The 115343-nt window shown below is 47.0% G+C and carries 81 protein-coding genes (2 of these 81 running past the window's edge); 34 read left to right on the top strand and 47 right to left on the bottom strand.

All coding sequences use genetic code 11. The annotated features are described in order from the left end of the window. The 4 genes from ACYVD4_RS27155 to ACYVD4_RS27140 all read left to right on the top strand — a co-directional run. On the top strand, window positions 1-867 hold the end of the coding sequence (locus ACYVD4_RS27155) for a M56 family metallopeptidase (protein WP_460951029.1). It extends 1005 nt beyond the left edge of the window; 867 of the gene's 1872 nt are visible here — the last part of the coding sequence; its start codon lies off the left edge, out of view; the stop codon is at window positions 865-867. Window positions 868-873: 6 nt separating this feature from the next. Further along, the gene (locus ACYVD4_RS27150) at window positions 874-1824 is read left to right on the top strand and encodes a hypothetical protein (RefSeq protein ID WP_460951028.1); all 951 of its coding nucleotides are present in this window, start codon (window positions 874-876) and stop codon (window positions 1822-1824) included. A 241-nt stretch (window positions 1825-2065) separates the two neighbouring features. Beyond that, window positions 2066-3064, top strand: coding sequence for a matrixin family metalloprotease (locus tag ACYVD4_RS27145; RefSeq protein WP_460951026.1), 999 nt, complete (start codon window positions 2066-2068; stop codon window positions 3062-3064). Between the two features lie 24 nt (window positions 3065-3088). Further along, window positions 3089-5923: a CHAT domain-containing protein gene (locus ACYVD4_RS27140; RefSeq protein ID WP_460951025.1), complete on the top strand. Its 2835-nt coding sequence runs from the start codon at window positions 3089-3091 to the stop codon at window positions 5921-5923. A gap of 131 nt (window positions 5924-6054) precedes the next feature. Here the strand turns inward: ACYVD4_RS27140 and ACYVD4_RS27135 are convergent, their stop codons facing one another. Next, window positions 6055-6234 (bottom strand): hypothetical protein, encoded by a 180-nt coding sequence (locus tag ACYVD4_RS27135; RefSeq protein WP_460951024.1) that lies wholly within the window; start codon window positions 6232-6234, stop codon window positions 6055-6057. A gap of 207 nt (window positions 6235-6441) precedes the next feature. Here ACYVD4_RS27135 and ACYVD4_RS27130 point away from each other — a divergent pair, with 207 nt between their 5' ends. Genes ACYVD4_RS27130 through ACYVD4_RS27110 form a run of 5 tightly spaced genes read left to right on the top strand, consistent with a single transcriptional unit; the run spans window position 6442 to window position 11069 of the window. Then, window positions 6442-7020 carry an RNA polymerase sigma factor gene (locus ACYVD4_RS27130; protein ID WP_460951023.1) on the top strand — a complete coding sequence of 193 codons (579 nt, stop codon included), beginning with the start codon at window positions 6442-6444 and terminating at the stop codon, window positions 7018-7020. Continuing rightward, window positions 7017-7736, top strand: coding sequence for a tetratricopeptide repeat protein (locus ACYVD4_RS27125; protein WP_460951022.1), 720 nt, complete (start codon window positions 7017-7019; stop codon window positions 7734-7736). The genes ACYVD4_RS27130 and ACYVD4_RS27125 overlap by 4 nt, the downstream gene beginning before the upstream one ends. 33 nt (window positions 7737-7769) lie before the next feature. Next, window positions 7770-8945, top strand: coding sequence for a hypothetical protein (locus ACYVD4_RS27120; protein ID WP_460951020.1), 1176 nt, complete (start codon window positions 7770-7772; stop codon window positions 8943-8945). Beyond that, entirely contained in the window at window positions 8942-9601 is a 660-nt protein-coding gene (locus tag ACYVD4_RS27115) for a hypothetical protein (RefSeq protein WP_460951019.1), read from the top strand. The genes ACYVD4_RS27120 and ACYVD4_RS27115 overlap by 4 nt, the downstream gene beginning before the upstream one ends. Window positions 9602-9611: 10 nt before the next feature. Then, window positions 9612-11069: a M48 family metalloprotease gene (locus ACYVD4_RS27110; RefSeq protein WP_460951018.1), complete on the top strand. Its 1458-nt coding sequence runs from the start codon at window positions 9612-9614 to the stop codon at window positions 11067-11069. 233 nt (window positions 11070-11302) lie between these two features. Here the strand turns inward: ACYVD4_RS27110 and ACYVD4_RS27105 are convergent, their stop codons facing one another. The 3 genes from ACYVD4_RS27105 to recQ all read right to left on the bottom strand — a co-directional run bounded on the left by ACYVD4_RS27105 (window position 11303) and on the right by recQ (window position 16148). Then, window positions 11303-12457: a PSP1 domain-containing protein gene (locus ACYVD4_RS27105; protein WP_460951017.1), complete on the bottom strand. Its 1155-nt coding sequence runs from the start codon at window positions 12455-12457 to the stop codon at window positions 11303-11305. Between the two features lie 110 nt (window positions 12458-12567). Then, on the bottom strand, window positions 12568-13854 hold the full coding sequence (purD, locus tag ACYVD4_RS27100) for a phosphoribosylamine--glycine ligase (protein WP_460951016.1): 1287 nt from the start codon (window positions 13852-13854) through the stop codon (window positions 12568-12570). A gap of 83 nt (window positions 13855-13937) precedes the next feature. Beyond that, the gene (gene recQ, locus ACYVD4_RS27095) at window positions 13938-16148 is read right to left on the bottom strand and encodes a DNA helicase RecQ (RefSeq protein ID WP_460951014.1); all 2211 of its coding nucleotides are present in this window, start codon (window positions 16146-16148) and stop codon (window positions 13938-13940) included. Window positions 16149-16255: 107 nt separating this feature from the next. Between recQ and ACYVD4_RS27090 the strand changes: the two genes are divergently transcribed. The 8 genes from ACYVD4_RS27090 to ACYVD4_RS27055 all read left to right on the top strand — a co-directional run bounded on the left by ACYVD4_RS27090 (window position 16256) and on the right by ACYVD4_RS27055 (window position 25937). After that, window positions 16256-17224, top strand: a complete 969-nt coding sequence (locus tag ACYVD4_RS27090) for a KpsF/GutQ family sugar-phosphate isomerase (protein ID WP_460951012.1) — start codon at window positions 16256-16258, stop codon at window positions 17222-17224. A gap of 386 nt (window positions 17225-17610) precedes the next feature. Beyond that, complete coding sequence (locus ACYVD4_RS27085) at window positions 17611-18126, top strand: RNA polymerase sigma factor (protein WP_460951010.1); 516 nt, start codon at window positions 17611-17613, stop codon at window positions 18124-18126. 374 nt (window positions 18127-18500) lie between these two features. Further along, window positions 18501-19973: a phytoene desaturase family protein gene (locus ACYVD4_RS27080; protein ID WP_460951009.1), complete on the top strand. Its 1473-nt coding sequence runs from the start codon at window positions 18501-18503 to the stop codon at window positions 19971-19973. A gap of 32 nt (window positions 19974-20005) precedes the next feature. Continuing rightward, the gene (locus ACYVD4_RS27075) at window positions 20006-20842 is read left to right on the top strand and encodes a phytoene/squalene synthase family protein (RefSeq protein ID WP_460951008.1); all 837 of its coding nucleotides are present in this window, start codon (window positions 20006-20008) and stop codon (window positions 20840-20842) included. A gap of 63 nt (window positions 20843-20905) precedes the next feature. Continuing rightward, the gene (gene gatB, locus ACYVD4_RS27070) at window positions 20906-22396 is read left to right on the top strand and encodes an Asp-tRNA(Asn)/Glu-tRNA(Gln) amidotransferase subunit GatB (RefSeq protein ID WP_460951006.1); all 1491 of its coding nucleotides are present in this window, start codon (window positions 20906-20908) and stop codon (window positions 22394-22396) included. Beyond that, on the top strand, window positions 22393-23529 hold the full coding sequence (locus ACYVD4_RS27065; protein WP_460951005.1) for a redoxin domain-containing protein: 1137 nt from the start codon (window positions 22393-22395) through the stop codon (window positions 23527-23529). Before gatB ends, ACYVD4_RS27065 begins: the two co-directional genes overlap by 4 nt. A 130-nt stretch (window positions 23530-23659) precedes the next feature. Then, window positions 23660-24463 carry a pyrroline-5-carboxylate reductase gene (proC, locus tag ACYVD4_RS27060; RefSeq protein WP_460951003.1) on the top strand — a complete coding sequence of 268 codons (804 nt, stop codon included), beginning with the start codon at window positions 23660-23662 and terminating at the stop codon, window positions 24461-24463. A 46-nt stretch (window positions 24464-24509) separates the two neighbouring features. Continuing rightward, on the top strand, window positions 24510-25937 hold the full coding sequence (locus tag ACYVD4_RS27055) for a WGR domain-containing protein (RefSeq protein ID WP_460951002.1): 1428 nt from the start codon (window positions 24510-24512) through the stop codon (window positions 25935-25937). 40 nt (window positions 25938-25977) lie between these two features. Here the strand turns inward: ACYVD4_RS27055 and ACYVD4_RS27050 are convergent, their stop codons facing one another. The 3 genes from ACYVD4_RS27050 to ACYVD4_RS27040 form a co-directional block, all read right to left on the bottom strand. Next, window positions 25978-26868 (bottom strand): glycerophosphodiester phosphodiesterase family protein, encoded by an 891-nt coding sequence (locus ACYVD4_RS27050; protein ID WP_460951000.1) that lies wholly within the window; start codon window positions 26866-26868, stop codon window positions 25978-25980. A 162-nt stretch (window positions 26869-27030) separates the two neighbouring features. Continuing rightward, window positions 27031-29310: an FAD-dependent oxidoreductase gene (locus ACYVD4_RS27045; RefSeq protein ID WP_460950999.1), complete on the bottom strand. Its 2280-nt coding sequence runs from the start codon at window positions 29308-29310 to the stop codon at window positions 27031-27033. Further along, window positions 29285-32143 (bottom strand): sugar-binding domain-containing protein, encoded by a 2859-nt coding sequence (locus tag ACYVD4_RS27040; protein WP_460950997.1) that lies wholly within the window; start codon window positions 32141-32143, stop codon window positions 29285-29287. Before ACYVD4_RS27040 ends, ACYVD4_RS27045 begins: the two co-directional genes overlap by 26 nt. Here ACYVD4_RS27040 and ACYVD4_RS27035 point away from each other — a divergent pair. Both ACYVD4_RS27035 and ACYVD4_RS27030 read left to right on the top strand, forming a co-directional pair. Continuing rightward, window positions 32137-32364 carry a hypothetical protein gene (locus tag ACYVD4_RS27035; RefSeq protein WP_460950995.1) on the top strand — a complete coding sequence of 76 codons (228 nt, stop codon included), beginning with the start codon at window positions 32137-32139 and terminating at the stop codon, window positions 32362-32364. The two genes, ACYVD4_RS27040 and ACYVD4_RS27035, sit on opposite strands and share 7 nt — an antisense overlap. A 2-nt stretch (window positions 32365-32366) precedes the next feature. After that, on the top strand, window positions 32367-32774 hold the full coding sequence (locus ACYVD4_RS27030; RefSeq protein WP_460950993.1) for a putative toxin-antitoxin system toxin component, PIN family: 408 nt from the start codon (window positions 32367-32369) through the stop codon (window positions 32772-32774). Here the strand turns inward: ACYVD4_RS27030 and ACYVD4_RS27025 are convergent. From ACYVD4_RS27025 to ACYVD4_RS26990, 8 genes are all read right to left on the bottom strand, one after another. Continuing rightward, window positions 32730-34463, bottom strand: a complete 1734-nt coding sequence (locus ACYVD4_RS27025; protein WP_460950991.1) for a sodium:solute symporter family protein — start codon at window positions 34461-34463, stop codon at window positions 32730-32732. The two genes, ACYVD4_RS27030 and ACYVD4_RS27025, sit on opposite strands and share 45 nt — an antisense overlap. A gap of 3 nt (window positions 34464-34466) precedes the next feature. Then, window positions 34467-37451, bottom strand: a complete 2985-nt coding sequence (locus tag ACYVD4_RS27020) for a hypothetical protein (protein WP_460950990.1) — start codon at window positions 37449-37451, stop codon at window positions 34467-34469. A gap of 3 nt (window positions 37452-37454) precedes the next feature. Continuing rightward, window positions 37455-40031: a glycoside hydrolase family protein gene (locus ACYVD4_RS27015; protein WP_460950988.1), complete on the bottom strand. Its 2577-nt coding sequence runs from the start codon at window positions 40029-40031 to the stop codon at window positions 37455-37457. A gap of 34 nt (window positions 40032-40065) precedes the next feature. Then, window positions 40066-41037 (bottom strand): FAD:protein FMN transferase, encoded by a 972-nt coding sequence (locus ACYVD4_RS27010; protein ID WP_460950986.1) that lies wholly within the window; start codon window positions 41035-41037, stop codon window positions 40066-40068. Between the two features lie 103 nt (window positions 41038-41140). Continuing rightward, window positions 41141-42943: an FAD-dependent oxidoreductase gene (locus tag ACYVD4_RS27005; RefSeq protein WP_460950985.1), complete on the bottom strand. Its 1803-nt coding sequence runs from the start codon at window positions 42941-42943 to the stop codon at window positions 41141-41143. Window position 42944: 1 nt separating this feature from the next. Further along, a complete protein-coding gene (locus tag ACYVD4_RS27000; RefSeq protein ID WP_460950984.1) occupies window positions 42945-44135 on the bottom strand; it encodes a hypothetical protein in 1191 nt (396 codons plus the stop codon). A gap of 65 nt (window positions 44136-44200) precedes the next feature. Continuing rightward, window positions 44201-45676 carry a RagB/SusD family nutrient uptake outer membrane protein gene (locus tag ACYVD4_RS26995; protein ID WP_460950983.1) on the bottom strand — a complete coding sequence of 492 codons (1476 nt, stop codon included), beginning with the start codon at window positions 45674-45676 and terminating at the stop codon, window positions 44201-44203. Between the two features lie 100 nt (window positions 45677-45776). Continuing rightward, the gene (locus ACYVD4_RS26990) at window positions 45777-48818 is read right to left on the bottom strand and encodes a SusC/RagA family TonB-linked outer membrane protein (RefSeq protein ID WP_460950982.1); all 3042 of its coding nucleotides are present in this window, start codon (window positions 48816-48818) and stop codon (window positions 45777-45779) included. A gap of 275 nt (window positions 48819-49093) precedes the next feature. Between ACYVD4_RS26990 and ACYVD4_RS26985 the strand changes: the two genes are divergently transcribed. Continuing rightward, a complete protein-coding gene (locus ACYVD4_RS26985) occupies window positions 49094-50113 on the top strand; it encodes a LacI family DNA-binding transcriptional regulator (protein ID WP_460950981.1) in 1020 nt (339 codons plus the stop codon). Window positions 50114-50175: 62 nt separating this feature from the next. Then, complete coding sequence (locus ACYVD4_RS26980) at window positions 50176-50904, top strand: class I SAM-dependent methyltransferase (protein ID WP_460950979.1); 729 nt, start codon at window positions 50176-50178, stop codon at window positions 50902-50904. Window positions 50905-50984: 80 nt separating this feature from the next. Here ACYVD4_RS26980 and ACYVD4_RS26975 read toward each other — a convergent pair whose 3' ends face one another. Continuing rightward, on the bottom strand, window positions 50985-57938 hold the full coding sequence (locus tag ACYVD4_RS26975; protein ID WP_460950978.1) for a hypothetical protein: 6954 nt from the start codon (window positions 57936-57938) through the stop codon (window positions 50985-50987). A gap of 413 nt (window positions 57939-58351) precedes the next feature. On the opposite strand from ACYVD4_RS26975, the gene ACYVD4_RS26970 reads away from it, so the two are divergent. After that, on the top strand, window positions 58352-59008 hold the full coding sequence (locus tag ACYVD4_RS26970) for a class I SAM-dependent methyltransferase (RefSeq protein ID WP_460950976.1): 657 nt from the start codon (window positions 58352-58354) through the stop codon (window positions 59006-59008). Between the two features lie 77 nt (window positions 59009-59085). On the opposite strand, the gene purB is transcribed toward ACYVD4_RS26970, so the two are convergent. The 15 genes from purB to ACYVD4_RS26895 all read right to left on the bottom strand — a co-directional run bounded on the left by purB (window position 59086) and on the right by ACYVD4_RS26895 (window position 78448). Continuing rightward, entirely contained in the window at window positions 59086-60426 is a 1341-nt protein-coding gene (purB, locus tag ACYVD4_RS26965) for an adenylosuccinate lyase (RefSeq protein WP_460950975.1), read from the bottom strand. A 79-nt stretch (window positions 60427-60505) separates the two neighbouring features. Further along, window positions 60506-61891, bottom strand: a complete 1386-nt coding sequence (locus ACYVD4_RS26960) for a DUF1207 domain-containing protein (protein WP_460950974.1) — start codon at window positions 61889-61891, stop codon at window positions 60506-60508. A 32-nt stretch (window positions 61892-61923) separates the two neighbouring features. Further along, window positions 61924-63285: a dipeptidase gene (locus tag ACYVD4_RS26955; protein WP_460950973.1), complete on the bottom strand. Its 1362-nt coding sequence runs from the start codon at window positions 63283-63285 to the stop codon at window positions 61924-61926. A 146-nt stretch (window positions 63286-63431) separates the two neighbouring features. Beyond that, window positions 63432-64082: a glycerol-3-phosphate 1-O-acyltransferase PlsY gene (gene plsY / locus ACYVD4_RS26950; protein ID WP_460950971.1), complete on the bottom strand. Its 651-nt coding sequence runs from the start codon at window positions 64080-64082 to the stop codon at window positions 63432-63434. Window positions 64083-64247: 165 nt separating this feature from the next. Beyond that, entirely contained in the window at window positions 64248-65543 is a 1296-nt protein-coding gene (locus ACYVD4_RS26945) for a M16 family metallopeptidase (protein ID WP_460950969.1), read from the bottom strand. A 101-nt stretch (window positions 65544-65644) separates the two neighbouring features. Next, complete coding sequence (porV, locus tag ACYVD4_RS26940) at window positions 65645-66841, bottom strand: type IX secretion system outer membrane channel protein PorV (protein WP_460950968.1); 1197 nt, start codon at window positions 66839-66841, stop codon at window positions 65645-65647. A gap of 114 nt (window positions 66842-66955) precedes the next feature. Then, window positions 66956-70300: a type IX secretion system sortase PorU gene (porU, locus tag ACYVD4_RS26935; RefSeq protein WP_460950967.1), complete on the bottom strand. Its 3345-nt coding sequence runs from the start codon at window positions 70298-70300 to the stop codon at window positions 66956-66958. 106 nt (window positions 70301-70406) lie between these two features. Beyond that, window positions 70407-71048 (bottom strand): sprT domain-containing protein, encoded by a 642-nt coding sequence (locus ACYVD4_RS26930; protein WP_460950965.1) that lies wholly within the window; start codon window positions 71046-71048, stop codon window positions 70407-70409. An 89-nt stretch (window positions 71049-71137) separates the two neighbouring features. Continuing rightward, window positions 71138-71332, bottom strand: a complete 195-nt coding sequence (locus tag ACYVD4_RS26925) for a PG1828 family lipoprotein (protein ID WP_460950964.1) — start codon at window positions 71330-71332, stop codon at window positions 71138-71140. Window positions 71333-71472: 140 nt separating this feature from the next. Next, window positions 71473-71976 (bottom strand): GtrA family protein, encoded by a 504-nt coding sequence (locus ACYVD4_RS26920; RefSeq protein WP_460950962.1) that lies wholly within the window; start codon window positions 71974-71976, stop codon window positions 71473-71475. Window positions 71977-72103: 127 nt separating this feature from the next. Beyond that, window positions 72104-73510 (bottom strand): NADH-quinone oxidoreductase subunit N, encoded by a 1407-nt coding sequence (locus ACYVD4_RS26915; RefSeq protein ID WP_460950960.1) that lies wholly within the window; start codon window positions 73508-73510, stop codon window positions 72104-72106. 74 nt (window positions 73511-73584) lie between these two features. Next, on the bottom strand, window positions 73585-75063 hold the full coding sequence (locus tag ACYVD4_RS26910; RefSeq protein WP_460950959.1) for a complex I subunit 4 family protein: 1479 nt from the start codon (window positions 75061-75063) through the stop codon (window positions 73585-73587). Window positions 75064-75127: 64 nt separating this feature from the next. Further along, on the bottom strand, window positions 75128-77050 hold the full coding sequence (gene nuoL / locus ACYVD4_RS26905; RefSeq protein ID WP_460950958.1) for an NADH-quinone oxidoreductase subunit L: 1923 nt from the start codon (window positions 77048-77050) through the stop codon (window positions 75128-75130). Between the two features lie 99 nt (window positions 77051-77149). Further along, a complete protein-coding gene (gene nuoK / locus ACYVD4_RS26900) occupies window positions 77150-77494 on the bottom strand; it encodes an NADH-quinone oxidoreductase subunit NuoK (RefSeq protein WP_460950956.1) in 345 nt (114 codons plus the stop codon). Between the two features lie 129 nt (window positions 77495-77623). Continuing rightward, on the bottom strand, window positions 77624-78448 hold the full coding sequence (locus tag ACYVD4_RS26895; protein WP_460950954.1) for an exonuclease domain-containing protein: 825 nt from the start codon (window positions 78446-78448) through the stop codon (window positions 77624-77626). Between the two features lie 220 nt (window positions 78449-78668). On the opposite strand from ACYVD4_RS26895, the gene ACYVD4_RS26890 reads away from it, so the two are divergent. From ACYVD4_RS26890 to ACYVD4_RS26870, 5 genes are all read left to right on the top strand, one after another. Further along, window positions 78669-79280: an RNA polymerase sigma factor gene (locus ACYVD4_RS26890; RefSeq protein ID WP_460950952.1), complete on the top strand. Its 612-nt coding sequence runs from the start codon at window positions 78669-78671 to the stop codon at window positions 79278-79280. A gap of 108 nt (window positions 79281-79388) precedes the next feature. After that, complete coding sequence (locus ACYVD4_RS26885; protein ID WP_460950950.1) at window positions 79389-80510, top strand: FecR family protein; 1122 nt, start codon at window positions 79389-79391, stop codon at window positions 80508-80510. A gap of 202 nt (window positions 80511-80712) precedes the next feature. Next, entirely contained in the window at window positions 80713-84147 is a 3435-nt protein-coding gene (locus ACYVD4_RS26880) for a TonB-dependent receptor (RefSeq protein WP_460950948.1), read from the top strand. 19 nt (window positions 84148-84166) lie between these two features. Then, window positions 84167-85906 (top strand): RagB/SusD family nutrient uptake outer membrane protein, encoded by a 1740-nt coding sequence (locus ACYVD4_RS26875; protein WP_460950946.1) that lies wholly within the window; start codon window positions 84167-84169, stop codon window positions 85904-85906. A gap of 116 nt (window positions 85907-86022) precedes the next feature. Further along, window positions 86023-87975, top strand: a complete 1953-nt coding sequence (locus ACYVD4_RS26870; RefSeq protein WP_460950945.1) for a GDSL-type esterase/lipase family protein — start codon at window positions 86023-86025, stop codon at window positions 87973-87975. 1 nt (window position 87976) lies between these two features. On the opposite strand, the gene ACYVD4_RS26865 is transcribed toward ACYVD4_RS26870, so the two are convergent. The 3 genes from ACYVD4_RS26865 to ACYVD4_RS26855 all read right to left on the bottom strand — a co-directional run bounded on the left by ACYVD4_RS26865 (window position 87977) and on the right by ACYVD4_RS26855 (window position 90361). Further along, complete coding sequence (locus ACYVD4_RS26865; RefSeq protein WP_460950944.1) at window positions 87977-88369, bottom strand: ExbD/TolR family protein; 393 nt, start codon at window positions 88367-88369, stop codon at window positions 87977-87979. A 95-nt stretch (window positions 88370-88464) separates the two neighbouring features. Continuing rightward, window positions 88465-89175: a MotA/TolQ/ExbB proton channel family protein gene (locus ACYVD4_RS26860; RefSeq protein ID WP_460950942.1), complete on the bottom strand. Its 711-nt coding sequence runs from the start codon at window positions 89173-89175 to the stop codon at window positions 88465-88467. A 214-nt stretch (window positions 89176-89389) separates the two neighbouring features. Continuing rightward, window positions 89390-90361 carry a zinc-dependent alcohol dehydrogenase family protein gene (locus tag ACYVD4_RS26855; protein ID WP_460950941.1) on the bottom strand — a complete coding sequence of 324 codons (972 nt, stop codon included), beginning with the start codon at window positions 90359-90361 and terminating at the stop codon, window positions 89390-89392. A 203-nt stretch (window positions 90362-90564) separates the two neighbouring features. Between ACYVD4_RS26855 and ACYVD4_RS26850 the strand changes: the two genes are divergently transcribed. Then, window positions 90565-91290, top strand: a complete 726-nt coding sequence (locus ACYVD4_RS26850; protein WP_460950940.1) for an MIP/aquaporin family protein — start codon at window positions 90565-90567, stop codon at window positions 91288-91290. Window positions 91291-91395: 105 nt separating this feature from the next. Here the strand turns inward: ACYVD4_RS26850 and ACYVD4_RS26845 are convergent, their stop codons facing one another. Then, entirely contained in the window at window positions 91396-92742 is a 1347-nt protein-coding gene (locus tag ACYVD4_RS26845; protein WP_460950938.1) for a D-arabinono-1,4-lactone oxidase, read from the bottom strand. 75 nt (window positions 92743-92817) lie between these two features. Between ACYVD4_RS26845 and glpK the strand changes: the two genes are divergently transcribed. Then, on the top strand, window positions 92818-94317 hold the full coding sequence (gene glpK, locus ACYVD4_RS26840) for a glycerol kinase GlpK (protein WP_460950936.1): 1500 nt from the start codon (window positions 92818-92820) through the stop codon (window positions 94315-94317). Between the two features lie 63 nt (window positions 94318-94380). Here the strand turns inward: glpK and ACYVD4_RS26835 are convergent, their stop codons facing one another. The 12 genes from ACYVD4_RS26835 to ACYVD4_RS26780 form a co-directional block, all read right to left on the bottom strand. Next, window positions 94381-95490, bottom strand: a complete 1110-nt coding sequence (locus tag ACYVD4_RS26835) for a mechanosensitive ion channel family protein (protein WP_460950934.1) — start codon at window positions 95488-95490, stop codon at window positions 94381-94383. 66 nt (window positions 95491-95556) lie between these two features. Next, complete coding sequence (locus ACYVD4_RS26830; protein ID WP_460950932.1) at window positions 95557-96183, bottom strand: Uma2 family endonuclease; 627 nt, start codon at window positions 96181-96183, stop codon at window positions 95557-95559. Window positions 96184-96286: 103 nt separating this feature from the next. Continuing rightward, on the bottom strand, window positions 96287-97741 hold the full coding sequence (locus ACYVD4_RS26825; RefSeq protein ID WP_460950930.1) for a DUF1501 domain-containing protein: 1455 nt from the start codon (window positions 97739-97741) through the stop codon (window positions 96287-96289). Between the two features lie 6 nt (window positions 97742-97747). Next, the gene (locus ACYVD4_RS26820; RefSeq protein WP_460950928.1) at window positions 97748-99073 is read right to left on the bottom strand and encodes a DUF4932 domain-containing protein; all 1326 of its coding nucleotides are present in this window, start codon (window positions 99071-99073) and stop codon (window positions 97748-97750) included. An 86-nt stretch (window positions 99074-99159) separates the two neighbouring features. Next, a complete protein-coding gene (locus tag ACYVD4_RS26815; RefSeq protein WP_460950927.1) occupies window positions 99160-102648 on the bottom strand; it encodes a DUF1553 domain-containing protein in 3489 nt (1162 codons plus the stop codon). A 296-nt stretch (window positions 102649-102944) separates the two neighbouring features. Beyond that, the gene (locus ACYVD4_RS26810; RefSeq protein ID WP_460950925.1) at window positions 102945-104474 is read right to left on the bottom strand and encodes a c-type cytochrome domain-containing protein; all 1530 of its coding nucleotides are present in this window, start codon (window positions 104472-104474) and stop codon (window positions 102945-102947) included. Between the two features lie 13 nt (window positions 104475-104487). Next, window positions 104488-105558 (bottom strand): NHL repeat-containing protein, encoded by a 1071-nt coding sequence (locus ACYVD4_RS26805; protein WP_460950923.1) that lies wholly within the window; start codon window positions 105556-105558, stop codon window positions 104488-104490. Window positions 105559-105696: 138 nt separating this feature from the next. Next, window positions 105697-106137, bottom strand: a complete 441-nt coding sequence (locus ACYVD4_RS26800) for a DUF4890 domain-containing protein (RefSeq protein WP_460950921.1) — start codon at window positions 106135-106137, stop codon at window positions 105697-105699. 109 nt (window positions 106138-106246) lie between these two features. Continuing rightward, window positions 106247-106738, bottom strand: a complete 492-nt coding sequence (locus ACYVD4_RS26795) for a GAF domain-containing protein (protein ID WP_460950920.1) — start codon at window positions 106736-106738, stop codon at window positions 106247-106249. Between the two features lie 107 nt (window positions 106739-106845). After that, window positions 106846-107355, bottom strand: a complete 510-nt coding sequence (locus ACYVD4_RS26790; protein ID WP_460950918.1) for a hypothetical protein — start codon at window positions 107353-107355, stop codon at window positions 106846-106848. A gap of 80 nt (window positions 107356-107435) precedes the next feature. Continuing rightward, on the bottom strand, window positions 107436-108272 hold the full coding sequence (mreC, locus tag ACYVD4_RS26785) for a rod shape-determining protein MreC (protein WP_460950916.1): 837 nt from the start codon (window positions 108270-108272) through the stop codon (window positions 107436-107438). Window positions 108273-108351: 79 nt separating this feature from the next. Beyond that, window positions 108352-109377: a rod shape-determining protein gene (locus tag ACYVD4_RS26780; RefSeq protein WP_020597389.1), complete on the bottom strand. Its 1026-nt coding sequence runs from the start codon at window positions 109375-109377 to the stop codon at window positions 108352-108354. Between the two features lie 205 nt (window positions 109378-109582). Here ACYVD4_RS26780 and ACYVD4_RS26775 point away from each other — a divergent pair, with 205 nt between their 5' ends. The 5 genes from ACYVD4_RS26775 to lon all read left to right on the top strand — a co-directional run. Then, window positions 109583-111085 (top strand): GH3 auxin-responsive promoter family protein, encoded by a 1503-nt coding sequence (locus ACYVD4_RS26775; RefSeq protein WP_460950914.1) that lies wholly within the window; start codon window positions 109583-109585, stop codon window positions 111083-111085. Between the two features lie 52 nt (window positions 111086-111137). Beyond that, the gene (locus ACYVD4_RS26770; RefSeq protein WP_460950912.1) at window positions 111138-112310 is read left to right on the top strand and encodes a 1-deoxy-D-xylulose-5-phosphate reductoisomerase; all 1173 of its coding nucleotides are present in this window, start codon (window positions 111138-111140) and stop codon (window positions 112308-112310) included. A 157-nt stretch (window positions 112311-112467) separates the two neighbouring features. Continuing rightward, on the top strand, window positions 112468-113784 hold the full coding sequence (gene rseP, locus ACYVD4_RS26765) for an RIP metalloprotease RseP (protein ID WP_460950910.1): 1317 nt from the start codon (window positions 112468-112470) through the stop codon (window positions 113782-113784). A 49-nt stretch (window positions 113785-113833) separates the two neighbouring features. Then, a complete protein-coding gene (locus ACYVD4_RS26760) occupies window positions 113834-114346 on the top strand; it encodes a DUF6702 family protein (RefSeq protein ID WP_460950909.1) in 513 nt (170 codons plus the stop codon). Between the two features lie 178 nt (window positions 114347-114524). Then, window positions 114525-115343 carry the beginning of an endopeptidase La gene (lon, locus tag ACYVD4_RS26755; protein ID WP_460950907.1) on the top strand. Its footprint extends 1686 nt past the window's final position, so only the first 819 of its 2505 coding nucleotides appear in the window; it begins with the start codon at window positions 114525-114527; the stop codon falls past the right edge of the window.

The raw sequence follows: 115343 nt of genomic DNA, 5'->3' as shown, positions 1-115343 counted from the left end.
CAGGAGGAAAGAACTACGCCATCTGTAGAGTCAGCAGTCCGCCAAAACACACCCATTGCTACGTTACCAGCAAACGTATCATCTGAATCTGCTACGCAGCACTCAACCCCGAAAGACTCTATTGTTCAACCCATCAAGATTGATTCAGCCCGTTTGGCACCGTCCCGGTTTATGGTGTATGAAGGCAATCGTTTATACTGGATTGTGACACCTAAAACCACATTCGACGATTTTGCGGTTATGCGGCAGGAGTTTGCCAAACAGGGGATTACGATGCAACTCAACGAAATCAAGTATGATCCTCTTTATACGTATATAAACCGAATCGTCTTCACCGTGCTACGTGAGCGTGGCGGTAGCACTAAGAACAAAGAATTAGATAATGACAACAAGCCTATTAAAACCATTGCTGGCTACGTTGGAATTGGTAAAAATGCAGGTGAAGGAGGAACAGGGCACCTCGACGTTTATAAAGAAAATTTCCCCGAATCACTCCGTAAAGTAGCGGCAGAAGACGAGCAACAGACAGAACAGTTTGTGAAAGGGCATCGGTTAGATTATCAGATTTCTGAAGGTACGCAAAAACTAAAAGAGCATGGCGCAGGAGCTGCTACGTATGGACAGGAGTTTTTCAAAAATAAAACAACCCGAAGCAGTGGCCTGATTACCAATGGCGATGGTTCCGTATCTATTGATGACAGATTAGGTGATGTAAACGTTTTTGTCAACAATGAAGCGGCTACGCCCGAAATGATCGGCAAACTGAAGGTCAGCCAGATACAAACCGTCGTCAAAAAATTCAGCTATCATCCAGACACGAAAGCGGCTTTTACCTCGGCCATCCTGATTTACACAATCAAAGAGTAGAATTTCATGTATTCTTTCACCAATCACTTTGGCGGTACTGGCCTTCATCAACGTATTGCGATGATCAACGGGCAGCGTTCGGGCATTATGGCCATCTGGCGTTACGTAGTGTGGGGGCTTTTGCTGGCAATTATGATTTTTGCCTGTCGGCATAAAGAAGCAGAGTATGCTCAGCACAAGCTCGCAACGAATACAACGCAACAACGCATTACCGAACTCGAAAAATGCTGGTTTATGCAATCGAGCTTACGAGTTTCTGACCAAATCATGGAAAGTAAATCGCCTGTAATGGATGAACTGCTCAGAAATTACCCCGCCATTTTATATCTGCGCGACAATCATCTGGCCCTGAAACTGCCGAATAGCGAACAAGTGAAATTGTTTGTAAATGGGGATGAAAAACCTACGCAGACGCTGTCGACAATAACGTTTGAGGAAATCAACGATTTAGCCGTTCACCAAAAATGGGACAGGGTACCCGGATCTGAAAAATACCCTGAACGCTATCGGATTTTTATAAGTACTACGCATAAAACTCAAACTGAATCGCTACTACGTCATCGATGGAAACAGTTTCTGCTAGTTAATGCTACCTCAGATTACCCACTTGGGAATTCGGAAAGTTTTTCCATGAACGACCTGATAGAAGCTACGTTTTTTAGTAACAAAAAAGCGTTTGTAACACGTACCAAAAAGGATTATCTAAAACTTTATGATGAATACGCTCAGGATATAGATCTGTTTATCAACGGTATGGCTGTAACTCCCGAAGAAATTGAAGGCGTTCATATACGCGAAGTTGACAAACTATATACCCACGAACGACCTTTTTTTGAATGGGCATACGGCCCCAAGCGTTCACACCGATTTGTTTTGCGCATCCAAACCGACCCCAAACGTAGCAAGCGCGACAGCAGTTACTACGTATTTAGCCCGTTCTATTCCGGCGATTTTTAAACGCTACGTCTCTGTTTTATCTCTTATCTGCTACCCTACGTAGCAGCATTTATGCGTTCATAAATCAAACGGTAAAGACTATTTTTCTACCTTATTATAAATCAATAAAAAGCACAGGTTACTTGAATTTACGGTACTGCGTATAAATTCAACACATGAACAAAATAACGTATCGACAAGCCGTCGTATCGTTAACTTTACTATTCTCGAAGCTACTCCTCTTAACATTAACCGAGTAACTATGTCGAAAATAGCTACTTCCACACTTCTTATTATCTTTTTAGTATCGACTCTATTCTTCCGCTGTCAGTTTCAGGTTATTCCGCCCGAAGCATCGAAAGTGGCTTATGTAAGTGGGAGTCAAAGTACTACGTCGCAACGACTTTCGGCTGAGTGTGCTATCCGATATAACCTCGTCAATATTTATACAAAGATGGACAATGAGGGGCAGCGGGAAGCTATAAAAGCAGGCTTTGACTTATGGCAGAAAGCTTGCCCTAGAATTGGTTTTTTAGATTTGGCCTATGGAGCTATTCTCAAGGTTCAGTTTGTTGACCAATCTCAAATACCTTCACCAACTGATGAAACTACAATAGGTCTGGTAAAGGGTATACCAACCGTGGCAGGTGGGCTTCAAAAAGAAAGTGACGGAACCTATACGATTTTACTAAGCGACACATTCGAGTGGACCAAAAATTCCTTAATGAAAGCCATCGCTTATCACGCCGGACTTTATCTGGGCATGACTACATCTACTGAATCGGGGTCGGCTATGTCTCGATTATATGCGAATCAGAGCGTTAAACTATCACTATCCGATTCATTACAAATCAATAAACTATACATTACCAGTTGTAGAGATTTAGCCGGAATAAGCTTTCTGCCAACCAGTTTAAAAGTAAGCACACAGCTAACTAAAACGATCCGGTTAGATAAACAAGGTGAAATAAATGTTAAGGCATCTGGATTTATCACCACAGGCCTTTTTGTTGGAGTTAGTGGTCCTGAGGGCAAAAATGGTCTACTAGATATTCCTATTCCTGAGCTTAATATTGTTCCAGAGTTCCTACATGCTGCTCTAATTTATCGGATCAATAATGAAACCCGTTGGTCATATTGCGGCAAAGAATGTACTATTCCAACAACCGGGGCTCAGTATATGGATATAACCTTCAATATGAATGACAACAATCAAAAAGATAATTCCGGAGCTTACGACGTAGCGCTCAGCTACAAATAATAATACGATTTTCCTCTTTTTACCGTGTCTCGATTTCTTGGTTTCTTGCTGATTGCTTGCCTACCGAAAATGGGCTGGTCACAGGTGGCGTTGTCTGATAAGTATCGTCAGCGTGCCGAAGACTGGTATGCCGAAAGCCAGTACGACTCAGCAACTAAGTACTACAAAAAGGCGTATGAACTTGTTCGCCATTCCGATCCGGTTCGGGCCGCAAACCTTTGTGTTGATCTTAGTAGTATAGATTACATGAAAGGGCATAATCGCGTAGCAACCGACCGTTGCATACGCGGACTGAATCACATCGGCAAGCTTAAATCGGCCCCCGACTCTGTTCGTTTCAAGCTTTTCTCCGGTTTGGGAACGTATTATATTCCGCTCTATCGTCAGGATTCTGCCTTATATTATTTCCGAAAAGCCGACGTATTGCTGGAACAAAATCCACGTATTGAAGCGCAAATACCTTTATACGTATTATATCACTTCAACAATCAGGGCAGTTGGTTTTTTAAACTGGGAAATTACTCCAGAAGCCTGACCTATCTCGATAGAGCGCGTAAAGTTGCTACGTCCTATAATTGGGCGGAAGACATTGCTTTTATCGAAAGTAACATTGCCGAATGTTGTGATTTGATGGGCGAACTCAACAATAGCCTAAACCACCGCCAACTCGCGAATCAGTTTTACCATAAGCAGGATTTACAAAAGTGTAAAACCTTATCCGGAATCGGCTGGGCGCTCTATAAGCTAAACCGGACTCAGGACGCACTCACGTACTATTCTAAGGCCGAACAGCTTATGCACACGCTACGTAGCGGGAAACACACAACCGACTACACTTCCGACCAGATTCATCTCTGGCGCATGATCAGTACGTGTTATCGGGCTCTTAATCAATTGCCTACTGCTAGTCAATATATAAAACGGGCGTTGCAATTAAACCAGAAACAACCGCAACATTTGGGAGGTTTACTGGCTCGCGTATTGATTGAGCAGGGCGAAATTTACGAAGCACAGCAACAACCAGAAAAAGCATTAGCCGTTTATCAGGCCGCTCTCCGGGCTGTTTGTCGTGATACGTCCCGCCTTATGCATTACTGGCAAAATCCATCACCAGAGAATTCTTCCGACGAATCGACGCTTTTGTCAGCCGCCACTCACAAAGCCAATCTGCTCGCAAAGCTTTACAAAGCAACTCCCGACCGAACGTATCAACAGGCCGCTATTGCTACGTATCGGTTTGCGATAAGTCTTCAGCAACGTATCCGGCATGGTATCGATACCGATCAGTCGCAGGTAATTTTTTCAGCTCAGCAGCATGAACTGATGCCAAACGCAATTGCGACAACATTCGATGCGTACCAACAACAACCTACTGCGGAATTACGGGCAATACTGCTCCAGTTTTTTGAAGAAGCGCAGGCAGGCAGTTTACGCGAAGCACTTCATCTGAATACCATAAAACCCCAAACTATTCCGGCCACACTCCTTGATCGGGAGCAACAGTTAAAAACGCGGATTAGTTATCTCAAAAAACAACCGCCTACCGATTCTACGGCACGCGATGAACTTACGGCCAAACAGATACAGTGGCATCAACTTGTCGAAACATTCCGGCAGGATTACCCTGCTTATTATCAACTTAATTATCAGACGAATACGTTAACCCCGCAGAATCTCCAACAGAAACTCGATCCACAAACGGCCTACGTAGCGTATGTGCGGCAGGGCAACAATCTGTATATTCTGACAGCCACGAACCAATCCATCGATGTAATTCGGAAACCGCTCAACTCCGCCCGATTCGACCAGCAGCTTGCCCGTTTGAAACAGCAACTCTATACCGATCCGGTTCTGCGACAATATGAAGGAGCCGCCTATGCAGCCGAAATCTACGCTACGTGTATCGAACCAATCCGGGCAAAGTTGACAGGAAAAACAAGGCTTGTTGTTTGTCGCGACTGGAGTTTCAATTTTTTACCGTTCGAAGTACTGGAAACGGGCCGACAGGCGCAAGATTATTTGTATAAGCACATGGCGATTGCGTATTCTTTTTCTGCTCAGTCGGTTTTTGCTCCCACTTCCCGACCAATTTCGCTAAATCCAGTATTGACAATCGCGCCATTTGCACGCCCTCTGGCCGTTGGGAAGGCTGCCAACCGACAGGGGAACACGCAAACACTAGCATCGAGCGAAGTAGAAGCCCGCACTATCGGGGGCGACGTATTACTCGGTTCATCCGCCAGCTTAGCGAATTTCCTGAAAACAAATCTGGAACGTAATATTATTTTCTTCGCCACCCATGCCGCCACTGATGACGTAAATCCAGCCAATTCATACATTGCTTTTTATCCGGGCGAATCCGATAAACTGTATGCCGACGATATCTATAATCTCTCCCTATCGGCCACTGGACTGGTTGTGTTGGGTGCCTGTGAGACAGGTTCGGGACGTAGCATGAAAGGCGAAGGAATACTTTCGTTGGCGCGGGCATTTGCTTACGCTGGCTGTCCTGCCGTGGTTACTACGCTCTGGAAGGCAAATGACGAAACGACCTCATTTCTAAGCATCCGGCTCCATCATTACGTATCAGAAGGAATGCCGGTCGATATAGCGTTGCAACGTGCCCGTCAGGATTTCTTTGAATCGCCCTTACGAGCAAAATATAACCACCCCTATTACTGGGCTAATTATACTCTGCTTGGACAACGCGATGCCGTGATGGCTGGTAATTACTGGTCTCAGCCGATCTGGTGGATAGTCATCGCTGGGCTTATCGGTGCGCTACTCATCTGGCAACGAGCGGATGTGCTACGTTGGCTAAAGAGTAAAAAACAAAAAAAAGCAGTATCAACAAAATGATTTTATACTGGCCTTCTGTTAACAATTCAAGGTAGTTTAGGTATGAAACCCCACAGCAGCGGCCGACCGTCTTAAATCCCTCCCCTGTAGGAAAACGGTCGGCCGCTGCTGTGGGGTTTCATACCTAAAAATCAACCAGGCGTTCCACCACCGCCACCACTTCCGGTTTTGGGAGGCTGATCGTCGCCATCTTCTAGATACGTAGCTGGTGCTTTGGGTTTGGGTTGAACAGGTTCAGGCTGGCAGGCAGTCAATGAAAGGCAGGCTAGTACGGTTAAGGCCGTGAGTGATTTGAGAAGGCTAGTACGCATCGGAAATAGGAGTTTGGCGTTCGGCAAGCTGAATCCCACCACTGGATCCGGACCTTTACGGAGCCTTTTCCCATTTTTTCGCGTCTGACCTTACTTATTTTTCATTTTTTTTCGTCTGTCATTTATTTCCAGCCAAAAGAGCTGTTTCTTATTGTTACCTCTGGTTAGCTTATAGGTATATATTCATAAAGCATTCCGGCCTTCCTCATGGCAAGATTTTTTACCGATAAGCAAATTTTTGATGGCATACAAAGTCGCGAATCAGCCACCGTCGACGACATTGTTCGTTTTCTGTATGCGCAGTGCCAACGTAGCATTACGCATCTGGTGACACTCAATCAGGGAAATCTGGCCGATGCCGAAGATTTATTTCAGGACGTAATACTGGCGTTCCTTCGCAATACGTGGGAGGGCCGATTCCTGCTACGTAGCGACGTGAAAGTGACAACATATATTTATCAGATTGCGCACACAATGTGGCTCAAGGAACTACGTCGGCAGGGAGCACACGATCGGCGTATCGATCAGTACGGCCAGAAACAGTCGAGCCAGGAAGATGACATGCCCAGCCCTGAAGATGAACTGATAGAGGTAGAGAAAATTCAGTCGGGCCAAGCCATCTTTAATCAGCTAGGCAATTTGTGCCAGCAGATATTGAAAGCTTTTTATATCGATGGTAAATCAATGCTTGAGATTTCTCAGGAATTCAATTTAGGTACTGAAGACAACGCTAAAACCCGAAAATATCGTTGTATTCAGTCGCTTCGCAAACTAATGACACCATGAAACGACCAACCGATAAACAACAGGAACATGAATGGATAGAACGTTACCTGCACGGCCAGATGGCTGGTGACGAGCGTATTACGTTCGAAGCCGAATTAACATCCGATCCTTCTTTACGACAAGAGGTCGACTTGCTAAAACGCACACATCAACTTATACAGGAAGCTTTTTTAGACCACTCACCTCAACCTATGCAGGAAGCATTGCTGGAGCAGAATACCCGATCCACCTTAAAAGAACTTCAGGCCCAAAATCGCCAGCGAATAAATCGGATACGGCTCGTCAAACGCTCCGTGTCGAGTCTGGTTTCAGCCGGTTTTATCTTGATCTTGTATTTATCGCTGATGCCCATTTCATTTCCCGACTCCGAAAACGACATCAACGTAACGCGAAGTTTATCAGATGATAGCACCACAAATGACCAAAATCAGGTATTCGGTCAGTTTTTCGAAGGACAAACCCATCTTACAGAAGGGCAATATGCGCTGGCTGTCGAAAATTTTGAACGGGTTTTACGTGTAACCGACATCCGTCCGTATTTTCGTGAAGCTGCCCAATGGCATCTGGCAGTGGCGTATCTGAAAAGTGGAGAACCTGACAAAGCAGAGCGGGTTTACGATCAGTTTAGCCAATGCATCAGTTGTGAATATACAATTGGCCGTTTAAACCGCTGGAAAATCTGGTGGCAAATTAAATGGTCACAATGGCTCAATTAACCCTGAAAATCCACCCTATTTTCAACCAACACGTTGGCCAATCGTATAACTCTTACCGAAATTATCCGGCATGCTCAGTCAGAAACTAACGCTACGTTTGCCCAACAGGTAAGCGATTTCTTTGAACCACAAATTCGGGAACGTATCGAAAAACGGAAGAATCTACGTGACATTGATGCGCAGCGACTCCGACTAACTGCACTGAGTGAATTAGGCCTTATTCTGAAAAATCTAAAAGGCATTTCCAACGAGTTTGAAGTCAATTATCCATCTATTCTAACCAAGTTGGTTGATGCTTGTGCCTGGAAATTAGCTTTGCCCAGACAAAAGCCTATTGACGTAGTAGAGGCCGACACACATTGGCAGGCAGGTATTTTGCGGCAAATGGATTCATTCGCCCAAATGCCAGATTCTATTCGGCTAAAACGACTGCTGGATAAGTGTACGCAAGAAGATAAAAGAGCCATTGCCCGGCGAACACTACGTACCGTTGTTGCCCACGTAGCAAAATCGACCAAACCAGTCATACTGTTTGCACTTGAAGGTCAGCAGCTCGAAATACGCTGGAAAGTATGCAAACCTTTTCTGTTACAACAGATTGATTTATACGCATTTCTCTTTACTGACGAAGACACCGCCGGAGCATTTATTGCCGATGCAATGAAAAATCTGCGGCATTGGCTCTACAAACAACTTTTGAAAGAAGGAGTTGATTCGGGAGAGATTGAGAACGCCTACGAACAGGCGCAAATGGAAGTTTATGACGACTTGCTCAAAAAACGAAAAAAGCCTGACGATCAAAAAAGTAACGTAGGCGCCGAAGCCTCGTTAAGTACTACGTTGATTGCGTTTGTGAAGCAAAGTCGGTTCGTTTCTAAATTCTTAAAAAAATCGCCGGAGAAAGCGGATTCCGAACGTATTGAACATCAGGCGAAATCAGATTCGGATGATGACGAGCCTTTGGAAGAGGAACGCACAGCGTTATCGACTATCGTTCAGGACTGTTTTAAAAAACTGTCGGACGAGTGTCAGAAATTTTTGACCCGTCTGTATCTCGACGACTCATCCGACAAGATAAACGTAGTGGCCAGGCAATTCGGAATTGAACCGCCTGTTTTTTACAGAAAGGTAGAAAAATGTCGTAAAACGCTGGAAATCTGCATTCGTGAACAAGGTACACAACAACAGTTAACTTTCTGGCTGCGATGACTCCCCTCGACCGACACGAACTTATTGAGAAGAAGGAAAACGGAATCCTAACCGACGCCGAACACGCGCAATATCTCGACTTGTTGAAAAATGACCCAACATTTTCGGATGAAGTTGCTACGTATCAGCTACTCAACGATACTCTACAACAACGGGAAGACGAACAGCTCTGGGCCGCTTTTGAAGATGCCCTGTCAGAAGCACCAATTATTCAAAAAAAACCGTTTTATACCGTTTGGGTTCAACAAAATCCGGCACTCGCCGTGGCAGCTTCGCTCATTGTCTGTCTAACGCTTGGCTATATTATCTGGGTAATTATTCAACCCAAAGAACCACAGCTCGTTAAACTCGAAAACAATTACCTTTTTCCGGGCGATACGACTACGTCGGCAAATGGGCAGGGTTACTCGAAACGTGATACGCCCATTGGTGAGCTACCAACAAAATGGATCGTAAATCCCAAACAGAACGTAGTAGCATCATATATTTATTGCCACGATACGTTAAGCGTTTTCATTCAGAATCAACGTGATACGTTGTACATTCAGGATGCGAAACTGCGGTATGATTCCAAAGAACATAAGTTATCCATAGAGCGGTCAAACAAGGGTTTATTTATCTTTGATGAGTGCGAAAACTCGCCAAATCCTTTTTAACCCACTATTCATGAAATTCTGGTTATCCACTCCCTTTCTCCTCATTTTCTGTCTGCAACTTTTTGCGCAATCAAAGCCTAAATCCATCCCGATTGCCGTTGCCGATACAGCCTACAAACGACCTTGCGACTGCACGGTGCTGGGAAAAGGGCCAAGAAAATTTTTGCCCAACGAAGAAATAGCGAATAAAGTCGTAGCTGACCTGCTGAAGCTTGTTCATCAGCACAGTTCATTAAAATATACCGATACTATTGTGGTAAAAGAAGCCGGTTGTGGGCCACCCGAAGCCCGCAATTGCCCAACCGACTTACTCGGGAAAGGAACGGCCGATGTACCGCTGATTCTTTACAATAATGTGTTTCTGAAAGGAATAACCCGCAAAGACGGGCCAATTACCAAAATAGATCTGCACATTCTCTCCCACGAAATTGGCCATCACGTATTCGGACATCTAAAAAACACCGACGGCGAGGCCGTATTTACTGAATTACACGGAACAGATGCCATAAGTACCAACCGGATTTCCCGCCGTTATAGAGTATCAAACCGTCATGCCGAAGAGATTCAGGCCGATTTCTTTGGTCTTTGGCTCCTATCACTCAAAGAAAAGAATCTTGATTTTGATGCTTTTGCCGCAGACTTTAATACAGATTACATACGCGAATTTGTCGACCCTGATACAGTCTATAGCTCTACTCATCCTTTTTTCAGGAATCGTATCGCAGCCATGCGCCGGTTCTGGCCTCAATTACAAATTCGTAAGCTACAGAACACCGGAATAAGTCGGGGTTATTTTGCAAAATCGGCTACTGCAGCTTACATCGACGTACACCCCGAACATTGGTTCTGGGATGTTGGGCTTGTTGGCGGAGTCAATCTGGCTGGTAAACCTAGCTTTTCGATCAACAGTCAACCCATTGATGCTATGCTTTATACGTTTCCAAACGATGAGGATCGTTATGGTTGGTCGGCGGGTTTTAGCGTTAGTCGTTTTCGGTGGAATTACCCGTTGCGATATGAGGCCGAGATTACATACTCAAAAGAGCTTTACAGTACAACTATGGGTGCTGGTAACACGCGTCAACGACTCGAAAACTTCGATTTGCGTACGCTGGCTATTTTTCCCAAACTGACTTGGAGTCCAACGAGCAAACCAACCGCTAAATTTTCAACCAATCGGTTTGGTTTTTTTTTCAGCGGAGGATTTAACATTAGAATTCCTCTGCATATAGGCTATGAAAATCACGCCCTTACCCTCCTACCCAATACTAAACCATCACTCCTTCTGACCGTAAATCCACGTGCATCTGTGGGTATCGAATTCCTGAAAAAGACCTTTTTACCCCGTGGTTATAAGCTGGCACTGAACTACGAGTTTCGAACGTTGGGACTCAACACCAACGCAAATCCAACAACCGTTTCACACAACGTCGATCTAACCCTTTATTACACCTTATCCCGTTTCTAGACGCTGTCAACTATTTTTTTATCGAAACTTCGGTAAGCCTGTTACTTATACTCAGTCAGATGGAATTCATAAGAAAGCATTGTCATAGATTGGCTATAAACTTCTGTTGCCTTCCTTAAGTCGCTACGTTAAGCCTGATTTTCGCTTTTTTAGCCGCTTTTCGTTTCTATCAAACCACCTAAAAAACGAAAAAGGTAGCTCATGAGCTACCTTTTTCGTTAATCAAGCTATTGTTAGTTGCCTTTCGGCTTCTTCTTTTTCTTTTTAGCCGACCGCGAAGTGTATTTCGCGTCCAACTTTTGTAGATCGCTATTGAGCGAAGCAGGTATAACAGGTTCTTTTTCGCCGATGGGCGTCAGTACGTCAAACGATTCGGGAATTACTCCCCGTTTATTTAACTCAACAATTTCGAGTACACGGCTGATCGCCAGCGCATGCCAAGTACTTTCGGCTCCGTAGCCAAACCACATCAGCTTGCGAAAAATGTCTGTTTTTTGCAAATATGCCTTGCCTTTTTGCGTTTCCAGCGGCTTATCGATAGTTGGAATATCACGTAGCGCGTCCATATACGTATCGAGCTCGTAATTCAGACAGCACTTCAACCGACCACATTGGCCAGAAAGTTTTGCCGGATTCAGCGACAGATTCTGATAACGGGCAGCCGACGTAGCGATATTTTTAAAATCGGTAAGCCAGGTAGAGCAGCAAAGTTCGCGTCCGCACGAGCCGATACCACCCAATCGGCCCGCTTCCTGCCGAAGGCTAATCTGGCGCATTTCGATACGTGCCTTAAACTCACTGGCCAGCATTTTAATCAGCTCCCGAAAGTCGACTCGTTCTTCCGACGAATAGTAGAAGGTTGCTTTGCTGTTATCTGACTGAAATTCAACATCCGACAATTTCATACTCAACTTCAATTCACGAATAATTTCTCGTGAACGATAGAGCGCCGGCAGGTCTCGCAGAACGGCTTGTTCGTGCCGTTCCATATCTTTTGGCGTAGCAATGCGGTGAATAACTTTGGTATCGTCGGTAATTTTGATAGCCCGTTTTTTCACCTGCAAACGTACTAGTTCGCCCTGTAATGATACCGCCCCGATATGAAAACCCGATTGCATTTCGGCCACTACGTAGTCGCCTGTTGTCAGATCAAGCTGGTGGACATTTCGGTAATATTCCTTACGACCACCCTTAAATTTCACCTCAACTACATCATATCGTTTCATACCCGGCATCGCAATATCGCTAAGCCAGTCGAACGAATTCAATTTATTACAACCACCAGTACTACATCCTCCACTGCCGCACCCTGCCGTAGCTGTTTTCTGCCCGTTCGATGCGCCGTTTTGAGTACCACACCCGCCGGTTGCGCAGGATTTACAACTCATATAGATATATCGTTATAGAGTTGTAATGTTGCAATGTTTTATAGTTATTCCTTCAAAATAAGCTCGTTAACTTTTTAACTATATAACCTTACAACTTTATAACTCTGAAGTTAGTCAGCATACCGTATCAAGTCGACCCCGATATCACGGCGATACTGTTTTCCATCAAATTGCACCATCCGGGCCGCTTCCTGCGACTTTCGGACGGCATTTTCGAGCGAATTGGCCTGTGCCGTTATAGCCAGTACGCGTCCGCCATTCGTTAACACGTTATCATTTTTAGTGCGTGTTCCGGCATGGAAGGCTATTACGTCTTCCAGACGATCTAATTCTGAAATAAGCTTACCCGTTTCATAATCTCCAGGATAACCGCCCGATACCAATACAGTAGTAACAGCCGTTTGAGCCGATACCTGTACGTCGAGTTTATCCAGTTCTCCATCTGCTGTAGCCACCATAAGCTCAACAAAGTCGGTTTGAATACGAGGCAGCACTACTTCCGTTTCCGGATCACCCATACGTGCATTATATTCAATAACGTAGGGTTCACCATTTACTTTCATTAATCCAACAAATATAAATCCCTGGTATCGAATCCCTTCCTGCTTTAAACCTTCCAGTGTTGGCTTCACTACTTTTTCTTCAACTTTCTTCAGAAAGGTTTGGTTGGCAAATACCACTGGCGATACAGCCCCCATGCCGCCTGTATTAGGACCTGTATCATCTTCGCCAATACGTTTGTAATCTTTGGCTTCGGGCAGAATTTTGTAGTTTTCGCCATCACTCAAGACAAAAACGGATAACTCGATGCCACGCAAAAATTGCTCCACAACTACTTTGTTGCCCGCTTCGCCAAACTTCTGCCCACCCAGCATTTCATCAAGAGCAGCCTGAGCACTTGCCAGCGTTTCGGCAATAATAACCCCTTTACCAGCGGCTAGCCCATCGGCTTTTAAAACAACCGGAAGTGCATGCGTTTCCAGATAAGCCAATCCTTCCTCTAACGTATCGGCCGTAAAGGTTTTCGAGGCCGCTGTGGGGATTCCATAACGTACCATGAACTGCTTGGAAAAATCTTTACTTCCCTCCAATTGAGCACCTTTCGCATCTGGACCCACGATACGTAAATCGGCTAAATCCGGCTCGTTACGTATAAAATCGACAATACCCTTCACGAGCGGTTCTTCAGGACCAACGATGAGTAGATCGATACTGTGTTCACGAACCGATTTGGCAATTGCCGGAAAGTCATTGTAAGAAATAGGCAAATTGGTTGCCACCTGTGAAGTACCCGCATTACCCGGTGCTACAAACAACGTATCACAAAGTGGGCTCTGCGCCATTTTCCACGCAAACGCGTGTTCACGCCCCCCCGACCCTAGTATTAGTATATTCATAAATAGTGATGAGTGATGAGTGATAAGTGATGAGTGACAATTAGTTGATACTAGTTTATCACTCATCACTCATCACTTATCACTTAATTAGCTACTTCCGACAGGAATTTGATTCGCATTAACCGCAGATCCTGTTCGGTGAAATCATCTCCTCCAAATTCACGCATGGCCACTGCAATGTTATCACTTTCGGCCTGCATGAAGTAATCATAGATTTCATCCTGCCGGTCTTCGTCCATAACCTGGTTAATGTAATAATCCAGATTTAGGCGGGTTCCAGAATAACAAATATGCTCGATTTCTTCCATCAGATCTTCCATCGACAACGATTTAGACTCAGCGATTTCATCTAAATCGACTTTACGGTCAATTTGCTGGATAATAAAAATCTTGACTTTCGATTTATTAACGGTCGACTTGACTACTACGTCCTTCGCCGTCTCAATCTCATTATCTTCAACGTATTTGGTGATCAGTTCGATAAATGGCCGGCCAAATTTCTGTACTTTACCCATACCGACACCGTTGATCTGGGCCATTTCTTCCCGCGTGGTCGGATAGGTTGTCGCCATTTCTTCCATGGATGTTTCCTGGAAAATGACGTAAGGCGGCAGGTTTTTCTCTTTGGCAATTTTTTTCCGAAGAGCTTTCAGCAGACCAAGCAATTCTTCGTCATACGCAACTCCTCCCGACGATGGGGACGTATCTTTGTCGTCATCGTCTTTCACATCGGCTGTCTGCTGCTCGTAATCATGGTCTTTCGAGAGCGTAACCGGATAAGGATCTTCGATATAATTCAGTCCTCGTTGCGTCAGCTTCAGAATGCCGTAGTTATCAACATCTTTTTCCAGATAACCGTAAATGGTTATCTGTTTGATGAGTGAACACCAGAAATTACAGTCTTCGTTAAACTCGCGCCCTTTTCCGTACACAGCGAGTCGGTCGTGTTCGTAGCTCGTTACGTATTGATTACTCGTAGCAGTCAGTACGTCGGCCAGGTGCGTTACGTCGAAACGCTGATCGGTTTGCAACACGGTTTGCAGTGCCAGAACCACTTCGTGCTGTACTTTGAATTTTTCGGTTGGTTTCACGCAGTTATCGCAGAAACCACAGTCTTTATCCAGAAACTCTCCGAAATAACCCAACAACTGCCGACGACGGCAAACACCCAGATTGGAATAAGACACCATCTCATGGAGCAGATGTTTGGCATTATCGCGCTCCGTTACGGGTTTGTCTTTGTTAAATTTCTCCAGCTTAACAATATCGTCGTAGCTGTAAAACATTACGCAATTACCTTCGAGCCCATCGCGCCCGGCCCGGCCTGTTTCCTGATAATACCCTTCGAGCGATTTTGGCGCATCGTAGTGAATCACGAACCGAACATCAGGTTTATCGATACCCATTCCGAAAGCAATGGTTGCGCAGATCACGTCCACATCTTCGTTCAGGAAGGCATCCTGATTGTGCATACGGGTTTGCGGGTCCAGACCAGCGTGATACGGTAATGCCTTAACATCATTCACACTTAGCAACTCGGCAATTTCTTCAACTGTCTTACGGCTCAGGCAATACACAATACCCGATTTACCTTTATTCTGCTTAATGTATTTAATCAGTTGCTTTTTGGCATCGACCTTGGGTTTGATCTCGTAGAACAGGTTTTTTCGGTTGAAAGACGACTTATACAGATTTGCGTCTTCCATCTGCAGGTTTTTCTGAATATCCTGCTGCACTTTAGGCGTTGCCGTAGCCGTAAGTGCTATAACGGGCAGGTTACCGATATTATCGACGATCCCCCGTATTTTCCGGTATTCCGGGCGGAAATCATGCCCCCATTCCGAGATACAGTGAGCCTCGTCGATAGCGACGAATGAAATATTGGCTTTCTTTAAAAAATCCAAATTCTCTTCTTTCGTCAGCGACTCTGGAGCAATATACAGAAGCTTCAATGAACCATTGAGCGTATCTTTCTTAACCTTATTCATTTCTGCTTTCGACAGCGTCGAATTCAGAAATTGCGCATTGATACCGAAAGCATTTAACTGGTCGACCTGATTTTTCATAAGGGCAATCAGGGGCGAAATCACCACTGCTGTGCCATCGCTCACAATGGCTGGCAATTGGTAACACAGTGATTTACCGGCTCCTGTTGGCATAATCACGAATGTGTTACGCCCTGCCATAATGTTGTAAATTATAGCCTCTTGCTCACCTCGAAACTGACCGTATCCAAAAATTTCTTTTAATCGCTCTTTAAGCGTCGCATGGACTGACTCATCAACCTGCATCATTCTACAAATCGTACAAAAGTTACTTTACTCTATATGTTGCCGTATCTTTGCTTTAATAAAGTTAGCGAATATACGTAGCAAACGATTCTTGATTAGCAAAACTAGCGTTGAAAGTAATAAAAAATACTCAAACGATTGCCCGTTCGGTCCTGTTAGCCGAAGCTGATGCGATTCGAAATGCAGCCGAATTGCTTGACGAACAATTTGATGCTGCCATTGATGCGATTCTTAAAGCAACAGGTCGACTCGTGGTTACGGGCGTGGGCAAGAGTGCTCTAATCGGCCAAAAAATTGTAGCGACCCTAAATTCGACCGGAACGCCTGCTTTATTTATGCACGCTGCCGATGCCATTCATGGCGACCTGGGCATGATTCAGGATAACGATGTAGTAATGCTGATTTCTAAAAGCGGTGATACGTCCGAAATAAAAGTATTGCTTCCTCTATTAAAGCGTACAGGCGTTCAGTTAATCGCTCTTGTTAGTAATCGCCAGTCGTATCTGGCTCAACATGCCGACTTTGTTCTGAATGCTTACGCAGCGCTTGAAGCTGACCCCTTAAACCTTGCCCCTACTACCAGCACGACTGTTGCACTGGCGTTGGGCGATGCGCTGGCTGTCTGCCTGCTCGAAATGCGCGGCTTTACCCGACAGGATTTTGCCCGTTACCATCCAGGAGGCTCACTTGGCAAGAAACTCTATCTGAAAGTTGCGGATATTTTTCCCCATAACCAATGCCCACACGTAGCACCAGACACACCTGTTAGGGAGCTGATTTTCAGCATTTCAGCAAATAGATTGGGCGCAACGGCAGTTGTCGACGAAACAGGTGTACTGATAGGTATTGTAACCGATGGCGACATTCGTCGGATGGTTTATGAGCATGAATCGTTCTGGCAACTGTGTGCCCGCGACGTAATGACGGCCTCGCCTATCTGCGTAGCACCAGACGACTACGCAGTTATGGCTCTACAACTTATGCAGGCGCGCAACATTACCCAAGTTGTTGTGGCCGAGCATGGTCAGCTAAAAGGTTTCGTTCATCTGCACGATCTTCTTAAGGAAGGCTTAGTGTAGCGTTACTACGTGTGATTCACGAATCTAATTTCTTGGGGCCAGTTTTGAATTTTTGATGATTCTAAGAGCAATGACAGTAACGATACTTATCTAAAAATAAGGTATCGTTACTGTTGTATTTATATTCTTTCTGTTCAATGCAATTATGGAAAGGTTAAACAAAAATTGGCGTGAGATTCCACACAATGGGGGAAATATTCCACACTCCACACCCCATTCACCCAATTACTGGTACAATAAAAAACAATTTTAAAAATATGTAAACAACTAAAAATCAATTATATAAACCGCCAAATAACAACATTATTCGTTATCTTAAAAAGACTGGTTTTGTTTTTGTCTAATAGCTTAACAGATTTGATTCAACAGGAAAAACTTAAACGACCATGACCGCTCTCGAATTTACCCATCATATCGGCAAAGTATCAAAATCACTACGCCCATTTGCGCTCCGTCTGACGAAAGATGTTGAAGATGCTAATGACTTATTACAGGATACTTTATTAAAAGCCTTTACAAACCGCGATAAATACACAGACGGCACCAATCTTAAGGCGTGGTTATACACGATCATGAAGAATACGTTCATTACCAACTATCAGCGTATGCTACGTAAGAACACATTCATCGATACAACAGATAACCTGCACTATATAAATTCAACAGAAAGCAGCACCGACAATCTAGCTTATTCGTCGTTTGCTCAGGATGATATTAACCGGGCTGTTAACAAGCTCGACGACACATACAAAACTCCATTCATGATGCACTTCCGGGGCTTCAAGTACCATGAGATAGCAGCCAAGCTAAACATACCCATAGGTACAGTGAAAAACCGCATTCACATTGCTCGTAAGGAGTTGAAAGATCAGCTTAAAGTTTATGCATATTACAATGCATAACGATACTTTTTCATCAATGCTTCGTCTAAGTTGTATTGATTGAGTAGTTTTTGGTTAAAAAAGAGGAAGGTTCGAAAAGTTGGAGAGATTCTCTCCAACTTTTTTCTTTTTATACTCTGGCAGTCAAGTATTTACAACCAATACGCTATATCCTTAATTTTGTATATTAAAAACACATTAAGACAATATACGAATCAAATATCTAGTAAAAAGTGCGTCTGTTTCAACAATTATAGCCCTCCTGAAGAGGTGCGTTATATACAGGTCGAAAAAAAAATCAAAAATTTTTCAGTTTTTTTTCGATAGTTTGAGCCAAACAAATTCCTTACTCAACAAATTACTAAACCACCTGCCCAATCAATCAGGCCTAACTAATGCCCCGACGTATTCTTGTTATCGGAGCCGGATTTGCCGGACTGGCCGCAGCAACCAGTCTGGCCGATAAAGGTTACGACGTTACCATTCTTGAGAAAAATAGTACTCCCGGCGGCCGTGCCCGCGTATTTCAGGCCGATGGATTTACATTCGACATGGGGCCAAGCTGGTATTGGATGCCCGACGTATTTGAGAATTACTTTGCCCGATTTGGCAAAAAGCCATCCGATTATTACCAGCTCGTTCGTCTTGACCCTTCCTATAATGTCATCTTCGGCCCCGACGAAGCCGTTGATATACCGGCGGGTTTGCCTGAACTGGAGAATCTATTTGAGCAGTTCGAAACGGGAAGCGGTGCCCAATTGCGCGAATTTCTGAAACAGGCGGCCTATAAGTATGACGTTGGCATGAACAAATTTGTGTGGAAACCCAGCCGGTCGATCACGGAGTTTCTAAGTTTGAAGTTACTCTACGACGTTACCCGCCTGGATGTGTTTCAATCGTTTGCCGTTCATGCTCGTAAATTTTTCAAGCATCCTCGCTTACTCGAAATCATCGAATTTCCGGTACTTTTTCTAGGAGCTACTCCCGAAAACACGCCAGCAATGTATAGCCTGATGAACTATGCCGAAATGGCTATGGGCACATGGTATCCGATGGGTGGCATGCACGAAATTGTGAAAGCGATGGTCAGTCTGGCCGAAGAAAAAGGGGTTAAAATCTTACTGAATCAGAACGTAACGAAAATCGACGTAGCAAAACAGCAGGTTCATCGGGTCGTGACCAATGAAGGTATTTTCGAGGCCGACGTAGTGGTAGCCGGTGCCGACTACAATCACGTAGAAACCAGCCTTGTCGACGCTACGTATCGAAACTATAGTGATACGTATTGGCAGAGCCGGGTTATGGCACCTTCGTCGCTTCTGTTTTATTTGGGCGTTAATAAACGTATTCCGCGCTTACAGCACCACAATCTGTTTTTCGACGAGAGTTTTAAGCAGCACGCTCAGGAGATTTACGAAACGCCACAGTGGCCCAGTAAACCACTGTTCTATGCATCAGCACCCTCAAAAACTGACCCTAACGTAGCACCAGAAGGATGCGAGAATTTATTTTTGCTGATTCCGGTAGCTCCCGACCTCAATGATGATGAGGCCACTCGCGAACACTATTTCAATCTATTAATGGATCGGCTTGAGGCTTATGTAGGCGAAGATATCCGCAATCATATTGTTTACAAGCGTAGTTACGCTCATCGGGACTTTAAAAGCGATTACAATGCGTTTCGGGGAAATGCCTATGGCCTAGCCAACACGTTACGTCAGACAGCACTTTTAAAGCCAGCTTTAAAGAACAAACGGGTAAACAACTTGTTTTACACCGGTCAACTCACCGTTCCCGGCCCCGGTGTACCACCCTCACTAATTTCGGGGCTGGTAGTGGCCGACGAGGTTGCCAAAGAATTTTATTAACTTACCAACTCTACCCTTACCTCTTACCAATTATGATGGCGTTGTTTAACAAAAGTGCGCTGGAATGCAGTAAACTGATTACCGAACGCTATAGTACGTCGTTTACGCTCGGCATTAAAACGCTCGACCGTAAATTTCATTTCCCCATTTACGCCATCTACGGATTTGTACGCTACGCCGACGAAATTGTGGATACTTTTCATGATTTCGACAAGAAAACGCTGCTCGAACGCTTTCGCCATGATACGTATCAGGCCATTGCAGAAGGGATCAGCATGAATCCAATTCTCCAGTCGTTTCAGCTGATTGTGAATCAATATAAAATTGAGCACGATCTGATCGAATCCTTTCTGAAAAGCATGGAAATGGATCTCTATCAGCAGGAATATGATACTGACGGCTACGACGAATATATATATGGATCGGCGGAAGTGGTTGGCCTGATGTGCTTACATGTTTTCTGCGAAGGCGACAAAGCCGAATTCAACCGTCTGCGCGAACCCGCCTGTAAGCTCGGAGCCGCTTTTCAGAAGGTAAACTTCCTCCGCGATCTAAAAAGTGATTTTGTTGACCGGGGACGCACTTATTTTCCGGGTGTCGATTTCAAAAATTTCGGTTGCGATGTTAAACAACACATCGAAGCCGATATTCAGCGTGATTTCGACGAAGCGTATATTGGCATTATGAATCTGCCGCGCGGTGCCAGAATGGGCGTTTATCTGGCCTATATGTATTACCAGACGCTTTTCAATAAAATAAAGCAGTTATCAGCCGCCCGTATTCAGCACGAACGTATCAGGGTGCCCAATCCCCAAAAAATAGCGTTGCTGGCCCAAACGTACCTAAAATATAGACTTAATGTGATTTAGGGATACGTAGCAGCCCTCCACGCCTTTTCGCTATCTTTGCAGTAAAACAATCAATTACTGAAAATGGTAGCCGAAGCCAGCCTGTCGCCAGAAGTTCTGGCACGTTATGAAGCCGTTATTGGTCTGGAAGTGCACTGCCAGTTACTGACGCAGAGTAAGATTTTTGCGGCCGATGCCAATGCATTCGGTGCGGAGCCCAATACCAACATCAGCGTTATTACGTTAGGACATCCCGGTACATTGCCTAAACTGAATCGCAAAGCGGTCGAATATGCTGTCCGGATGGGGCTGGCCTGCGGTTGCGAGATTACGCGTCATAACGTATTTGCCCGGAAAAATTATTTTTATCCTGATCTGCCAAAGGGCTATCAGTTATCGCAGGATAAAGGCCCCGTTTGTGTGGGCGGTGGTATACCTATAACCGCTAAAGACCCCGAAACAGGCCAATCATATCAGACAACTATTCAGGTTCACCACATCCATCTGGAAGAAGATGCCGGAAAAAGTATTCACGATGGCAGCGACTGGACAACGCAACTCGATTATAACCGCGCCGGTACGCCACTGATCGAGATGGTGACTGACCCCTGTCTACGTAGTGCCGATGAAGCTGGCCAATACCTGACCGAAGTACGTCGGTTGGTACGTTACCTCGACATCTGCGATGGCAACATGGAAGAAGGTTCGCTACGTTGCGACGTAAATATTTCTATTCGACCTAAAGGAGCGACACATCTCGGCACGAAGGTTGAGGTAAAAAACCTGAACTCGATTCGGAACGTAATGCGGGCTGTCGAATCAGAATTTCGCCGGCAGGTTGAACTAACCGAGACAGGTGGACGTATCGTGCAGGAAACGCGCACGTTCGATGCCTCGACAGGACAGAGCTACGCTATGCGGGAGAAAGAAACCATGAACGACTACCGCTATTTTCCAGACCCCGATCTCACTCCCGTTGTTATTTCGGATGAGTGGCTGGCCGATATTCAGGAAAATATGCCGGTGCTACCAGCCGAGTTGTATCAGAAATTTACGACTACGTATGGTTTGCCCGATTATGATGCCGCGCTGCTGACCGATGCCAAAGAACTCGCTGAATATTATGAAGCGGTGTGCTCGAAAACCGCCAATTACAAAGCGGCTTCGAACTGGGTGATGGGAACGGTAAAAGGGCATCTGAACGAAAAAACGTTACGTGACCGCAAGTTTCCGGTTTCGGCGGAGCAATTAGCAACTTTGATAACGCTGATTGACGAAGGAACCGTAAGTCAGACGGCGGCTCAGCAGATCTTTACGCTGATGATCGATGCACCCGATGCGTTGCCTGCCGAGCTGGCAAAAACACATGGATTGATTCAGAACCGCAATACCGACACACTTCAAACGTTGGTAGAAGAAGTACTGGCGGCCTGGCCCGATAAAGTTGAACAGTACCGCAAAGGCAAGAAAAATTTGCTGGGTTTATTTATGGGCGAGGTCATGAAAAAATCGAAAGGTTCGGCCGACCCTAAACTGGTTAATGAATTATTAGCGAAGACACTACAAAAACAATGAAGAACGTAGTTTTCTCCATCCTTGGTTTGCTAGCCGTGGGGTCTGTGGCCAACGCACAAGCCACGAAGCCTTTTACTGTAACGGGTAAAATTAAAAATGCAGCGCCCGGCAGTTATGTGTATCTGGAAGCTAATACCCAACCGACGCGCAAGCTGGACTCGGCCAAAGTTGAAGCGGGTAACGCCTTTACGCTCAAAAGCAACGTAGCTGATGGTGGCGAAGTGTTTGTGTTGAACGTTGGCGGTGGGCAAAAACTGGCTTTGCTGGTTGAAGGTGGCGAAACGCTTAACGTAACAGCCGATGGCTATCGGATGGATGCTAAAACCGGGCAGACGGGCAAGTCGTTAGTTTCGGGTTCTAAAAACATGGACTATTACGAAAAGCTGAATGCGCTACGTAACGACATGGAGGCCAAGGTCCAGAACTGGAACAAGCAAATGGCCACGGCGACGGAGAAAAAAGACAATAAAAAAGCCGCCCAGATTGAGCAGGAATATCAGGCTGCCGAGCAGGATATTGTGACGAAAGTAAAAGCGTTGCTGCCAGAAATGGGGACGTCGCTGGTGTCTTTGTTTGCCTTGAATTTTATTAACATCGACAACGATTTCGCTACGTATGATGCACTGGCAACTCGTTTCGAGAAAGAAAATCCGAACAGTCCACACGCAAAATCGTTGATTGGCCGGGTGGCACGGATCAAAGGTGTAGCGGTTGGCGCACAGGCTCCCGAAATTTCCCTGAGCGATACAACTGGCAATGCTGTTCCCCTTTCGTCACTACGTGGTAAATACGTATTGATCGATTTCTGGGCATCGTGGTGCGGTCCTTGTCGGGCAGAAAACCCGAACGTAGTGCGGATGTACAACAAGTACAAAGACAAAGGTTTTGCTATTTACAGCGTATCGCTCGATCAGGCTAAAGCCAACTGGACCAAAGCGATACGTAACGATAACCTTACCTGGACACACGTATCGGATCTGAAGTTCTGGCAATCGGCGGCTGCACAGCAGTATGGTGTACAGGCAATTCCTGCTACGTTCCTGCTCGATAAAGAAGGAAAAATCATTGCCAAGAACCTGCGTGGCGAAGCACTCGAACAAAAATTAGAAGAAGTTCTGAAAGGTGGTCAATGAGTTAACCGCCAGTCATTAGTTTTGCAAGGTCAGGCTTACGTAGCCTGACCTTTTTCGTTTACACTTCATCGGCACTGGACAACTTTTACCGCTCTGGCGGTCTGTTTATTCACCTTTTAGTTTTCGAAAAATGAAAATTGCTATTGTTGGCTGCGGGAATATGGGAATGGCTTTTGCCAAATCGTTCATCCAATATGATCTGGTAAAAAAAGACGATCTCCTACTAATCGAAAAAAGCGCCGACCGTTCTGAATCGCTGAAAGCCGAAAAAGCGGGCGTTGTGGTCGACACAATTAGCCCGCGCGTAGGCGAGACCGATCTGATTATTTTATCGGTAAAACCGCAGGATTTCAACAGCGTACACGAAGCACTACGTAGCGTTGTTCAGCCCCATCAGGTAATCCTTTCTATTATGGCGGGTATTCCAATCAGCCAGATTCAGGAAAAACTGGCGCATCCATTAGTAGTACGTGCCATGCCTAATACGCCCGCCATGCTCGGTATGGGTATAACCGGATTTACAGCCGCTAAAGAAGTCGATTTAGCAAATCTGCGTCGGGTCGAAAATCTGATTAACGCCACCGGCCGATCAATTTTTCTTGATGATGAAGCCATGCTCGATGCCGTAACAGCACTAAGCGGCAGTGGCCCGGCCTACTTTTACTACGTAGTGAAAGCCATGATCGACGCGGGTAAACAAATGGGTTTCGATGAGGGCGTATCGGCCTTGCTCGTAAAACAAACCATGCTCGGAGCGTATCACTTAATCAATAATGCCGATAAATCGCTCGATGACCTCATTAAGGCGGTTGCGTCGAAAGGAGGCACTACCGAAGCCGCACTACGTGCCTTCGAGAGTGGGGCTTTGTCTGATACGTTGGTAGCGGGTATTAAAGCTGCTCAGACTCGGGCAACGGAGTTGTCGAAGGGGTAAAGCTAATTCACCATAACTATCATACAAACACTTAACTATCAACGAAATGAAAACGTATTATCTTGAATTTTCGGAAGATGAAACAGTGGGGAGTGCTCACAAATTTTACGAAGTTTTGGTTGAAGATACGACGGTAGTTATTACGTATGGCCGCATCGGTACCGATGGCAGTTCAAGTACGCAGACACTTTCGAACGAAGCCGAAGCAGAGAAATTTGCACTGAAAAAGATAAACGAAAAGAAACGGAAAGGCTATGTTGACGCTGTGAAAGGGCAACGCAAAAAACGCATAGCCACCCGCCGAACAATTATTAGTCAGCCATCGACGGTTAAAAATCAGGTGCCGATTGTCTGGCGATTCAAATCAGGCTCACCCGCTTTTGGCGTTTTTGTTGACGATACCAATTGCTGGGTCGGCAATGAGAATGGTATTGTCTATAAACTCAATCATGATGCCGAAGTACTGGTTCAATACCGTTTTACCGATGGAGTAAAGTGTATTGTGGGCGATGGCAACTGGATTTACGTAGGCTGCGACGATGGAAACGTGTATGACGTATCCGGCAAAACGCCCCGTCTGGCTTACGAAATCAGTGAGAAAATCGACATCTACTGGCTCGATATTCATAGTGGATTACTAGCTGTTTCAGATGCTGGTGGTCATTTAACTACGGTGAACTACGAAGATGAGGAACAATGGGCTGTAAAAACCGAAGGTGAAAGTGCCTGGATGGTACGTTGCGACGAGGTTGGCCGAATTTTCTATGGCGATTCGAAAGGGGTAAGCTGCTACTACGGCTGGGAAAGTAACACGGTTATCTGGCATCAGAAAACGGGCAGCGTGTTGTTTGGCTGGCAAATCGACAACGTTGTCTACGCTGGTACGGCCACGGGAGCTATTCATAGTTTTGGTAAAGACGGACAGCCCAAAACAGTTTTTAAAGCCGATGGAGGTGTTTTTTCCTGCGCAGCTTCACCCGATGGACGCTACGTATTTGCGGGCGATAGTAGTTCGTCACTCTATTGTTTCAACGAAACGGGCCAACGGCTCTGGAAGCTGGCAACAGGTTGCGGATCGGCCTATTCGATGCAATACCTGAATGAAAAACTGTACATCGTTACGACCGATGGTTCTTTTGCCTGCGTAGATGTTAGCGAACCGGCCATCGAGCAGGCAAAATCGGGTCAGACCTTTACTGTTCGTGATATCAAAGCACCGGCACCATCTTCCGACGTAGTGACCAGTACCTTACTGGAAGCAGCTCCGGCAGGCACAACTGGTGTTACGTTGAAATGTGTTCGGGAAGGTGGTAAACTGCGTGTGAAAGTGATTTCCGAAGGGTATCACGATGACTGGTACGTTCAATTCCCCAAAAATCTTCGGAAAGAAAATCAGTCTTATCTAGTCGATTCCATCGAAGAATCAGCGCAGGGCGGTTTCTACCGAACGCTCGGCAACATTTATACGCTGTAAGTAGTGCGCACATAGCACCACAGGAAGTTCTCTTGCGGTGCTATTTTTTCATTCCATTAATAGCTTCGGCCACTTCAATTGGTCGGTCAGTTTCCAGAATCGTTGCTCCATCGGCAATAATAGCCCTGTACGCTTTGGCTCGCTCTTCTGGGCCAGTAAGTTTGTCATACGACGAAGCCGCTGAAATCATACACATAATCCCGCGACTGTTTAGCAACTGGTATAATTCTTTGTTTTCTGGCTTAACGGTTGGGCCAATGTAGGCAATCATGTTTGCCGCAGGAATACCCGCTTTTTCGTATGATTCCAGTTCAGCTTTGCTTTTGATAAACACCGAAAACATCCGGTTTTTGTTATCATCGAGATAGTACCGTGCCTGTTCGGGCGAATGAACCGTAAGCATCATAAACGCATCCGCTTTATGCTTTCGGATCAAGGCTGCTGTCATGGCAAATGGCACGTCTTTGCGATCAAGATTCAGAATCGTTTTACCTCTCGCCCACTCGATTACTTCAGTCAATGTCGGAATTTGGTGTTCTGTTACGTTACCATCTGCATCTTTAAGTCGAAGTTTTTTTAGTTCTTCCCACGTATAATCCGAAAGCTTACCCGTTCCAGTAGTAGTTCGATCTAACGTAGCGTCGTGCATGAGCACAATCACGCTGTCTTTGGTCAGGCGTGGGTCGATTTCAAAGAAAGCGGGCGTGTGTTTCAGCGTATTTTCAAACGTAGCAATCGAGTTTTCCGGAAATCCTTTCACCATGCCGCCCCGGTGCCCACTGATAATCGGCGTTTTCTTATCCGTCCATTTAAAGAAGCTATGCAGATCCTGAACCGTTTTTATAGGTAAGCGACGTATTGGCTGCGCAAAAACTACGTCAAACAGAATGATTATCAAGAACATACCCACAAAAAAGACACGTAGCACCATACAAACTTGAATTTATTAGTTGTCTTACCTGCTCTCAATCACCTGCAAGTTCGAAACTTTCACGAAGCTGTATCAAACATCACGAAAAGTTAATAAGCAAGAATGGGTGTAGGTATTTTTCAAATAGTGCCTACACCCATTTCTAAAATCAATCAGTAAAATTTACGCATAACACCGTACCTCCAGCAAAGCCGCCGGAGCTTGCCCTGTCTGGTGCTTCAAGTGTATGGTTAATTGAGTGGTTTCCAATGGCTTTTCAAATGAAATGATATTACGTGCCTGATGGTTGTCCGTTGTTTCATAAATGCGCTCCTGACGGTCGTTGCACAGGATGTATTGTTGTACACAGAACGGCGAAACGGTTTCGGGATTCAGCATAATTACCGTTTCGAGTGGGTGATCGAAATCGGCATCAAAGAACAGCTCAATACGGCTAATACGTTGTTGCTCCGGCCAACGTAGTGAAAGCGTTGGATTCGAATCTGCTACGTCGGCCACCCACGCATTTGGCTGATTCGTAGGTCGTTGAATCCCGTTCGTTACGTTGCTGGCCCCGAAAAGAGAAATTCCACCGTCAATGGTTAACGCGATGTTGTGGCCGTTCGGTCGACGGGATGGGCACCAGAACTCAAACGCTTCTACGCCAATGTCTTCCGTCGGCTCCTGCTTCCCGTAGTTCGATACCGCCGGATTCGTTTTGTTAAACACCGATAACACACCCGTTACGCGCAACTGACTGTACTGCAACTGAATGTGTTCATTCTTCAGGAACGTAACAAACATGTATTGCGGCTCATCAATCACTACGTCGAACGGCAGCCGAACGTCCTGTTTTCCTTTCCGAATCGGCAATGTCAGCGTTTGCAACGTAACGTCGGGCGTGTGATTTTTGGTTTTGCTGCTCCGGCGTAGCTCCACTGTCAACGTAGTGTCGGCATCCGACGTAACGAAAGCGGTCATCGACGGCACCGATCCTTTTGGCAATGGTAGCATCTGAGCGGCAGAATCAGCTAACAGTTCCAGCGGGCCGTCGGGTGGTAATTGCGTGAGCACAAACTCGCTCGATGACGTCAACGTAGCGTTTTGGGTTAGATCATCGGCATCCTGCAATGTCAGACCCGGAATGTGATGCCCCGTTTTTAGCAGTTCGCGTTGTAGAGACGCCATTCGTTGCGGATCGACCAGATCACGCGGTTTGAGTCCGTCGCGGGCGCAAATAGCCGCAGCCATACCCGCAGCTTGCCCCACGTGGGCGCTGGTAGCCATTACGCGCGAGGAACCAAACGCTACGTGTGACGCCGAAATAATACGTCCAGCCAGAATCAGGTTATCGACATTTCGCGAATACAGAGTGCGGTATGGAATCTGATACGTGCCTTTGCTGTGCCATTGATTACAGCCCGGTTTTTCGCTAAAAACACCATCTGCCGGATGTAAATCAATACTCCAGCCACCGAAAGCCACGGCATCAGCATGTTCGCGTTGTTCCACTACGTCCTGCTGAATGAGCATGTAATCGCCCTCGAAACGTCGACTTTCACGTTTACCGGGAATAGTGCCAACCCATTCGAGCGTCATAGTTTCGGCTTCGGGAAACTGACCCGAATTTTTGATGTGATTCCAGACGCCGTATACCACTTTCCAGAGTTCCCATTTGATGGCTTCGGTATCGTGAACCGTATCAAGCCGACCGCCGTATTCCAGCCACCAAAGCTGACAGCCGAATTCTTTGGCGTTGAACCGACGGTAACGCGGAATTTCGGTAATGTCTTTCAGGGCATAGGCTGGTGGCGTAAATTTTACCGGACGACCCACATCTTTCGAATAGAAATAGAGTGAATGTCCCAGCAACTCGCCGTATTCAGCAGTTGGCGCGAATTTCTCCCCAAACTCTTCCGACGATTCGGCACCCATCCGAAAGGCGGCACCAGCCTGAAACCCAACGATCCCATCGCCCGACGCATCGCAGAATAACGGCGCCACCAATTTATATAATGTACTGTTTTGTGAACAGAAAGCCTTCAGTCCGCTGATGGTACTCGCATCTGACTTCTCGACTTCGTAAACCGCTGTATTAAGTAGCAGCGTAATGTTGGGCTCCATCACTACTTTTTCAAGCAGAATGGTATCGAAAATCATCGGATTGCCTTCGGGATTACGATACCAGTTTTCGACCAGCAATTCGTCGATGACACCGCCTTCGCGCGCCCAGCGGTTGTTGTTACCCATGTGCGACGTAGCACCCAGCACCCACAGCCGAACTTCGGACGAGGCATTGCCACCCAAAACGGGCCTATCCTGCACAAGCACTACGCGGGCACCGGCGCGGGCGGCTGTGATGGCCGAGCAAACGCCGGACAGACCTCCGCCAACAACAATCAGATCGGCAGAGTGAGATATGGTTTTTAAGCTTCGTTTATCGGTTGCGTTGGATTTTATCATAGCGTAGACCTGTTATGCTTATGGAGAAATCGGACTGCCCCGCCTGATTCAGCGACGCAAGCCGGTATTGGTATGTTTTTTTTGTGTCTAATCCGGTGAGGATAAATCGGCCCGTTTGAGCGGTTGAAATCGGTTGTCGTTGCCACGTAGCGGAGCCTTCGGGCCGATATTCCAGTACGTAGCCTGTTGCTTTCAATGTAGGCTCAAAACTGATAACAACCTCACTACCAGCTTGAACAACACCATGTATAATTGGAGACGCTGGCCGTTGGCCACCATCGGGCGTAACACTACGTTCTTCCGACCAGTCAGAGTCGGTCCAGCTATCGGTAACGCGCTGAAACCGGAACGAATAGGGCTTGCCGTTGGTTAAATTGGGCACGAATAATGTACCGAACGTATTGGCCTGAATGGTACGGGCGTTGGCATACTGGCCGGGCTCCGAAGTGACCTGAACGCGGTAGAAATAGTCGGTTTCGGGGCTGGCGTATCCGATGTAAAAACCACCGTCGGCTGGTTCGATGTGTTGAATAATCGGCGGAGCGTATTGCAACGTATCGACCTTAATCGTCCGCACATCTGTCGATTGTGTTTCACCCGCATTGTTGATACCGACAATAGCGACCCGATACGTTTTGCCAAACGTTAACTTCGGAATATCAATAAAATCGTTGATCGTCGTGGGCGTTTCCTGATCCAGCCCTGATTCACCGTAGCGAACTTTGTAGGTGGTTGCAGTCGGGCTTTTTTCGAAATGAACCCGAATGAGGCCGCCGTTATTCGTACCGTTGTAATAGGAACGTCCTCCGTTGGTGTAGGTGATTTTGGGGACCGCTGGTTTTTGCAAAAACAACGTAGTGTCGGCCAGAATATCTCCCGTTGGAGCCAGCAACTCAACACGCATCGCAAACGCATTGTCGGCTTGCCAGTTGACCGTATAGGTTTTAGCCGCATCGCCGGGACGTATATCAGGTAGCGGCAGTGACCCGCCCTGACCTATTTTACCCGAAGCATCCGTACGTTTCCACAACAATTTATAATTATGTAACGGATAAGCCGGCAAATCGAGAACGCCACGCGGGGTGAGCGTTACCGTAGCCGACGTAGCACTGGCGTTGAGGGCTAATGAACGTAGCGGATTATACTCTTTCCGCATTGCATAATACACCTGCTTTTTGCGCCGATACACGTCCACAATGCCCCACGCCCGGTTTTCCGAACCTTCCTTTGTTCCGTTGAACCGGCTCCGGTAATCATTGAACGTCCACAACGATCCGCCAATCAGATACGGAATGTTACGTATCGAATCGACCAGTACGTGAGCATTGAAATTGCCATCCAGATTTTCGACTAGCTGCGTAATGCCATATTCAGCATAAAAAAGCGTATGGTTCGGGTGCTTTTCGTGTTGCTGGCGCGTAGTTGGCCCCAGATTCTGTCCGTAGCGGTTTACCAGACCTATATCTCCCGAATCAACAATATCGGGCGAGTACTGACCGGTATGACTCACCGACGATACGTAACGGGTGCTATCTAACGTCTTGGCATACGGTATCGCTTTGGCTACGTACGGAATTGATTTCGGGAAATAGCCGATTTCATTCCCGACACTCCACATGATTACACTTGGGTGGTTATACTGATTGGTAATCAGTCGGGTAAGCCATTCTTTCGACGTAGCACTGGCCGGATCGGCAAATCGGTCGAAACCCCAAAGCGGAATCTCGGAAATAACCAACATACCCCGTTCATCGAGGTAATCCATCACCTCTTCAGGCAGGCACAGGTGCGATAGCCGGGTCATAGTACAGCCAATTCCTTTGAGCAAATCAATGTCTTCCTTGATGCGCCAGGTTGGCAACGTATTACCCGTTGTCCGGTCGTCGGGAACCAGATTGAAACCCATCGGACGTATCACTTCGCCGTTCAGTTTCAGCGTATAGGCTTTATTATCAATCTCGATTTTGCGAAGTCCGAAGCGGTTACTCTGCTTTTCGCCTTCGCCTGCTGACCGATTAGCAAGTGTTACGTTCGATGTATACAAAAACGGATCATCGAAATGCCAGAGATGCGTTTCTTTCGGAGTTACCGTTGTTTGCACCACAACAGAAGCGGTCCCGCTGGCCGGTACGCTCATCTTAAACGGTAACGACCGGATAAAACCATTAGAGGCCGTGAGATGCACTGTTCCAGCCGCTTCATCAGCCTGATTTCCATGATTCTGAAGAAAAATCCGAACCGCTACGTTCGCCGACTTTTTAGACAAATCGACCGAAGGCGTAATATGCTGCCGAATAATACGAACGGGATTTGACACAACCAGCGAAACCGGACGACGGATACCGCCCCAGTTCCAGATGGCCCCGCGTGTGAGTGAATTGTCGGCACAAACGACCAATGTATTGAGACCATTAGCGTTCAGCAATTTCGTTACGTCGAACTCAAACGGCAGAAAACCACTGTGATTTTCGCCCAATTTCTGCCCGTTGAGCCAGACCGTGCAATCGTGATAAACGGCTTCAAAAAGCAACCGTGTTACGTTATCGCTGCTACGTCCTGATGTAGTGAACGTGCGCCGATACCAGCCTTTTCCGACGTAGTGCGCGTATTCATTCCGCAAATCCCAATTTCCGGGTACAGGCAACGAATCCCAGTTTGCTACGTTAGCATTCGGCCGAAACCAGCCTTGCTGTTCACCTACATTGGTCGGATCGGTCCGAAATGACCACGTACCATCCAGCGATGTTTTTTGGGCGAACGTAGTAACTGATACGCTCAGAAGAATGAACGTAATTTTAAGTAGATTTGTAAAAAATGAACTAGAAAATGGCAACGCAAGCGGCTTCTTCCTTAAGTAATCTGCAACAGGAGTTGCTGAAACTTTATCCGTACAACGTATCAGACGATCAGATTCAGGATATTCGGCGGTTGCTGGCCGATTATTTTGCTCGAAAAATTGACGACGAAATGAATCTGTTGTGGCAGGAAAAGAGCTGGAATGACCAGACCATTCAGGACTGGAAACAGGAACATCTTCGTTCGTCTCAAGCCTGATTATGCGGGTTGTTCTTGATATAAATGTATTGCTCATTTCGTTGCCCGTATCGTCGCCATATCGTCCAATTTCCGATGCGATACGTGCCGGAAGTTTCGAGCTTGTTGTCAGCAATGATATCCTATTTGAATACCACGAGAAATTAGCGGAGAAAACATCGCCATCTGTTGCCGACAACGTACTAAAATTGTTGTTATCGCTTGAGAATTGCATAGTACAAACGGTATATTTCGATTGGGGGTTAATGGTAAACGATCCCGACGATAACAAATATGTCGACTGTGCTTTAGCCACAAATGTTGACCATTTGGTTTCAGAGGATCGCCATTTTTCCATACTTCGCTCCATTGAATTTCCTCGATTATCAGTTATCCGAATTGATGAATTTCTCCGCCTGATTCAAGGCTGAATCAGGCGAATTGCTACGTTGGGCGGCTCGCCACGGAATCAGCGCGGCTATCAGAATCACGACTCCGATAATAGACGTAGTGGTGCCGCCCGTGTCGGCCAGCATTCCCAGACCGAATAGCATCACGGCGGTAAAGACTAGTGAGCCAGCAATTACTTTCAGACCGAAGCGGTTTTGCTGCTCAATAGCCTGTTTCTCTTCGTCGGACGTAGCGTCTGCTACGTCGTCGCGCTTTTGCTGTCGGGCTTTCTGGTACTGGTGATGCTCGTCAGCCACGAGTCCTTTCGAACGGGCGTAGAGCTCATACATCAGCAATAGCACCAGCGTGAGTCCAACGCCAATCACGGTTTCGGGGCCGCGCGATAGTTTGAAGTCAAACAGAATCGGCGAAAGCACTTTGAAGAACAGGTTCACAGCCAAACCAATACTCGTAATCCAGAGCGTAGCACGGCTGGTCAGTCGTTTGGAGAACAACGCCCAGAGCGGAGGAGCCAACAAAGGGCCGCCCGTAATCGACGAAATACTCAGCACTACTTCCACAATGCCGCCTGCTTTCGGCACTAACAGCGCAATGACAATCATGCCCAAGCCGAAGAACCACGACGAGCCACGTGCTACGCGAATCAGTTGCCGATCCGACGCCTGTGGGTTCATTAGCCCTTTGTAAATATCATTCGTAAAAACCGCCGACACTACGTTCAGTGCCGTATTAGCACTAGCCGACGTGGAGAAATACATGCCCGTCAGCATCAGGCCGAGCAAACCGGGAGGCAATACCAACTGGCAGATTTTCAGGTAGGCATTTTCAGTATCTAGCCCTGTCAATGATGGGTCGATGGCGTGGTAAATCATCGGCGGCATCATCCAGATTACCGGGCTGATCAAATACAGTCCGGCGAACAAAAAGGCAACTTTTCGCGCTGATTTGGGACTGTCGACGCTGGTGTAACGTTGTACGAACGTCCAGTTTCCGCCTATGTAGGCGATGTGATAGAAGACAAAAGCCAGTACGAAACCAAACGTATATTCACCATTCAGGACATTGAAAAAATCGTCGGGAACGGCCTTTACAAACCCACCGAAACCGCCCACTTTATCGAGCGAAAGTGGCAATAGAATAAACACCGCTGCCGACAGTACCACAAATTGCAGAATATCAGTCACCATCACGGCCCACAAACCGCCAACGGCGGTGTACGCAATCATGAAAATGCCTAAACCAATCGTAGTCGGAACAATGGGCAGATTCAGCGATGAACTAACCAGCTTGGCTACTGGATACAGCACCGATCCTTTAATGAAAACACTGACCAGCGTAAAGATGAAAATGTATGCTTTCTGCACCGTAAGGCCGAGTCGCTCGCGGATAAATTCGGCGGCCGTGAGTGCGCCCGTTGCTTTCCAGCGCGGAGCCAGATACAGGCCTGTTACGAGCGCACCAATACACATGGTCCATTGAATCGTAATAGCGACCCAGCCGTATTTATAAGCGATGCTTCCCCACGCGACGAAAGTACCGGCGGAGAAAAAGCTCATGAACAGCGACAGCCCACCAATGAACCAGGGGACGGCTTCGCCACCCGCAAAAAACGATTTCAGATTGCGTCCTGTCCGGGCAAACAGCATCCCGATTCCCAGCACAAAAGCCGAGAAAATGACAATGACGGCGGTATCGATGGTTGTATTCATGTGTTAATTCCGTAGCGTTATTGGATCGAGGGTTACGGATTTGCCATCCAGCCCGATGCCTTCCAGTTTGTACTCCAAAACCTGTTTGGGATCGTTCAGGTGGATGCTGAACTCATACGGATAACGCGTATCCTCAATCGTTTTCCACTCCTCATTGCCCAGCCGGTACCGTAGCGTTACTTGTTTCAGCGTTTTCTCGGTGGCGTCTGTGAAGATGTAAGCATCTGAAAATTGCGGCACTAGATTAAACAGCATTCCCGTTACGGTACCCAAAGTCGTCGTCGTTTCTTTCCGTGAAAAAGCCTGCTGTGGAGACGTAGCGTTTCCACCAACCGAAGCCGCTTTTTGAAGTGGTACGTCTACTTTCAAGCCGTGAATTTTCAACGCGATCAAACCCTGCGACGCTACGTTTACCGATAGTTTTCCATCAGTCATACTCCCCTCTGTGGACGTACCGTCGTTCTGATAAACTGTGAGTTTATACGTCTGGCCTTTGTTCCACGGAATCAAATCGGGTTGTAAACGTAGCGTCGACGTAACAGGTTGATTAGCGGTATTCATCAGCACTACGTAGAGGTCGTTTGCGCCAACACCGAACACATGGTTCAGGGCAATGTCACTGACCTGCATAGCGTTAGCTGGTAGCCAAAGCTTTACGTCTTTATTTCCAAATACTTCGCCCGCTTTATGGCCGTACACTTTACTACTCAGGTAGGCGTAACCCGGTGCATAGGCCGACGGGAAATTCACTTTCCCTTTCGACATCCGATAAGCATCGCTGACCAGAAAATCCATCACCAGCGCGATATGCGGCCAGACGTGGTTGAAAAAAATGAAGTTGAATTTAATGTCCCAATAATCGTGAAGCGGATAATCGGGCGATTGGTAAACGTTGGTATTCAACGTAGTAAAGTAATAGCCGGGAAAGTTGGCGTAGCGCCCAACGACGGCATTATAAGCCGCATCTCGAAACAACGTATCGTTCGATAAATGCGCCAAACGTAGCAAATCAGCCGCATGGTGAGCCAGCATAATTGGCCCATTGCCCACATACGTATGCGGCTGTTCGGGCGAGAGACCCACCAAAGACGTGCGCCAGGCGTCAATTTTCTGTTCGGGAGCCTGAATCATCGGATCGAAGCCGGGCAAGAAATCGAGACTGTTAATCTTGTACCGCTTATGTGCCTGCCCTTTCACTACACCACCTTCATTAACGGTAATAGTTGAGTTAGGAGCCATCGGATTCGAACGCAGCCAGAGCAACATCTGACGCGCGCCAGTGATCGACGCATCCAGATAACGCTGCTCGTTGGTTTCTTCGTAAAGCTCCAGCAAATCCATCCAGCGCGGGGTGAAATCGGTGTAGAACAGGGCCTCTGAATCCTTCAATCCCGCATTCGTCTGGAAATTGGTGGGATATTTACCAAGCTCCTGCTTGATGGCAGCATCCGCTTTCTGACGTGCTTTTTCCAGATCGGCGGGATTACGTAGCATTCGGTAACGCGCCAGAAAATCCTGCCACGAATCGCCACCCGTTGCTGTGTTCAGGTTCAGTTTGCGGGCGGTTCCGAAAATACGGTCGGTTTCGAGCCGGAAAGCGGATGTTCGACCGCCTGTCATATCGTGCAATCCTGACAATTCACCAATTTCAACACAAGGCCCTTTCAGGAAATGCGACGGACTTTGCAGCTTTATCGTATCCGAAATGGCATACAGGTATTTCTCCCGCGACATTACGTATTCCATCATCGGCAACGCCCGACGACGGTAAATTTCCATGCTGCCCGTACTCATGGCCACGCCCAGCGCGTGCAGTGCCGATACGTTCTTCACCGACCCCACTACATCCTGTACGTAGTCGGAAGCTTTTAACTCCTCTACCCAGCCACCATACGGCCCCATCGCGTAGTCGATCATGTTTTGGAGCGTCTGATTGAGCGAAACAGTAGCGTTCTGGCGTTCTTTTTTGTATTTAGAAATATCTCGAAAAATGAATTGCATACCCGCGTACCAGTCGCCCGGATGCAACACGTAGCGAAGCTTGAACGAATACGATTTACCGGCTGTCATCTTCGAATCGTCGCTACCCAGAATCGGAGCAAACAGCATCGGGCGGGCTTTTCCGGCCTCGTCACGTAGTACAAAGCCAAAGCGCGAATTTTTGGTAAAGGCGTAACGATACGGAATTTCCGACGGGTCAGGAGCCACGCCTTCAGTCAGGCCATTGGTGTTGACGAACGTAGCAGCCGTAAGTGCAAACGCTTCAGGAGCCAGATACGATTTATTCGGAAACCTCCGCCACGACCATGTCATCGGCTGGTATAGAAACTGCACCTGAGCCGTATCGGTAGGTGTTAATCCAGTGAAACCGAGTGAGTAATAGGCTTCCGTCTTGGGCACTAACTGCATGTCAATCACGGGCGCTTCATGACCCGATGGCAATGCGATACGTAGCGCCAGCGTACCCTGTGGCGTTTCGTTGAACGAAAACAATAACGCATTTTTCTGATCTTTCCGAACGCTTACGGCCTGATGGCGAGTGCCAGGAGCCGCTTTAAATGCATCCCGTTCAATTTCGGTTGCTGATCGTTTCCAGCCGCCAACTGGATAGCGTGTTTTTTCGGCCGCTGTATGTTGCAGATTCGGATTCTGCGTTGTGGATTGCAGTAAAATTTCCGGGCGAATGCTACGTTGCAGGTTGCCTTTTTTTACGGTCAGCACCGATTTGGTAGTTAATCGGGCCGGTACCGAAATCTGATACGTATCGTTTTGAATAGTAAGCGTTTGCTGGGCGTGAGCGACTACATTACTGAACAAAATGAACTTAATTACTAAGAATCCATAGACCACCCCCAATCGAGCGTCGACCCGGCCCCTCCTAAAACAGGAGGGGGCTAAAAAACTCCGGGCGGGAGCCTCCTCCTGTTTTAGGAGGGGCCGGGTCGACGCTCGATTGGGGGTGGTATTTCTATTTAGTTGAGTTTCCATATTTTACTGCCATTCATACGACCAGACTTCTATACCAAACGGGGCCAATTGAACGGCTGCTTTAGTAGCATCTAACGAACGATTATTGGATAGCGATTTCAGTGCTCCTTTACCGGAGCGTATTACCTCTGGCTTTAACTGGACCGTAGTATTCGTAGCCTGAGCCCGGTTGTTCAGCAGGATGACAAACAATTGTTTTTTATCAGTCGATTGCGCCAGTACGTATTCCACGTTTGGATTGTCGGGTAATACGACGCCCTCCCGAATCAATAAATCGGCGGGTTTTCCGTAGACACTTCCCGATGCGAAACCGTACGTCTGATGCGGGCCAACTTTGGGCGTAACAAATCCGCGTGGAAACACTACGTTGCCTGCCGAACGTAGCTCAGCTTCGGCCAGCAGATAATCGGTTAACCAGCCGATTTGCCACCATGCATGGTGCGGATATGGGCCAGCACCTTTGTTCATGGCGTTCCAATAGTAAGAAGCAACGCTGGTTTGCGGATCAACAAACGCATGACGCCCAACAGCCGCAGCCCGCGCCATATCGGCAAAAATCGGTTCTTTGGTCATGCCATACAGCCGAATGAACATCCCCGCATGACTAGCTAGTTGAATAGGTCCATGCCGGGTTGCCGAACCGAAAATGCCGCCATGCTCGAAACTCAAACCCGTCTGACTGATTTCCCAATCTTCGCGCTGAATACCGTTTACGGTTTTCGGCTGATGGCTGGCTATCGGGTGTGTGTAAATAGACGTAGTGTAAACTTTGGCGGCTGTTATGGCGGCCTCCTTGTATCGTGCGTCTTTGATGAGATCGTACAAATCCAAGTAAGCTTGTGCTGTCTGGCCAGTTGCGAAGTCGGGAGCGTAACGTGCATCACCACAAACGCCAAGATAACTACCGGTTGCAATAGCACTTTTAAGCATCCAATCGGCACCTTTTCGGGCCGCATCCAGATATTTCTGATCGTTCAGTAACCGATACGCCACCAACATGCCATAGAACGTTGGCCGAACATCCTGCACATCTTTGAAAAGCTCAGCATTGGTGGTATGATCAAAAGCTACGGCCCAGCTTCCATCGTTTTTTTGCCAGCTCAGGAGTCGGTCAGCGCCCAGCTTGAGCCGACGCTTTAGCTCGGTATTGTTGGGTTCAAACAGAAGCATATTGCCCACGTCGAGCATGGTGTAATACGTAACGCCAATCGGTTCCATCACATCGCCCCATTCCTCCACGAACTTTTTGGTTTTAGCCAGATAGTACTGTCCGCGAACGGCACCTTCAAAAAAACCGGGCGTAGTTTGTTGTTGAACCAGTTTGAAATTCAATGCATAAGGCAATACGTTCTGAGTCAGTAATGGGTCTTGTGTTGCGTTAGCGAGCATCCACATCGCGCCATAATCCGAGTTTTTCATGGCGTCTTTATTCGACCCAACCACGCCACCCAGATACGACTGTGCCCCTATTTTCTTACCCTCAAATTCCTCTACGTTCCAGAGCGACGTTTTGGGGTCGGTGAGGTAGTGGTGCATCTTCTGAACCCGGTCGGTCAGCGATTGCTTGTTTTGCCGAATCGCCAGCGATTCTTTAAACCGATACACATCATAAACCGCATGATTCAACGCTTTGAACCAATCGCCGTCGATCAGGCTATAGCGAAACGTATAACTTACCGTTTCGCCCGCTTTCAGATTTGATTTTGCTTCGCCCAGAACCGGATAATAGAGCGTTGGCGACAGTTGCGCCTTGCGGTTCATGTGCGACAGACCAAGCTCCCAGTCGGTCTGCGTGATCTGATCTTTTGCCCACGGATCTCGGGCGAGGCCGGGTTCGGGAATAACGGCCAGCGTAACGCCATTTTTCGCCGTCATCATCGGGCTAAGCGTACTGGCGCAACGGTCGTGGTAAACAGCCGGAATCGTTGGAATGCCGTGTCCGTAGGCGTAAGCCAGCGCGAAGTTCTTCTGGAATTTATTGCCCTGAAAATACCCCGGCACAGTAGCCCAGCTCAGTTGCGATTCGGTCAGACTGGTAAGCGTAGGGGTTGCCAGTGAGAAAAAGCCGTCCTTTGTGGGGGTAATGGTCTGCTTGACAAGTATATCCGAAGCAAATTTCGGATCGAACGACCATTCGGTACGTATCGTTGCTACGTCGGTTTGCTGCTCAAACGTAAGGCTGTTTTTGTTCGTCTGTTTACCATCTTTCGGGAAAAAATACATTGCCCGACCGGCTTTATTCAGCGAAACAGGGCTAGTGGTTTCGGCCCATTGCGCCTGCTGATAATGGTATTTTTCGCCCGGAAATAGCTGCCCTGTGATGTCGTTGAACGTAGTGTCGGGCTTATTGGATGGTTTTTCGGCGGAATATATCAGCGTGTTTTCGCCCGATGGCGCAGGCATGGCTACCCAATTGCTTCCTTTACGAACAGACACCTGCCGAATCGACCAGCCTTTCTCCGACGATTGCCAGTCTATTTTCACCTGTCCATTCGCCAGCGACAGCGTTTTCGATGATTGTGCCCAGGCCGGGAACGTAATGATTGTCAGTAAAATAAAAAGTCCTTTCGGGTACGTCATGTGTTAGATACGTCAGTCAAAACAGTTGAGTGAGCTAGTTTTCTGCCCGGATAAGATTTAATTTCTTTACGCCTTCGGTGATAAATTCCTGCAATTTCCCCTTACTATCAGTATACAGCAGGTATGCGTCCAGTTCGGGATGAGCGTTCAGAAAACGCTTCGTTTTTTCAAGGCCCATCACCATAAACGCCGTGTCGTAGGCATCGGCGGTGATGGCATCAGAAGCAAAAACCGTTACGCTCAATAGATCACTTTGCTCCATCAGGCCGGTTTTGGGGTTGATGATGTGGCTGAACGTTTGCCCATGCGCTACGTAGTGATTCCGGTAATTTCCCGCTGTTGTCATGGCCCGATTGGGCAATTTCAATCGAACGTAAAGCTGGTCGGGACGTAGCGGATTGCTGATACCAACCGTCCAGTCCTGCCCGTTGCTTTTTTGCCCTTTCGTCCGGATTTCGCCCCCAATTTCTACCATGTATTGATCAACACCTTTCGATTCTAACAGCCCGGCAATCACATCGACCGAATAGCCCTGCGCGATACCGTTTAAATCGACACGAACGTCCTTTCTTAGTTTCCTAATACCTACCACATCTAGCGTTACATACTGAAAACCAACAAACTGCAACAGCGAATCAATGTTAGCCAGCTCGGGTTGACCAACGCGTTTTGGGCCAAATCCGTAGGCTTCAACTAGTGGCAAAACTGTCGGATCAAATGCGCCTTCTGTATTCCGAAAAACCTCGTCGGCTTTCTTGAGCACCGGATAAAAATAAGGCGACCGAAACCGGTGTTCTCTGCCCCGATTGAACTCTGAAATTTCAGAATCGTTCCGGTAGAGCGACAAACATTTGTCGATGTCGTTTAACACCGAATCAACTTCCGCCTTAACGTTACGTTGCTGTTTGTCGTGGTATTTTATGTGATACGTAGTACCCTGCGCTTCTCCCGAAAAACTGATTAATGGCGTTTCGGCGGGAGTTAGGCTAAAAAAAAGAATTACCACCCCCAACCCCCTCCTAAAAAAGGAGGGGGCTAAAAACCTCCTGGCGAAAGCCCCCTCCTGTTTTAGGAGGGGCCGGGTCGACGCTCGATTGGGGGTGGTCTCTTTACGGTTTTGCCGTTGCAGGTTCATCTTTTATAATACCCATCAATTCGGGGAGGTGTGCCTGATAAACACCCCGTGGCGATGTATTGTATTTTTTCGCTACGTAAGCGGCAAAACCAACCACTTCGCCCATCATACCGCAGGTACGCATTACGCGGGTGCTGCCAAACGCTACGTGTGTAGTGCTGATGTTACGTCCGGCCATGAACAGGTTCGAGATATTTTTCGAATACAGACAACGGTACGGAATGGTGTAAGGAGCAACTTTAATGTGCTTGGTGCCAGCAAAAAACTCTTGTCCTTCGAAGTATTTGCTGTTTTTAGCGTCAGGAAAGTGTAGGTCGATGGTCCACGTAGCAGTAGCGGTTCCGTCGGGATATTGCTTGCCTTCCTGAATGTCCATCTGATTCAGAATATGATCGCCAATGATCCGGCGTGATTCGCGTTTGCCACCGATGTAGGCGACCCATGCCAGTTCGCGTTTGGCGTATTTATCTTTCTTGTTGTTTTTCAGATACGACCAGTTTCCGAAGATAGCCCGCAGGTTGTGATCGCGGATTTTCTCAGCATCGGTGATGGTATTGAAATTACCAAAACCTGTTTCCCACTCCCAATCAGCTTTGGGTTGATCTATGTGATATTCTTCTGTAAACGGCAGTGCCCATGGCGTTTCAGGAAACGATGATACGGTGTCGCGTGGTAAGGATGCCCATAGATTCGACGTACCCAGCGTAAAATCATCCGATTTTTCAGCCGCCAGCGATTCACCGGTTTCGGACTTGCTTTCGCGACCGAAACGATACTCAGCTCCTGCCAGATGTCCTAACGTACCGTCGCCGGTGCAATCAGAGAAATACGTACCCGTAAAGCGGGTTTCCTGATTAGTAGCAATGTCGCGACCAATTACGGCCACGATTTTGTCGTTTGCCTTTTCAGCCTTGTAAACGTGCGTGTTCAGAAACAACGTAATGTTACGTTCAGCTTTCACTATGTTCGTTTTGCGCGCGTCGCCATATTCTTTCGCATCGGGGTTGCCATTACCGGGGTCGCCGTTATCCATTTCACGAACGATACGTCCCAGTTTTGGATAATGGTTTTTGTCGGTATCACCCATCAAGTGCACCCGAATTTCGGAACTGTTGTTGCCGCCTAAAACGGGCCTATCCTGAATCAAAGCCACTTTCAAGCCCATGCGTGCACCCGAAATTGCGGCACACGTACCCGCAATTCCACCGCCTACAACTACTAAATCGAAATTGCCGCCCTCAACGGTTTTGCCCGTCAGATTCAGTAGTTTGTTCCGAAACGCGTTAAGGTCGTCTAATTTATTAGGCGGGGTAAACTTGGGCGCGTTGGTAAATAGAATGGCATCACAACGGCCATTGAAACCTGTCAGATCATGTAACGAAAGGGCAGCCTGCTCGTTCGTCACGTTCACTTCGCCACCGTTATACCATTTCCATTCGTCGGAGCCGCTTTCGCCAAAAACCATCGAAACTGGATTATTATCGAGCTTCACCTGAAACTTGCCTGGCCCTTTCGGAAACGGCGCCCAGTCTTTGGTACGTACCCAGAGCTGGTATTTTCCTTTCTTCGGAAATTTCACCGTCGTGGTGGCATCTTTTACGGGGCGTCCCATGCCGTGGGCCATGATGAACGATGAGCCTTGAACCACAAATGACTGCTGGTCAATAACCCATCCGCCTTTGTTTTCGAAGGATTCCGTCTCCACAAAAACGTGGTCCTGCGCCGACAGATTCAGGCACAGCAACAGGCAAAACAAGATGCTAAATGCTGTTTTCATATCACTTGTTGGTTTGCTTATCGTTAAGTTCAAATGTTTTCATATGCTGCCGAACCACCTGATTTCTAGGGTGCAGATTCGTCAGTAAGCGGTAAATGTCGGTCGGTCGTTCCGCGTTCGGGTTGCTGAGCTGTTGTGCCAGTTGCAGTTGCACTTTTTCGGTTAGTTTCGGCTGTTTGGCCAACAACTTCACCAGCATGGTCGACTGCTCCTGATTCGTTTTTGGTAATTCCTGCGTAATTGCTTCGGCGAGAACAGGACGAAACGGAATGGTATTCAGCTTTTTCAAGATCGCTATCTGAAACGGATAGCTGGTTTTCTGATACGTTTCCCAAAGCCACTGTTGCCGAGCGTCGGTTTGAAAAAAACGATCCGACAGTTTTTGCAGCGCATGTCGGGCGGTAAAGAGATTTTTCCCCTGAACAATTTTCAATACGTCGGGCGTGAAGCCAGGATAAATTTCGCCATCGGGTGTAATCGTCCGTTCCATAGCCCAGTACTGATAATCGAAGTTGGTACTGCCCAGAAACCGATGCAGCAACGTATCGTTCTGGTACGTTTCGGTGATACGTCGAATCTCGTTCACTACGTAGCCGTGAGCAATGTGCCAGAGCGTATAGCAGGTATACACGGCCCCGTCGATCACTTCATTTTTAACAGTTTTCAACGTAGCACCCGCTTTCGCATCAACGGAATCGGCCAGATTTTCGGTACCTTTTCCAACCAGATCTTCCATCGATACGTCCTTTAGCAGCGAGCTGTTGTTACGTAGTATGGCCTGTAGTTTTTCGTAGTCTTCCGGCTTAAATTCCTTATGGTCCATTTTGGTCAGCACCTTGTCCGGCGGAAAATCGTAGCGGAGGTAATTGCCCAATAGGTCCCAGTAAAAGTTGATATAAACCGGCTTGCATTCGCCCGTCAGACAGACGGGCGTAAAGATGTTTCGGAAGAAATACTCCGGCTCTCCGGCATCGTTCAATACGAGTTTGAGGGTGTACGACAACGTATCGTTCTCGCGGATATGAAACTCCCGAATTTTCGTCGGATCGTCGGGCGAACGTGAAAGAGCGAAAGAATGAAAGAGCGAAAGAGTGAAAAAAAATAGGAGTGTGAGAAATAGCGAACGTGATAATACCCCAGAGCTTGCGCGCTTCTTGTGCTTAAACCAGGTATAATCCGTTAGAAATTTCATCGTCTACATCTACTAATTTCGCTCATCCAATTCTGCGATTCGGCACTCTTTCGCTCATTCACTCTTTATTTCCAGTCTGGATTCTGCTCCAGTTTCAGGTTCGCGTTCAATTCATCCTGTGGAATCGGGAAATATTTGTTTTTCGCCGTAACCGGACGTGATGGGTATACACTATTCACAGCTTTCGGAATTACGGTTAGGTATTTGCCCGTACGGGTCAGATCATACCAACGATCACCTTCGGCAAAGAACTCCCACGCACGTTCCTGAATAACCGCATCAATGAACGCGTCTTTGCTCAAACCAGCCTGTAAATTTGGTAGGCCAGCCCGCGTCCGTACGGTGTTGATATAGCCATAAGCGGCTGCTGTTGCACCATTTAAACGAGCTTCGGCTTCAGCGGCAATCAGATACGTATCGGCTAGACGGAAAATTGGGATGTTCGAAATGTTACCCTGCGTTGAATTGGGGTCCTGATATTTCTTGATCAACACGCCATCGGCTGTAATCGGCGTAATGTTACGTTGAGCCACAACCTTATTGCTACGGTCAATGTAGGTTGTATCGAGCAACTGACGACGTTTGTCAGCAGGATTGAACGACCGATAAAACGACATATAAGCGAACATAGAACCAAAACTTGTACGGGCATATTCAAGACCCGCGCTACCGGCAGGCCCGCATAAGCCAACCAATTGGTGACCGCGACCCGGAGAAATTGGATCGGATTCATAAGCCCACATATTTTCGATCCGAGCCGCATCTTCCTGATCGAATTTATACACGTTACGTACATCGGGCATGAGCGAGTATTTACCCGACGTGATAACCGCCTGTGCTTTTTCCAGTGCCTTCGCCCAATCTTCGTTATACAAAGCCGCTTTCGCGTATAGTGCGTTTACTACTTCTTTCGAAGGACGACCTTTATCAACCGCCGGATATGAGGGCAAGCCAGCCGCAAATGCCTGATCTAAGTCGGCATAAATCTGCTTATACAAATCTGCTTTGGTGCTTTTACCGACAACGGCATCAGCCTCAGAATAACTCGGCGACGTTTTGATCGGCGCATCACCGAAGTTTTTGGCCAGTGCCCACTCATAGAATGCCCGTAAGAAATACGCTTCGCCAATGATTTGCTTTTTGCGCGTTTCGTCCATATTGGCCGCAGGAACTTTGGCAATAATCCAGTTCGCTTTTTCGATACCATCGTAGCTCGACTGCCAAATTTGCTGGGGCGATTCGTTAGTACGTGAATTACTTTTCTGAACCGTATAATTTACGTCGTACGAGAAGAGTGTCAGCGTGTTACGTCCAACCACGCCACGTGGATAGGTCTGATCGTCGCTGAAATCAGGAACCAACGTCATAGCCGGACCACTGTATAAATCAGCAACCGGATCATAAGCGGCAATCAGCCCTTTTTCAGCATCGGCCGCCGTTTTGTAAAACGCTTCGGTATAGATGGACGAGTAAATGGTTTCGTCCAGTTTGCAGCTTGCGAGACCAAGCGCTGCGAATATAGGAATGAGAATTTTTTTCATGTTGCTCAATGAGTGAAAGAGCGAAAGAGTGAATGAGCGATTTAGTGATTGGCGAGTTTTTCGCTTTTTCACTCTTTCACTCTTTCGCTCTTTCACCTTTTTAAAGAGTTATCTGCAAGCCGCCCAGGAACGACTTAGCTTGTGGGTAAACAAGGTTATCGATACCAATCTGCGTATTCGAACCAGCGTAGGTGTTCACTTCAGGATCGAAGCCGCTGTATTTCGTGATCGTAAACAGGTTGTTGGCGCTCACATACACCCGAATGTTCTGGATGCCTTTGATACGTGGCAATGTATAACCCAGCGTTACGTTCCGGCAACGCAGGTACGAACCGTCTTCCACTACGTAGTTGCTGATCGGCATACGACTACCCTGTGCCGGAGCTGGGTACTCATTGCTTGGATTAGTTGGTGTCCAACGATTGACAACACCTTGCAGCATGTTACGTTGTCCCAATGGCTGAGAAAACGAAAGTCGGCTGGCGTTGTAAATATCGTTCCCCTGCGAACCCGAAAGGAACGCGCTGAAATCGAATCCTTTGAACGACAGATTGGTTGAGAAACCGTAAATAAAATTCGGATTTGGATTGCCTGTAATAATCTGGTCAGCGGCCGTAATCGTACCATCGCCGTTCAGGTCTTTTACTTTCTGGCTACCCAGCGCACCACCATAGCCTGGCAAAACAGTTTCGCCCGTTTGGTTCACACCGTCGAACACGTAGGTTTTGAACAAACCAAGCGGACTGCCAACTTTCAGAACGGTATAGGTTGTTACGAAACGCTCCTGCGTGGTGCCACCATCCAGATCCAGTACTTTGTTGCGGTTGAACGTAGCGTTGGCCGATACGTTCCATTTCAGCGCACCGTCCAGAATCCGTGCATTAGCCGCCAATTCAAGCCCTTTGTTTTCGAGCGCAGCAAAGTTACCCGTGATGGTGCTGTAACCCGAGCTTAATGGCAGCGTTTTTACGTAGAGCAGGTCTCTGGTCGTTTTTTGATACGCATCCACAATGAAGCTGATGCGGTTGTTCAGGATGCCAAAATCTAAACCGATGTTGGTTTGTGCCGAACGTTCCCAGCGCAAATCCGGGTTGGCAATACCCGATGGGTTGATACCTGTTACGTAAGCGTGGTTAATGTTGTAATCGCTGCCCGAAGCCGAAACCGTTGCCAATGATTGATATGGATCAATACCGGCCGCATTACCCGTGATACCGTAGCTGGCGCGTAATTTCAGGTCAGAAACCCAGCTAACCGATTTCATAAACGGCTCTTCAATAATCCGCCATCCCGCCGATACAGCCGGGAATAGACCATATTTGTGGTTGGCCCCAAAACGGCTCGAACCATCGATACGTGCTGTCAGATCAAGGAAGTACCGATCTTTATAACCGTAGTTGATACGTCCCAGATAGGAGTCGAGCCGTTGGGTTGAGCGGAAGCTATTAACGGTTCTGTTGAGTGCCAGTTGCAAGGCTTCGTTCTGCGTAGCGTCGTTCGGGAAACCCGTCGCATTAATCTGATTCTGGTTGTAATTCTCTGACTGCGTAGCATACACACCCGTGAATTTCAACGTGTGATCTTTCGCGAACGAAGTGCTATAGGTCAGAATACTTTCGTGTAACAGCGAAATATTGCTGCTATTGAATTTTGACGCAGTGCCCGAATTGTCGTTCAAATCTGATCGGTTCACAATCGAGCGGGGCGAATACGTATCACGAAGCGTATTCTGCATATCGACGTTGAACGAAGCCCGGTACGTCAGCCCTTTCACAATGTTGAAATCGGCATAGAAGTTTGCCAGCGTCCGGCGAATGTTATTCTGATTCAGAATAGCGGTGTAGTTCAGCGGGTTTATTACCTCGCGATATTGTCCGTTGGCCTGCTCACCAAATGGAAAAATAGAGCCATCTGGACGATAAGGCTGCAAAGTAGGAGGTGCACCAACCGCAGCACCCAGTACAGTTTGGGTCACGACGCCAGCATCACCAATAGACTGGTTACCTGTTGTAACACCCGAGTTGATCGCATAACTGCCTAAAATACTGGTACCAACTTTTACGCGGTCGCTAATGCGGTGATCGATATTCAGGCGAAACGAATAGCGTTTGAAGTTCGAGTTGATAATAATCCCATCCTGATTGAAATAGTTGGCCGAAAGCGCCATCTGCGTTTTCTCAGAACCACCATTGATCGAAAGCTGATGGCTTTGAATAGCTGCCTGACGGAAAATAATATTCTGCCAGTCGGTGCCTTCGCCAAGCGACGATGGATTCGCGTAGTAATTATTTTTGAAGGTCTCGTTTTCTACCTGCGCAAATTCGGAGGCATTAAGCAGATCGAGTTTTTTATTAACGTTCTGAACACCGTAGTAGCTATCCAACGTAACACGTGTTGCGCCCGTTTTACCACGCTTGGTTGTAATCAGTACAACGCCATTAGCAGCACGAGAACCATAAATAGCTGAAGCCGAGGCATCTTTCAAGATTTCGACCGACTCAATATCGTTCGGGTTGATCGTCGACAGTGGGCTAACGTTGTTGATTTCACTGGCGTTGTTCGAACCGTTCGAGATCTGGATACCATCCACTACGTAGAGTGGTTCTGAATTACCATTAATCGAGTTTGTTCCGCGAATCCGAACACTGATATTGCCGCCAGGAGCACCTGTATTTTGGCTCACCTGTACACCCGACACACGCGCCTGTAAACCCTGCGCTACGTTGGCAACTGGCGTCTGTACCAATTCAGACGATTTAACCGAAGCGATTGCGCCTGTCGTTTCCACTTTCCGTTGTGTACCATAACCAACCACAACCACCTCGTTCAGCGAACGGTCGTCCGATTGCAGTGTTACGTCAAGTGTAGATCGATTACCAAGCGTTACGTCCTGCGATATGTAGCCAATATAAGAGAATGTCAACACCGCGTCAGCAGGCAGGTTAGGCAATGAATAACGACCATCGGCCGACGTAGTAGTACCGCGTTGCGTATTTTTCAGAATGACACTAACGCCCGGTAATTCGGCCCCATCGGGACCCGTTACGCGCCCACTCACTGTACGGTTCTGCGCCCATGCGCCCGATACCATCGTCAGGGTTGTTAGCAGTAGACAAACCAGGAAACGTATTCGTTTTTCCATGATAAGAGATTCTAGGAATAATTAAAATTTTCGATAGGTACGTGAATCACCTGAAAGAAGCAGTTAAATCATTCAAATCGATAAGAAAACCGTTTCAAATAGCTGTTTTTTCAGAATTACTTGAATTTGCCCAACAAACTGGCTTTTGTCAAGGAATAATTTGATTATTTTTTTGGGAATGTTCCCAATATTTTTTGGGAACATTCCCAAAAACGAAGTACTTGTTTAGCCTATTCGGTATACCTAATCGCAATAAATTAGAAAAATACAACAACGTGCAACGCCACCTGACCACAATCATTGATATTGCCCGTCAATTGGGTATCTCAAAATCGACGGTTTCCCGTGCTTTAACCGACCATCCGAACGTAAACGAAAAGACCCGTCAGCGGGTGTTGGAATTGGCCGAGCAACTAGATTACCAGCGCAACCAACTGGCCATTTCGCTACTAACCAACCGCACAAGTACCGTAGGAATTATGGTACCCGAATTCATCAGCTATTTTTTTCCTCGGGTAATAATTGGGGCGCAGGAAGAACTGGCGCGTTCGGGCTACAACGTAGTGATTTGTCACTCGAACGAATCCTATGAAACAGAAGTATCGAATGCTAAAGCTCTGTTAGCCAGCCGAGTGGATGGTCTAATTGTTTCGCACACAAAAGAAACGCGCAACTTCGATCATTTCCGGATTTTTCAACGGAAAGGCGTTCCAGTCGTATTCTTCAACCGTGCTTGCGAAGACATGGACGTATCGAAAGTGACGGTCGATGATTATAGTGGAGCGTTTCAGGCAGTTGAACACCTCATTCAGACTGGCCGCCGACGTATCGCCCATCTGGCAGGCCCCGATACGCTCACTAATAGCCGAAATCGACTCAACGGATATCGGGACGCGTTGCTCAAAAACGGCATTCCTATCGACTCAGAGCTTATTATTTCGTATGATCTGAATCTGGATAAGGCTAATATTTACGTCAATCACTTGCTGAATCTGGCTACTCCACCCGATGCGCTATTTACCATAAACGACCCAACGGCTTTAGAAGCATTGAGCGTTGCCAAACGCCGTGGCCTACGTGTACCGCAGGATCTGGCCGTTGTCGGTTTTAGTGATGACCCGATTTCAGCCTTGATCGAACCCGGTTTAACGACCATTTCGCAACCCGTCGATGAGCTGGGCAAAGAAGCCGCCCGACTGTTGATCAATCAGCTAATGGCCGAAGAAGAACGACCTCCTTCAGAAACCGTTATCCTCCCCACCCGCCTGATCGTTCGCGGCTCTACCGTAGCCTGAGTACGATTTTGTCATTTGCTACGTATAACGAAATAGATCATTCCGGCCAATCAGATACAATTATGCCAGAAGAATCATTGCCCCAAAGCAACAAAAACTCGCACAGTCAAAACGCCAACGCCAACTCTTTCAGCGAACCAGCCGCCGTGGCTAATTATGCCCAAAATCCGCCAAGAATCGTACCCGGTTTTGCTGATCTACAACGCATGACAATGCTTCTACTTGCTGAACAGGCTCCGGACAACGCCAAAATACTTGTTCTGGGAGCGGGGGGCGGACTAGAGCTAAAAGTTTTTGCCGAGGCAAATCCCGGCTGGCAATTTGATGGCGTTGATCCATCAGCGGAAATGCTGGAACTGGCCCGCACTACGTTGGGTCAGCTTATTGCTCAGGTACAACTACATCGCGGCTACATTGATACCGCCCCAGAAGGCCCTTTTGATGCCGCAAGCTGTCTGTTGACGTTTCACTTTCTTTCTCGTGAAGAACGCCAGCGTACTCTGTTTGAGGTTCATCGTCGGTTGAAACCGGGCGCGCCATTTGTTGTAGCTCACCTGAGCTTTCCCCAAAATGAACCCGAACGAACGCGCTGGCTCTCGCGCTACGCCAGTTTTGCTACGTCTAGCGGTATTGCTCCAGAAGCCGCCCAGAAGGCAAGTATGGCCATTGCTGAGCGACTACCGCTGCTGTCACCCGAAGAGGATAAAGCCATGTTGTATAATGCCGGTTTTTCGGATGTCAATCTATTTTACACAGGCTTTTGTTTTCGCGGTTGGGTCGCGTATCGGTAGTTAAAACAAATCACCCCAGCGAACTCCTGCAATCAGGAAAGCTGGGGTGATTGTTTGCATTGATCGATCTGGCCCTTTACTTATCTTCCGCCGATACGTGATGGCCGTTTCGTTTGTTTAACAACAAAAGGCACGCATCGATCCGTTGGACACGCACAAACGGTTGGATCGAGCACTATGGTTACGTCTTTAAAACAACCACTTGCGTTATAAACACGTACCGTATAGAATGTAGCAATTGTCGGATTTACCAGATTATCGACTACAACACCGCCAGTTGGAATAGCCTTAGCCGCTCCCGATAGTGGATTGGCTGAGTCGAACGTAGTACCCACGCTGTATTGATACGTATGCGCTGCGTCGAAATCAGAGAGCACAATTTTTCCGTTAGCCTGCGACGTATTGCCCAGACATGTAACAGGCACTGCCATCGCTTTGAAATACGGAACTGGCTCCTCTTCCAGAATAAATGGACAGCAACTGAAATCAGGGCAATTACCGGGCGCGCTATCCGTCAGTAAGCTGTACACACCGACCGCCGTTACCGACAACGTATTGGTTGTTTCGCCCGGAATTGGTGCTCCATCTTTTAACCATGTATATGTGCTACGTCCTGGAGCAACCGTCAGAATAAACCGGAATTGCTCACCAGCGCAAACCTTAATCGGCACAGACGTACAGGCAATGGCTGTTTCGCCGGGAATCGTCGCGGTGTTGTAAAGAATTCCCGAACTATCGGCAATCGCGCTAAACGTCATTGATAAACTCTGCCCCGGCGTCAGTGACGACACAAGCCAGGTACTGATTGGAACACCCGGACTGAACGTAGTAGAAGCTGGCACTGTGGCCGAGTTAGCCAGATATGTTAACCCGATTCCCGACGAGTCACGAACTACAACGTTTGTGGCGGGTGAAGTTCCCTCATTCGTCAGCACCAGCGTATAGGTAAGCGTATCGCCACGTTGTGCGCGCGACTTATTGACCTGCTTTTCCAGTTTAACCACCGGGCGGAAACAACCATCTGGGGCTACATACGTAGCAGTAGCTAATCCACAACTGCTGAGTGCTGCCGTTACCGTATGACTGCCGCCATTCGACGTTAAACCGGTTAAACTAAAGGCAACTGTGGTAGTACTGTTCGCAATCGTAATTACGGTGCTGGTTGCACCGTCCGAAATTGTTAACTGACCTGCCTGAGCGTTCGTAAGCGTAACCGTTCCATTTACAGAATATTGGTTCGTAGCCGTATTACACTGACCGGGCGTAATGGTTACACTGACAGGCGTGCTACGTACAATCTGAAGCGTATCGGCACAACTGGCATTTGTCGACAGAATAAACCGATACGTACCATCGGCGATCATACCCGTAATCTGTCCTTGTGGTGTGATGGTCGCACCCGACGGATTTCCAGCCTGTGTCGTCCATGTTTGTCCGCTTCCAGCCGCCACGACTGTAGCCGTTGTAGCTGGAGTACAAATACCTTGATCTGGTCCCGCAATGGGTTTCACACAACAACCAGACGGCTGCATAGTAACCAATCTTTCTGCGTAACAGGTTGGATCGGCCGGGTTAAATACCCGAATGGTGTACGTTTTCGGTAATACATTATCATCTAGGTTGGTAATAATCACCGCTGATGAGCCAGTCAATAAAGTCGGGCTGGCAGGAAATTTTGTACCTGTAGTGAAATCCGTCCCTTCAACGTACTGATACGTACTGCCCACTGAGTAGCCCGATAACGTTACGTATCCTTTTACCGACGTACCGGTTCCGTTGGTACTACAAACGGGTTGTGTTGGTGTAGCTACAAAATCAGAATAAGCGGTAAACGACAAACTAACAGGCTTCACTGTGGAGCAGAACGCATCAGCAGATGCCGACTTGATGTAATACGTTGTTGGCAACGAAACCGGATTGCTCACCGGAATCGTGGCAGCCGCATCGGCGTAATAACTAACGCTGGCTCCGGTATTGCCAAGAATTGCGTTGGCTAAATCGAACGTTGCCGAACCGTTGGCGTTCTGACAGGTTACATTGAGATCTTTAACCGTCAGCGTTGGGTTCGACGTAGTGGCCTGTATGGTTAGATCATCGCTGAACGTACAGCCCGACGAAGCATCGTAATACGTGAGTTTATAGACGGTATTCGATGTTGGGCAAACCGTAGGCTGAGCCGATGTTGGGTTCGAGATTTGTGCCTGTTTTACAGGATCATAGGGCAGCGTAGTCCAGGTATAGCTGAAACCGACCTGAGCCGAAGTACCAATCTGAACGCAGTTTCCTAAACAAACTGTCTTATCCTCACCGGCCAGCGCTGTGGCAGCCTTACCCACTTTCACCGTAACTGGTGCCCACGTATTACAGCCATTGTCATACGTTACGGATGCGGTGAACGAATACGTTCCAGCCGGAGCTGCCGATATATTGAACGTAGGCTGACTATCAGATGTAGAGCTTAGGAACGTAGTTGCGTTAGCAGGGCTGCCCGTCCAGACCACTGTACTGCCCGCAGGCGGAATAGTTAACGGCATTGCCAATGGTCGCTCATCGCCTTCACAGAAATTAAGCGTACCAGGCAAATGCGCTACGTAAGAAGCCGCTGGAACCGGAAAAACAAATGTTTTTACACAACCTGTTCCGTGCGTAGCCGTCAGCGTATACGTAGTTGGCAAGCTTGGGTAAACACTGATTGTTGATAGATTTCCAGCCGACGAAATGATGTCGGTAAATGGACTCCAGCTATAGCTCCAGCCACCATCGGGCGAGTTATTCACACCAATCAGCGTAGGACCATTACAAGGGGCAGGAATGGGCGTATTATCAAAATTGACGGTTGGTTCGGTTGCTAACTGAACCTCAACCGATGCCGTAGCAATACAGGCGCCCTGCCCGGCCGTTACGGAATAGGTTCCGGTTGCCGATACACTGATCTGTGCTGTCGTCTCGCCCGTCGACCATATATAATTCAGGTTTGGATCAGGAACGGGGCCAATAATCACCGAACCTCCTCCCCCGTTACATAACCGTCCGGGCGTAGCGATACGTAGCGATGGTGAGGTAAACGGCCTGAATATGACTGTATCGGCATAGGCGCAGTTGGCAGCCGTATTTCCATTAATGGCATTCCGAATAAACAGAATCGGCCCCGACGTACCAGCCGGAATTGTTACGTTGGTAATAGCACTGGTTGTTGATGAGAACACAACGCTCGACGTTGGTGATGACCAGCTATACGTATACCCCGATTTGGCGGCTGTTCCTACCGTAATAGTTGCTCCCGATGGCTCACAATAAGATCCATCTGGCCCCGCGTTGTTATCAACCTGCGTTACTTCAACATCAACCGTATCGCGTACGGAACAGCCCGTAGCCGCATCCATTACGTTCACAAACAGACTTTTGTTGGTAGTCAGAGCAACCGTTGTCGGATTTGCAATCGTCGAATCGTTCACCATTGTTCCGGGCGTCCACTGATATGTATACCCCGGAATAGGTGCCTGCTGAATCTGTACCGTACTTCCTTTACAGGCCGCCAGTGGCGATGCATACGATGCCACAGGAAGAGATGCCTGCGCGGGGAAGACTTTTACAAAAATTCGGCACGTATCAGGCACGCCGGGCATCGACAGTGACAGCGTATAGACTACGGCAACCAAGCCGCTCGGATTGGCAATCACTTTTGCCGGATGCGGCCCACCTGGTGTTAACGGCAAGCCCGTATTTGGGTCCGACAAACCCGTCACCGGCGACCAGGTATAGATTCCATTAGCCGCCGTAGTAATCGGTCCGATGGTTGTTGTAGCACCACCGCATTGCCCATCGGTACCTCCTTTCTGATCTAATCGGCAAAAATCACCACCGGGTCCACAGCCTACAGCATACCGAAGAATGGCAGTATCGGCTCGGGCACAGCTACCACTGGCCGCATTCTGACTAGTCCGAATGTAGAGAATGTCATAGAGTCCATCCGCCAGACCACCGTTCGGAATCGATGTGCCGGGCATCTGCATTATAACGTTCGACGACGTAGTACTATTCAGGTAGGTCAACGCCTGTTCGGGAGTTGGTACGCCCTGCGTAGCGGTTACGTTTGTAATCACAGCCCGCCAGCTATAGTTTATCCCAGGCTCAGGTGGCGTACCAAAACTGGTAGCAGATGGCGGCCCGACCTGCGGACAAAATACATACGGTTGAATGTGATTAAATGTATTGTTTGGCGTTTTAAAAACCGTTACCTGTTGGGTATTGCTCTGCACACAGCCCGATACGCCATTCGATGCCTGTATAGTAAATGTCAATACGTTTACCCCTTGCGGTGCATAGGTTGCCGTAAACAGGGGATGAATACTGGTCGGCTCGGCGATACCAATACCGGGTGCCCACCGATAATCGACGTTAGCCTGTGCCGATAAACCCTGACCCAATCGAATAGTATCGCCCTGGCAAACTGTCAGGCTGGGTAATGAAGGCAGTGGCGTAATGCTCTGGTTGGTTACAGTAACCGTATCGATTCGGCAACCGTTGAAATCCAGATAAAAATCCTGCGAAGCACCGGGAGCAGGGAGTATGGACAAGGTTGGATTGATTCCGCCTGGATTATCCAATCCCGTTGTTGGCGACCAGCTAAACGTATTGTTTGCCACGTTCGCATACGTAGGTGGAAGCGCCGGGGGGCCTAAATTAACCGTTGGTTTTCCACAGGTAAATACCGTTCGGGCGGGAAGTTTGATGGCGAAGAAAAGCGTTTTCAACGTATCATAACTCGCGCAGCCACGACTATCGGTAACCCGTAGCATGTAATTTCCCTCGGTAGTTATTGGCAGATTGATTGGTGTTGTCGACGTAGCAATCGATCCCGAAAGAACCGTTGTTCCCGCTACCAACGAGGTGAGCGCATAGGTATAACTCCCCTGATCGCCATCGGTACCGGGCAAAATCGGTACGCTCAATGGTAACGTAGCACCTTTGCAGAAGCCATAAGGCTGGCTGGATAAATTGGTCGAATGAGCACTATTAGCCGAAACCGTATACTCGATTGCATTACTATAATGGACTTCATCGCAACTGCTTCCGGGTATGCACGTAGCATCGAAAGCTACTTGCCGAACGCTACGCCGAAAGAAAACAGAGCCTGCCGCTAAAGAGGAAGGTGTGTAATCTTTGGCAGTTGCGCCCGAAATATCGGCCCATGGACCAGTAGCCGATGCGCTAATTTGCCATTGATAATGAACTGTATATGGAGCTGGATTCGCATCGGCAATGCCTTTGATGGCGGGCGTCCTGTAGGCGGGTGTTGAACCTGTAATCGGAAACAAACCTGCCCCCTGACAATAGGTTGTAATAGTAGCTGAGATTGTATTCGTATTCTCGACGTACTTTGGGAAGTTAAAGGCGGTTAGATAAACCGTAGAACCCGTTTGGTACGGATTGGCAACCAGATTATAGCCTGTCAGTGGCGTCGTACCGTCATTTGCCAGTCCAACTGGCGTAACCGGGTAAGGCCGTTGCGATCCTGCCGTTGCCAGAATAGTGGCCCGGCAACCTTGAAGTTCGAGATCATATGCACCAGTTGTGACTCCACTTTCGCCTGTGTTTAAATACGTAGCATACAACACTTTATCAAAATCGCAGTCGATAACCAGATAATACGTATTGTTAGTGCCAAAGGACGAGTGTAGTGCTCCCCGCGTTGGGCTAATTGCCCCGGATGCATTGGCCTTACCACTAATGTGAATCCGCCCTTGGTCGTCAATTTCCATATCAGAAGCATCCACGTTTCCGGGGCTAACCACTACACTTCGAATTACAGAGGTAAGTGTCGGGTTAAATTCCGTTAACGTTAACTGACCGTTGGTCGATGCTGGATAAGCTGACGAGCCAAGAAGTTGAAACTCTGCGGGTGTAGTCAGAACACCCATCACCACCACATTTCCATTTGGTCGTTTCCGAACTCCCTGTGGCCTTGTTCCAGATAAGGCCGTTGAGCGAAGTAGTTGACCGGATGAATTATATTGAGCGATATAACCAACCTGATTGATTAACGAAGGCGATGTATAAGCTGCTCCTGCTGTAAGTGGCAGAATATATCCGTTGCCATTCCGATACGTTACGTAGAAACTACCATCCTCATTCGACACTAAATCGGTTGGGTACTGCGCATCGACCGAAGCACTTGTTGAATAATAAGAAGCGTAACGTAGCGTACCATCCTGATTGAAAATAGCCATGTAAGGATCGTCGTTACCACCTTTAGGGCTAGCCTGATAAGCATTGGGTGTAGTTGGCAATGAACCCGACCATGTTCTGTTCTGAAGCATCAGAATCATGGCTCCGTCGGGCGCTATTACCAGGTTTTGAAAATAAGGCGTTTGGTTCCAGAAACGTGAACGTTCATTGGCTGAACCTCTGACTGAACCCAGATACGTACCGTAATTGATGGTTTTTCCATCGGCCGATAATTTCATCAGCACCGCTACGTTGCCATCAGATGGACTCGTCTGAAAACCGGATGGTGTAATTAATGCCGAAGCAGGCCCTCCTCCATTGGCTGAGCCGAGTAAAACCAGCTCCCCGTTTGGCGCAATGTCAAAATCGAGTGGAGAGAAGCTACTATTATCTCCGTTGAAAATACGGACCCACAGCAGCTTATTTCCATCTGGCGAATACTTCGAGAGAATGGTATTGTAGCCATCGCCCGGTCCTGACAGTGGCGGACCAAACTCTTTTATATCGCCAGTAGAATAACCAGAGCTATTGTTCTGCCCTTCTGTTAGAACATAAATTGAGCCATCTGACCCTATTTTATGTACAACACCCTGCCCGGCATACTTATTCGGCGCCGACGTACTCCACTGAAGCGATTGAGCATGACTAAGAGCACTATAAAGAAAAAACAAGCTGATCAACCCTTTATGGGCAACCCAGCGAACCAGTTGCGTAAATCTAATTTGGGTATAGTTTGACGATAGACTTCGGGCGCGGGAAAAAGATTGCTCCCTTCGACAGAAGTCTGACGAAGTAAATGTGGACATAAGGCAGATTTATTAGGGAATACACTTATGAAGCACAATAGGCATAGCCTATGTAGCCGCTCATGCGGGTTACAAAGCCTATGCCAAGTCAACTTGTACCTGACGAATGTTAGTACATTATGTATATATCCTCTACCTTATGTTGCTACTTGTTTATTTAAATAAACCTAATCTTTTACCTACTAAATAGTGAGTATTCTCTTTTTTTATATTATCAAATTATATGCCACAATTAAGTACAATTGTATGTAAAGTGGATCAAGTATTCCCGAATTATACACATATATATCGTAGAATTGGCGGCCAAACGCTGGTATATTGACAACGGAGTTACGCATAATCATAAACGGGTTTTCTTATCAAGAAACTACTTGTATTATGATGGCTCTTTTTACTCACAAATCGACAATATAATGACTGAAGAAGATTTGAAAGGTTTAGCTAGTCAGCTAGGAAAGCCAACTGGCGAAATGGGAATTACTACCGGCGAACGGATGAATATATCGAACGGAAATATGATTCAACGTACCATCGATACGCTCGCCGTTCAACCCAACGAAAACGTACTGGAAATAGGCCCTGGAAACGGTAACCACATAAAACCGATTGTGGAAATAGCAGGCGTAAAATACACCGGAAGCGATATTTCAGAAACAATGATCCAGGAAGCTCAACGCCTGAATGCTACGTCGGTGGTAGCCGGTAATGCTACGTTTGCAATAGCCGATGGGATTAGCCTCGACTTCGCGGCAGACTCATTCGATGCCATCTTTACGGTTAATACGCTCTATTTCTGGCAACAACCACTATCGTTTGCACAGGAAATCTATAGAGTGCTACGTCCCGGCGGGCGATTCTGTCTGGCATTTGCTCATCAGGATTTTATGATAAATCTGCCCTTCACAAAGTACGGCTTTACGTTATACACATCTGCCAAAGCCGTCGAATTATTACAGGGGGCACAGTTTTTGGTTCAGGACGTAGTGGAAGAAACAGAATTAGTGCCATTCAATAGCACTGGCGACCGCGTTGAACGGGGAATTGTTATTGTTGTAGCAACTAAAGCTTGACCAGCTATAAACATAAGAATCCGAAAGCCAGAGCTTTCGGATTCTTAACGTAACGCGAACAGGATGTCCGCGTTACGTTAGATTCCAGTGTACGTAAACGGCGTAATGGCGTTTAATTCAGCTTTTACGTTATCCGATACGTTCAGTTCGTCGATAAACTGGCGCATGGTCTTTTCTGTAATCTTTTCGTTTGTGCGCGTCAATGCTTTCAGGGCTTCGTAAGGCTTAGGATAACCCTCACGACGGAGAATCGTTTGAATAGCTTCGGCCACAACCGCCCAATTATCTTCCAGATCAGCGTTGAGAACCGCTACGTTCAATTCAAGCTTGTTCAACCCTTTCAATAACGATTTCAGCGCAATAAGCGAGTGCGCAAACGGAACACCCGTACTACGTAGCACGGTCGAATCGGTCAAATCGCGCTGAAGCCGTGAAATGGGCAGCTTGGCCGACAGGTGTTCGAATAGTGCGTTGGCAATACCTAAGTTTCCTTCGGAATTCTCGAAATCGATAGGGTTTACTTTATGCGGCATTGCCGACGAACCAACTTCGCCTTCTTTCAGCTTCTGCTTGAAGTAGTTCATCGATACGTAAGTCCACATATCCCGGTCCAGATCGATCAGAATGGTATTCAATCGTTTGAATGCATCGAACGTAGCAGCCAGCATATCGTAATGTTCGATCTGGGTTGTAAACTGACTACGGACCATACCCAGACTTTCCACGAATTTATCACCGAAACGCTTCCAGTCTTCGTTTGGGTACGCTACTACGTGGGCGTTGAAGTTCCCTGTTGCACCGCCAAATTTTGCAGCCGTCGGAATAGTATCCAGCAGGTGAAGCTGCTTTTCAATACGTTCCACAAACACCATCAACTCCTTACCAAGCCGCGTTGGCGAAGCAGGTTGCCCGTGCGTACGTGCGAGCATCGGTACGTTTTCCCATTGCTGCGCCAGTTCCTGCAAACGCATAAACACTTGCCGATAAACAGGCAAAATTTCGGTATCAAGGGCTTCGCTGAGGAGCAGTGGCGTAGCAGTGTTGTTGATATCCTGCGACGTCAGGCCAAAGTGAATAAACTCCAGAAATGACTCTACCGGCGACCCTTCAAGCTTTTCTTTGATGAAATATTCAACAGCTTTAACATCGTGATTAGTCGTTTTTTCGATTTCCTTGATACGTAGCGCATCAGCTTCTGTGAAGTTCTGGTATAATGTCCGTAAAGCTGCAAATTGCGTGGGTTCGACAGACGCCAGTTGCGGAATAGGCCATTCGCAGAGGGCAATAAAATATTCTATTTCAATACGTACCCGATAATGAATCAGGCCATATTCAGAAAAATACGGAGCCAGAGCCTCGACCTGTGCCCGATAGCGACCGTCGATTGGCGAAATAGCAGTTAGTGCAGAGAAAGTCATGTGTGCTTATATGTATGATATATGACATATGAACTATGAAGTTGCTCTTTTTCATAGTTCATACGTCATACATACTCTATCAAAACGGGTTCAGATACAGACCGAAACCAATCCAGGATGTTTGCTGATTTTCGTACTGACTGTACGGGCGGAAGCCTGAATAACCTTCGAGTAGAAACGTCAGGTTATTTTGCGTTTTGCCTAACTCAATACCAATACCGCCATGAATACCTGGTCGAAAATCGGTCTGTTGCCAGAATTTAACATCGACACCGCCAACGAGCCGCGCAGCTTTGGCAGATGGCTTTTTATAGAAAGCCCCCAGTTGTGCGCTCAGCAGTTTGCGTTCTTCTGATTTACGGAGTACGATACCTGCCCCCCCGTATAGCCGCCAGTTTGTTACGTTCCGGCTGTACGTTACGTCCAGCAATTCATAGTTGACTGAGTTAGGCGTAGGTGCCGTAATCTGATTCCGATAAATGTAATCGTCGCCCAAATGTGAGGAAATATGATAGACCCGGAATCGGTAATTGTTATCGCCCCGACGAACGTTATAAATAATACTGATTTTGTAATCATTATTCATAATTGTTCGCCGAGCCTTGTTGACTCTATAGTCATAATAAGCCTCAAATTGGGTAAACGACGCTAAATCGAGCACCCACTCTTCCGCTCGTCCCGGTTCGGTGGTCCGGCGATAGAAAGGCTTGGCGAAACCAAATGCAAATGGAACAATGCTTCCGGGATATTTTTTCCCTTCGGTCCAGTAGCCGGGTAATACGCTTCCGTATGTCTGAGCTTCCAGCGGGTCGAGCAAGATGGGCTCAAATAAATGGCCTTTCGGCAAAAACTCCTTTCGTGGCTGAATAGAAGCAGGTTCAGACGTAGTGTTTGATGTCACGGCTACCGAATCTGGTTTCGGAACGTTACGTGGTGTGCGCTCCCGCTTCACTTTTTCTGGCTTAACTTTCTCTGGCTTAACCGTTTTGGGTGCTTCCACAGGAGCAGGCTCCGGAGTTGTCGTTGCCGATACGGGCGCTTCGGTTGCCGCCGGAGTTGGTTCTACAGATGTTTCCTTTTTACGCTTTTCCCGTTTCTCTTTACGAGTTGGTTCCGTCACCACTGGAGTTGTGGTTGCAGGGGAGGGATCAATTGGAGTCGGGGCAGTAGTCGTAGCGGGTGCCGGGGCTGGGGTTTGTGGGGCTACGGTAGGTACCGATTTATCGGCTCCCCGTTCTTTTTCCGCTTTTTTAGCCTGCCGCTGCCGTTCTTTCTCGGCTTGTTTAGCTTCGTACTCCCGTTGTTTTTGCAGCCACTCGGCCCGAATTTGTCGTTCGCGCTGAATCTCTTTTTCTATTTTTTCTTTCTGCCGCTGCTCAGCGGGAGTCAATACGCGGGTTTGCTGAGCAGAAGCCGCAATGGTGAGGCAACAGCTTAGCAGAAGAAACAAAAGCGTTTTTTTCATATGGATACAAGCCTGCGCAATAACTTCTGAAACTAGCTTTTCAGGGCTGCGTAATGTTTATAGAAATAGGGAATAGTTTCGATGCCTTTGTAAAAATTAAACAGGCCGTAGCTTTCGTTGGGCGAGTGCAGCGCGTCGCTATCTAGGCCAAAACCCATCAGAATTGATTTAATACCCAACTCTTCCTCAAACAAAGCCGTAATTGGAATACTTCCCCCGCCCCGCGTTGGAATTGGTTTCTTACCCCAGGCCTCTTCAAAAGCTTTGCTGGCAGCTTCAAATTCTATCGAATCTACAGGCGTTACGTAGGGCATACCGCCGTGGTGGGGCGTTACTTTAACCTGTACACCGGCTGGTGCAATAGCGGTAAAATGTTTTGTAAATAGTTCCGTGATTTCGTCAGGCGTTTGGTTCGGCACCAGTCGCATACTGATTTTAGCCGACGCTTTCGAGGGTAACACTGTTTTAGCTCCTTCGCCCGTGTAACCGCCCCAGATACCGTTTACATCCAGGGTTGGCCGGATGGATGTGCATTCGTTGGTTGAGTAACCTGTTTCACCCGCTACGTCGTTTATACCCAGATCACGTTTATATTCGTCCAGATCAAACGGTGCTTTTGCCAGCTCGGCCCGTTCTGCATCGCTTAAATCCGCTACGTTATCGTAAAAACCGGGGATGGTGATACGTCCGTTTTCGTCGTGAAGCGATGCAATCATTTCGCACAGTACGTTAACCGGATTCGCTACGCCACCGCCATAAACGCCCGAATGTAAATCACGGTTAGGACCTGTTACCTGAACCTCTACGTAAGAAAGTCCACGAAGTCCTGTTTCAATAGAAGGCGTTTCGTTCGAAATAATGCTGGTATCTGAAATCAGAATGACATCGGCCTTTAGCAAATCGCGGTGTTCACGGACAAAAACGCCAAGATTATCTGAACCAACTTCTTCCTCACCCTCAATCATCACCTTTACGTTGCAGGGCAATCCATCTGTAGCCACCATAGCTTCAATGGCTTTGATGTGCATATAAAACTGACCTTTATCGTCGCACGCACCCCGTGCATAAATCCGCTCGTTACGTATGGTCGGTTCAAACGGGGGAGAATCCCAAAGTTCGTAAGGATCGGCCGGTTGAACATCGTAATGTCCGTATACTAACACCGTTGGTTTAGCCGCATCAACAATCTTCTCGGCATACACAATCGGATGGCCTTTGGTTTCGAACAGTTGCGCTTCATCTAAACCCGCTGCCGTCAGTTTATCTCTGACAAACTCAGCCGTTCGGCGCACATCGTCCTTAAATTTGGAGTCAGCCGAAACGGACGGAATCCGTAACAGGTCGAGCAGTTCATCTAAAAATCGCTGTTTGTTGGTTTCGAGATAGGTAGTCATCAAAGCAAAATTGTTGATTAATCACCCTTCGTTAACTGGTTTTATAGTCCCTGATAACGGATGACTGTTAAAAATTTTGCCCCGAAGTTACGCACTTTTCGCGCAACGCCGGGGCTTCCTTCTATTGTAGTATATTGTTTCTTAGCCTAAGGCTTTTTACGGAAGCGAATCAGCACGGTGCGATTTTCCTGTCCACGTAGCAGTCGACCGATATTTTTCTGATGTGTTATCACTACCAGCAGGAAGACGGCAAAGCCCAATACAATCAATAATGGATTCTCTTTCTCACCAAAAATTTGCAGCAGTAGTAACACAGGAAAAGCGAGCGCAGCCATAATTGAGCCAAGCGATACGTATTGCGATGCAATAACCACCAGCAGGAAAATACCGATACACACAGCCGCCATTTCTGGATGGGTAGCCAGCATCATACCCAGCAACGAAGCTACGCCTTTTCCGCCTTTGAAATCAGCGAATATGGGGTATAAATGGCCGATTACGGCTACTATGCCAAACACGATTTTAAATGTCAGAATTTCTTTTTCTGTAATTACATCAGCATACCAAAGCAGTGGCGACAGACTAGAAGCCGTATATCCTTTCAGGACATCAACCAGCATGACAATAGTGCCAGCCCGTTTGCCTAATACCCGAAAGGTGTTAGTAGCTCCTGCATTTCCACTACCAAACTTACGAATGTCGATGCCAAAGAAGCCCTGTCCATACCAAACTGCCGTGGGTATCGAGCCTAGCAAATACGCTACTACTGTTACAATACAGATAAGAAAGATATTCATTACTAACTTTTAGTACTCTCTTTAATTAAATACTGACAATGATAAGCAAAACGAATGCCCTTGTTAAAGGTATGTAACCCCAAAATTAAGCGATTGTTACTACACGACCAACCCATATGGTTGGCAAAACCACTTGTTCTGGTACTAATTTGTATAGGTTTTACCTTATTTTCCGCCAACGACTACTTCTTGCAACTGCTCAGTCGATAAATATCGGTTCGCAATTTCCATTATATCATTGGACGTAACAGCCCGTATTTTTTCGATATACGTTGTCAGAAAATCGGCAGGCATACCATCGAGTAAAATAACTTTATAGCGGTCGGCTATCTCGAAAGGTGTATTTAAGGAACCGACAAATTCACCTGCCATATAGTTTTTCACTACGTCCAGTTCGTCGGCAAGTACCGGCTGAGTTTGCAGAATTCGTATCTCTTTGTGAATCTCATCGAGGGTTTGCTGGGTATTTTCCTTGTTCACATCGGTACCAATCAGAAAATAACCTTCGCGACGAAAGGATGGCATATTTGATGAGATACCATACGTAAAGCCCTTTTCTTCCCGGATGTTTTTCATCAGACGAGAGCCAAAATAACCACCAAGTACTTCGTTGGTCACCAGCATCTTGAAGAAATCAGGATGAACACGGGTAAATAATCGTCGCCCTAAGCGAATCGACGATTGAATGCTATCAGCTTTTTCGGATAATACGGGCGAGGCATCATCGGGCAAGGCTAACTCGGAAGCGACTGGAAGCGGTTCGTTATTTATGGGCAACTGCCCTAATTCGCGATTCACAAGCAGAACTTCATTTTCAGATACCTCTCCGGCCATAATAACCCGGAAAGGTCGGTTTTTGATGGCCTGATCGTAGAAACGTACAACTGCTTCACGCGGTAATTGCGCTATTACTTCAGGGCGCTGACTACGCCCATAGGGATGTGTTGGGCCGAATATTTTTTCCCGAAACAGTACGCCCGCCAGATACGCATTCTTTTCGAAGTTGATACGTAAATTCTGTAATGTAATGTTTCGCAGATCTTCCAGTTCTTTCTGTGGAAACGTAGGCTCAGTCAGTAGCTCCCGAATGAGCGGTAATACGTTCGGCAAAAACTTGGTCAGGCAGTAAACCACTAAACTGGCCCGGTCTGGACCGGTATTCAATTCCAGAAAAGCCCCGTAACGGTCGAAGTATTCACTAATCTGAGCCGATGTACGCGACGATGTACCATCGGCCAGCATTTTCATGGCAAAAAAAGCGGTGCTAGGCTGGTCGGGCGTAACGATTTGCTCAACCCACGTACCGGCATCAACTACACACTCCAGCCGAAGTACGGGCTGTTGTTTAACCGAAATCAAATATAATGGCAACCCATTATCTAACGAATGTTGCTGAATAGCGGGAAGCCGCACTTCCTGAATAGCCTGAAATGCGGGTGCTTGTGTTCTATCGAGAGTCATGTAAAAAGCATAAAAGAGCGAAAGAATGAATGAGCGAAAGAGCGAACAAACTAGACTTAACCAGTTCTATTCGCTCTTTCGCTCATTCATTCTTTCGCTCTTTAGTTTGAATCATCCACGGAGTCGTCGTCTCCAATGACGTCGTCCCCTTTATTGAAGTTTATGAGTAATGAGATACGGAACGTATCAGAAAGCGGGTTGCCTTGTTTGATCGGGATCAGGTAGGAGAAATCAACGCCAAAGCGATTTTGCAAACGGAGCCCAATACCCGTTGTTACGTATTTGCGACCACCTTTAGCGTTCGATTCGTTAAAATAACCGACACGGGCAGCAAACTGGTCGTTGTACCAATATTCGATACCAGTCGACAGCGTAACTTCTCTTAATTCTTCGCTGAAACCGCCGGGTGCATCGGCAAACGAGCCAAACACCGAACTGAAGTAGTTTTTGTTGGCATTCACGTTGGTTATTACGCCATTTACTACACGAATATCGGGCGTTGGTACCATTAATTTGTTAGCATCAACAACGAAGTTGAACTTGTTATATTGATCAGCAAACAATGTCAGACTGGTACCGATACGTAAGTTGGTTGGAATAAAATAGCGTTCATTTCCGCCATAGTTAATACGTCCACCCAGATTAGAGATCATACCACCAAACGCCCAACCTACCCCTTTTCCTGTCGAATTATCGCGGAATTCATTCTTATAAAATACACTTATATCAGCAGCAGCCGTACCGCCGGGCTTCAAACCACCAGTAGTTGCTCCTGCTGCCAGATTGGAATTGAGGTATTTTAAATCGACTGCCAGCGAAAAATTTTGCGATAATCGCTGCGCAAACGTAGCCGTAATTGCATATTCGCGGGAATTGAACGTACCGGCTGCAACACCATTTGCGGTCGTAAAATCAACTGTACCCAGATCGAAATACATTAGCGACCCACCTACAACAGAATTCTTACCGAGTTTGGAGTATCCGCTTAGGTAGGTATAATACATATCGCCGATAAGGTTCCGTAACCAGGGCGTGTAGGAAATCGATGCACCTTTGCTTTGTTTAGCAAAAACCAGCTTCGACGGATTCCAGTAAATCGAGTTGGCATCTGCATCGCCAAGCGCAACGCCTGCATCACCCAGTGCACCAGAACGGGCATCGGGCGAGAAATTCAGAAACGGAACCGCAGATGTAGGTACATTCAGGCCACCATTCAGATTGACATTCGACTGGGCTGTTGCGAACAAAGGGAGAATACTACTGATACCGAGAAGAACACGGGAAATATTGTGCTTCATACAAAGAATGTTGGTCAACGACGACAACGGGTTGATGTGCGTGTGGCAATCGTGTGCGCTCAAAATTACGACGAATCGTTGGATTAGAAAAAAAGGGTTTAATAACCCTGCAAATCATTTCATTAGTATTACTCGACCTGCCCCAGTTGCGGTTGTACCGTCGGTTGCCGAATGAATCTGCAATCGAACAATATACAATCCGTTCGGCATTAGTTGGCCACTATGAGTCAACCCATTCCAGGTGCCTAATTCTACCGACGTATCACAATCTGTACATTGACCTGTCTGTTGTTTCAGCAACAAACCGTTCAGATTGTAAACGCTCCACGTCCAATCGAGTGGTTCGCCAGAGCGGTCTAGTTCGGCCGTAAAAACAGCCTGATTAACGATTGGGTTCGGAGTTGCCCGAAAAGCACGTAACGTCAGGCCGGGTCGTTCCGAAACTACTATGGTCAACGCACCCTCACCCGAATTATTGTTAATGTCCCAGGCTTTGGCGCGAATCGTATATCTACCGGCGGGTAGATTGCGAAATGTATACCGAACCTCACCCTCGCGGCCATCTACGCCAGTTGCTACGTACTGATCATTCACAATAATTGGTGACTGATCATTCAACTGAATTGTTAGCTCATGCCCAAGCCCTGATCTAGCAATATTGATGCCCCGATTATCAGCAAGAGCCATTCGGATTGTTACGTCTGGCCCAACTACACGTATTACTTCGCCCTCTGCCACACCCCCAACCGCCGAAAGCGTTACGTTAGGTGGTTCTGCATCAACATTATCGACAAAAACACTACCACCAATTCGCAGACTATCATAGCTGCCTAACGCCTGAAAAGCACTATCGGCCCGAATTGCATAGGTATATATTTTTCCGGGACCTACCGTATAATTAATATCTTTCGGCATCGTAAAACGTACCACAAATCGCCCCTGTTGAACAGCTACCTGTCCCGTAAACAAGGGACTGGCATACTCCTGATACGTCATTTTAGGACTACCCGATTCGACCCCCAATGTAGTACGTGTTGTTGGTTTATCATAAACCGTTAACCGTAACGTACCTGTAAAATCTTCTAAACGGCTACTTAGTTGCTGAATTTCGCCCGATAATTCAACTGTTTGAAGCGCCTTTAACGTATCAATACGTTGTGAACCTACCAGATTTCGGCCATTTATTTGTGTTAATTTAATGTTTGCCTGCGGATAAGCTAATTGCATTGATGGATCGCCTAAAAGAGCAAAGTTCCGATTCAATGACCCAACCAGACTATTATTTTTTGTCAGTCGCATCACATCGCCCAAACGTGGTAATTGGCCATTGACCGGCTTAAACACCGAACGATAAAAGGCTTCGTTCAATAGCAGATTCGTATTTGCATAAACAGGACGGGTGGTTGTTAGCAGGGCAATAGCTCCGCCCGTTCGGCTCAATAATGTAAGTTCGGCTCCTGAGTTTATGTTGGGGTCGTCATATCTCCCAAATTGGCACGTAGCGGTTACCATCAACGGAAGTCGTCGGTTTTTCCAGGATAAAATATCCGTAAGGGTAACAACCTGTTCGTCGGCTAATGCCAGTACACCCCCATGTCCGCTATAGTTGATGATCAACCGCCCGTCGGTCATAGCCTGATTAATGAGTTGATTAACAACCGGCGCTTTTTGTCCATTGGCCGTATTTTCCTGCGGGAAAGCATCCATAAAAATACGTTCGGCCCGATAAGCTGGCGACTGCGTTTCAATAATATTGGCCATCGAATTTGCATCCTGCTGGTGAATATTTCCGTCGCCATCGTCGGCAACAAGCATCACACGAGTCTGCCAATCGCCCGCAATTGATTTATCCGAACTATACCGAATGAGTTTGTCGACTACCGTTTGCGCTTCAGAAACCGATTTAACGGGCAACCTCCCCACTCCTATCGTCAGTCGGTAATCACCCGCCGTTGTCTCCAGCCATTCGCCTTCATTGGCACCCATGAATCCATAGTAATCATCCGACGAATAGCTTGTAACCGGATGCAACGATTCCCGACTTTCGTAAACAGGCACCATATTAGCTTGCTGAGCCGCATTGCTCATGCCCATAATATTTCGGTAGTCATACGTAGCATCGCCAAACAGCAGCAGGTAGCGTAATTTATCAGGCTGTTTCTGGTAGAAATAACGTACCATATCCCGTATGGCCGTTAAATCAGATTGTCCGGAACCGAATTCATTGTAAAGCTGCTGAGTTGTAACAACCAGTACCGATAACTGGTCATGTTCGCGCCGGAACGTAGCAAGTCGTTCTGCCTGTTCGCGCCATGCAGTCGGGGTTACAATCAATAAATTCGGTGTCGATTCTGCGTGAATATTCTGATTGCCGATAGATACCAGCGAAACCGGCGAAAGCAGTTGCGAATCTGTAAATAGGAAGTAGTCGGCCATACGCGTCGATTGCCAGCTCGCTTCCTGCGTGTTCGACAACGTATAAGTCTGCGCAATAGGCGTGAGTGGATTTGTTACGTCCCAAATTCGTAAACCTGTCGATGCCTGCCGTACCGTACAGGAACCTGCGCCAAGCCGACGTACCCAGGTCGATGTATCATATTGGCGTAGCTCGCGACGCATCTGAACGCCAACAAAATCCAGATATCCCTGCGCCGACAATTGACCGTTTTTCTGAAAAGTGACAGCAACACGTAGCGGGTTGGTAGCTGAAGGTCTGGCCAGCAACGTATCGATTGTGCGCATTACGCCCTGATAATCATACTCATAATTTGAGATAGTCGACATCGTTACTGCCCCGATTGCTACGTCGTTCAGGTTAAACCGATACCTTGTTGCAACCTGCGCCCCCGCCATAACCGACGAGACAACCCGAATAGGGGCATTAGCAACCAGTCCCGGCGTATTGAACGTAATGGTTTTGGTGGTATCGACAGCCAAATATTCGCCTAGCCATTCGCGACCGGAGCGTACCGATGGTGTCTTCGAGATATCCTGCTCATGAAACTGGTAATCGTCGAAAGCCGTATTAACTGCCGTACCTGATAGTTGGCCAGTGGCCCGTTCGCCGATACGTAGTCCCGACGACATACCAATCGTTAGAAAATAGAACGTAGTATCGGTATAGACATTGGTTTGGTGAGCAAATCGGCGCGCTACGGAGTCGTATCGAATAACGTGTGGACTTTGACCAAAAAACACAACCACATCACTGGCATCGAATCGGCCATCGGTTTCACCTGTAACCTGAATAGCATTTTCTATTAAATCATTAGCACGAGCGGTAGAATTCGATTGCGGCAACATGGCCCCGCCATTTCCATAAAGGCGAATTTTTCGCGGATCGGCGTTAGCAAAGGCAGGATTCAACCGTACCAATTGCGCCTGATCAAGTTTGTAAACGCCCGATGTAGTAACACCAATTTTAATCCAGACGCCCTCTTTCAGTACCGATTGAGCCAAAACCGGCGAGTACGTAGTGGAGAATACTAAGCAATTGAGAATGAATAGTACTAAACAACTGGTCCAATTACGTTGGAGAAAACCATTAGTCATTATCCATTGATCATTATCCATTGACGTCTACCAATGCGTGTGCCAGAATTGTGTACGATTTTCCTGACGATACCTCTTTACAAACGACGCGAGTCCGACGTAGCGTACCACGCACATACGTCTTTTTTGCAAACAGAAATGAATTTCCCTCCGGCAAGTCTTTCAGTAAAATTTGATTTGCCAAGATTGTGCCATTTTTCGCTTCGTCTATTCTCCTGAGCGCCAGTACCAGATCAGGATGAGCTGAAGTGGTTGCTGCCGGGTTAACCATATATTGAGTCAATGGCTTCAGAATTTCGACCGGAAATACGTGCTCAGTTAACAGTGGTTGGATCAGTTGCTGAAAGGCTATTTTCCATTTCTTTCCATGTGGCGCTTCCCTTCTTACACGAACTTGTTTACTACGCCATTGATCGCAATAATACTGATGTACGGCCGCATGAGCCACTTCATGCACATACGTAATCAGAAAAGCATAGGGATTCAGGTTCGCATTAACTGTGATTTGCGTCTGCCCATGCGGCATAACTCTAAAATCGCCAAAGCGAGTTCGACGCGGTTTCACCACGCGAAACGTAAATTTATACTGCTGCCATAACCGCCGACTGTAGTCTGCTGCCGATGCAGGTATATAGTTTGAAAATACGTCTGTCAATCTAAAAAGGAAAACGTTTGCTACGTAGTAAAACGCAAAAAGCCCTATAAAAATAGGGCTTTTTGCGAAATCTTAACGATTTAAAGCTATTACTTAGCGCTATCAGCAGCTGTCGTAGCGGCCGAATCAACTACAGTTGTAGCAGAATCAGTTGCCATCGTGGTAGTGTCGGTCGACATTACAGCTGTCGTGTCAGCAGAAGTTTCTTCTGTTTTAGGTTTGCTTTGGCAAGCAGCGAACGTCAGCATGCTACCAACGAACAATAAGGCGAATACCTTTTTCATTTGTAAAATTTGCTATTTTAGGTTTTTGACACAAATATAGTTTCTAAAATAGAAATACAATAGTAGGTATCAATAATTGACCTAAAAGAGCTATAAAGCTTCAAAAAATACAATTAGTAATTGGATTTATCTCAGACAATCTACAGTTGCTTTTCTTCCTGTTTCGAGGAACGAGACCGAATTTTGTCATAAAACCCTGTGCTGCGGAATGTAAGTAGTTTATGGCCGAAGTAGTTAGCCATAAAGCTGGCGCCCATACCCACTACGTGCGAGCCGGTTTCGCGCCAGATTTTCAATGCAGCAGAAGGAAACAAAGGAGTAGCCACCCACTCTAGGGTATATTTTGATACGTATACCTGTATGATCAGGGCCGCCAGTGCGATGGCAAGAAATTTAATGGCTTCACGAGCTGTATTTCCTGTATCGCCAGCCGAAAAAGCGTATTTCTTTGTAGGAATAAAGGTTAATACCGTTGCTGTTAGATAACCACAGAGAACGCTGGTTTCGTAATCTATAGTAAAATAGTGTCGATAAACAATGCGGCTAACAAAATTGATGGAAGCCCCCAGCAACGCCGTTAGAAAATACGAAAAGAAATCTTTCAGTTCTTTATGTTTTGGTTGCTGTATACTGCTCACATTCACGGAATTACGAAACTAAATTAAGGCTATCTGGCCAGTATATTTCTAAAATAACTCGTCAAAAATACAAAATTGGTGCCAAAGGCCAGTGTTTTACGTAATCAGAATGATGAACAATACATTAAAATTATTAAAAAACACCCTCTAATAAGCCGGGAGCAATACCTAAACCGATGGTTAATATGGTAGCCGCCAACAGTACGTACCGATAGAACGGAGCTACCTGAATAGGCTCAGTTGCACCATCGCGGAAGTACATCGCTATAATTACCCGGAAGTAATAATAAATACCAACCGTCGACATCAATACAGCTACAATTAGCAACCAGATCTGACCACGTTCAACAGCTGTTGAGAACATATAGAATTTACCCCAGAAGCCTGCAGTCAATGGAATACCCGCCAGCGATAGCATAGAAACGGTCATGGCAAATCCCAGTAACGGATTCTGACGCGCTAAACCATTGAACGAATCAAAATTCTCACTAGCGACACCTTCACTCGTAATGGTTTGCGTGCTACGTTGCTGAGATACGACCAGCAATACGCCAAAAGCAGCAATCGTTGCAACAGAATAAGCAAGTGAATACAACACAATGGCCTGTTTGGTCTGAGCACCGAGTGCAGCTAAACCAATCAGTAAATAGCCCGCGTGTGAAATGCTTGAGTAAGCCATCATACGTTTAAAGCTATTCTGATACACAGCCGTGATATTACCGGCTACCAATGTAAGAGCGGTAATGATCGCCAGCAATGTCCACCAGAACGAATAGATTCCATTAAACGAAACCGACAGCAGATGAAACAGCGCAGCAAATCCAGCCGTTTTAACAACTGTCGACATGAAAGCGGTAAAGATGGTAGGTGCACCATCATATACATCAGGAGTCCAGAAATGAAATGGGGCAGCCGATACTTTAAAGAGCAAGCCAATAAGCAGCATTAAAAAACCTACGTAGAGCAGGAGCGAAAGCCCCATTTGTGGGTTAGCCGCATAGCCGCCAATACCGGCAATGGTAAACGAACCGGTTGCACCATATAAAAGCGCCATCCCAAACAGCATGATACCTGTGGCAAATGCACCCATTAAAAAGTACTTCAGCGCGGCTTCATTCGAACGCAGGTTTCGCTTATCGCTACCCGTTAATACGTACATGGCTACCGACAGAATTTCTACACCAACAAATAGCATAATCAAATTCTCGAAGCTTACCATCATAATGGCACCAACCAGCGAAAACAGCATCAAGCCATAATATTCGGCCGGTTGAGATTCTTCGTTTTCGGAAAAACTACCCGACAGCGCCACCACCATGAATGCCGAACCGAGGATGATGGCCGTAAAAACCATCGACAGATTATCGGTTTTCATCATGCCGTTGAAATACATGTAGCTTTTATTCCAGTCTAGGAAATTAACTACCAATGTCAGCAACAGGCAGAGGAGTGTAGCCGGTAACAGAACCGCTTTTGATTTCAGAAAGCCTAGAAACAAGAGGCCAATACCAAAAACCGATAATAGAATGATTGGTAACATAGTTTAAGTTAGTAGTTGTCGGCCAATAGCGAATATAAATACGTAATTAACACCATCACTTTTGACGAACAGGCTTATTTCATAGATACTGCCGTTGTACCCACATATTTCATGAGGTTGACGACAGCGGGTTCGGTTAGTTTCAAAAATGAATGCGGGTAAACACCAATCCAGAAAACCAGTACAGCTAAGGGAATCAGCACCCAGGTTTCGGAAGTTGTCAGGTCGGCAAACGATTCGGTACGTGACGACGTAGCTCCAAACATGCTTTTCTGAAATAGACGTAGCATGTAAACAGCACCGAAAATAATCGTGAAGCCAGCAGCAAGCCCTAAGTAGGGGTTGTAGGTGTATACACCGTGTAATAACAGGAACTCACCAACAAATCCATTAGTCAGTGGCAACGCTACGCTGCCCAACAGCATAATTAAAAAGAGAACCGTGAGCTTGGGCGTAGACTGGGTGATGCCCCCAAGCTGATCGAGCTGGCGGGTGTTGGTACGTGAGAAAATCACATCGGCGATAAAGAACATACCTACTACATTGATGCCGTGAGCCAGCATTTGCACAAGTGCTCCCTGCATACCGGTTTCGGTTTGCGAGAACACACCAGCCGCCATCAGACCAACGTGCGAAAACGATGAATACGCAATCAATCGCTTCATATCGCGTTGGCGAATGGCGATAATAGCTCCGTATAGAATCCCAATTACCGACAGGATAATGGCCGTTTTCCCCCAGGTTTCCATACCAAGCGGTACAATCGGAAGAATAAATCGAATCAGGCCATAAACCCCCATTTTCAGCATAATACCAGCCAGCAACATCGTAGCCGGTGTCGGCGATTCTACATAGGTATCAGGCTGCCATGTATGGAATGGGAACACAGGCATTTTGATAGCAAAGGCAATAAAAAACGCCCAGAATACCCAGTTCTGTGCTTCAGGCGTCAGTTTAAGCTTATAAAAATCGGCGATTGCCGCTGAGTGCGCCGATACGTTCGTAGCCGGTGTCTGGTAATACAAATACACCAGTGCAACCAGCATAAACAAGCTGCCAAAGATTGTGTAAATAAAGAACTTGAACGTAACAGTCACCCGATTTTGTCCACCCCACATGGCCGCCAGAAAGTAGATGGGAATCAGGGCTGCTTCGAAGAATAAATAAAACAGGAAACCGTCGCGGGCGGTAAATACGCCCATCAGAGCTGCCTGCATATACAGCATGAGCGCATAGAACGTAGCAGGGCGCGGATATGTCCGATTGAACGTAGAAAGAATGATAAACGGGACAAGTAAGCCCGTTAATAGTACCAGTAATACGCTAATACCATCAATGCCCGCGCTAAAACGAATTCCCATCGACGCCAGCCAGGGATAATCGAAACTAAATTGCGACGTAGCATCGGGCTGAAATCCGAAAAAAGCAGAGCCAGCCGCTGCCAGTTCGACCAACGCGGCAACCAAAGCTGCCTGCTTGATACGTTCACCCCGAACTAGTAAAATCAGCGTTGCTGCTACGATGGGATAACAAATCAGAAATAGTGTAAGCATATACTGACTTATGAATTACGATGTTCGTTCGATTAACGATGTATCGTGAATCTATTGGACTAACTTAAAATCTAATGAAGAACCGCAGGGCAAAAATCAGCACGATACTGACAACCATAGCCAATACGTAAAAGCCGATTGCACCATTTTGCATTAACCGAAGCTGAGCCGAAGCTTGCCGAACCAGCCACGCTACGCCATTCACAATGCCATCGATCAATCCCTCTCCAAAGCTATACAACGTATCACCCAGACCGCGAATTGGACGGACAATGATCGCTTCGTAAAGTTCATCGACGTAGTATTTATTGTAGATAACCTGTTCTGGCAATGAGCGATCATCAGCATCAGGTGCGGGTACTGACTGACGACTTACATACATAACGTAAGCAATAATCAGAGCAACCAGCGCAACACCTGCCGAAACAGCCATCAACGTATATTCTGTGCTGTGCGAAAGATGTGATCCGGCAAAAGCTTCTGCGTTCACCTGACGTGATCCTTCAAACAAGGGCGCCATAAAGTTGCTGAGCCAGCCACCACCGGGTAAATTAAGCGCTCCACCAATTGCCGACAGAACGGCCAGTACCATCAATGGTAAAGTCATTGTCAGGGGCGACTCATGCAGGTGATGTTTCTGGTCTTCCGTTCCCCGGAATTCGCCGAAGAAAGTCAGGAAGAGCAGCCGGAACATGTAGAACGATGTCAAACCTGAACCGAGCAGACCTAACCCCCATAGGAGTTTATTGTGTTCGAAAACATGCGCCAGAATTTCATCTTTCGAGAAGAAACCAGCAAACGGCGGTAAACCCGAAATGGCAATTGTACCGATCAGGAATGTAATGAACGTAATTGGCAACGCTTTCCGTAAACCACCCATTTTCCGAATATCCTGCTCGTCAGACATAGCGTGAATAACGCTACCTGCACCTAGGAACAACAGCGCTTTGAAGAAAGCGTGGGTCATTACGTGGAACATACCAGCCGTATAGGCCGTAGCGCTCAAACCAAGGAACATGTAGCCTAATTGTGATACGGTTGAATAGGCCAGTACTTTCTTAATGTCGTTTTGTAGCAAACCGATTGAAGCCGCCAGCAGTGCGGTTGCAATAGCGATGAAACCAATTATTTCGAGCGTCAGCGGAGAAAGCGTATATAATACGTTCGAACGAACAACCATGTAAATACCCGCCGTTACCATCGTTGCCGCGTGAATCAGCGCTGAAACTGGAGTTGGTCCCGCCATAGCGTCGGGCAGCCAGGTATATAGCGGAATCTGAGCCGATTTACCCATTGCACCGACAAACAACAGAAGTGTAATGGCTAGAACGGTTTTATCACCAATCGCTAAACTCGTTGCCTGTTTAAATACGTCGATATATTCAACAGTACCGAACGTATTGATAATCATGAATATGCCCAACAGAAAGCCTAAATCGCCAATACGGTTCATGACGAAAGCTTTGCGAGCAGCATTATTGTAGCTGGTATTCTTGTTCCAGAAACCGATGAGCAGGTAAGAACATAAACCAACACCCTCCCAGCCGATAAACATGATAACGTAGTTGGAACCCATCACCAGCAGCAGCATGAAGAAGATAAACAGATTCAGGAAGGCCATAAATTTCCCGAATCCTTCGTCGTGGCTCATGTAGCCAATACTATACAGGTGAATCAGCGAACCAACACCCGTAACGACGAGTAGCATCAGCAACGATAGCTGATCAATCTGAAACGAGAAATTAATGTGTAAATCACCCACGCTAATCCAATCGAAAAGCGTAGCAACAATAGGCTGACTATTGCCCGCCTGACCCGCCTGAAATGTTCCGAAAAGAGACAGCGACAAGAAGAAGGACGCTACTACAGCCCCGGTTGCCACAATGCCCGCTAAACCAGTCGGCAGTCGGCGGAAGCCCAGGCCATTGATAAGAAAGCCAATCAGGGGTAAGAGCGGAATGAGTGCGCAGAGTAATTCTAGTTTCATCAAATCTATAGTCAACGGTCAGTAGTCAAGAGTCCAAAATCAATAGTCATTCAGGTTGGTTACGCAAAAATCCATCAGACTATCAACTGTAGGCTTATTTTACCATTTCAATTTATTGAGCAAGCCCACATCGATAGAACGGGTATTGCGGTAAATCATAACAATAATAGCCAGCCCAACCGATACTTCGGCGGCAGCAACGGCCATAATGAAAAAAACGAATACCTGTCCGGCCGAGTCAGAACGATACGATGAGAAGGCGATAAGCAATAAATTCACCGCGTTCAACATGAGTTCGATCGACATAAAAATGACAATAGCATTTCGCCGGGTCAGTACACCAATGATGCCGATTACAAAAAGTGCTGTACTAAGAATCAGATAATACGTGAGCGGTATTTGCTGAATGACTTCCGGAATGAGGATGTCCTGCGTGGGTTGCATGGCTTACCAGTTATAGAGAAAGTAGGGCAAAGGTAAAGATTATTCGGAATAGGTGGAAAGGTGTTTTTATGTCACCTTAACTTATGTGTATACATCGACCGTATCAATCGGCCAACGTAGCGTGGTTGATCAACGTTTGACAGTACCGTTCAGGCTAAACATACGTAGTCGAATTTCAGTCAGTCGGCGCTTTGTATCGAGCGGAAACTCACCTTTGAGTATCCAGTCGTAAAAAGACGGTTCCTTCTTCAGTACATCGATAACCGGTAGGCCTTTATGTTTACCGAAGTTGAAGACCTCTTCTCCTTTGTCGTTGAGAATCATTCGCCCAGCCAGATCGACGTTCGAATTGGCTGTAAGACTATGAAGCATATCTACATCATTTTCGAACACTACGTCCTGCCCGTTATCAGCGCGGCCCGTCATACCAACGTAGCGTTGCACCTGTGAATTTAGCACTTCGAGCGTAGCCAACGTATCGGCCTCGGCATTGTGGGCGCCAATCAATTCCTTATTGCAGTAAAATTTATACGCTGCCGATAAATTACGAGGCTCCATCAGATGAAAAATCCGCTGGGCATCGACCAGACGTCGGTTTTTAAGATCAAAATCAACATTGGCCCGCAAAAATTCTTCTACCAGTAACGGTACGTCGAAACGGTTACTATTGAATCCAGCCAGATCGCAACCTTCCAGAAACTGCGCCAATGTCCGGGCTACAGCTTTAAATGGTTGAGCATCTTTTACGTCTTCGTCATAGATACCATGAATCAGACTCGACTCCAGCGGAATAGGCATTCCGGGATTAACACGCTGATTTTTAGTGATAACCTCGCCCCCCGGCATCGCTTTCATAATGCAGATATCGATGATCCGATCTTTAGCAGTATTGATCCCCGTTGTTTCGAGGTCGAAAAAGGCAAGCGGCTTTTTGAGAATAAGTTGATGCGTCATAACCAAACCGGATTTCGCACGGTCAAGCTACAAAGGTAAATAGCTTCGGCGTTAATCCTGCCATCCTGCCCCATTAAAGACATAAACGAACCGAACAGTCCTGTCGTTGAAACGCTCATCCAATTTATAAAACTACCCGATTCAAATATTTAATCTATTCTATCAATAGAAAATACTATTTCATTACCTTTATAAAGATTAGCACTCAGGCCAACATCGTTTGAACGACTCTACGACAACGGACTATCGGGATTTACCAGCCCATGAGCTTTGGCAACGATTTAAAGCTGGAGATGAATTGGCCTTTGGTCAACTGGCTCAGCAACATTATCGTAGCCTCTATAACTATGGCCTGCGCTTAACAACAGACTCCGAACTGGTCTGGGATACAATTCAGGACTTATTTCTGGAACTTTGGATGCACCGGGAAACCGTTGGACAGGCTGTTTTTGTTAAAGCGTATCTCCTGAAATCGCTACGTTATAAGCTGTTAAAAGTTCGCGATCAACATCTCTCCTGTCAACTTGATGAATCAACTTCTGATGAGATTTTATCGACAGCATCAATAGAAGAAATTATCATTGACGTCGAATCAAATACAGCTCAAGAGCAGTTGCTTAATCGATTAATAGAGTCGCTAACCAAACGTCAACGCGAAATTCTTTACCTACGCTTTTACCAAAATCTGGATAATGCGGCTATTGCTCAGATTTTAGGTATGGAACGCCAAAGCGTAGCCAATCTTCTGCATCGTACCTTAAAAGAATTACGCCATTTGTGGTCACCACATCTCTATACATTCCTGCTCATTCTGAGCCAATTAGAGTTTTAAAATCCAAAATTGTATTATACTCAAAAAAAATTTTGCATTTCTTTGAGTATTGCCCGCCAATCTGATACACTATAGGAGTAAACGGACCAATCTGCTTCGTAACTCCCAATGCACTACCGAACCTACAGTACCGAAGATTTTCTGTTCGACGAATCGTTTCGCCAGTGGACTAGCGGAACATCGGCAGAAGCAACGGCTTTCTGGGAGGAATGGCTTCAAACTAATCCTGACCGAATTGAGGTTGTTCGGCAGGCGCAGGAATTGGTACGTGCGTTGAACAATTATTATCAGGACGACGTAACAGAAACCCGGCTTATCAGCGAACAGAATCGGCTGATGCAGCTAGCCGCCGAACAACGTGATGCCAACGTAGCAGCCGAAACACCAGTTATTCCACTTTGGCAACAAAGCTGGCTTCGCTGGAGTGCAGCCGCTTCTGTTTTGCTTTTGCTTGGTTTGGGCGGGTGGTTCTATTCTAGAGAGCGTGATAAAAAGCAGCTTTCACATTATAAGCAACTCACTCGAACAGTGCCAATTGCGCTGCGGGAAACAAAAAATACAAGCAATAAAGCCATTCATGTGTTACTGAGCGATGGCAGCCTTGTTACGTTACAGCCTAAAAGTCGCCTGAGTTATCCGAAACAGTTTACACAAAACAGCCGGACTGTTTTCCTGAAAGGAGAAGCCTTTTTCGACGTAGTGCGGAATCCAGACCGCCCATTTCTGATCTACGCCAACCAAACGGTTACGAAAGTTTTGGGAACAAGCTTTCTGGTACGTGCCTTCGAGTGCGAGCCGAATGTGGTCGTAACGGTACGTAGCGGACGTGTATCGGTATTTAAACAGACCGATTTTGAGAAATCACCGCAGGCAGGTTTGCGTCAGGTGCAGGGCGTTATTCTCACGCCCAATCAGCAAACGACATTCAGCATGGCTAAAAATCAATTTGCGAAAGCATTGGTGCAGCCTTCTAAAACGTTGCTTCCGATTGATATAATCCGTGAACGGGTGTTCGAAGATGCGCCAGTGGCCACGGTCTTCAGAAACATTGAGAAAACGTATGGCTTAAAAATTCACTATAAACCCGAGGAACTATCAGCCTGTCTGGTTAACCTCTCATTTTCGAACGAAAGCCTGATTGAGCAGCTCGACATCACCACCGAAACGATTGGCGGTACGTATGAGATACGGGATGGACAGATTTTTATTTCCAGCCGGGGCTGTCGCTAATCTTTACATTATTCCTGACTATAACTAACCCGCTAACCTTTTCTAATGTACTTATGAAACAATGAGTTAAGTAACAAAAAAAGTCAGTGATGATTCCGGCATCACTGACTTCAATACACCCTCGTAGAGAACTTCATCTGAGATGAAGCAGGGGGATTTTTGCCCATTCCTAAATCTAAACAGCAAAAAATCAAGTAAAAGTATGGAAAAACGTCGACAACCGCTTAGTCTGTTGCGCAGCCTTATGAAATTTACGGTCTATCAGTTATTACTCGCGGCTTTCATAGCTGGGCTAGCAACGGCCCGGCCAGTTGAAGCACAAAAAGTGACAGAGCAGCGAGTCACCTTACAGACAACCAATCAGACCGCCCGAACAATTCTGTCACAGCTTGAGCGTCAGGCCAATGTGCGTTTTGCCTTTCGGTCGGCGCTGGTTCAGCTAAATACGCACGTTTCGCTAAATGCCGAAAATCAATTGCTGGCCGATGTGCTGGATAAACTGCTAGCTCCTCTCCAGCTAACGTATCAGGTAAAAGGTCGGCACATTATTCTGAATCAGCAACTGATTTCGCTTCTGAGCAACGTAGCGTTATCGAGCAATTCGCCAACCGACCGGGCCATCAGTGGGAAAGTGGCCGATGAAAATGGCAACGCCTTACCCGGTGTTAGCATTGTTGTGAAAGGTACCACACGCGGCACAACCAGTGATGCCAACGGCCAGTTCCGAATGACCTTACTCACGGGCGACAACGTACTGGTTTTTAGCTTCGTAGGCTACTCAAGTCAGGAAGTTGTGGTTGGCAATCAATCAGCGCTAAACGTCAGTCTGTCTACCGACACTAAGAATCTGAGTGAGGTCGTCGTTGTCGGTTACGGTACTCAGAAACGTTCTGACTTAACCGGTGCTATTTCGTCGGTAAAAGCCGATGAAGTGAAAAACCTTCCTGTACGTAGCATTAACGAAGCCCTACAAGGTCGTGCTGCTGGTGTTCAGGTAACTCGTAACGATGGCTCGCCGGGTGGCGGTTCCGATATTGTGATTCGCGGGTTGGGTTCGATTGGTGGTATGTCGCCCCTGTATATTGTTGACGGCATTCGGATGAGTTCGGGCAATAACTTTAACTTACAGGATGTCGAATCGATTGAAATTCTGAAAGATGCCAGTGCCGCTTCAATTTATGGCGCACAGGCTGCTGGTGGCGTAGTACTCGTAACTACGAAGCGCGGCACAGGTATCGACAAAATGAACATCAATTTCAACGCTTATTACGGTGTTCGGAAGCCGCTTAATCTTTACAAATTATTAAACACATCCGAATACTTCACCGCAAAAAAAGCGTTTGGTGTAGCCACCAACAGTTGGGGTGACCCCAATACGTTGCCCGATAACGACTGGGTGGATCAGTTATATACCAATGGCATTGAGCAAAGCTATTCGCTCTCGTTATCAGGTGCTTCGGCCAAAACTAACTACTACCTATCGGCCAACTACCAACGCGAAGGTGGTACGATGCTCGACAACTGGTTCGACCGGATCGGCATACGCTCGAACGCAGATTATAAGATCAACAAAAAATTCAAAATCGGCGAAACCCTCTACGCCTGGACAACACGTAGCAATCCGACCGTAACAACAAGTTATCCCTTCCGTTCGGCCCCGGTTGTTGGCGTATATGACGAAACCAATCCATACGGTGGCTGGGCCAAAACAGGCAACTTTTTTGGTGGCCCTAACTTGGTAGCGCAGGAATATCAGCAACATATTCTGAACCAGACCTTTGCTTTAGAAGGAAACCTCTACGCCGATTGGGAAATTATTCCCGGCCTGAATTTCCGCTCTACGTTCGGCGCGTCTATTTATAATGCTAAAAACCAGCGTTTCAACGAAGCGTTTGATTACGGTATCGTAGCCAACCGCAATGCAATGCTGAGCCGTGAAATTAATAATCAACGTAACCTGACATCCAACTTCGTACTGACCTATGGCAAAACCTTCGGCCTGCACGAAGCAAAAGCGATGGTTGGTTACGAAGCCTATCAGTCTGATCTGAGTTCGCTCAACGCATCGGCGCAGGGTTTCCCATACGAAACCTACAACCTTGGTCTGACAACAACTCCATCCAGCTACGTAGCGGCTGGTGGTGAGTTTCCGCAGGTACGTCTATTATCTCAATTCGGACGTATCAACTACACCTACGATAACAAATACCTGTTTACGGCTACCATCCGTCGCGACGGTTCTGATCGATTTGGCCCAACCAACAAATTCGGGGTATTCCCATCGGCGTCTATTGGCTGGAAGTTAAACGAAGAAGCGTTTATCCGTGATAATTTGACCGCCATCTCGAATCTGAAACTGCGGGCCAGCTACGGTAAGCTCGGCAGTACCAGTAATATTCCGCAATACACGTATCAAAACTCGTACGGCGGCACAGGCGGCACCAATGCGATGGGTCTGGCCGATGGAAGTACACGTACCAAAGGATACGCGCTGACTGCTCAATTGGCAAACCAGAACATTCGCTGGGAAGAAGTACTCCAGACCGATATTGGTCTTGACATAGGTTTGCTACGTAACGCGCTGAACATCACCATCGATTGGTATAGCCGTCAGACACAGGGAATGATTTATCAGGTGCCTGTTGCCAATACAGCCGGTTTCGGATCGACCAGCGTTTTCACCAACATTGGTCAGATGAGTAATAAAGGTATTGAGTTAGGCATCGATTACCGGGGTAAAAAAGGCGCATTTACGTACGACGTAGCGTTTAATGCCGCTTTCAACAAGAACCTGGTTAAGCAACTGGATGGAACCAATAACAACCCGATCAACGATGGCTCGGCTGGCGATTACCTCGAAAGCGTCGTAGCTCGTACACAGGCAGGGCAAACCATGAGCCAGTTTTATGGCTATCAGGTTCAGGGTATTTTCCAGACCGATGCTGAAGTAGCTGCGCTGAACAAAAAAGCGCAGGAATCGGCTGGCTCAACAACCGGTATTTTCTATCAGGCAGCCGCTACCGGCGCGGGCGATCTTTACCTGAAAGATGTTAACGGCGACGGACGTATCACCACCGCCGACAAAGTGTTTATTGGTAATCCGTGGCCTAAAATGACCTACGGCCTAACCGTAAATCTGGGCTGGAAAGGAATCGAACTGTCGGCTTTGTTTCAGGGAATTCAGGGAGTTGATGTATACAACGGAAACCGGTATTACACCCAATTTTTCGTTGGAGACTATAACACTACGCCTGATATTTTCAAAACGTCGTTTTTTAATGGCGGAGGCTTAACCAGCAATCCGAGAGTAGGTTATACAGCCACCGACGGTACGTATGTTCGCGACCCGAACGGAAACTACACCCGTATTTCCAGCTATTTTGTTGAAGATGGTTCGTTCCTGAAGCTGCGTAACCTTCAGATTGGCTATAACCTGCCAACATCGTTGACGAAGTCTCTGCGAATCACGAACGCCAAAGTATATGTACAGGGCCAGAACCTGCTCACGTTCACCAAGTATTCAGGCCTTGATCCTGAAGTGCTCGGACGTAATGCAACTACAGGCCGGGGTATCGACTCGTTCTATTCCTACCCCCGTACTTCCCTGATTTCATTTGGTGTCAACCTGAACCTTTAATCGAAAAGACGTAGCAATCATGAAAATATTCACCAGACTAGTACCCTTTCTTTTGCTGCTGAGCCTTACCGCCTGTAAAGAAAGTTTCGTTGATATAAATAACCCAACCGCCATATCTACAGCGAGTTACCCTAATACAATAACTGATTTAGAGCAACTTCTGGCCGGTGTATATGCTTCCCAACATTCGGATGGCCTTTATGGCCGTGCGATGGGGGGATACAACACGTTTCTCTGGGATCATACTTCCGATTTAAGCTGGCAGGGTCTGCAAAACTGGATTATGATGGGCCAGAACAATACGTTACCCAGCGATCAGTATCTGGCCATTACGTGGCCTCATCTATGGCGGGGTGTTCAACGGTGCAATACGTTATTGGCGGGCATTGAACGGGTTGGCAAAAACGCATCGACTACGGATGCGGCTAATATTGCTCTTATTAAAGGGCAGACGCTTTTCCTCCGGGCCTGGTATTATTACTACCTGACGGCAATCTGGGGCGAGTCGTTTATAGTAAACGGGCAGGGTGGCGATAAACAGGGCGTTCCTATTTTAACAAGTGTAGCCAATACGCTTGCCGATACGCAGGTAAAACGGGCTACGGTTAAGGAGTGTTGGGATTTTATTATCAAAGACCTGAAAGATGCCGAAGCCTTGCTGGGCACAAGAAACTGGACAGCCGCTGCCGATAAACATAAAGTATCGGGCTGGGGCGTTAAAGGTTTTCTGGGTAAAGTTTACGTCTACACACAGGATTGGGCTAACGCTAAAACGGTTCTGAGCGACGTAGTGAATAACAGCGGCAAATCGCTGGTTTCGTTCGATGTGTATAAAACGATGTTCAACGGACAAAACGAGTTCAACTCCGAATCACTCTACGAACTCAATCTGAACGTAGATATGTCTTTTTCGGGTTCTAGCGACCTGTCGATGGGTTCGATGATCGGGACGATTATTGCACCTACTTATGTTAGTCAGACAAACGGATTACCCATTGCATCGGCCTGGACAAACCTGTTTCCGCACGCGAAAAACCTGAATCGTTTTGGTTTCAATCTAGGTCACTATTTCAAACCGGGTGTTACGTCAGCCAACATTTCGAATGTCGATCAGGACTACGTTACCCGATCAAAAGCGGCCCGTGCCAACAAAACCGTGGACCCTCGTTTATGGGTAGCCTGTTTCCAGCCTTACGTTGATTCGATGGTGGTAAGTGGTGTAAAACGCCCAATTGCTCACTACCTCGACATTACCGAACTGGACATGGAAGCCTGGAGTTTCCGCAAATACCTCAATCTGGCGGGTACCGAACTGGAAGTAAACCGCGCCAACGGAGCCAATATTCTCTGGCTACGTCTGGCCGATATTTATCTCCTATACGCCGAAACGCTCGCCAAAACCGGCGACAACGCCACAGCGCTTGAATATATTAATAAAGTGAAGCGACGAGCTTACGGATTCCCGGTCAACTCACCTTCTACTGTCGACTATAAGAACCTGACCGATAAAACGATGGCTTCCGACAACGTATTAGGCAGCGATCCACTGAAGTACGAACGATGGGCCGAATTTTTTGGCGAATTCAACTGGTGGTTCGACGTATGTCGCTGGAAAATTGGCGGACAGGAAGCAAATTTTTATCAGAAAGTACGCGGAGGAACCATCGAATGGAACGACGCTACCGATTATGCGCAGCCCATTCCGATCAATGAGTTGAACGCCAATGTCAATATGAAGCAGAACCCTGGTTATAACTAAAAGCTTAAAATAGGTTGGTTGCGGTAAACTGCCGATGTATTATTACGTCGGCAGTTTCTTTAGTAAACCATTCGTTTCCGCGTACTCGCAAAACGACACGCCCACTACGTAACATCATGAAGAAAAAAGCGGCTGTTCCTTCGTCCTCATCGTCCTACGCTTCCCAATTCGCACCAAGGCATATCTGGCTGTTCCGGCTTATTGCTGTCGCCCTGCCGTTTATTGTACTAGGGTCACTGGAAGGATTGCTACGTTTGCTAGGCTACGGTCACGACATGCGGCTCTTTGTTGATGATCCGAGAAATTCGAACTACTGGATCATGAATAAATACGCTTCCGAAAAATATTTCTCCGAAACCACCAACGCTACGTTCGGTAATTTCGAACCATTTCGAAAGCAGAAAGCAGAAGGCACGCTACGTATCTTCATTCTGGGCGAATCGACTACGATTGGGTTTCCGTACATGCACAACGGTTCGTTTCACCGCTGGTTGCAATACCGACTCAATCGTACCTTCCCAGACCGTAATTTCGAAATTATCAATCTGGCGCTGACGGCTGTAAACTCCCACACCGTTTACGGATTCGCCAAAGAATTACCGAATTATCAGCCCGATGTGGTACTAGTTTACACGGGTCATAACGAATATTACGGCGCAGCGGGCATTGGCTCTACCAGCTCCATTGCTCAAAATCCGAACGTAGTACGACTCGTATTAAAAGCGCGCGAATTTCGGGTTATTCAACTCATTCGAAACGTAACAGCTAGTCTTCGCCCGAAAGCTTCCGGTAGCCAGTCGGAACAACGGGATGGCATGATGAAACGAATGGCCGCCGACCAACAAATCCCGCTCGATTCAGACGCTTATCAAGCTGGAATTAAACAATTTGCAACGAATCTAAATGACCTTTGCCAATTACTTACAGAGCAGAAAATTCCGGTATTTGTCAGCAATGTAGTGAGCAATCAGAAAGATCTGAAACCACTTGAAGCGGCTTTAGATAAGTCAACTGGTCCGGCAGCGCAAACGTATCAGCAAGCTGGTCAGGCATACGTAGCGGGCAATTTTAGTGAAGCAAAAAAGCAGTACGTTCAGGCGAAAGAACTTGACCGAATTCGCTTTCGTGCACCAGAAGCCATCAATCAAGCTATTCAGGAACTATCAGCTCGCTATCCGGGCGTAACGCTGGTCGATACAAAAGTGCTATTCGAGCAACATTCAGAAAACGGTATTCTGGGAAACGAAACCCTGCTTGAACACGTCCATCCAAATCTGCTGGGTTACGCGCTCCTTTCCGAAGCCTTTTACCTAAGCCTGAAAAAACAACGTATCATCACGCCACAGCCGAATCAGGAAATGTCGTTTGCCCAACTGAAACAACAAATGCCGATTACCGTTGTCGATTCGCTATATGGTACGTATGAAATTAACCTATTGAAATGCGGGTGGCCGTTTAATGAATCGATTCCCGAAAAATCACCCTCAAATCTTGACGAGCAACTGGCGCAGAGTCTGGTACGTCGGGAAATCCTGTGGGAAAATGCGCTGAATCAACTCGCCGATCAGTACGCTAAACAGAACAACTTACCGAAAGCGGTTCAGGTTATCGACGCATTGATGTTGGAATATCCGCTTGAACCAAATGCGCCCACGCAAGCGGGGAAATTATTGCTGAAAATGAACCGAAATGAAGAAGCCGTTACGTATCTAAAAAAAGCGTTTCAGTTAGAGAATTCGTTTGAGCGAGCGCAACAATTATTCATTACGTTGCTTAAACTCGACCGACCTGACGAAGCGCTACCGTATTTGCACTATGCTACCGCCAACAATCAATCTGGTTTTAGCCTAAATGAGCTGCAATCGTTTGTAGAACAATTGGTTGCCTTGAAAAAACAATACGCTCAGGACACCACCAACGTAGCACTAAGCAATCAACTGGCGATTGGTTATCTGAAATTTGCAAACGCAGATGCAGCCTCTCGATACGTAGCAAAAACCCTCCGGCAAGACCCGCGAAACGAAGTGGCCCGGCAACTACAGGAGAAAATTAAGGCGATTCGGAAATAGCTTATTTCGATGTAGCCATTACCATTTTAATATTCAGCTTGGCACCCGTCTGCAATACGTCGACCAGATCCTGAACCGTCAGGGCTTTATCAAAACGTACCACTACGGTTGGTTCAGCAATACCGGCCATAATCGTTTTCAGTTCCTCTTCCAGATTGGCAGGATCGACCGGTTTTTTGTCGATAAAATACTGCTTCTTGTCATCAACAGACAAAGTAACCTGTTTCTTGCTTAACTGCTGTGACGACGATGCTTTTGGCAGCATCAACTTGATTACGTTCGGATTGGCAACCGTTGAGATGATCAGGAAGAACAACAGCAGAAAAAACATAATGTCGTTCAGCGACGACGTAGCAACTTCGGCAGCAAACTTATTTTTTCGGCGGAGTTTCATATTGGAGTGATAAACGATGAGTGATGGACGATGAGTGTTAAGTATCTGGCATCAGCAAACTTATTACTCATCGTTCATCACTCATCACTTAAAATTTAGCGCATCCGAGCGGGCTCGTTGGTTGGTTTCTGGAGCACTTCGATAAACTCGAACGAATACATTTCGAGCGAAAGTGTAAAGCGCTCGATCATCATATTGAGCAGGTGATAGCCCGTATAGGCAATAACACCCACAATCAGACCGGCGCCCGAGGTGATCATTTTTTCGTACAGACCACCGGCAATAATGCCGACGCTGATGTTATCGGAAAGCGAAATATCGTAGAAAATACGGATGATACCGGAGATTGTCCCGATAAAACCCATCATCGGTGCAATACCAGCAATGATACCCAAATAGCCCATGTTACGTTCCAGCCGCGACAGTTCGATCTGCCCAACGGTTTCGATGGTGCTCTCAATATCGCGAATAGGCGAACCGATTCGGCCAATGGCTTTTTCAAATACGCGACCTAATGCAGACCGCTGATTTTTGGCAAATGACTCTGCCGATTTAATATTTCCCTGCGCAATCATATCCCGAATGTTGTCGATAAAATTGGCATCGGCTTTCGTTTGCGAGCGAATGACAAAGAATCGTTCAAAAATCAGGTACAACGTAGAAAAGAACAAAAATGCGATGGGAACCATAACCCAACCGCCTTTGGCCACCAAATCAAACAGTTGCAGGGTTTGGGGTTGTGCAGCCGCAGTGGTCGACAACGATGCAGCTGTGGTATCAACAGCCGGAACCTGGAGCAATAGCATACGAACGAGTCGGGTAAGTGTAAGAGGTTAGACCAACGGTCGTTACAGGAACAAACGTGTTGGTTTCGTCGGATATTGTTTCAAAGATACAGAAGCCGCCTGAAAACGAAATAGAAAGTTAACAAACTGACAACGTAACGAATACGAAACGCTTGATTACAAGTATTGTTTTGTATTCGTTACGTTGCCGATCGACGTTTTTGCTACGTATTATTTACGGCTTCACCAGAATTTTGCCCCAGCGCCCTGTACGGTCGGCATGTTCTACGGCTTCTTTAATCTGATCGAGTGAATACGTAGCTTCGACAGGCAACTGTATCTGCCCCGACGCAAGTAAGCTGATTACACTCTGTGCTACGTCCTTTCGGGTCTGGCTGTCAACACGCTGCATCCATTCCGAGAGCCAGAAACCTTTCACAGTCAGCCCTCTAAATATCATCAGTCCTGCATTTATTTCCGGGTCTTGTAAGCTCAATACGCCATAAATGAGCATGGTACCTCCCCTACTCAGGCATTTTAACGCTTCGGTGGCTGTATGGCCGCCTACGGCATCGAGCACGCAGTAAACACCATTGCCATCGGTGATTTCCTTTACCCGAGCGCTTAGTTTCTCGGTTTCTACGTTAACGACTTCGGTAAGCCCCAACGCTTTCAACTCGTCGTTAAGATCGTCGCGCCGAACGGTACCAATGGTTTTAATTCCGCGTTGTTTGCAGAGTTGAATTACCATCTTCCCAAACGCAGAACCAGCCGCTGTCAGCATGAGCCAGCCACCTTCCGAAACACCCGATTCCTGCACCATAGCATAGGCCGTAAACGGGTTGACGAACAATTGAGCTGCTACGTCGTCGGTCATCGCATCTGGCACCGGAATCAAACTGCGATGATGCGCGATGGCGTATTCCGACCACGTACCAATGCCGGTAAAACTTACGCGCATGCCTGTTCGCATCTGCACACCTTCACCCAATGCATCGATTATACCCATACCCTCGAAACCTGCTCCTGACGGTAAATGTGGCCGAATACCGTACAGATTTTGTACGAACATAATATCGGATGGGTTGATAGGAGCTGCAATAACTTTTATCCGAACTTCATTTGGCCCCGGTTCGGGAATAGCTTTATCTGTTACGTTGAGTATGTCGGTGGGCCGACCGGTTTGTTCAAAAATGACGCTTTTCATGTGTTGATGACGGAATACGTACTACGTTGAAAGAGTTTCTTTTGTATTAATTGGTATAGCGCCAAAAATATGATTTAATTCGCACAAACTATTCCTAAACCTTGAATGTAGTCGATACGTATTAGAAATCAGTCGCGGCTGTTGAAGGTTTTTTTAACACGAATCGACTGATTTCCATCGACTACCAATTCCGTTTCTGACTCATGCACACCTCTCCTTTTCTAGGTGAATTAATCGGCACAATGGTCATACTGCTTTTGGGCAATGGCGTTGTGGCCAATGTGGTTTTAAAACAAACGAAAGGTGAGTCGAGCGGCTGGATTGTGATAACAGCAGGCTGGGCATTTGCCGTAACGATGGGCGTTTTTGTTTCCAAAGCATTCGGTAGTGTCGACGCGCATTTGAATCCGGCCGTTACGGTAGCGTTCGCCGTAGCGACCAACGATTTTAGCAACCTTGTTTCATACATTACGGCGCAGATGATTGGTGGCTTTCTGGGTGCTACGTTGGTCTGGTTATTTTATCATCCCCACTGGGCCGCTACTCCCGACCCTGCGGCCAAACTTGCCTGTTTTGCTACCGGCCCGGCCATACGTAACTCGAGTGCTAATTTTCTAAGCGAAGCCATAGCAACACTTGTCTTAATTGTGGGATTAGCCGGTATTTCGTCTAAAAATCTGGGCGTGATGGCCGTTGGCGTAGGACCTTATCTGGTCGGAATTCTGATCTGGAGCATCGGCCTTTCGTTGGGTGGTACTACGGGTTACGCCATGAGCCCCGCCCGCGATTTTAGCCCTCGGCTGGCACATGCTTTATTACCTATCGCCGGAAAAGGATCATCAGATTGGAGTTATGCTTGGATACCCGTAGTGGCCCCACTCGTCGGTGCTGCCGTTGGCGGACTGCTAATTCGCCTTTTAGCGCTTTAGTTTTTGTAACACAGAGATTCACAAAGCCGCCCAGAGAGACACGAGATTTATTATTCCTCTGTGTCCTCTCTGGGCGGCTTTGTGAATCTCTGTGACCTATATTTTTCAACTTCCAAAGATATTCTTATCCAGAAAGGCATTTCTGAATTTGCCCTGGGGATCGTATTCCTGAAGAATTTTCCGGAAAGCTGGCAGTTTTTCATAGCGTGCCTGTAGCTGGGCTGGGGCAATGGTAAATAGCTTTCCCCAATGCGGACGCACCTTAAAGGGAGCTAGTTCTTTTTCGATCATCGGTAATACTTTCCGAACTGAAGCCCAATCCTGTTTCCAGGTAAAGTGGATCGCCACACTAGGTTGTTTATAGCACGGACTCATCCATAAATCATCGGCATCAATCGTCCGAATTTCCGAAATCTGTAGGTGCGGGCTAACGTGGTCGCGAAGGCGTTCAACGGCTAAAATAGCTTCCATCGCATTTTTACGGGGCACAAAATATTCCGACTGTAATTCTTTACCGCTACTCGGCGTAAAACCCATTTTAAAGTGGGGCATCCGCTCATACCACGGGCCGGGAATGCCCATCTGATCAGTGCAGTGGATAGCCGACAATTCCGCTATCGGATGAAGGTTTTTCGTAGCTAGTTTAGCCCCGTAAAACTCTGGTTTAGCCTCCAGCGTTTTTCCTTTTTCGATCTTACGTTTTATCCAGACTTCGTTGATCCGTTTCTTCTGCCAGTCGGTAAATAGACTGACGCTATAACCACTTGACATGATAGCATCGAAATGCTGCTGAAGCTGTGCCGTTGGTAAATCGACATAAACGTGCTGGCCCATCGCAAACGTCGGCTGAATATCGAGAGTCACTTTGGTTACTACGCCCAACCCGCCCAAGTGCACAACAGCCGCCTTGAATGAATCGCCATCCTTAGCACGAGAGAGTGTTCTTATCTCGCCTTTGGCCGTCACGATTTCCATAGCCGTTACAGCCGTCGATAAATTTCCGTTTTTAACCCCCGAACCGTGCGTAGCCGTAGCACAGGCTCCGGCAATCGAAATATGCGGTAACGACGCCAGATTGTGCAGTGCGAAACCCTTTGTTTCCAGATACGGTGCTAGTTGACCATATTTCATACTGGCATCGACCGTAACGGTACGTGCCTTTGCATCCAGCGACACTACGTCATCCATCACTTTGAGGGAAAGAAACTGATCCGTACTATCGGCTATGTTATTAAAACAGTGGCGTGTGCCAAGAACCTTCAGTTTATCGAATTTTTTGACCTGTTCCTGAATCTGCTGCATAGATTTGGCAGCGTATAGTTTATTGGTACTATATTGAAAATTACCCGCCCAGTTTTTTAGTTTATCGTCTGATCCCCAGCTAGCTAACGGTGCCAGAATCGGAGCCGCCAACAGCGAGGATGACAATTTTAAAAAGGTTCTTTTTTGCATGACTATAGGGTTTTTCGCTAAACTAATTGGATAATTCGACAATTTACACACCCAAACGAATATCCTAAAACCCTTATGCCCTCTTACGTAGCTGCCATCGACCAGGGAACAACCAGTACGCGCTGTATTGTCTTCGACCGACAGGGTCAGATTGTTTCGCTGGCGCAGAAAGAACACAAACAGATTTATCCGCAACCCGGCTGGGTAGAGCACGACGCCGAGGAAATCTGGCGGAATACGCTCGAAGTAATTGCACTTGCTCGTATCAAAGGAAAATTATCGGTACAGGATATTGCGGCCGTCGGCATCACCAACCAGCGCGAAACTACCGTTGTCTGGAATCGCCGAACCGGAAAACCGTATTACAACGCCATTGTCTGGCAGGATATGCGCACCGCCGATCTGGTAAACCAGTTTACAGCCGATGGAGGCCAGGATCGTTTTCGCGATAAAACCGGATTGCCGCTCGCTACGTATTTCAGCGGTTTGAAACTCAAATGGCTGTTAGACAACGTAGCAGGTCTGCGGGAAGATGCCGAACGGGGCGACGCTATATTTGGTAATATGGATACGTTTGTGGTCTGGCACTTAACGGGCGGTCCGCAGGGCGGTTTACACGTTACTGATGTAACGAATGCCAGCCGTACACAACTGATGAATCTCCAGACACTCGCCTGGGATGATACGTTACTCGAAGCGTTTGGCGTTCCCCGCATTATGCTTCCCGACATTCGTCCGAGCAGTGAAGTATACGGCAACGTAGTATCGGAAGCCCTGCCCGGCGTTCCGGTAGCTGGTATCCTGGGCGACCAACAGGCCGCGCTGGTCGGGCAAACCTGTTACGAACCCGGTCAGGCGAAGAATACGTATGGAACGGGCTGTTTTCTGCTCATGAACACAGGTACCGAACTACGTGCGTCGACATATGGGCTGCTGACAACTGTTGCGTATCAATTTCAAAATCAACCTGTTCACTACGCTTTAGAAGGTTCTGTCGCTATCACCGGTGCACTCGTTCAGTGGCTCCGCGACAATCTCGGCATTATCAAGAAAAGTACTGATATTGAGTCGCTTGCCCGCTCAGTTGATGATAATGGTGGCGCTTATTTCGTACCAGCCTTTTCGGGTTTATATGCCCCGCACTGGAAAGCCGATGCGCGCGGAGTTATTGCTGGATTAACGCGCTTTGTTACAAAAGGGCATTTGGCTAGGGCCGTATTAGAAGCTACTGCTTACCAGACTGTCGACGTAGTACGAGCTATGGAGCAGGACGCAGGCGTACCGCTCAGTTCGCTACGTGTCGATGGCGGCATGGTTGTCAATTCGTTGCTCATGCAGTTTCAGTCCGACGTATTGAATCGCCCAGTTATTTGTCCACGAATGACTGAAACCACAGCCCTTGGAGCGGCTTATGCAGCAGGATTGGCCGTTGGCTACTGGCAAAATCTGGACGATTTACGGCAGAATTGGGGAGTTGCCCAAACCTATGAGCCAGCAATGGACGAAACCCAACGTAGCAAGCTCATGCGCGGCTGGCAGAAAGCCATCGAACGATCATTCGGTTGGGAAGACTAAGGATGTATGAAGTAAGGTGTATGAACTATGAAACAGAAGAATTCATGCACCTTACTTCATACTTCATATATCTTTCGGTTTCATTTCTTCGGCCAGCAGAAGGCGCGTTTGGGGTAAACTCTGAGGATATTCGTCGCGTAGGAACGTAATGAGTTTTTCACGCAAATGGCAGCGTAAATCAAAAGCCGATGGTGCATCTTTTGCCGACATTAACACACGTATCACAATACAGGTAGGCTGTGTATCGGTTATTTGCAATGCAAATACGTCGCCATTCCAGAGCGGGTCTTCTTCCGCGATTTTACGCGCCTGTTCCCGAAGTTTGTCGATGGGCGTATTGTAGTCGAGGTAGAGAAAAACGGCACCCGTAATCGATGCATCGGAACGAGTCCAGTTTTCGAAAGGTGTTTCTACGAAATACGTAATGGGCAGAATAAGTCGGCGACGATCCCAAAGGCGAACAATTACGTTGGTCAAATTAATTTCTTCGACCCGCCCCCACTCCTTTTCAACCACCACAGCATCGTCCAGACGTATTTGCTGATTAAACGCGATCTGAATACCAGCCAGCAGATTCGCCAGCGTTTTCTGAGCAGCAAAGCCAAGCACAACCGATACAACCCCGGCTGACGTCAGTACGCTCAACCCAACTTTGCGACTTCCCTGAAACGAAATAAGTAAGAGTGAAGCACTTAGAATCAGAACGACAATGACAACCAATCGCCGAAAGAAACGTACCTGTGTAACAAATTTCCGATGCGACAGATTACTATCCTGAACGGTATCATATTGGCCAATGAGCCTTAGTTCGCCAACTTTCAATAGTTGAATCAGGAACCAGGTCGTACTGATCAGGAAAATAATTTCGGCCGTTTTATCCGCCACCGGATGCCGACGCAAAAACCTAGCCGACTGCATGTTGGTTGCCAGCAGAAAAAACAGTGACGGTACAAAAATCCAGAATGCCCAACGTGCATATACTTTCAGCAATGACAATGTCTGAAAAGGCCGACGACGAACAATAAATCGGATGGTTTGGGTAATCAACAGATCAACGGAAAACCCTAAAACAATCGCCGTAATCAGTAATATCCAACCTGATAAATCACGATTTGGTACGTAGCCAAACCAGCGGACTATGCTACGTATCCAGATATCTAATTGTTGCTGCATGCCGCAAAAATAAACAGCCCGACAGGGAAATCCTTGCCGGGCTTCTTCATATAATAGTGATTATCGCTACGTAGTAAATGTGGTTTTGCGGTAAATCGTCGCCAGTGGCAAGGTTAAATCGCCAAGTTTAATAACTGATTCCAGCGTCCGATAATCATGATTCAGCCATTCGTCTGGCACGTCAGTTCGCGTGTATACTGATGCAAATGGACGGTACTGATCGACAAATAAAATGTGTTGCAGTGAAGGAATCAGTTTATAGTAACTCAGTTTCTCTTCCAGATCGAACTTACGTGTACTTTTCGAAAGTACTTCAACCACAATTTCAGGGTTTTTAATACGCATTTCGCTCAGCCGACCGCCTGAAGTTGTTCCATATTCCACAGGCTCCTTAACTACAGAAAGATCCGCGTTTACGTCGCCCTCCTGACCGGAAATGACGATTTTAACGTTACTTCCTAGGACACGATATTCATTCTGATCAAGGAATGAATTATTAAATAACCAGATAAGGATCCCTACTATGGTTTCGTGGGCAGCAGTAGCCTGACTCATTATTAGCTCACTGTTTAAGAATTGTACGGTGTGCGGAACACTGTCTACCGCTTCGACGTACTCTTCCCATGTTGCTGGCATACGTAGCAACTCATCCTCTTCCAACGCATCTGGCAGGCTTAACATAACGGCTTCCATGTTTCTTTGACAGAATTGAGTAAACAAGGTAACGCTTTACTGTAACAAAACAGCAGTTGACTCTGATGGAATCAACTGCTGCTAACGTATTAAAAAAATATAGCTACGCCAGCAATGGCTTCACAACTTTCCCATGTACATCGGTTAATCGGTAACGGCGGCCCTGACTTTTAAACGTGAGTTTTTCGTGATCTACGCCAAGCAGATGTAAAACCGTTGCCTGAAAATCATGCACATGTACGGGTTCTTTGATGACGTTATAGCCAAACTCATCGGTTTCGCCATAAACCATGCCTTTTTTCACACCAGCGCCCGCCATCCAGACGGTGAACGCACGCGGATGGTGATCGCGTCCATAATTATCGCGGGTGAGTTTTCCCTGCGAATAGGCACCACGGCCAAACTCCCCGCCCCAGATAACCAACGTATCGTCGAGCAAACCGCGCTGTTTCAAGTCCATAATCAACGCAGATGAAGGCTGATCGACACTCTTCGTTTGAATCTTGATATCGTTTGGTAGATTGCCGTGCTGATCCCAGCCCTGATGATATAACTGTACGAATTTCACGTCTTTTTCAATCAGTTTGCGAGCGAGCAGACAGTTGGCAGCAAACGTGCCGGGTTTACGGCTATCGGGGCCGTACATATCGAAAATATAGTCTGGTTCCTTCGAAATATCGAGCGTTTCGGGAACAGACGTCTGCATCCGATACGCCATTTCATACTGCGCCATCCGGTTATTGATTTCGGGGTCGAGCACCTGCTTAAATTGCTCCTGATGCATTTTTCCGAGATAATCGAGCATTCGGCGTCGGCTGGTTTTGTCGATACCCGGCGGATTATTCAGATAATAAACCGGGTCTGGCCCCGACCGAAATACTACGCCCTGATGCACCGACGGCAGAAAGCCATTGCTCCAGAGTTTGGCGTACAACGGCTGATCACCGTCTCGGCCTTTCGACAATAAAACCACGAAAGCCGGAAGATTCTGGTTATCAGACCCTAATCCATAACTAATCCAGGAACCAAACGAAGGTCGTCCGGCTTGCTGACTACCCGTCTGGAAGAACGTAACAGCCGGGTCATGGTTGATGGCTTCTGTATGCAGCGACCGAATAAAGGTCAAATCGGGCGCGATACGTGCCGTATGCGGCAACAGCTCACTAACCCACATCCGACCGGGGCCGTATTGCGCAAATTTATATTTCGAAGCCGCCAGCGGAAATCGACTCTGGCCCGCCGTCATGCCCGTCAATCGTTGACCTTTCCGCACCGACTCGGGCAAATCCTGCCCCCACATGGCTTCCAGCTTCGGCTTGTAATCGAACAGTTCCAGTTGAGAAGGTGCCCCGCTTTGAAACAGATAAATTACCCGCTTCACTTTAGGTGAAAAATGTGGTTTGCCCACCGCGGGATTTTCATCAGAAGACGTACCGGCAAACAAACCTGTTGGATTAAGCAATGAGGCCAGCGCAACCGCACCTAAACCCGCACCGGACTGACCCAGAAAATTCCGGCGGCTCAGTTGGTCATGTATTTGATCCTGAATATCAGACATAGCCGTTTATTGTTTTTGCGATGCAAACCACTGAATAATTTGGGGGTATAAATCAGCAACGGTTGTGCCCACTGGTCTGGCCTTATAAATCGAAACCAAAAACTGATTGAATTCGGCAAACTTGCTAAATCCCCGATAATTTACCATCTGCCCTTCTACCCGTTTCTGCATCATCGGCAGTTCGTCCGCCGGAACCAGATCAACGTAGCGCAGGCTAACCAAACCCCAATTCATGTACTCATTAAAACAGGAGTAGATGTTATTATAGTACTGCCTACCCGGTTTTCCCTCTGTAAGCCAGATACTTAAATCGGGAACCGCTTTTTTTAACTGAGCTGTGTACTTATCCGCTTCGGGATTGATAAAAGCATGATTCAACTCCGTAAACACAATGTTGCCTTTCCGAACATTGACAGCCTTAACGGAAAAATCAGCATCGGATTTACCCGGAAACGGGAAATTTATGTGTGCATGAGCTTCCTTGAATCCATTATCCTCTAGCCAATTGGCCGATTGATTGGCACTGACCAAAGGAGAAAATATGATTTTAAACGCGTCGTAGTGTGTACTGGGGAAATTGCCATTTAGCCATTTTTGCATTCCCGCTACGTCCAGCGAATCACGGTATGCCCGAATCAATTGATCGTAATAAGGCTGATGCTTCCGATAAAACTCTGTAAACTTACTCTTGGTCGCAAACTGCTGTAATTGTGCCAAATAAGGACGTAGCATATTCTCTTTTCCCCACGAAGTGCGATTATATACTTGACTATGAAGAATTTTCCCAGCCCGGTTTATCTCAAAAGAATAGGCCTCCATTTTCAGCGGATGATAAGCGCTTTCATCTTTGGTCAGAATCGAATCCATAATTGACACGATTGGCTCTTGTTGATAAGCCGCGAAATACGTCATCAACTCCTTGTAATACGGCGTTCCTTTCTCAATCAAGCCAGATTCTTTTTTCTGAGTAGCTTTCGTTAAGGCGAAGGCTGTATTTACCAGTTCATACATTTCAGGAATTTCGACAAACGTTTTTCCTTTGGTTTTGTCCTGATACGCTTTGTTAAAGACGGCGGGCGCTATGTAAGGCCAGCCATAAATCTGCGTATAAGCACTATCACCGGCAGCGGTCAACACAATGAAATTCACTACGTCGCCCCGCTTGATATCGCGAACAATCGAGTCATTTTCGGTAATAAATGCAACCCGAATCGGACGATCTTTAACAGTTACCTCAAATTTATCGGGCCGCGTACCCGGATCGATACCCCATCGGTTCGGATAATAAGCGGTATCGATACGTATTGACAACGACTTACTATTTGTCTTCAAAATGGGCCATTTGCTTTGCGAAAAAACGCTCTGTCCCCAAAATAGACTCAGTATTACTAAGACAAACAGAAATCTAAATCGCATACTTACCGTTTTATAATCGCTTCGTCAAAATTCATAATCGTACTTGTTACTACTGTCCACGCAGCTAATTCAGCGGGATTCAGGGCTTTATCCAGAGGATATTCGCCAACAGAAAGCAGCTCAGAAGATCGCTTCGGATTCTTTCCGAAATCGGCTAATTCTTCCGTATAGAACTGTTTCATCAAAGCAACTTCCTGCGGTCGTGGAGAGCGGCTTATCACCGTTTTAAAAATGGCAGATATAGCGGCCTCGGCATTGGTTGTTTTTTGATTGCTAACAACTCGTTGGGCCAATACGCGAGCAGCTTCTACAAACTGAGGATCGTTGAGCGTTACCAACGCTTGCAACGGCGTACTGGTTTTCTGCCGTTTCACGATACAGGTATGCCGCTCGGCCGCGTCGAAATTAAGCATCATCGGCGGGGGCGACGACCGTTTCCAGATCGTGTACATCGACCTGCGATACAAGCTATCGCCGTGATTCTGAACGTATTTCACCGTGTTACGTGTCGCCAACGCTTCCCAAATACCATTTGGCTGATAGGGATGAACGCTACGTCCGCCGATACGTTGATTTAGCAAACCACTGGCTGCCAACGCAATATCCCGGACCTGCTCAGCCGACATTCGGTAACTTGGTCCACGTGTCAGGAAAAGATTATCGGGATCAGCTTCACGAGCTTTTTCAGGTGCAGTTGATGACTGTCGATACGTAGCCGACATAACGATCATCTTGTGAATTGCTTTCGTATTCCAGCCGTGCGACGGACCGCCAGTCTCCCTAAATTTTACCGCCAGATAATCCAGCAATTCGGGGTGGCTCGGCAAGGCGCCCTGATTCCCAAAATCGTCGGAGTTTTTTGCTAATCCCTGACCAAAATATTGCTGCCAGAATCGGTTCACCATAACCCGGCTAAACAACGGATTTTCGGGCGACAACAGCCACTGCGCCAAACCAAGCCGATTTTGGGGCATCGACTTATCCAATGGTTTCAGGCTGTGCAGTACGGCTGGCGTAACCACTTCGCCCGGCGCATCATAAGCACCCCGTTTTAGCAAATGCGTTTCGCGTGGCGTCTTGCGTTCCTCCATCACCATTACCTGATCGGAGTTGGTGTAGAGCATAATTTGCTCACCTCTGAGTTTCATTGCTTTCGCAAAATCGACCCGATACGTAGCGTCCTGCGTTGTTACGTAGTACGTATACAAACCGCTACGTTGCGCCGGAGTACGATTTGCGACCGGGGTACGTAGCGCCGTCTGGAGCGCATCGGGTTTACCAGCCAGTTTCGGCATTTCGAGCGGAGTCAGGCAACGCTTATAAATACGCAACTCATCGACGGCAAAATCTTTGTAGAAATTATCGTGCATGCGCCCCACGTAGAACGAGTGCTGCGCCCAGTGCGTACGATCCTTACCCCATACGGTGCTGTGAATCAACTTATCTGCTACTGTTTTCGTCTTTACTGGATTCCCGTTCAGATAAAGCGTAAACCCGCTGGCCTGCCCGGAGCCGTCGTATGTAAAGGCAACCTGAAACCACTGACGAACCGGCACTTTATCAACTGACTCAATATCAATCGCATTCGACGGCCAGACGTGGCTAAACGTTAACTTCAGCCGTCCATCGGCCAGTAGGTCAAGCTGATAACCACGTTGTCCGTCCATCGGCCCAGTGGTACGTCCCATCAGCGTTAGGGCCATATTTGATTTTGCCAGATTAAACCAGCTACTCAACGTAAATGGCTCATTCTGTTCGAAAGCGGCAAAATCGCCGGGCAACTGAATATAACTATCACCGGGCAAAAAACGGGCTTTCCCGAAACGACCAGACACAGCGTAAGGCACTTTATCCGGGTCGCCACCGAGCCGGGCCGGAATTGTATCGTTGACCGAATTCGCAAACGCATTACGTGGATCTTTCCACAATTCTTCTTTCGTTTTGCGCTTTGGCGGCTCTTTCTTCTCTTCCTTTTTCGGTGCTACGTCCTTCTTACCCGCCAAGGCCAATTTTTTCTTTTCGGCTTCTTCCTGTTTCTTCTTCAGCTCATTTTCGAGTTTCTTCTTCTCATTCTGCTCCTTCACATACGCACTGATGTCGGTACGATCAGCCTCATCGAACGTATAATGAGCCAGCAATCCAGAATCGGTTGATGAAATAGCCCGCGTACTTGCCTGTGTCAACCAGTGCGTATAACGCTTCTGGTAATCAGGTCGATTTGGATTTAGTTTCTGCTGAATCGGCGTCAATTGCTGACGGATATAGTTGAGTTTCGCGTCTGTTTCGGGCGTTGTTAACGTAATGGTCGGAGCCGCTTCGCCGTTATACGGAATCTGCCCGCGCTCGTTGTTGCTGTTGAAAAAAGCGTAGAGCGAATAGTAATCTTTCTGACTGATGGGATCGTATTTGTGATCGTGGCAGCGGGCACATTCAACCGTCAGGCCAAGCATCGCTTTCCCGAACGTATTGGCACGGTCGGCAACGTATTCGGTACGGTACTCTTCATCAACAATTCCACCCTCCTGACTCTGCTGATGATTTCGGTTGAAAGCCGTAGCAATCAACTGATCTCGGTTTGGATTTGGCAATAAATCGCCCGCCAGTTGCCACGTAATAAATCGGTCGAAGGAAAGGTTTCGGTTAAAGGCCCGAATAACCCAATCCCGATACGGCCACATCGTTCGCAAACCGTCGTCCTGATAACCATGCGTATCAGCGTAACGCGCTACGTCGAGCCATTCAACCGCCTGGCGTTCGCCAAAATGCGGATTTGCCAATAGACGATTCACTACGTTCTCATACGCCTTTGGCGATTTGTCGGCCAGAAACGCGTCAACTTCGGCCGGTGTTGGCGGTAAACCGGTTAGGTCTAACGTAACGCGACGAATCAACGTCGTTTTATCGGCTTCGGTTGTATGGCTCAGCTTTTTTTCCTGCTGTTTGGCCAGAATAAACCGATCGATGTCATTTTCAATCCATTTGTCGTCTTTTATAATCGGCACCTCGGGCATCGTCGGCGCAATGAGCGACCAATGTTCTTTATATTCAGCACCCTGCTCTATCCAACGTAGCAGCAGTGCTTTTTCCTCCATAGTCAGCGCCAGATTCGACTCCGGCGTAGGCATCATCAGATCAGGGTCGGTGCTCAGAATACGATGCGCCAACTCACTATTTGCCAGATTACCGGGAACAATCGCCTTATGGCCGCTTTTTGCAAGTGCTTCGTAAGCACCTTCGGGTGTGTCAAGACGCAGTCCGGCCTGTTGTTTGGCCTGATCAGGCCCATGACACGCAAAACAACGGTCGGATAGAATCGGCTTTACATGCAGATTGTAATCAACTTTTTCGGGAAGGTTTTTTTCTACGGCAATCAATTCGGCGGGTTTTTCCACCGAACTATTGCAGGCCGTAAGCCAGATAGAAGCGCCAAATAGCCCCGCCGTTGCGCAAAGCAACCCGTATCGGAATCGTATGTCAGACCAAAAAGCCATTCTTACGAACGTATTGAATATGAAAGAGTTCTATAAAAATAAACAGAAATAACGATAGTGAGTCAATGGCTTCTGACAACTTTATCAGTTTGCCGGATTGCCATAAATAATACCGTTATAAATCAGATATAGCGCCAGCTCGTCAGAAACGCATTTTATTAAAACGGGCTGCTACGTTGTCAATTAGGAACAACGTAGCAACCCATTCCGGTTCTAAATTAAGGGATAAAAGGCAGTTATTATAGTATTTTTTTACACTGACACGTAACGTATTGAGAAATCTAATATGGCAAAAATCAGTTTTTCTTTTGGTCAGCCGGTTTAGTTTCCTGACCGGCTTTCGCAAATTCGGCAACCGCCTGCTCTGTTACTCCGCCAACTATTTCCAGATTCGGCATCGCTTTTTTGAGCATCGCCAGCCCGTTTTCAGTCACTTTAGTTTGCCATAGATAAACCGTTTTGAGGCTTTTAATTCCCGCTAGTTCGGCTAAGCCAGCATCCGAAACCGACGTACCATATAGATTCAGGTATTCCAAATTTGCCAAACCTTTCAATTGCTTCAGCCCGGAGTCGGTTATTTTGGTTTGCTCCAAATGCAGTTTCTGAAGATTTTTCAGCTTCGCTACCTGTGCCAACGTAGCATCAGATACCTGCGTATCGCTTAGCTTAAGCCAGACTATCTGGTTGCTTAATTTTGGCAATACGGCCGCTTGTGCATCGCTGAAGGTACGTGCGTTGACAGCACTAACTTCTAACTGATTCTGCTCTTTCGAAATTGGCAAGATCAGCAAACCCGTTTTTTTAACCTCTTCAATAATTTTCGGGTCGGCCGCTGGCACTTTCATCGTCAACACAGGTGAATCAGGCGCAGGCCCTTTGGCCGCAACGGAATTCCCACCGGCTTCAACTGGCGCACCACTACCTAAAGCTGCCAGTACTGGGCGTATCGCATCGTTTACAGCCAATTCCGACACTTTTTTGTTGAACGGAGCACCCTGATCTATCCACCACGTCAACAGAGCAATTTGGCTCTGCTCAAGCTGTGGTTTGCCTTTTGGGGGCATGTGATGATCATCTTCTTCGGGCAACAGACACACTTTTATCAAATCGCTGTTTGTGCCTTTTCCTACCACAATCACCGGCCCTTCTTCAGAACCTTTTTTGATCATATCAGGCGTATCGAGCCGCAACCCACCTTTCGATTTATCGGCGTTGTGGCATTGCATACAACGCGTATGCAGAATTGGATTTACAATCTGCTGGTAAACCATTGCCTGATTCACGTCGGTAATCGGCTCAGCTTTTAGCTCAGGAGCTTTAGGTGGTACACCTGCCAACGAACGTAGCGGTCCAGGCATATATTGCGTCAGGTAATCAGAGCCGTGTGTCAGATTGCCACCCAGATGCCCGGCCGACATCAGCAGGATTAACGCGATACCCAACGCAGGCAGATAGACAATCTGCGAAGCGGGTAGAATTTTACCAAGATTTTCGGATTTAACACCCCACGCAATCCAGGCAAAAACGGCGACACCAATACCCTGCCACATGTGCGAACTCAACGTAGCATCTTCATATCCACCACCCAGCGAGAGCATATAGCCAAAAATACACGCCATTGTTGCGCTCACTGCCGACCAGAACAGAATTAACGTAATGGTATGCTGACTCACCGAATTTCGGCGGGTTAATCGATCAATTTCGAGAAGACCGGCAATCAGCAAAAATCCAATGGGCAAGTGAACAATTAAGGGGTGAAAATGCCCCCAAAACAGCACCCAGTCCGACGGCGGAGAAGCTGCCTGTAACAGAATCAAACTATTCATAATCAAGGTTTACTCAGGCTACCCGTTCGAGTTTTATTGGGTATGTTTTTTTAGAAGCCCACTGTGCTACGTAGATGCTGTCGTCTTCGTCGACCAATACATCGTGTGGGTGTAAAAAGGCCGAGATCGATTTGTCTTTACGTTGCTCGCCCAATTTACCATCCTGATACGTTGGCATGGTTCCACCCGGTGTTGAAATGACCCGATCATTTTTGTCTAGAATCTGAATATATCCTGAATCGGGATAAGCATCGGACGTACTACGGAAAACGGCGCCGTAAATATTTTCGCCCCGAATAACCGGGCGGCAGATATACGAGCCGGGTAGCGAAATGGTCGATACGTATTTACCATCGAGCGAAAACCGTTTCAGCGCATTATGACGGCGATCGGTAATAAGCAGCGTTGGATTGGCTGCGTTACGTCGATCAACCGCTATACCGTGGCAGCAGTCGAATGTTTCGTTGGTTTCGCCTTTACCGCCCCAATACCGAATCAGTTTACCCGATTTGTCGTATTGCATGACGTAGTTCAGGCCGTAGCCATCTACGATATAAATATCGCCATTGGCCGGATTAATTGCTGTTTCAGTAGGTTTGAACTGAGTCGGAAACGCGTATTTGCCTGTTTCTTTCGGATACTCGATTTTCAGTAACTCCTGCCCTTTCAGGTCGGTTTTAATCACCTGATGGCGATCGGTATCAGCAATGAGTAGGTACTGATCGTTCCCTTCGCCCCCAATCGAAAAACCATGCGCACCCGGATAATCGTGGCCCCACGAATCGAGCAGTTTACCGGATTTATCGTAAATCAGTACGTTGTTTTTTGTCTCGTTGGTCAGCAGCAGAATACGTCCTTTTGCGTCCTGCACCATTTCGTGACAATCGTTGACCGGATTTTTTGCGGCATCGAGCACGCCCCAGCCCGGCACCACACGGTACCGAAAACCATTGTGACCTAATACAATTTGTTCTGCCGGATTGATGCGGGATTTTGCCGACAAAATTGTGGGAGCCGCTATACCGGCCGCCGTTGCCAGAGAAGCCTGCCGCACAAACGACCGGCGCGATAAGAATGAGGACATAGGGTTGTAGGGTTTATAGGGAAAGACGTTAACAGACAAACTTTACTGTTATTTGGTACACATAGGAGTAGCTATGCTATACTACAAAAAAAGCCTGAATCATAGTTGACTCAGGCTTTCACTTCGCTAAACAGAAACTTACTTCTTACCGCTTTCGTCGGTTTTGTCGTGATTGAAGCGGCCTTGTCCGCGCCCTTTGCGCATTTGACTCTGCATTGACTCAAACTTAGCAAACTGGTCGGGTGTCAGTACGTTCTTCAGCTCACCCTTAAATTCATCAGCGTTGGTTTTCATCGCCTGCATTTTCGCTTTCCGATCATCTGAATTCTTATGGATTGCGTCCATTTTCTCAGCACGGGCCAGCATCAACGTATACACCTTTTTCGACGTAGCGTCGTCGAGCGCCAACTGTTTGGTCATCCGGTCGGTCATTTTTTGAGCCCGAACTTTCGGATCAACATCCTGCATGTTACGTCCTCGCCGTTCCGTGCGAGTTTGAGCAGGAGCATCCTGAGCCACTACTTGTTGCAGAGAAAATAACGCTAAGAAAAATCCACCGAATACGAGTTTCTTGAACATGTTCATTGTTTGTTTATTTTGCATCTATGACGGCATCGACAGACAATGGTTTAAATCACTCTTTTTAAAATTCAGTTAATTTTCCTTAAAAACGTAGCAGCGAACACGACTATAAATGAGGCAAACTGGTGATAAGCTGTGCAACCTGCTCCAACGCTTTTACGTCGATTTCGCTGAAATCGTCCAGTTTATCGCTATCAACATCCAGCACCATTGCTACGTTGCCCGCTTGGTCGAATACAGGAATAACCACTTCTGATTTTGAGGCTGAACTACAGGCAATATGGCCCGGAAACTGCTCTACGTCAGGCACCAGAATACTCTCCCGACGCGAATAAGCCGCTCCGCAAACGCCTTTATTGAACGCGATACGTGTACAGGCAATCGGTCCCTGAAATGGCCCAAGTACTAGTTGATTATCTTTTTTGAGATAAAAACCTACCCAGAAAAATCCGAACGCTTCTTTCAGAGCAGCCGTAATGTTAGCCAGATTGGCAACTAAATCGGATTCGCCGTCAACCAGCGCGGCTAGTTGCGGCAATAAGCTATCGTAAATCGCCTGACGGTCTTTCGTTTGCGGAAGAATGAGTGTTTCGGCCACAACTTTTATGTATGAAGTTTGAAGTAGGATATACGAAGTATGATGTATGAACTATGAAGTGTTTTCAGAAGGCATCATAGTTCATACATCATACTTCATATGTCTTATCAGTTTCTTGTGAAGAATTGAATCAGCACGATGCTTATTGTAGTGAAGAGTGTGCTGGCACCAACCCGAATCAGCGTTGGAATAATCAACGTCAGACTACTAGCTTCGATGAAGAACAAGGTGAGGTGATGAATAAGTGCCAGCGTTAATACGTATCGAAAAAAAGCACCCGTACCCAATGCCTGCAACGAGAACTCAATACGCGATGTTTCTAAACCCGGTACGTCGATTTGGGAACGTACCACCAACGGTCGACAATACGCCATCAACACCGTAGCAGCCGCATGCATTCCTAATGTATTGTAGAACGTATCAACAATGACCCCTGTCAAAAAGGCAATAATAAGGAGCCAAGTCAGGCTTGTTTCGTTAGGCAGCAGCAGAATACAGGCAATGTAGACGAAGCAAAAGGCGTAATCGAACAGCACAATATTTCGCACAAGCAGAATTTGCAGCAACAGGTACAGCAGAAATAAAATTGACGTTGTTACGATTTCGCGAAGGGTCATTATTTATAGTCGGTAGTCCTTTAGCCACGAGTCGCCAGTTAGAATAAATTGTGATTAACTAACGATTGATGACTGACAACTTATTTCTCCGTTTCTATTTGTTTTTCCAATTGTTCCTGTTGGGCACGCAGGTTGTTCTTAACAATATACACAAACGCCAGGCTACTAAAATTAGTCGCCAGGTTAAGCGTAATATCGTGAAATGTTTTGTTAGGCTGTACACCTACCGAACGAACCCGCCCAACCAGAATCCCCGGTGGGAAGGTTGAATTAAGTTCAGATGTTACTACCGAATCTCCTTTACTAACAGGCTGCGTCAGCGAAATATCATTCAACTTAATCAGGTGCGGGTCAACACCATCCCATTTTGCAGTACCTGTTTCACGGGTTTTCACAAGTTGTGAAGAAACAAGGTATTCTGAATGCAGGATCGACGTAATGACCGAAAAATGCTGATTACAAATCTTCACTTTCCCAACAACGCCCGTTGGCGAAATTACGGCCATACCCGGTTGAATACCATCGTCAGTGCCTTTATCAATAGTGATATAGTTGTTGGCAAACTGCGTAGTGTTATTAACAACCTTGGCCACGGTGAATTTAAAGCGGTCGGCAAACGCCGAATCGGCCAGATATTCGGTTGGGGCAGCCGGTTTGCTTTGAATGAGTTTGGTGAGTCGCTCGTTGAGTCGCTGGTTTTCCAGAGCCAAATCAGCGTTGACCTGCCGTAAGCGGGCGTACTGATTAGCCGCATTCGACCACGCCAATAGCTGAGCCGCGTACCGGTTCGACGTATTGAAGTACGTAGCACTCCAGTAATTACTGCTGTTGATGATGAAGTAAAAGCAAAGTACCTCCAGCAATACGAACAGGATGAAGTTCCGACTTCGAAGAAAAAAGTCAACTAACTCACTCATAGCGATAAAAGCACGTAGCCCAAACTTTCGCCAGCGGATTAATCGCTGACAGCAAGCCTGGGCTACGTACCAAAATCAATTAGCTAATTAGAACAGATTTGTATAAATCCAGATTCTTGATCACTTCGCCCGTTCCTTTTACAACGGCTTTGAGCGGATCGTCGGCTACGTGAATCGGAAGTTTTGTTTTCGCTCCCAGCCGCTTGTCAAGACCGTGCAGTAACGCGCCACCACCCGTCAGGTGAATACCGTTAGTATAAATATCGGCCGACAACTCTGGTGGCGAAATTTCGAGCGCCTTCATCGTAGCCTCCTCAATCTTCGAAATCGACTTATCGAGCGAGTACGCAATTTCACTATACGTAACCTTGATCTCTTTCGGAATACCCGTCATCAAATCACGGCCACGAATTTCGTAATCGGCGGGTGGATTGTCGAGTTCAGGCAGAGCCGAGCCAACTTCCATTTTGATCTGCTCAGCCGAACGCTCACCAATTAGCAGGTTGTGTTCGCGACGCATGTAATCGACAATATCACGGGTAAATACGTCACCAGCGATACGTATTGACTGTTCACAGACAATGCCAGATAGGGCAATAACCGCGATTTCAGTCGTTCCACCACCGATGTCGACAATCATCGTACCATTTGGCTGAGTAATGTCGATACCGATACCGATAGCAGCAGCAATCGGCTCGTGTACCATATAGACTTCCTTGGCACCTGCGTGTTCGGCGGAGTCTTTAACAGCCCGTTTTTCTACCTCCGTAATACCCGATGGAATACAAATAACCATCCGGTGTGAAGGCGAGAAAAGCTTACTGCCCGTATCAATCATCTTAATCATGCCCCGAATCATCAGTTCGGCTGCTGTAAAGTCGGCAATTACGCCGTCTTTCAGGGGGCGAATGGTCTTGATATTTTCATTGGTCTTTTCATGCATCTGCATAGCCTTATGACCGATAGCCAGCACTTTTCCGCTGACCTTGTCCATTGCAATAATCGAAGGCTCATCCACCACAATCCTGTCCTTGTGAATAATCAAGGTATTCGCTGTGCCCAGGTCTATCGCAATGTCGCTGGTTAGAAAATTAAAAAGTCCCATTATAGGTTGACGCAGAACGCCTTATTACGAGTACTGATTTTTTGAAAAGTGTGCAAAAATAGAGATTATTCAAGAGAAAGTCATTTTATAGTGAAATGAATAATGGAGAATGTAGACCGAATACTGATTCATCGTTTTTAGTACGTGTTACCAATTCTCCGTTTTACATTATCCATTATTCATTATACATTACTTTTGCACCATTATGGGAATTCGTTCGGTTTTGAGTAAGCCTTTGGCAAAGTGGGTGGTAGAGCGTCAGCAGGATTGGATGTACCAGCCTGCCGAAGCCCAACAACGCTGGTTTCAGCAACTGGTCGATACTGGGCGCAATACCGTTTTTGGTCGCGATCATAGCCTGAACGATGTACAGACGATGGAGGAATTTCGGCAGGCGGTTCCAGTTCGAGATTACGAAGATCTCAAGCCGTATGTCGAGAGAATTCTCAAGGGCGAATCCGACGTATTGTGGAAAGGCAAACCGCTCTATTTTGCTAAAACCTCCGGCACTACGTCGGGTACGAAATACATTCCGATCACGAACGAATCTATCCCCAATCATATCAATTCGGCCCGTGATGCCCTGCTGAACTACGTTAACGAAACCGGAAAAAGTGATTTCCTCGACAAAAAACTCATTTTCCTTTCCGGCAGTCCCGAACTAACTCAGAAAGCAGGAATTAATATTGGGCGGCTCTCTGGCATTGTGAACCACCACGTACCGGGTTACCTACGTACCAACCAGATGCCCAGCTACGAAACCAATACCATCGACGATTGGGAAACCAAGCTGGAACGTATCATTGACGAAACGCTACCGCAATCGATGTCGCTGATTTCAGGAATTCCGCCCTGGGTACAAATGTATTTCGACCGGATTCAGGAACGTACCGGCAAGCTGATCAAAGACGTATTTCCCGATTTTTCGCTGTTTGTGTACGGTGGCGTCAATTTTGAACCCTATCGCGCCAAACTGTACGAAAGCATTGGCAAACGTATCGACTCCATCGAAACGTACCCAGCTTCAGAAGGCTTCATTGCCTTTCAGGATTCGCAAACTGAAGAAGGTTTATTGCTATTGTTGGACAGTGGCATTTTTTACGAATTTATTCCCGCCGACGAGTTTTTCAGCGAAAACCCACGTCGCCTGAGCATTAGCGAAGTTGAACTCGGTAAAAACTACGCCGTCGTTATTAACAACAACGCTGGTTTATGGGGTTATTCGCTGGGCGATACAGTCAAATTTGTATCCCGCGAACCGTATCGATTGCTCGTAACCGGACGTATCAAGCACTTCATCTCGGCCTTTGGGGAGCACGTTATTGGCGAAGAAGTTGAAAAAGCGCTTAAGGATGCCATGCAAAAGCATCCAGAAACGGAAGTAGTTGAATTCACCGTAGCGCCAATGGTTAGTCCGAAAGAAGGTTTACCCTATCACGAGTGGCTTGTTGAGTTCGCGACGCCCCCACACAACGTAGCAGCCTTCGCCCACGACGTAGACACGCGCTTGGTTGAATTGAACGTTTATTACAAAGACCTCATTACGGGTTCTATCTTGCAACCACTACGTCTGACGAGTCTACCGAGAGGTGCCTTTCAACGGTATATGAAGTCTCAAGGTAAACTAGGCGGCCAAAACAAAGTCCCCCGCCTAAGCAACGACCGAAAAATTGCCGAAGGATTATTGGAAACAATGGGTAATGGGTAATATAAACCCTTATCTACATTTATGAAGAATCAGTACCCCTGTGAATAATTAAATGACAGAACATAAAAAACGCCATATCGCCATTCTCGGCTCGACAGGTTCTATTGGTACACAGGCCGTTGAGGTGGTAAAGGCTTATCCCGACCAGTTTCAGGTCGAAGTGCTGACAACCAATAACAACGCCGAATTACTGATTCAACAGGCTGTTGATCTCAAACCGAACGTAGTGGTTATTTGCAACGAAGAGCGCTACGATCAGGTTTTTAATGCGCTTGATCCAATCGGTATTAAAGTCTACGCAGGAGCCAAAGCCATTTCGTCGGTTGTCCAGATGGACACAATCGATATGGTCTTGACCGCTATGGTTGGTTATGCCGGTTTGTTGCCAACGATCAAAGCTATTGAGGCCGGAAAATCAATTGCCCTAGCCAATAAAGAAACGCTGGTAGTAGCGGGCGAACTCATTACGCAGTTAGCCGCGCAGAAAGGTGTCAATATTTACCCGGTCGATTCGGAGCATTCGGCTATTTTTCAGTGTCTGGTTGGCGAGTTTCATAACCCGATTGAGAAAATTATTCTGACCGCTTCGGGTGGCCCGTTCCGGGGAAAAACACGCGAATTTTTAGCGAACGTAACGAAAGCACAGGCGCTTAAACATCCGAACTGGACAATGGGGGCCAAGATCACCATCGATTCCGCTACGTTGATGAACAAAGGGCTGGAGGTGATTGAAGCTAAATGGCTGTTTGGCCTTCGCCCCGAGCAAATCGACGTAGTGGTTCATCCGCAAAGTATTATTCACTCGCTGGTGCAGTTCGAAGATGGCAGTCTGAAAGCACAAATGGGCCTACCCGATATGCGCCTGCCGATTCAGTTTGCGCTGGGTTATCCGAACCGTTTGAAATCCGACTTACCACGTTTCAGCTTTCTGGATTACCCGTCCTTGACGTTTGAACAGCCCGACCTTACTACGTTCCGAAATCTGCAACTTGCCTTCGATGCGCTTCAGCAGGGCGGTAACGCTCCCTGTATTATCAATGCAGCTAACGAAGTAGCTGTCGACGCTTTTCTGCACGACCAAATTGGCTTTCTGGAGATTTCGGAAATTATTGAATCTTGTCTGGCCAAAACGCACTACGTAGCAAGTCCAACGTATGACGATTACGTAAAAACCGACGAGGAAACCCGGCGGCTGGCAACGGAGCGAATTAAAAGTTTCGTTTAGCTGTTTGTATTATACGGCCACTACGTAGCGTTTTTACTAGCACACTGCATAAAATTCACTTCATAGCCCGGTAACAATTGGCCGAAACGTTCAGGATTAAGTAGAAGAACTTTCGTTAAATAATCTTAAATTTGAGTTTATCCCTGTTTTCGAATACATGGAAATTTTAGTGATGGTTGGGCAGCTCATTCTTGGTCTGTCTATTTTAGTTGGATTACACGAGTTGGGCCACCTGCTGGCAGCCAAAGCATTTGGAATGCGCGTAGAGCAATATTTCATTGGCTTTCCGCCCAAAGTATGGAGCATAAAACGGGGCGAAACCGAATACGGTATTGGGGCAATTCCTCTTGGCGGATTCGTGAAAATTTCGGGAATGATCGACGAATCACTCGATACAGCTCATACGAATACCGAACCACAACCTTACGAATTTAGAGCAAAACCAGCCTGGCAACGTCTGATCGTTATGTTGGGTGGTATTATCGTTAACGTAATTGTGGGCATCCTCATTTTCGTGATTATGGCCTATAAAAACGGCAATACGTATCTGGCCGCCAAAGATGCTAAGTACGGCATTGTAGCCTACGATCTGGCAAAAGGCATTGGCCTGCAAACGGGCGATAAAATCCTGAAAGTGAACGGAAAGCCGCTAGTCGATTTTAACGACGTTCGGAGTTCAGATGTGTTCCTCGGCGATAACAGTTATTACACAATCGACCGGAACGGCAAGATTATGGACATTGATATTCCAAACGATTTCATCGATAAAATTGCCGATAAAAAATCAGCCACTCAGTTCATCGAAGCCATTGAGCCGTTCAAAGTAGGCGAACTAGCTCCCGGTCAGCCAGCCACAAAAGCTGGTTTAAAAACGGGTGACTTGATTACAAGTGCTAATGGTAAGCCGATTCAGTTCTACCATGAATTCACCGATGCTGTAAAGCCGCTTAAAGCCAAGCCGTTAACGCTCACGGTCAATCGTAGCGGCAAAACGGATACGCTTAAAATGACCACAACTGCAGAAGGTACGATTGGCTTTTACCCAGACTTTCTGCTGCCAATGACAACGCAGGAATACACGTTTGGCGAAGCATTATCAGTTGGTACACAGCGGGCATTTCAGGTTGTTTACGACAACATCAAAGGCTTCGGCAAAATCTTCCGGGGCGAAGTTTCAGCGTCAAAAGCTATAAGCGGTCCTATCGGTATTGCGCAAAATCTATTCGGTGGAATCTGGCGCTGGGATCGTTTCTGGACCGTTACAGGCTTGCTCTCAATGGCTCTCGCCTTCTTTAATATCCTGCCTATTCCGGCTCTCGATGGCGGTCACGCAACTATTCTAGGCTATGAAATTATTTCGGGCCGCAAGCCTTCCGATAAGTTCCTTGAAGGCGCTCAGCGGGTTGGTATGGTTATGCTACTCGGCCTGATGGCGTTTGCCATTTTTAATGATGTTTTCAAGGCTATTTTCTAAACGAATTTCTCGAAACATTGCCCGGCCATTCATTCTAAACGCTACGTTATTGGCAGCGTTTAGAATGAATGCGCTACGTCTTTTGGTAGTAGGCGTCGTTTTTTTATGCACCGGCAATCGCCCTTTGCATGATTTCCACGCCAGCGTAACCCAAATGCAATACAATGCGAAAGAGCATACTTTCGAAATCAGTATGCGGATTTTTACCGATGATTTCGAAAAAGCGCTTTCCGAAGCAACAAAAACAAAAGTTAGTTTAGGGCCGAATGATAAAAACGACCCGATTATCGAAAAATACGTCCTGTCTCACTTTGGCTACGTAAGTTCGCAGAAGCAGCCCCGCCTTATTAAATACATTGGGCACGAAATTGAGGCCGACGCTAACTGGATTTATCTGGAAATGCCTTATAATGAACCTTTCAGGGGCGGGTTGCTCAAAAACAACGTATTGATGGAGCTGTTCGACGATCAGGTAAATATGGTCAATCTGCAATATCAAAATCAGAAAAAGACGTTTGTTTTCCGAAAAACCCAGTCCGTTCAGTCACTTTCGTTCGAATAATAAATTTATTAGGACACACACCCATCTATTTAGTTAATTTTGTAGATTATCCTGGTGACCTGCCATCTGGTCAGAATTTGCAGATTGGCACGCCCCTTGCAACTACTTCATACCCTTATCTTTCTGTAGATTCGGTCACGTACCACGTAATGAAAGCTGTCAGTCTGGCAGTGTACTTATGATTTCAGAAAAAGAATTAGCTAGCCGTCTATTATTGGCCGATTTCGATTCGGACAACTTGGAGATTGTCCCACTGGGTTCGCCAGAAGGGCTAGATGACGATTACGAATTACCCCCCAATTTACCCATTTTACCCGTCCGAAATACAGTTCTATTTCCGGGTATGGTTATTCCCGTAACCGTTGGCCGTGCCAAGTCGATTCGGCTGGTTAAGCGTGCCTACAAAGGAAACCGGATTATTGGCGTAGTAGCCCAACTTAATCAGCAAAAAGATGAACCAACCGCCGATGATCTATACCGATTCGGTACGGTAGCGTATATAATAAAGATGATTACGTTACCAGATGGTAACATTACAATTATCATTCAGGGTAAAAAACGTTTTGAGATTCAACAAATCTCTCAGGAAGAACCGTTTATAACCGCTCAGGTACGTCAGATTGATGATACGTTCATGAGCGTCAATAAAAAAGAAGGGAAAGCACTGCTGCAATCGCTGAAAGATACGGCGTATAAAATGCTTCGGCTCAATCCTGAGATTCCACAAGAGGCACGTATTGCTCTTGACAATATTGAAAGTCCAACATTTTTGCTGCACTTTTTATCGTCAAATGTTAATGCTGACGTAGCAGATAAGCAACGATTGTTGGAAAGCCTCGAAGGAAGTCAACAAGCCAACATGCTGCTCGAATTTATGCTTCGGGAAGTGCAGTTGCTCGAACTCAAACGCGAAATTCAATCCAAAGCTTCGTCGGACCTCGACCAGCAACAACGCGATTACTACCTGCGCCAGCAGATGAAAGTGTTGCAGGATGAG

This window comes from Spirosoma daeguense, assembly GCF_054776875.1.
Note: the sequence above shows the minus strand (reverse complement) of the source record. Positions and strands in the feature narration are given on the sequence as shown.

Bases quoted from the DNA above. Each gene is read 5' to 3' on its own strand.
- ACYVD4_RS26770 (WP_460950912.1), top strand. From the start codon at position 111,138: ATGACAGAACATAAAAAACGCCATATCGCCATTCTCGGCTCGACAGGT.
- ACYVD4_RS27135 (WP_460951024.1), bottom strand. From the start codon at position 6,234: ATGCGTACTAGCCTTCTCAAATCACTCACGGCCTTAACCGTACTAGCC.
- ACYVD4_RS26850 (WP_460950940.1), top strand. From the start codon at position 90,565: ATGCACACCTCTCCTTTTCTAGGTGAATTAATCGGCACAATGGTCATA.
- ACYVD4_RS26830 (WP_460950932.1), bottom strand. From the start codon at position 96,183: ATGGAAGCCGTTATGTTAAGCCTGCCAGATGCGTTGGAAGAGGATGAG.
- recQ (WP_460951014.1), bottom strand. From the start codon at position 16,148: ATGATGCAGGTTGATGAGTCAGTCCATGCGACGCTTAAAGAGCGATTA.
- ACYVD4_RS26990 (WP_460950982.1), bottom strand. From the start codon at position 48,818: ATGGAAAAACGAATACGTTTCCTGGTTTGTCTACTGCTAACAACCCTG.
- ACYVD4_RS26860 (WP_460950942.1), bottom strand. From the start codon at position 89,175: ATGCTATTGCTCCAGGTTCCGGCTGTTGATACCACAGCTGCATCGTTG.
- ACYVD4_RS27065 (WP_460951005.1), top strand. From the start codon at position 22,393: ATGAAGAACGTAGTTTTCTCCATCCTTGGTTTGCTAGCCGTGGGGTCT.
- glpK (WP_460950936.1), top strand. From the start codon at position 92,818: ATGCCCTCTTACGTAGCTGCCATCGACCAGGGAACAACCAGTACGCGC.
- ACYVD4_RS26835 (WP_460950934.1), bottom strand. From the start codon at position 95,490: ATGCAGCAACAATTAGATATCTGGATACGTAGCATAGTCCGCTGGTTT.
- ACYVD4_RS27105 (WP_460951017.1), bottom strand. From the start codon at position 12,457: ATGAGTTGTAAATCCTGCGCAACCGGCGGGTGTGGTACTCAAAACGGC.
- ACYVD4_RS26925 (WP_460950964.1), bottom strand. From the start codon at position 71,332: ATGAAAAAGGTATTCGCCTTATTGTTCGTTGGTAGCATGCTGACGTTC.
- ACYVD4_RS26880 (WP_460950948.1), top strand. From the start codon at position 80,713: ATGGAAAAACGTCGACAACCGCTTAGTCTGTTGCGCAGCCTTATGAAA.
- plsY (WP_460950971.1), bottom strand. From the start codon at position 64,082: ATGAATATCTTTCTTATCTGTATTGTAACAGTAGTAGCGTATTTGCTA.
- ACYVD4_RS27055 (WP_460951002.1), top strand. From the start codon at position 24,510: ATGAAAACGTATTATCTTGAATTTTCGGAAGATGAAACAGTGGGGAGT.
- ACYVD4_RS26805 (WP_460950923.1), bottom strand. From the start codon at position 105,558: ATGTCCTCATTCTTATCGCGCCGGTCGTTTGTGCGGCAGGCTTCTCTG.
- nuoK (WP_460950956.1), bottom strand. From the start codon at position 77,494: ATGCAACCCACGCAGGACATCCTCATTCCGGAAGTCATTCAGCAAATA.
- rseP (WP_460950910.1), top strand. From the start codon at position 112,468: ATGGAAATTTTAGTGATGGTTGGGCAGCTCATTCTTGGTCTGTCTATT.
- ACYVD4_RS26875 (WP_460950946.1), top strand. From the start codon at position 84,167: ATGAAAATATTCACCAGACTAGTACCCTTTCTTTTGCTGCTGAGCCTT.
- mreC (WP_460950916.1), bottom strand. From the start codon at position 108,272: ATGAGTGAGTTAGTTGACTTTTTTCTTCGAAGTCGGAACTTCATCCTG.
- ACYVD4_RS26885 (WP_460950950.1), top strand. From the start codon at position 79,389: ATGCACTACCGAACCTACAGTACCGAAGATTTTCTGTTCGACGAATCG.
- ACYVD4_RS26790 (WP_460950918.1), bottom strand. From the start codon at position 107,355: ATGACCCTTCGCGAAATCGTAACAACGTCAATTTTATTTCTGCTGTAC.
- gatB (WP_460951006.1), top strand. From the start codon at position 20,906: ATGGTAGCCGAAGCCAGCCTGTCGCCAGAAGTTCTGGCACGTTATGAA.
- ACYVD4_RS27000 (WP_460950984.1), bottom strand. From the start codon at position 44,135: ATGAAATTTCTAACGGATTATACCTGGTTTAAGCACAAGAAGCGCGCA.
- ACYVD4_RS27025 (WP_460950991.1), bottom strand. From the start codon at position 34,463: ATGAATACAACCATCGATACCGCCGTCATTGTCATTTTCTCGGCTTTT.
- ACYVD4_RS26945 (WP_460950969.1), bottom strand. From the start codon at position 65,543: ATGACTCTCGATAGAACACAAGCACCCGCATTTCAGGCTATTCAGGAA.
- nuoL (WP_460950958.1), bottom strand. From the start codon at position 77,050: ATGAAACTAGAATTACTCTGCGCACTCATTCCGCTCTTACCCCTGATT.
- ACYVD4_RS26970 (WP_460950976.1), top strand. From the start codon at position 58,352: ATGACTGAAGAAGATTTGAAAGGTTTAGCTAGTCAGCTAGGAAAGCCA.
- proC (WP_460951003.1), top strand. From the start codon at position 23,660: ATGAAAATTGCTATTGTTGGCTGCGGGAATATGGGAATGGCTTTTGCC.
- ACYVD4_RS26800 (WP_460950921.1), bottom strand. From the start codon at position 106,137: ATGTTCAAGAAACTCGTATTCGGTGGATTTTTCTTAGCGTTATTTTCT.
- ACYVD4_RS26775 (WP_460950914.1), top strand. From the start codon at position 109,583: ATGGGAATTCGTTCGGTTTTGAGTAAGCCTTTGGCAAAGTGGGTGGTA.
- ACYVD4_RS26995 (WP_460950983.1), bottom strand. From the start codon at position 45,676: ATGAAAAAAATTCTCATTCCTATATTCGCAGCGCTTGGTCTCGCAAGC.
- ACYVD4_RS27085 (WP_460951010.1), top strand. From the start codon at position 17,611: ATGACCGCTCTCGAATTTACCCATCATATCGGCAAAGTATCAAAATCA.
- ACYVD4_RS27115 (WP_460951019.1), top strand. From the start codon at position 8,942: ATGACTCCCCTCGACCGACACGAACTTATTGAGAAGAAGGAAAACGGA.
- ACYVD4_RS27145 (WP_460951026.1), top strand. From the start codon at position 2,066: ATGTCGAAAATAGCTACTTCCACACTTCTTATTATCTTTTTAGTATCG.
- ACYVD4_RS27005 (WP_460950985.1), bottom strand. From the start codon at position 42,943: ATGAAAACAGCATTTAGCATCTTGTTTTGCCTGTTGCTGTGCCTGAAT.
- ACYVD4_RS26975 (WP_460950978.1), bottom strand. From the start codon at position 57,938: ATGTCCACATTTACTTCGTCAGACTTCTGTCGAAGGGAGCAATCTTTT.
- ACYVD4_RS26815 (WP_460950927.1), bottom strand. From the start codon at position 102,648: ATGGCTTTTTGGTCTGACATACGATTCCGATACGGGTTGCTTTGCGCA.
- ACYVD4_RS26855 (WP_460950941.1), bottom strand. From the start codon at position 90,361: ATGAAAAGCGTCATTTTTGAACAAACCGGTCGGCCCACCGACATACTC.
- ACYVD4_RS26865 (WP_460950944.1), bottom strand. From the start codon at position 88,369: ATGAAACTCCGCCGAAAAAATAAGTTTGCTGCCGAAGTTGCTACGTCG.
- ACYVD4_RS27075 (WP_460951008.1), top strand. From the start codon at position 20,006: ATGATGGCGTTGTTTAACAAAAGTGCGCTGGAATGCAGTAAACTGATT.
- purD (WP_460951016.1), bottom strand. From the start codon at position 13,854: ATGAATATACTAATACTAGGGTCGGGGGGGCGTGAACACGCGTTTGCG.
- ACYVD4_RS26895 (WP_460950954.1), bottom strand. From the start codon at position 78,448: ATGACGCATCAACTTATTCTCAAAAAGCCGCTTGCCTTTTTCGACCTC.
- ACYVD4_RS26825 (WP_460950930.1), bottom strand. From the start codon at position 97,741: ATGTCTGATATTCAGGATCAAATACATGACCAACTGAGCCGCCGGAAT.
- ACYVD4_RS26845 (WP_460950938.1), bottom strand. From the start codon at position 92,742: ATGCAAAAAAGAACCTTTTTAAAATTGTCATCCTCGCTGTTGGCGGCT.
- porV (WP_460950968.1), bottom strand. From the start codon at position 66,841: ATGAAGCACAATATTTCCCGTGTTCTTCTCGGTATCAGTAGTATTCTC.
- ACYVD4_RS26960 (WP_460950974.1), bottom strand. From the start codon at position 61,891: ATGAAAAAAACGCTTTTGTTTCTTCTGCTAAGCTGTTGCCTCACCATT.
- ACYVD4_RS26980 (WP_460950979.1), top strand. From the start codon at position 50,176: ATGCCAGAAGAATCATTGCCCCAAAGCAACAAAAACTCGCACAGTCAA.
- ACYVD4_RS26955 (WP_460950973.1), bottom strand. From the start codon at position 63,285: ATGACTACCTATCTCGAAACCAACAAACAGCGATTTTTAGATGAACTG.
- ACYVD4_RS27110 (WP_460951018.1), top strand. From the start codon at position 9,612: ATGAAATTCTGGTTATCCACTCCCTTTCTCCTCATTTTCTGTCTGCAA.
- ACYVD4_RS27045 (WP_460950999.1), bottom strand. From the start codon at position 29,310: ATGATAAAATCCAACGCAACCGATAAACGAAGCTTAAAAACCATATCT.
- ACYVD4_RS27020 (WP_460950990.1), bottom strand. From the start codon at position 37,451: ATGGAAACTCAACTAAATAGAAATACCACCCCCAATCGAGCGTCGACC.
- ACYVD4_RS27030 (WP_460950993.1), top strand. From the start codon at position 32,367: ATGCGGGTTGTTCTTGATATAAATGTATTGCTCATTTCGTTGCCCGTA.
- ACYVD4_RS27050 (WP_460951000.1), bottom strand. From the start codon at position 26,868: ATGGTGCTACGTGTCTTTTTTGTGGGTATGTTCTTGATAATCATTCTG.
- purB (WP_460950975.1), bottom strand. From the start codon at position 60,426: ATGACTTTCTCTGCACTAACTGCTATTTCGCCAATCGACGGTCGCTAT.
- ACYVD4_RS27035 (WP_460950995.1), top strand. From the start codon at position 32,137: ATGGCAACGCAAGCGGCTTCTTCCTTAAGTAATCTGCAACAGGAGTTG.
- ACYVD4_RS26810 (WP_460950925.1), bottom strand. From the start codon at position 104,474: ATGAATAGTTTGATTCTGTTACAGGCAGCTTCTCCGCCGTCGGACTGG.
- ACYVD4_RS26915 (WP_460950960.1), bottom strand. From the start codon at position 73,510: ATGTTACCAATCATTCTATTATCGGTTTTTGGTATTGGCCTCTTGTTT.
- ACYVD4_RS26780 (WP_020597389.1), bottom strand. From the start codon at position 109,377: ATGGGACTTTTTAATTTTCTAACCAGCGACATTGCGATAGACCTGGGC.
- ACYVD4_RS27130 (WP_460951023.1), top strand. From the start codon at position 6,442: ATGGCAAGATTTTTTACCGATAAGCAAATTTTTGATGGCATACAAAGT.
- ACYVD4_RS27125 (WP_460951022.1), top strand. From the start codon at position 7,017: ATGAAACGACCAACCGATAAACAACAGGAACATGAATGGATAGAACGT.
- ACYVD4_RS27015 (WP_460950988.1), bottom strand. From the start codon at position 40,031: ATGACGTACCCGAAAGGACTTTTTATTTTACTGACAATCATTACGTTC.
- ACYVD4_RS26870 (WP_460950945.1), top strand. From the start codon at position 86,023: ATGAAGAAAAAAGCGGCTGTTCCTTCGTCCTCATCGTCCTACGCTTCC.
- ACYVD4_RS26910 (WP_460950959.1), bottom strand. From the start codon at position 75,063: ATGCTTACACTATTTCTGATTTGTTATCCCATCGTAGCAGCAACGCTG.
- ACYVD4_RS27080 (WP_460951009.1), top strand. From the start codon at position 18,501: ATGCCCCGACGTATTCTTGTTATCGGAGCCGGATTTGCCGGACTGGCC.
- ACYVD4_RS27150 (WP_460951028.1), top strand. From the start codon at position 874: ATGTATTCTTTCACCAATCACTTTGGCGGTACTGGCCTTCATCAACGT.